This window comes from Oxalicibacterium flavum (assembly GCF_014635065.1).
In the GTDB taxonomy this organism is placed as follows: Bacteria; Pseudomonadota; Gammaproteobacteria; order Burkholderiales; family Burkholderiaceae_D; genus Oxalicibacterium; species Oxalicibacterium flavum.
The window spans coordinates 1-112,112 of sequence record NZ_BMCG01000003.1 but is presented as its reverse complement, the minus strand read 5'-3'; the positions used below and the strand labels follow the sequence as shown (position 1 = coordinate 112,112).

At 63.5% G+C, this 112,112-nt stretch carries 117 protein-coding genes and 1 tRNA gene (1 of these 118 running past the window's edge); 52 read left to right on the top strand and 66 right to left on the bottom strand.

From position 1 onward, the window contains the following. The 4 genes from hslV to IEV38_RS07505 form a co-directional block, all read left to right on the top strand. Positions 1 to 218, top strand: the 3' portion of a protein-coding gene (gene hslV / locus IEV38_RS07520) for an ATP-dependent protease subunit HslV (RefSeq protein ID WP_188395582.1). It extends 319 nt beyond the left edge of the window; only the last 218 of its 537 coding nucleotides appear in the window; the start codon falls outside the window, past its left edge; its stop codon occupies positions 216 to 218. Between the two features lie 14 nt (positions 219 to 232). Then, on the top strand, positions 233 to 1,582 hold the full coding sequence (gene hslU / locus IEV38_RS07515) for an ATP-dependent protease ATPase subunit HslU (protein ID WP_188395581.1): 1,350 nt from the start codon (positions 233 to 235) through the stop codon (positions 1,580 to 1,582). A 37-nt stretch (positions 1,583 to 1,619) separates the two neighbouring features. Further along, on the top strand, positions 1,620 to 1,814 hold the full coding sequence (locus IEV38_RS07510) for a hypothetical protein (RefSeq protein WP_188395580.1): 195 nt from the start codon (positions 1,620 to 1,622) through the stop codon (positions 1,812 to 1,814). Between the two features lie 271 nt (positions 1,815 to 2,085). After that, positions 2,086 to 2,433, top strand: a complete 348-nt coding sequence (locus IEV38_RS07505; protein ID WP_188395579.1) for a cupin domain-containing protein — start codon at positions 2,086 to 2,088, stop codon at positions 2,431 to 2,433. 2 nt (positions 2,434 to 2,435) lie between these two features. Here IEV38_RS07505 and IEV38_RS07500 read toward each other — a convergent pair whose 3' ends face one another. The 5 genes from IEV38_RS07500 to IEV38_RS07480 form a co-directional block, all read right to left on the bottom strand. Further along, complete coding sequence (locus tag IEV38_RS07500; RefSeq protein ID WP_188395578.1) at positions 2,436 to 3,431, bottom strand: NAD(P)H-dependent glycerol-3-phosphate dehydrogenase; 996 nt, start codon at positions 3,429 to 3,431, stop codon at positions 2,436 to 2,438. A 66-nt stretch (positions 3,432 to 3,497) separates the two neighbouring features. After that, on the bottom strand, positions 3,498 to 3,941 hold the full coding sequence (locus IEV38_RS07495) for an SH3 domain-containing protein (protein WP_188395577.1): 444 nt from the start codon (positions 3,939 to 3,941) through the stop codon (positions 3,498 to 3,500). A gap of 45 nt (positions 3,942 to 3,986) precedes the next feature. Next, positions 3,987 to 4,490: a protein-export chaperone SecB gene (secB, locus tag IEV38_RS07490; protein WP_188395576.1), complete on the bottom strand. Its 504-nt coding sequence runs from the start codon at positions 4,488 to 4,490 to the stop codon at positions 3,987 to 3,989. A gap of 90 nt (positions 4,491 to 4,580) precedes the next feature. After that, positions 4,581 to 4,844 (bottom strand): glutaredoxin 3, encoded by a 264-nt coding sequence (gene grxC / locus IEV38_RS07485; protein ID WP_188395575.1) that lies wholly within the window; start codon positions 4,842 to 4,844, stop codon positions 4,581 to 4,583. 2 nt (positions 4,845 to 4,846) lie between these two features. After that, positions 4,847 to 5,332: a rhodanese-like domain-containing protein gene (locus IEV38_RS07480; RefSeq protein ID WP_188395574.1), complete on the bottom strand. Its 486-nt coding sequence runs from the start codon at positions 5,330 to 5,332 to the stop codon at positions 4,847 to 4,849. Between the two features lie 35 nt (positions 5,333 to 5,367). On the opposite strand from IEV38_RS07480, the gene gpmA reads away from it, so the two are divergent. From gpmA to IEV38_RS07460, 4 genes are all read left to right on the top strand, one after another. Next, positions 5,368 to 6,105, top strand: coding sequence for a 2,3-diphosphoglycerate-dependent phosphoglycerate mutase (gene gpmA / locus IEV38_RS07475; protein WP_188395573.1), 738 nt, complete (start codon positions 5,368 to 5,370; stop codon positions 6,103 to 6,105). Between the two features lie 3 nt (positions 6,106 to 6,108). After that, a complete protein-coding gene (locus tag IEV38_RS07470) occupies positions 6,109 to 7,527 on the top strand; it encodes a murein hydrolase activator EnvC family protein (RefSeq protein ID WP_371869850.1) in 1,419 nt (472 codons plus the stop codon). Positions 7,528 to 7,529: 2 nt separating this feature from the next. Beyond that, entirely contained in the window at positions 7,530 to 9,026 is a 1,497-nt protein-coding gene (locus IEV38_RS07465; RefSeq protein ID WP_188395572.1) for a S41 family peptidase, read from the top strand. Positions 9,027 to 9,096: 70 nt separating this feature from the next. Next, positions 9,097 to 9,846, top strand: a complete 750-nt coding sequence (locus IEV38_RS07460) for a HesA/MoeB/ThiF family protein (protein ID WP_188395571.1) — start codon at positions 9,097 to 9,099, stop codon at positions 9,844 to 9,846. Positions 9,847 to 9,886: 40 nt separating this feature from the next. On the opposite strand, the gene IEV38_RS07455 is transcribed toward IEV38_RS07460, so the two are convergent. Next, positions 9,887 to 10,684 (bottom strand): type IV pili methyl-accepting chemotaxis transducer N-terminal domain-containing protein, encoded by a 798-nt coding sequence (locus IEV38_RS07455; protein WP_188395570.1) that lies wholly within the window; start codon positions 10,682 to 10,684, stop codon positions 9,887 to 9,889. Positions 10,685 to 10,971: 287 nt separating this feature from the next. Between IEV38_RS07455 and IEV38_RS07450 the strand changes: the two genes are divergently transcribed. The 3 genes from IEV38_RS07450 (at position 10,972) to IEV38_RS07440 (ending at position 13,699) form a co-directional block, all read left to right on the top strand. Then, complete coding sequence (locus tag IEV38_RS07450) at positions 10,972 to 11,595, top strand: Spy/CpxP family protein refolding chaperone (protein WP_188395569.1); 624 nt, start codon at positions 10,972 to 10,974, stop codon at positions 11,593 to 11,595. A 108-nt stretch (positions 11,596 to 11,703) separates the two neighbouring features. Further along, entirely contained in the window at positions 11,704 to 12,420 is a 717-nt protein-coding gene (locus tag IEV38_RS07445; protein WP_229728929.1) for a response regulator, read from the top strand. Next, positions 12,413 to 13,699, top strand: a complete 1,287-nt coding sequence (locus IEV38_RS07440) for a sensor histidine kinase (protein ID WP_188395568.1) — start codon at positions 12,413 to 12,415, stop codon at positions 13,697 to 13,699. Before IEV38_RS07445 ends, IEV38_RS07440 begins: the two co-directional genes overlap by 8 nt. A 3-nt stretch (positions 13,700 to 13,702) precedes the next feature. Here IEV38_RS07440 and pabB read toward each other — a convergent pair whose 3' ends face one another. The 3 genes from pabB to IEV38_RS07425 all read right to left on the bottom strand — a co-directional run bounded on the left by pabB (position 13,703) and on the right by IEV38_RS07425 (position 16,995). After that, positions 13,703 to 15,592 (bottom strand): aminodeoxychorismate synthase component I, encoded by a 1,890-nt coding sequence (pabB, locus tag IEV38_RS07435; protein ID WP_188395567.1) that lies wholly within the window; start codon positions 15,590 to 15,592, stop codon positions 13,703 to 13,705. Between the two features lie 61 nt (positions 15,593 to 15,653). Beyond that, positions 15,654 to 16,229: a nucleoid occlusion factor SlmA gene (gene slmA, locus IEV38_RS07430; protein WP_188395566.1), complete on the bottom strand. Its 576-nt coding sequence runs from the start codon at positions 16,227 to 16,229 to the stop codon at positions 15,654 to 15,656. Positions 16,230 to 16,257: 28 nt separating this feature from the next. Next, positions 16,258 to 16,995 carry a pyrimidine 5'-nucleotidase gene (locus IEV38_RS07425; protein WP_188395565.1) on the bottom strand — a complete coding sequence of 246 codons (738 nt, stop codon included), beginning with the start codon at positions 16,993 to 16,995 and terminating at the stop codon, positions 16,258 to 16,260. Positions 16,996 to 17,024: 29 nt separating this feature from the next. On the opposite strand from IEV38_RS07425, the gene IEV38_RS07420 reads away from it, so the two are divergent. The 3 genes from IEV38_RS07420 to IEV38_RS07410 all read left to right on the top strand — a co-directional run bounded on the left by IEV38_RS07420 (position 17,025) and on the right by IEV38_RS07410 (position 20,391). Continuing rightward, positions 17,025 to 17,951: a TraB/GumN family protein gene (locus IEV38_RS07420; protein WP_188395564.1), complete on the top strand. Its 927-nt coding sequence runs from the start codon at positions 17,025 to 17,027 to the stop codon at positions 17,949 to 17,951. A gap of 2 nt (positions 17,952 to 17,953) precedes the next feature. After that, the gene (locus IEV38_RS07415) at positions 17,954 to 18,532 is read left to right on the top strand and encodes a GNAT family N-acetyltransferase (protein ID WP_188395563.1); all 579 of its coding nucleotides are present in this window, start codon (positions 17,954 to 17,956) and stop codon (positions 18,530 to 18,532) included. A gap of 182 nt (positions 18,533 to 18,714) precedes the next feature. Continuing rightward, positions 18,715 to 20,391: a putative bifunctional diguanylate cyclase/phosphodiesterase gene (locus tag IEV38_RS07410; protein ID WP_188395562.1), complete on the top strand. Its 1,677-nt coding sequence runs from the start codon at positions 18,715 to 18,717 to the stop codon at positions 20,389 to 20,391. A 114-nt stretch (positions 20,392 to 20,505) separates the two neighbouring features. Here IEV38_RS07410 and argB read toward each other — a convergent pair whose 3' ends face one another. After that, positions 20,506 to 21,408, bottom strand: a complete 903-nt coding sequence (argB, locus tag IEV38_RS07405) for an acetylglutamate kinase (RefSeq protein WP_188395561.1) — start codon at positions 21,406 to 21,408, stop codon at positions 20,506 to 20,508. Between argB and IEV38_RS15455 the strand changes: the two genes are divergently transcribed. Next, positions 21,305 to 21,748 carry a cysteine-rich CWC family protein gene (locus IEV38_RS15455; RefSeq protein ID WP_371869849.1) on the top strand — a complete coding sequence of 148 codons (444 nt, stop codon included), beginning with the start codon at positions 21,305 to 21,307 and terminating at the stop codon, positions 21,746 to 21,748. The genes argB and IEV38_RS15455 overlap by 104 nt on opposite strands. Positions 21,749 to 21,754: 6 nt before the next feature. Here the strand turns inward: IEV38_RS15455 and IEV38_RS07395 are convergent, their stop codons facing one another. From IEV38_RS07395 to IEV38_RS07385, 3 genes are read right to left on the bottom strand one after another with little or no spacing between them, the layout of a single operon-like run. Then, positions 21,755 to 22,435 (bottom strand): SPOR domain-containing protein, encoded by a 681-nt coding sequence (locus IEV38_RS07395; protein WP_188395559.1) that lies wholly within the window; start codon positions 22,433 to 22,435, stop codon positions 21,755 to 21,757. Continuing rightward, positions 22,429 to 23,205: a type III pantothenate kinase gene (locus IEV38_RS07390; protein WP_188395558.1), complete on the bottom strand. Its 777-nt coding sequence runs from the start codon at positions 23,203 to 23,205 to the stop codon at positions 22,429 to 22,431. Before IEV38_RS07390 ends, IEV38_RS07395 begins: the two co-directional genes overlap by 7 nt. 3 nt (positions 23,206 to 23,208) lie before the next feature. Then, a complete protein-coding gene (locus IEV38_RS07385; protein WP_308633574.1) occupies positions 23,209 to 24,039 on the bottom strand; it encodes a biotin--[acetyl-CoA-carboxylase] ligase in 831 nt (276 codons plus the stop codon). 60 nt (positions 24,040 to 24,099) lie between these two features. Here IEV38_RS07385 and IEV38_RS07380 point away from each other — a divergent pair, with 60 nt between their 5' ends. From IEV38_RS07380 to lipA, 12 genes are all read left to right on the top strand, one after another. Next, positions 24,100 to 25,224, top strand: a complete 1,125-nt coding sequence (locus IEV38_RS07380) for an MlaE family ABC transporter permease (protein WP_188395557.1) — start codon at positions 24,100 to 24,102, stop codon at positions 25,222 to 25,224. Further along, entirely contained in the window at positions 25,221 to 26,057 is an 837-nt protein-coding gene (locus IEV38_RS07375) for an ABC transporter ATP-binding protein (RefSeq protein ID WP_229728928.1), read from the top strand. The genes IEV38_RS07380 and IEV38_RS07375 overlap by 4 nt, the downstream gene beginning before the upstream one ends. Positions 26,058 to 26,093: 36 nt before the next feature. Next, the gene (locus tag IEV38_RS07370; protein ID WP_188395556.1) at positions 26,094 to 27,023 is read left to right on the top strand and encodes an MlaD family protein; all 930 of its coding nucleotides are present in this window, start codon (positions 26,094 to 26,096) and stop codon (positions 27,021 to 27,023) included. A gap of 27 nt (positions 27,024 to 27,050) precedes the next feature. Further along, positions 27,051 to 27,683, top strand: coding sequence for an ABC-type transport auxiliary lipoprotein family protein (locus IEV38_RS07365; RefSeq protein WP_188395555.1), 633 nt, complete (start codon positions 27,051 to 27,053; stop codon positions 27,681 to 27,683). Continuing rightward, positions 27,653 to 28,813, top strand: a complete 1,161-nt coding sequence (locus IEV38_RS07360; protein WP_188395554.1) for a VanZ family protein — start codon at positions 27,653 to 27,655, stop codon at positions 28,811 to 28,813. The genes IEV38_RS07365 and IEV38_RS07360 overlap by 31 nt, the downstream gene beginning before the upstream one ends. Positions 28,814 to 28,852: 39 nt before the next feature. Beyond that, positions 28,853 to 29,173, top strand: a complete 321-nt coding sequence (locus IEV38_RS07355; protein ID WP_188395553.1) for a (2Fe-2S) ferredoxin domain-containing protein — start codon at positions 28,853 to 28,855, stop codon at positions 29,171 to 29,173. A gap of 19 nt (positions 29,174 to 29,192) precedes the next feature. Next, the gene (locus IEV38_RS07350; RefSeq protein ID WP_188395552.1) at positions 29,193 to 29,819 is read left to right on the top strand and encodes an alpha/beta hydrolase; all 627 of its coding nucleotides are present in this window, start codon (positions 29,193 to 29,195) and stop codon (positions 29,817 to 29,819) included. Between the two features lie 76 nt (positions 29,820 to 29,895). After that, complete coding sequence (locus tag IEV38_RS07345) at positions 29,896 to 31,044, top strand: D-alanyl-D-alanine carboxypeptidase family protein (protein WP_188395551.1); 1,149 nt, start codon at positions 29,896 to 29,898, stop codon at positions 31,042 to 31,044. Positions 31,045 to 31,173: 129 nt separating this feature from the next. Then, positions 31,174 to 32,022 carry a D-amino acid aminotransferase gene (locus IEV38_RS07340; RefSeq protein ID WP_188395550.1) on the top strand — a complete coding sequence of 283 codons (849 nt, stop codon included), beginning with the start codon at positions 31,174 to 31,176 and terminating at the stop codon, positions 32,020 to 32,022. A 60-nt stretch (positions 32,023 to 32,082) separates the two neighbouring features. Then, positions 32,083 to 32,361, top strand: a complete 279-nt coding sequence (locus IEV38_RS07335; RefSeq protein ID WP_188395549.1) for an HP0495 family protein — start codon at positions 32,083 to 32,085, stop codon at positions 32,359 to 32,361. A 16-nt stretch (positions 32,362 to 32,377) separates the two neighbouring features. After that, complete coding sequence (lipB, locus tag IEV38_RS07330) at positions 32,378 to 33,055, top strand: lipoyl(octanoyl) transferase LipB (protein WP_188395548.1); 678 nt, start codon at positions 32,378 to 32,380, stop codon at positions 33,053 to 33,055. Between the two features lie 115 nt (positions 33,056 to 33,170). Beyond that, on the top strand, positions 33,171 to 34,160 hold the full coding sequence (gene lipA / locus IEV38_RS07325; RefSeq protein WP_188395547.1) for a lipoyl synthase: 990 nt from the start codon (positions 33,171 to 33,173) through the stop codon (positions 34,158 to 34,160). 31 nt (positions 34,161 to 34,191) lie between these two features. Here lipA and IEV38_RS07320 read toward each other — a convergent pair whose 3' ends face one another. The 3 genes from IEV38_RS07320 to IEV38_RS07310 form a co-directional block, all read right to left on the bottom strand. Then, positions 34,192 to 34,776 (bottom strand): DUF3617 domain-containing protein, encoded by a 585-nt coding sequence (locus tag IEV38_RS07320; protein WP_188395546.1) that lies wholly within the window; start codon positions 34,774 to 34,776, stop codon positions 34,192 to 34,194. Between the two features lie 50 nt (positions 34,777 to 34,826). After that, positions 34,827 to 35,480 carry a hypothetical protein gene (locus IEV38_RS07315; RefSeq protein ID WP_188395545.1) on the bottom strand — a complete coding sequence of 218 codons (654 nt, stop codon included), beginning with the start codon at positions 35,478 to 35,480 and terminating at the stop codon, positions 34,827 to 34,829. Between the two features lie 269 nt (positions 35,481 to 35,749). Next, positions 35,750 to 36,028: a hypothetical protein gene (locus tag IEV38_RS07310; RefSeq protein ID WP_188395544.1), complete on the bottom strand. Its 279-nt coding sequence runs from the start codon at positions 36,026 to 36,028 to the stop codon at positions 35,750 to 35,752. A gap of 122 nt (positions 36,029 to 36,150) precedes the next feature. Here IEV38_RS07310 and IEV38_RS07305 point away from each other — a divergent pair, with 122 nt between their 5' ends. Further along, on the top strand, positions 36,151 to 36,615 hold the full coding sequence (locus IEV38_RS07305) for a phosphate-starvation-inducible PsiE family protein (RefSeq protein WP_188395543.1): 465 nt from the start codon (positions 36,151 to 36,153) through the stop codon (positions 36,613 to 36,615). Positions 36,616 to 36,788: 173 nt separating this feature from the next. Further along, entirely contained in the window at positions 36,789 to 38,063 is a 1,275-nt protein-coding gene (locus IEV38_RS07300; protein WP_188395542.1) for an MFS transporter, read from the top strand. A 40-nt stretch (positions 38,064 to 38,103) separates the two neighbouring features. On the opposite strand, the gene IEV38_RS07295 is transcribed toward IEV38_RS07300, so the two are convergent. Then, a complete protein-coding gene (locus IEV38_RS07295; RefSeq protein ID WP_188395541.1) occupies positions 38,104 to 39,957 on the bottom strand; it encodes an ABC transporter ATP-binding protein in 1,854 nt (617 codons plus the stop codon). A 763-nt stretch (positions 39,958 to 40,720) separates the two neighbouring features. On the opposite strand from IEV38_RS07295, the gene IEV38_RS07290 reads away from it, so the two are divergent. From IEV38_RS07290 to IEV38_RS07220, 15 genes are all read left to right on the top strand, one after another. Beyond that, the gene (locus IEV38_RS07290) at positions 40,721 to 43,651 is read left to right on the top strand and encodes a monovalent cation/H+ antiporter subunit A (RefSeq protein WP_229728926.1); all 2,931 of its coding nucleotides are present in this window, start codon (positions 40,721 to 40,723) and stop codon (positions 43,649 to 43,651) included. Next, positions 43,651 to 43,995, top strand: a complete 345-nt coding sequence (locus IEV38_RS07285; RefSeq protein ID WP_188395540.1) for a Na+/H+ antiporter subunit C — start codon at positions 43,651 to 43,653, stop codon at positions 43,993 to 43,995. Before IEV38_RS07290 ends, IEV38_RS07285 begins: the two co-directional genes overlap by 1 nt. Further along, positions 43,992 to 45,620, top strand: coding sequence for a monovalent cation/H+ antiporter subunit D (locus IEV38_RS07280; RefSeq protein ID WP_188395539.1), 1,629 nt, complete (start codon positions 43,992 to 43,994; stop codon positions 45,618 to 45,620). The genes IEV38_RS07285 and IEV38_RS07280 overlap by 4 nt, the downstream gene beginning before the upstream one ends. Continuing rightward, the gene (locus IEV38_RS07275; RefSeq protein WP_229728925.1) at positions 45,617 to 46,129 is read left to right on the top strand and encodes a Na+/H+ antiporter subunit E; all 513 of its coding nucleotides are present in this window, start codon (positions 45,617 to 45,619) and stop codon (positions 46,127 to 46,129) included. Before IEV38_RS07280 ends, IEV38_RS07275 begins: the two co-directional genes overlap by 4 nt. Then, entirely contained in the window at positions 46,126 to 46,404 is a 279-nt protein-coding gene (locus IEV38_RS07270; RefSeq protein ID WP_188395538.1) for a K+/H+ antiporter subunit F, read from the top strand. Before IEV38_RS07275 ends, IEV38_RS07270 begins: the two co-directional genes overlap by 4 nt. Further along, entirely contained in the window at positions 46,401 to 46,778 is a 378-nt protein-coding gene (gene mnhG / locus IEV38_RS07265) for a monovalent cation/H(+) antiporter subunit G (RefSeq protein ID WP_188395537.1), read from the top strand. Before IEV38_RS07270 ends, mnhG begins: the two co-directional genes overlap by 4 nt. Before the next feature lie 40 nt (positions 46,779 to 46,818). After that, the gene (locus IEV38_RS07260) at positions 46,819 to 47,265 is read left to right on the top strand and encodes a CopD family protein (protein ID WP_188395536.1); all 447 of its coding nucleotides are present in this window, start codon (positions 46,819 to 46,821) and stop codon (positions 47,263 to 47,265) included. 215 nt (positions 47,266 to 47,480) lie between these two features. Then, entirely contained in the window at positions 47,481 to 50,801 is a 3,321-nt protein-coding gene (locus tag IEV38_RS07255; protein ID WP_188395535.1) for a DUF748 domain-containing protein, read from the top strand. 217 nt (positions 50,802 to 51,018) lie between these two features. After that, entirely contained in the window at positions 51,019 to 51,411 is a 393-nt protein-coding gene (locus IEV38_RS07250; RefSeq protein ID WP_188395534.1) for a hypothetical protein, read from the top strand. A gap of 110 nt (positions 51,412 to 51,521) precedes the next feature. Then, complete coding sequence (locus IEV38_RS07245; protein WP_188395533.1) at positions 51,522 to 52,082, top strand: hypothetical protein; 561 nt, start codon at positions 51,522 to 51,524, stop codon at positions 52,080 to 52,082. Between the two features lie 87 nt (positions 52,083 to 52,169). Next, positions 52,170 to 52,379 carry a hypothetical protein gene (locus tag IEV38_RS07240; protein WP_188395532.1) on the top strand — a complete coding sequence of 70 codons (210 nt, stop codon included), beginning with the start codon at positions 52,170 to 52,172 and terminating at the stop codon, positions 52,377 to 52,379. Positions 52,380 to 52,487: 108 nt separating this feature from the next. Next, positions 52,488 to 53,705: a chromate efflux transporter gene (gene chrA, locus IEV38_RS07235; RefSeq protein WP_229728924.1), complete on the top strand. Its 1,218-nt coding sequence runs from the start codon at positions 52,488 to 52,490 to the stop codon at positions 53,703 to 53,705. Between the two features lie 329 nt (positions 53,706 to 54,034). Next, positions 54,035 to 56,377, top strand: coding sequence for a Tex family protein (locus IEV38_RS07230; RefSeq protein ID WP_188395531.1), 2,343 nt, complete (start codon positions 54,035 to 54,037; stop codon positions 56,375 to 56,377). Positions 56,378 to 56,495: 118 nt separating this feature from the next. Next, positions 56,496 to 56,810, top strand: coding sequence for a Grx4 family monothiol glutaredoxin (gene grxD, locus IEV38_RS07225; protein ID WP_188395530.1), 315 nt, complete (start codon positions 56,496 to 56,498; stop codon positions 56,808 to 56,810). A 1-nt stretch (position 56,811) separates the two neighbouring features. Then, a complete protein-coding gene (locus IEV38_RS07220) occupies positions 56,812 to 57,408 on the top strand; it encodes a UbiX family flavin prenyltransferase (RefSeq protein WP_188395529.1) in 597 nt (198 codons plus the stop codon). Between the two features lie 66 nt (positions 57,409 to 57,474). Here IEV38_RS07220 and IEV38_RS07215 read toward each other — a convergent pair whose 3' ends face one another. Then, a complete protein-coding gene (locus IEV38_RS07215) occupies positions 57,475 to 58,683 on the bottom strand; it encodes a cation:proton antiporter (RefSeq protein ID WP_188395528.1) in 1,209 nt (402 codons plus the stop codon). A gap of 186 nt (positions 58,684 to 58,869) precedes the next feature. Between IEV38_RS07215 and IEV38_RS07210 the strand changes: the two genes are divergently transcribed. Further along, entirely contained in the window at positions 58,870 to 59,043 is a 174-nt protein-coding gene (locus IEV38_RS07210) for a DUF3606 domain-containing protein (RefSeq protein WP_188395527.1), read from the top strand. A gap of 630 nt (positions 59,044 to 59,673) precedes the next feature. Beyond that, positions 59,674 to 61,362, top strand: coding sequence for a methyl-accepting chemotaxis protein (locus IEV38_RS07205; RefSeq protein ID WP_188395526.1), 1,689 nt, complete (start codon positions 59,674 to 59,676; stop codon positions 61,360 to 61,362). Positions 61,363 to 61,476: 114 nt separating this feature from the next. Here the strand turns inward: IEV38_RS07205 and IEV38_RS07200 are convergent. The 6 genes from IEV38_RS07200 to petA form a co-directional block, all read right to left on the bottom strand. Beyond that, a tRNA-Thr gene (locus tag IEV38_RS07200) sits at positions 61,477 to 61,552 on the bottom strand. Between the two features lie 27 nt (positions 61,553 to 61,579). Then, on the bottom strand, positions 61,580 to 62,086 hold the full coding sequence (locus IEV38_RS07195; protein ID WP_188395525.1) for a ClpXP protease specificity-enhancing factor: 507 nt from the start codon (positions 62,084 to 62,086) through the stop codon (positions 61,580 to 61,582). An 85-nt stretch (positions 62,087 to 62,171) separates the two neighbouring features. Beyond that, the gene (locus IEV38_RS07190; RefSeq protein WP_188395524.1) at positions 62,172 to 62,783 is read right to left on the bottom strand and encodes a glutathione S-transferase N-terminal domain-containing protein; all 612 of its coding nucleotides are present in this window, start codon (positions 62,781 to 62,783) and stop codon (positions 62,172 to 62,174) included. Positions 62,784 to 62,867: 84 nt separating this feature from the next. After that, positions 62,868 to 63,632 (bottom strand): cytochrome c1, encoded by a 765-nt coding sequence (locus IEV38_RS07185; RefSeq protein ID WP_188395523.1) that lies wholly within the window; start codon positions 63,630 to 63,632, stop codon positions 62,868 to 62,870. A 21-nt stretch (positions 63,633 to 63,653) separates the two neighbouring features. Then, positions 63,654 to 65,060, bottom strand: a complete 1,407-nt coding sequence (locus IEV38_RS07180) for a cytochrome b (protein WP_188396083.1) — start codon at positions 65,058 to 65,060, stop codon at positions 63,654 to 63,656. Next, positions 65,060 to 65,668 carry a ubiquinol-cytochrome c reductase iron-sulfur subunit gene (petA, locus tag IEV38_RS07175; protein ID WP_188395522.1) on the bottom strand — a complete coding sequence of 203 codons (609 nt, stop codon included), beginning with the start codon at positions 65,666 to 65,668 and terminating at the stop codon, positions 65,060 to 65,062. Before petA ends, IEV38_RS07180 begins: the two co-directional genes overlap by 1 nt. A 268-nt stretch (positions 65,669 to 65,936) precedes the next feature. Between petA and mscL the strand changes: the two genes are divergently transcribed. Further along, positions 65,937 to 66,359: a large conductance mechanosensitive channel protein MscL gene (mscL, locus tag IEV38_RS07170; protein WP_308633571.1), complete on the top strand. Its 423-nt coding sequence runs from the start codon at positions 65,937 to 65,939 to the stop codon at positions 66,357 to 66,359. A 47-nt stretch (positions 66,360 to 66,406) separates the two neighbouring features. On the opposite strand, the gene IEV38_RS07165 is transcribed toward mscL, so the two are convergent. Then, positions 66,407 to 67,114 (bottom strand): response regulator, encoded by a 708-nt coding sequence (locus IEV38_RS07165; protein WP_229728923.1) that lies wholly within the window; start codon positions 67,112 to 67,114, stop codon positions 66,407 to 66,409. A gap of 121 nt (positions 67,115 to 67,235) precedes the next feature. Beyond that, positions 67,236 to 67,988, bottom strand: coding sequence for a Nif3-like dinuclear metal center hexameric protein (locus IEV38_RS07160; RefSeq protein WP_229728922.1), 753 nt, complete (start codon positions 67,986 to 67,988; stop codon positions 67,236 to 67,238). Between the two features lie 50 nt (positions 67,989 to 68,038). Between IEV38_RS07160 and IEV38_RS07155 the strand changes: the two genes are divergently transcribed. Together IEV38_RS07155 and IEV38_RS07150 are read left to right on the top strand one after the other, a co-directional pair. Further along, the gene (locus IEV38_RS07155; protein WP_188395519.1) at positions 68,039 to 69,217 is read left to right on the top strand and encodes a Do family serine endopeptidase; all 1,179 of its coding nucleotides are present in this window, start codon (positions 68,039 to 68,041) and stop codon (positions 69,215 to 69,217) included. 9 nt (positions 69,218 to 69,226) lie between these two features. Next, positions 69,227 to 69,892 carry a DUF2461 domain-containing protein gene (locus IEV38_RS07150; RefSeq protein WP_188395518.1) on the top strand — a complete coding sequence of 222 codons (666 nt, stop codon included), beginning with the start codon at positions 69,227 to 69,229 and terminating at the stop codon, positions 69,890 to 69,892. Positions 69,893 to 69,924: 32 nt separating this feature from the next. Here IEV38_RS07150 and tatC read toward each other — a convergent pair whose 3' ends face one another. From tatC to IEV38_RS06995, 31 genes are all read right to left on the bottom strand, one after another. Continuing rightward, positions 69,925 to 70,674 (bottom strand): twin-arginine translocase subunit TatC, encoded by a 750-nt coding sequence (tatC, locus tag IEV38_RS07145; RefSeq protein ID WP_188395517.1) that lies wholly within the window; start codon positions 70,672 to 70,674, stop codon positions 69,925 to 69,927. A 38-nt stretch (positions 70,675 to 70,712) separates the two neighbouring features. Next, complete coding sequence (tatB, locus tag IEV38_RS07140; RefSeq protein WP_188395516.1) at positions 70,713 to 71,222, bottom strand: Sec-independent protein translocase protein TatB; 510 nt, start codon at positions 71,220 to 71,222, stop codon at positions 70,713 to 70,715. Positions 71,223 to 71,280: 58 nt separating this feature from the next. Beyond that, a complete protein-coding gene (gene tatA, locus IEV38_RS07135) occupies positions 71,281 to 71,511 on the bottom strand; it encodes a Sec-independent protein translocase subunit TatA (RefSeq protein WP_188395515.1) in 231 nt (76 codons plus the stop codon). A gap of 55 nt (positions 71,512 to 71,566) precedes the next feature. Continuing rightward, positions 71,567 to 71,926 (bottom strand): histidine triad nucleotide-binding protein, encoded by a 360-nt coding sequence (locus IEV38_RS07130; protein WP_188395514.1) that lies wholly within the window; start codon positions 71,924 to 71,926, stop codon positions 71,567 to 71,569. A 53-nt stretch (positions 71,927 to 71,979) separates the two neighbouring features. Next, entirely contained in the window at positions 71,980 to 72,321 is a 342-nt protein-coding gene (locus IEV38_RS07125; RefSeq protein ID WP_188395513.1) for a phosphoribosyl-ATP diphosphatase, read from the bottom strand. A 20-nt stretch (positions 72,322 to 72,341) separates the two neighbouring features. Further along, the gene (gene hisI, locus IEV38_RS07120) at positions 72,342 to 72,749 is read right to left on the bottom strand and encodes a phosphoribosyl-AMP cyclohydrolase (protein WP_188395512.1); all 408 of its coding nucleotides are present in this window, start codon (positions 72,747 to 72,749) and stop codon (positions 72,342 to 72,344) included. Then, complete coding sequence (gene hisF, locus IEV38_RS07115) at positions 72,746 to 73,510, bottom strand: imidazole glycerol phosphate synthase subunit HisF (RefSeq protein ID WP_188395511.1); 765 nt, start codon at positions 73,508 to 73,510, stop codon at positions 72,746 to 72,748. The genes hisI and hisF overlap by 4 nt, the downstream gene beginning before the upstream one ends. Then, positions 73,507 to 74,307, bottom strand: a complete 801-nt coding sequence (gene hisA / locus IEV38_RS07110) for a 1-(5-phosphoribosyl)-5-[(5-phosphoribosylamino)methylideneamino]imidazole-4-carboxamide isomerase (RefSeq protein WP_188395510.1) — start codon at positions 74,305 to 74,307, stop codon at positions 73,507 to 73,509. The genes hisF and hisA overlap by 4 nt, the downstream gene beginning before the upstream one ends. 67 nt (positions 74,308 to 74,374) lie before the next feature. Further along, on the bottom strand, positions 74,375 to 75,013 hold the full coding sequence (gene hisH, locus IEV38_RS07105; RefSeq protein WP_188395509.1) for an imidazole glycerol phosphate synthase subunit HisH: 639 nt from the start codon (positions 75,011 to 75,013) through the stop codon (positions 74,375 to 74,377). A gap of 46 nt (positions 75,014 to 75,059) precedes the next feature. Then, positions 75,060 to 75,656, bottom strand: coding sequence for an imidazoleglycerol-phosphate dehydratase HisB (gene hisB / locus IEV38_RS07100; RefSeq protein WP_188395508.1), 597 nt, complete (start codon positions 75,654 to 75,656; stop codon positions 75,060 to 75,062). A 219-nt stretch (positions 75,657 to 75,875) separates the two neighbouring features. After that, positions 75,876 to 76,685, bottom strand: coding sequence for a DNA-methyltransferase (locus IEV38_RS07095; protein WP_371869848.1), 810 nt, complete (start codon positions 76,683 to 76,685; stop codon positions 75,876 to 75,878). Continuing rightward, a complete protein-coding gene (gene hisD, locus IEV38_RS07090; protein ID WP_188395506.1) occupies positions 76,685 to 78,010 on the bottom strand; it encodes a histidinol dehydrogenase in 1,326 nt (441 codons plus the stop codon). Before hisD ends, IEV38_RS07095 begins: the two co-directional genes overlap by 1 nt. A gap of 29 nt (positions 78,011 to 78,039) precedes the next feature. Further along, complete coding sequence (gene hisG, locus IEV38_RS07085; RefSeq protein WP_188395505.1) at positions 78,040 to 78,702, bottom strand: ATP phosphoribosyltransferase; 663 nt, start codon at positions 78,700 to 78,702, stop codon at positions 78,040 to 78,042. Beyond that, a complete protein-coding gene (gene murA / locus IEV38_RS07080) occupies positions 78,699 to 79,952 on the bottom strand; it encodes a UDP-N-acetylglucosamine 1-carboxyvinyltransferase (RefSeq protein WP_188395504.1) in 1,254 nt (417 codons plus the stop codon). The genes hisG and murA overlap by 4 nt, the downstream gene beginning before the upstream one ends. A gap of 57 nt (positions 79,953 to 80,009) precedes the next feature. Beyond that, positions 80,010 to 80,246, bottom strand: coding sequence for a BolA family protein (locus IEV38_RS07075; RefSeq protein WP_188395503.1), 237 nt, complete (start codon positions 80,244 to 80,246; stop codon positions 80,010 to 80,012). Between the two features lie 60 nt (positions 80,247 to 80,306). Next, positions 80,307 to 81,062 carry an ABC transporter permease gene (locus IEV38_RS07070; RefSeq protein ID WP_188395502.1) on the bottom strand — a complete coding sequence of 252 codons (756 nt, stop codon included), beginning with the start codon at positions 81,060 to 81,062 and terminating at the stop codon, positions 80,307 to 80,309. Beyond that, positions 81,059 to 81,973: an ABC transporter ATP-binding protein gene (locus tag IEV38_RS07065; RefSeq protein WP_188395501.1), complete on the bottom strand. Its 915-nt coding sequence runs from the start codon at positions 81,971 to 81,973 to the stop codon at positions 81,059 to 81,061. The genes IEV38_RS07070 and IEV38_RS07065 overlap by 4 nt, the downstream gene beginning before the upstream one ends. 160 nt (positions 81,974 to 82,133) lie before the next feature. Further along, positions 82,134 to 82,421: an STAS domain-containing protein gene (locus IEV38_RS07060; protein ID WP_188395500.1), complete on the bottom strand. Its 288-nt coding sequence runs from the start codon at positions 82,419 to 82,421 to the stop codon at positions 82,134 to 82,136. Positions 82,422 to 82,423: 2 nt separating this feature from the next. After that, positions 82,424 to 83,095: an MlaC/ttg2D family ABC transporter substrate-binding protein gene (locus IEV38_RS07055; RefSeq protein WP_188395499.1), complete on the bottom strand. Its 672-nt coding sequence runs from the start codon at positions 83,093 to 83,095 to the stop codon at positions 82,424 to 82,426. A gap of 158 nt (positions 83,096 to 83,253) precedes the next feature. Then, complete coding sequence (locus IEV38_RS07050; protein ID WP_188395498.1) at positions 83,254 to 83,988, bottom strand: MlaA family lipoprotein; 735 nt, start codon at positions 83,986 to 83,988, stop codon at positions 83,254 to 83,256. Beyond that, positions 83,985 to 84,458 (bottom strand): outer membrane lipid asymmetry maintenance protein MlaD, encoded by a 474-nt coding sequence (gene mlaD, locus IEV38_RS07045; RefSeq protein WP_188395497.1) that lies wholly within the window; start codon positions 84,456 to 84,458, stop codon positions 83,985 to 83,987. Before mlaD ends, IEV38_RS07050 begins: the two co-directional genes overlap by 4 nt. A 93-nt stretch (positions 84,459 to 84,551) precedes the next feature. Continuing rightward, positions 84,552 to 85,331 carry a lipid asymmetry maintenance ABC transporter permease subunit MlaE gene (mlaE, locus tag IEV38_RS07040; protein ID WP_188395496.1) on the bottom strand — a complete coding sequence of 260 codons (780 nt, stop codon included), beginning with the start codon at positions 85,329 to 85,331 and terminating at the stop codon, positions 84,552 to 84,554. Next, a complete protein-coding gene (locus IEV38_RS07035) occupies positions 85,328 to 86,131 on the bottom strand; it encodes an ABC transporter ATP-binding protein (RefSeq protein WP_188395495.1) in 804 nt (267 codons plus the stop codon). The genes mlaE and IEV38_RS07035 overlap by 4 nt, the downstream gene beginning before the upstream one ends. A 329-nt stretch (positions 86,132 to 86,460) precedes the next feature. Continuing rightward, the gene (locus tag IEV38_RS07030) at positions 86,461 to 87,924 is read right to left on the bottom strand and encodes a glutamate synthase subunit beta (RefSeq protein ID WP_188395494.1); all 1,464 of its coding nucleotides are present in this window, start codon (positions 87,922 to 87,924) and stop codon (positions 86,461 to 86,463) included. 96 nt (positions 87,925 to 88,020) lie between these two features. Next, positions 88,021 to 92,715 (bottom strand): glutamate synthase-related protein, encoded by a 4,695-nt coding sequence (locus IEV38_RS07025; RefSeq protein ID WP_188395493.1) that lies wholly within the window; start codon positions 92,713 to 92,715, stop codon positions 88,021 to 88,023. A 179-nt stretch (positions 92,716 to 92,894) separates the two neighbouring features. After that, positions 92,895 to 93,599, bottom strand: a complete 705-nt coding sequence (locus IEV38_RS07020) for a transposase (protein WP_188395492.1) — start codon at positions 93,597 to 93,599, stop codon at positions 92,895 to 92,897. 142 nt (positions 93,600 to 93,741) lie between these two features. Then, positions 93,742 to 95,253: an HDOD domain-containing protein gene (locus IEV38_RS07015; RefSeq protein ID WP_188395491.1), complete on the bottom strand. Its 1,512-nt coding sequence runs from the start codon at positions 95,251 to 95,253 to the stop codon at positions 93,742 to 93,744. A 16-nt stretch (positions 95,254 to 95,269) separates the two neighbouring features. Beyond that, complete coding sequence (locus IEV38_RS07010) at positions 95,270 to 96,952, bottom strand: putative bifunctional diguanylate cyclase/phosphodiesterase (RefSeq protein WP_229728921.1); 1,683 nt, start codon at positions 96,950 to 96,952, stop codon at positions 95,270 to 95,272. Positions 96,953 to 97,382: 430 nt separating this feature from the next. Continuing rightward, complete coding sequence (locus IEV38_RS07005; RefSeq protein ID WP_188395490.1) at positions 97,383 to 99,422, bottom strand: ligand-gated channel protein; 2,040 nt, start codon at positions 99,420 to 99,422, stop codon at positions 97,383 to 97,385. Between the two features lie 140 nt (positions 99,423 to 99,562). Continuing rightward, positions 99,563 to 99,799 (bottom strand): hypothetical protein, encoded by a 237-nt coding sequence (locus tag IEV38_RS07000; RefSeq protein WP_188395489.1) that lies wholly within the window; start codon positions 99,797 to 99,799, stop codon positions 99,563 to 99,565. A gap of 42 nt (positions 99,800 to 99,841) precedes the next feature. After that, entirely contained in the window at positions 99,842 to 100,018 is a 177-nt protein-coding gene (locus IEV38_RS06995) for a hypothetical protein (protein ID WP_188395488.1), read from the bottom strand. Here IEV38_RS06995 and IEV38_RS06990 point away from each other — a divergent pair. Beyond that, positions 100,011 to 100,739 carry a response regulator gene (locus IEV38_RS06990; RefSeq protein ID WP_188395487.1) on the top strand — a complete coding sequence of 243 codons (729 nt, stop codon included), beginning with the start codon at positions 100,011 to 100,013 and terminating at the stop codon, positions 100,737 to 100,739. The two genes, IEV38_RS06995 and IEV38_RS06990, sit on opposite strands and share 8 nt — an antisense overlap. Beyond that, a complete protein-coding gene (locus IEV38_RS06985; RefSeq protein ID WP_229728920.1) occupies positions 100,736 to 102,052 on the top strand; it encodes an ATP-binding protein in 1,317 nt (438 codons plus the stop codon). Before IEV38_RS06990 ends, IEV38_RS06985 begins: the two co-directional genes overlap by 4 nt. 9 nt (positions 102,053 to 102,061) lie before the next feature. Here IEV38_RS06985 and prpE read toward each other — a convergent pair whose 3' ends face one another. The 8 genes from prpE to IEV38_RS06945 are packed head-to-tail and all read right to left on the bottom strand — an operon-like array spanning position 102,062 to position 109,971. After that, complete coding sequence (gene prpE, locus IEV38_RS06980) at positions 102,062 to 103,921, bottom strand: propionate--CoA ligase (RefSeq protein ID WP_188395486.1); 1,860 nt, start codon at positions 103,919 to 103,921, stop codon at positions 102,062 to 102,064. A gap of 48 nt (positions 103,922 to 103,969) precedes the next feature. Continuing rightward, complete coding sequence (locus IEV38_RS06975) at positions 103,970 to 105,247, bottom strand: MSMEG_0569 family flavin-dependent oxidoreductase (protein ID WP_188395485.1); 1,278 nt, start codon at positions 105,245 to 105,247, stop codon at positions 103,970 to 103,972. A gap of 30 nt (positions 105,248 to 105,277) precedes the next feature. Continuing rightward, the gene (locus IEV38_RS06970; protein WP_188395484.1) at positions 105,278 to 105,565 is read right to left on the bottom strand and encodes an MSMEG_0570 family nitrogen starvation response protein; all 288 of its coding nucleotides are present in this window, start codon (positions 105,563 to 105,565) and stop codon (positions 105,278 to 105,280) included. A gap of 11 nt (positions 105,566 to 105,576) precedes the next feature. Then, complete coding sequence (locus IEV38_RS06965; RefSeq protein WP_188395483.1) at positions 105,577 to 106,689, bottom strand: sll0787 family AIR synthase-like protein; 1,113 nt, start codon at positions 106,687 to 106,689, stop codon at positions 105,577 to 105,579. Next, complete coding sequence (locus tag IEV38_RS06960; protein ID WP_188395482.1) at positions 106,686 to 107,267, bottom strand: MSMEG_0567/Sll0786 family nitrogen starvation N-acetyltransferase; 582 nt, start codon at positions 107,265 to 107,267, stop codon at positions 106,686 to 106,688. Before IEV38_RS06960 ends, IEV38_RS06965 begins: the two co-directional genes overlap by 4 nt. Beyond that, positions 107,264 to 108,343 carry an MSMEG_0568 family radical SAM protein gene (locus IEV38_RS06955; protein WP_229728974.1) on the bottom strand — a complete coding sequence of 360 codons (1,080 nt, stop codon included), beginning with the start codon at positions 108,341 to 108,343 and terminating at the stop codon, positions 107,264 to 107,266. Before IEV38_RS06955 ends, IEV38_RS06960 begins: the two co-directional genes overlap by 4 nt. A gap of 46 nt (positions 108,344 to 108,389) precedes the next feature. Next, positions 108,390 to 109,454 carry a Nit6803 family nitrilase gene (locus IEV38_RS06950; protein ID WP_188396079.1) on the bottom strand — a complete coding sequence of 355 codons (1,065 nt, stop codon included), beginning with the start codon at positions 109,452 to 109,454 and terminating at the stop codon, positions 108,390 to 108,392. A 34-nt stretch (positions 109,455 to 109,488) separates the two neighbouring features. Next, positions 109,489 to 109,971, bottom strand: a complete 483-nt coding sequence (locus tag IEV38_RS06945; protein ID WP_188395480.1) for an MSMEG_0572/Sll0783 family nitrogen starvation response protein — start codon at positions 109,969 to 109,971, stop codon at positions 109,489 to 109,491. 446 nt (positions 109,972 to 110,417) lie between these two features. Between IEV38_RS06945 and IEV38_RS06940 the strand changes: the two genes are divergently transcribed. Further along, positions 110,418 to 111,812 (top strand): aminotransferase-like domain-containing protein, encoded by a 1,395-nt coding sequence (locus IEV38_RS06940; RefSeq protein WP_188395479.1) that lies wholly within the window; start codon positions 110,418 to 110,420, stop codon positions 111,810 to 111,812. 36 nt (positions 111,813 to 111,848) lie between these two features. Here the strand turns inward: IEV38_RS06940 and IEV38_RS06935 are convergent. Next, the coding region (locus IEV38_RS06935) for a 4Fe-4S dicluster domain-containing protein (protein WP_188395478.1) at positions 111,849 to 112,112 on the bottom strand (264 nt) is incomplete at its 5' end.

Genomic DNA, 112,112 nt, shown 5'->3' with positions numbered 1-112,112 from the left:
ACAGCACGCTGGTCATCACCGGCAACGGCGACGTGCTGGAACCCAACGACGGCATCGGCGCCATCGGTTCCGGCGGCAGCTATGCGCAGTCGGCCGCCAAGGCGCTGTTCGAGAACACCGACCTGCCGCCGGCCGAGATCGTGAAGAAATCGCTGACGATCGCCGGCGAACTGTGCATCTACACCAACCTCTCGCACATCATCGAAACGCTGGACTGACAGAACATCACACCATGAACATGACTCCCCAGGAAATCGTCTCCGAACTCGACAAGCACGTGGTCGGCCAGGGCAATGCCAAGCGCGCGGTCGCCATCGCGCTACGCAACCGCTGGCGCCGCCAGCAGGTGGCCGAGCCGCTGCGCCACGAGATCACGCCCAAGAACATCCTGATGATCGGCCCGACCGGCGTCGGCAAGACCGAGATCGCGCGCCGCCTCGCCAAGCTGGCCGATGCGCCCTTCATCAAGATCGAGGCAACGAAGTTCACCGAGGTCGGTTACGTCGGCCGCGACGTCGATACCATCATCCGCGACCTCGCCGAGATCGGCATCAAGCAGACGCGCGAAACCGAGATGCGCAAGGTGCGCGCGCGCGCCGAGGACGCCGCCGAAGACCGCATCATCGATATCCTGGTGCCGCCGGCACGCGATTTCGGCTTCGGCAATGGACAGCCGAGCGCGACCGACAGCGACAAGAACGCCGGCAACAGCACGCGCCAGACCTTCCGCAAGCGCCTGCGCGAAGGCACGCTCGACGACACCGAGATCGAGATCGAGCTGGCCGAAGCCGCGCCGACCATGGAAATCATGGCGCCGCCCGGCATGGAAGAGATGACCGAGCAGATCAAGGGCATGTTTTCCGGCATCGGCGGCAATCGCAAGAAGGCGCGCAAGGTCAAGATCCGCGAGGCGATGAAACTGCTGATCGACGAGGAAGCCGCCAAGCTCGTCAACGAGGACGAACTCAAGCAGAAGGCGATCGCCAACGTCGAGCAGAACGGCATCGTGTTCCTCGACGAGATCGACAAGATCGCCACGCGCTCGGAAGTCGGCGGCGGCGACGTCTCGCGCGCCGGCGTGCAGCGCGACCTGCTGCCGCTGGTCGAGGGCACCACCGTCAACACCAAGTACGGCATGATCAAGACCGATCACATTCTGTTCATCGCGTCCGGCGCCTTCCACCTGTCCAAGCCGTCGGACCTGATTCCCGAACTGCAGGGGCGCTTCCCGATCCGCGTCGAACTGGAATCGCTGTCGATCGCCGACTTCGAGCGCATCCTGACCGGCACCGATGCCTGCCTGACGCGCCAGTACGAAGCCCTGCTCGGCACCGAGGACGTGCGGCTGGTCTTTACCCCGGAAGGCATCAAGCGCATGGCCGAGATCGCCTATTCGGTCAACGAAAAGACCGAGAACATCGGCGCGCGCCGTCTCTACACGGTGATGGAAAAACTGCTTGAGGAAATCTCGTTCGCGGCCGGCGACAGCGGCGCGCGCGAACTGCAGATCGATGCCGCCTATGTCGATGAGCGGCTGGGTGCGCTGTCGGTCGATGAAGACCTGTCGCGCTACGTGCTGTAACCGAATACGTGCCTCCCCGGAGGCACGTTTTATTGCCATGGCCAACAAGGCGCTCGCCAGACGACAGAAGCTCGTCATCCGTCTCGAACCCTCGCAACGCGCGCCGCGCAATCCCTATGCGGTGGCCGCAAAGCAGCGCGCGGCCGGACCGCACAAGGCATCGAACTCTGCACAGCGCCAGGCCCAGCAGCGCCTACTCAAGGCAAAGCTCAAGGAACCCGAAGACGATTAGGCTGTCCAGACAGCAGTACCTCGTCATTTGACGACGGCCCGCATCGCGGGTGTATGCTAGTGCACTGTTCCGCAAGTAGCTGTGCAAAAGAAATCGATGGATTCGCGTTCAGGGCAAGGCGCAAACCGCAGCGACAGCCAACTATCGCGAGGAGTTGCAACGCTGCCCTGGGCGCGAAGGCGCGATTTCATGTGCAGGTATTTGCGGAACAGTGCACTAGAACCTGCCGGCACTGGCGGCAGACACATCCACTTTCGTCGAGGAGAACAAGATGGCGCTACCGCATGCCTCATCCGGCCAGTTGATCGACATCAATCCGCTCGGCCCCCGCCTCGACGAGGCGCACTCCAACGCACTCTTCAAGACTTCGCAGCTCGAACTGATGCGGCTGGTCCTGCCGCGCGGCAAGGGCCTGCCCGAGCACACGGTGCCCGGCGCCGTCACGATCCAGTGCATAGAAGGCGAAATCGAACTGGAGGCGCACGGCAGGACGCAGAACATGCGCCCCGGCCAACTCGTCTATCTGGCCGGCGGCGAACCGCATGCGCTGCACGCGCTGGAAGATTCCTCGGTATTGCTGACGCTGCTGTTCCCGCATACGGAACACGCGGGCAACTGACCTCAGCCGTTCTCGACGCGCGGGTCGCGCGCCAGCAGGTTGGCGACCATCTCGCGCGGCGGCGTGCCGTCGAACAGCACGGCGGCCACCGCATCGGCAATCGGCATTTCCACCTTCAGCTTCGCGGCCAGCGCACGCACCGCCTGCGCGCAGCGCACGCCTTCGGCGACGTGCCCCAGTTCCGCCACGATCTGCTCGAGCGGCTTGCCCTGCGCGAGTCCCAGACCGACGCGCCGGTTGCGCGACAGGTCGCCGGTACAGGTCAGGATCAAGTCGCCCATGCCGGCCAGGCCGGTAAAGGTTTCGGCCCGCCCGCCGAGCGCGACGCCGAGCCGCGTGATCTCGGCCAGGCCGCGCGTGATCAGCGCCGCACGCGCATTGAGTCCGAGTCCCAGGCCGTCGGTGACACCGGTGGCGATCGCCAGGATGTTCTTGACCGCGCCGCCGACCTCGACCCCGGTCAGGTCGTCGGTCGAATAGACGCGCAGGTTGCGGCCGTGCACCGCTTCCACCACACGCTGGCGCAGGGCGGCGTCGGCCGAGGCGATCACCAGCGCGCCCGGCAACCCTTGGGCCACTTCCTGCGCAAACGAGGGGCCGGACAGCGCGCCGGTCGGCACGCCGTCGCCAAGGATGTCGCGCACGACCTGGTGCGGCAGCAGATGGGTTTCTTCCTCGAAGCCCTTGCACAGCCAGACCACGTGCGGAATATTGCGTCCCTTCAGGCGCGTCGCGATCGGCCGCAGGCCAGACAGCGAGGTCGCCACCAGCAGCAGTCCGTCGCTGCCGGCATGCGCGACGGCGGCATCGAAGTCGGCCGTCAGCGCCAGCCCGTCCGGCAAGGTAAAGCCCGGCAGATAGGCGCGGTTCTCGCGGCGTTCCTGCGCCTCGCGCATGCCTTCGGGTTCGCGTCCCCACAGCACGACCGCGTGCGAGGCGGCGAGGGAAATCGCGAGTGCCGTGCCCCAGGCCCCGGCGCCAAGTATGGTGATGTTCATGAAAAGATCGCGCCTACGAAAGAAAACGCGGCCAGCGGGCCGCATGCATCGTGCAGAACGGGGACGTCAGTCGCCCCAGACATCGCCAGCCTTCAGGTAGCCGCCGCTGCCGTCGGCATGCCGCACCTTGACCCAGCCAGCGTTGGCGGGCGCCGCCAGCTCGAACAGCACGCCCTTCTCCGCCGTTCCGGCCACCGGTGCAGTATCGGACGGCGCCATGCGCATCACGGCATGGTCGGCGGTGACGACCACCATGCGTCTGGCGACCAGCAGCCGGCTTTCGACCCACGACAGATCCGTGCTGGCATCGCGGATCTTGCTCCAGCCATCCTGCTCGAGGATGACTTCGACCGGCATGCCCTGCGGCGCGATGAAGACCTTGCGCGCGCGCTCGGTCGGCGCATTGTAGAGAATGGCCGGCTCCGCGCCGACCGAACGGTAGCTAGCGGCATGGGCCAAGCCACCCGTGGCGGCCACGCACAGCGCGAGCGCGGCACAGGCGCGGCGCATGCCGACCATCCGTCCGACATGCCGCGCCATCCGCATCGTCTGCCTTTAGTGCTTGGTCGAGGCGGACGAACCGTCCGGCATGACCAGGCCCGTACCTTCTTCCTTCTGCTGCTGTTCGGCCAGGGCCTGCAGGCGCTGCTGGTAGAACAGTTCGAAGTTGATCTCGCTCAGGTGCACAGGCGGGAAGCCGGCGCGCGTGATCATGTCGGCAATGTTGGCGCGCAGGTACGGATAGATGACGTTGGGGCAGCCGATGCCAAGCAGCGGATCAGCCTGTTCGTCGGGGATGTTGCGGATTTCGAAGATGCCGGCCTGTTTGCCTTCCACCAGGAACGCGGTCTTGTCCTTGACCTTGGCAGTCACGGTGATCGTCACGGTCGATTCATAGATGCCTTCGGCCAGTGCACGCGCGCCGACATCGACGGCTACCTCGATCGCCGGGGCTTCCTGCTCCAGAAAGATCTCGGGCGAGTTGGGTTGTTCGAGCGAGAGGTCTTTCAGATAGACGCGCTGGATCTGGAATACGGGTTGCAGGTTTTCGTCAGCCATGAAGGTCTTTCGTTTCAGTCAGAGGTGGATCGATTATGAAGGAAGGCGGGCAACTGCCCGCCTGATTGTTGCCGCAATACAAACTGTGGATCAGGCGCCCTGCAGCAGGGAATCGAGCTTGCCGGCGCGCTCGAGCGCGTTCAGATCGTCGAAACCGCCGACGTGCGTGTCGCCGATGTAGATCTGCGGTACCGTGCGGCGGCCGGTCTTTTCCATCATCAGCGCGCGCTGCTGCGGATCGAGATCGACGCGGATCTTCTGGATGTCGGCTATGCCCTTGGCCTTCAGCAGGCGTTCGGCCATCACGCAATAGGGGCATACGCCCGTGCTGTACATCGTTACCGCGGCAGTCATGATCACTCCTTTTTCTTGCTGACCGGCAGGCCCTGCGCCTGCCAGGCTTCGAGGCCGCCGAGCAGGCTGGAGGCCTGTTCGAAACCCTGTTTTTTCAGAAGTGAGGCTGCCTTGTTGGATTGCAAGCCCCGCGCGCAGACCGTGATCACGGGCCGGGTCTTGAACTTCTCGAGCTCGCCACTGCGCTCCTTGAGCACCTTGAGCGGAATATTTTTTGCATCCTTGACATGGCCGGCCGCGAACTCTTCCTCGCTGCGCACGTCAAGTATCAGGGCCTTGCCCTGATTGAGCAGTTGCGTTGCCTGCAAGGGTGTTACCTTTGCACCCGCGCGTTGCAGGGTATGAGCCACGAGGGCGCCGCCGGACAGCAGCACGATTGCCAGCAGGACCAGATTGTTGATGTCAGCAAAGAAATTCACGGTGTTCCAGTGGGTAGAAAGAATGTTCGCATTATAAAATAGAAGGCCGGACCGATCCGGATTCGGCATTTTGCATCAAAAATCCATCATCACCTATCAGACTCATGTACAAAATCGTATTGATGCGCCACGGCGAATCGACCTGGAATCTGGAAAACCGCTTCACGGGCTGGGCCGACGTCGATCTGACGGAGAAGGGTTGCGCGGAGGCAAAACATGCCGGCGTCCTGCTGCGCGAGGCCGGCTTCACCTTCGACCTCGCCTATTCGTCGATGCTCAAGCGCGCCATCCGCACCCTGTGGATCACGCTCGACGAAATGGACCTGATGTGGATTCCGGTGGTCTGCCACTGGCGCCTCAACGAGCGGCACTACGGCGCCCTGCAGGGCATGAACAAGGCCGAGACCGCGACCAAGTACGGCGCCGACAAGGTGATGCAATGGCGCCGCAGCTTCGACATCCCGCCGAGCCCGCTGAATGCCGACGACGAACGCACCTCCTACGGCGATCCGCGCTACGCCAACCTCAAGCGCGAGGAAATCCCGCTCGGCGAATGCCTGAAGGACACCGTGGTGCGCGTGGTGCCGTACTGGGAAGAAGTCATCGCGCCGCAGATCCGCGCCGGCAAGAACGTCATCATCTCGGCGCACGGCAACAGCCTGCGCGCCCTGATCAAGGAGCTCGACGGCATCAGCGACGAAGACATCGTCTCGCTCAACATTCCGAACGGCCGGCCCATCGTCTATGAGCTCGACGCCGACCTCAAGCCGATCCGCCACTACTATCTCGGCGAGGCCAGCACCACCGGCGCCGCCACCGCCGCAACCGGAACCGCCAAGTAACTCGTGCCCATCGCTTCACCATTCCGTCTCCGTTCTCCTGCCGACCTGCGGCACGCCCTGCTTTCCTGCGGCCTGCTGGCGGCCCTCGCGTTCGGTCTGCCGGCGCATGCGCAGAAGGAAACCGACCGCAGCAAGCAGAAGAAGGAAGCCGAGACCGAACGCGCCGACCTGCGCCGCCAGCTGACCACGCTCAAGCGCGAGATCGACCGTACCGAAAGCGCACGCAGCACGGCAGCCGATGCGCTGGCCGAATCGGAAGCCGCGATCTCGGACGCGCAGCGCAACCTGCGCGACCTCGGACGCGAGCAGCGTGAGACCGAAGCCAGGCTGGCCGAACTGTCGCGCCAGATGGCCGAATTGCAAAAGACAGTCGATGCGCAGCAGGCGCAGCTCGCCAAGCTGCTGCGCGAGCAGTACGTGGCCGGCAACGAGGACCGCATCAAGCTGCTGCTGTCGGGCGACAATCCGAACCGCATCAACCGCGAGCTGCAGTACATGGGCTACGTCTCGCGCGCCCAGGCATCGCTGATCGAATCGCTGCGCGAGAACCTGCACAAGCTCGAGGAAAGCCAGGAAAAGGTACAGAACGCCAAGACCGAGCTCGATGAGATCGCGGCCGAGGCGCGCGAACAGCACGCCATCCTGCAGAAGGAAAAGGCGCAGCACGCGACACTGGTGGCGCAGCTGTCGAGCAAGCTGTCGGCGCAGCGCAAGCAGGCCGGCACCATCGAGCGCGACGAACGCCGGCTCGGCACGCTGGTCAACCGTCTCAACGTGCTGATCGAACAACAGCGCAAGGCGGAAGCCGCCGCTGCCGAAAAACGCCGTCAGGAACAGTTGGCGCGCGCCAAGGCCGAGCGCGAACGGCGCGCTGCGGCAGCGGCCCAGGCCAACCGCCAGGCCGGCACCGCCACGCGCGACGCCGGCGGCCGCATCGCGCGGCCCGACGCGATCGAGGACGACGAACCGCCCGCCCAGGCCGTGGCACGCAACAGCCTGACGCCGCAGGCCGGCATGGCCGACGGCGCCTTCGCCGCCCTGCGCGGCAAGCTGCGCCTGCCGATCGCCGGCGACATCACGGCACGCTTCGGCAGCCGGCGCGGCGACGGTCCGACCTGGAAGGGACTCTTCATCCGCGCCGCCGAGGGCACCGAGGTGCGCGCCATCGCCGGCGGCCGCGTGGTCTTTGCCGACTGGCTGCGCGGCTTCGGCAACCTGATCATCGTTGACCACGGCAGCCAGTACATGACGATCTACGGCAACAACCAGTCGGTCCTGAAACGGCCGGGAGATGTGGTCAAATCGGGCGATGTCATTGCCAGCACCGGCAGCAGCGGCGGCAACGATCAATCGGGTTTATACTTCGAAATGCGGCATCAGGGCCGCGCGTTTGACCCGCTCGGGTGGGTAACTGTCAGGTGAACATGGGAACGAAACTCAAGAATATCGCTTTGGTCGGTCTCGGCATGATGGCCGGCGCCATCGGAATGGGGACGCAGCTCGACGCGATCGCGCAAAGAAATACCGGTTCACCGCTGCCGCTCGAGGAACTGCGCCAACTGGCCGACGTGTTCGGTCTGATCAAGTCCGATTACGTGGAACCGGTCGATGACAAGAAGCTGCTGACCGAAGCCATTTCCGGCATGGTCTCCTCGCTCGATCCGCACTCGGCCTATCTCGACAAGAAAGCCTTCAAGGAACTGCGCGAAGGCACGCAGGGCAAGTTCGTCGGCCTCGGCATCGAAGTCGGCATGGAAGACGGCTACGTCAAGGTGATCTCGCCGATCGAGGATTCGCCGGCATACAAGGCGGGCATCAAGGCCGGCGACCTGATCACGCGTCTCGATTCGACGCCGGTCAAGGGCATGACGCTGGACGAGGCCGTCAAGCGCATGCGCGGCGAACCCAATACCAAGATCACGCTGACCATCGCCCGCAAGGAAGAAGACAAGCCGGTGGTGGTGACCATCACGCGCCAGGAAATCCGCGTGCAGAGCGTCAAGTCCAAGATGGTCGAACCCGGCTATGCCTGGCTGCGCATCGCCCAGTTCCAGGAGCCGACCGTGGAAGACATGGCGCGCAAGATCGCCGCGCTCTACGCCGAGGATCCGAACTTGAAGGGCCTGGTGCTCGACCTGCGCAACGATCCGGGCGGCGTGCTGCCGGGCGCGATCGGCGTATCGGCCGCCTTCCTGCCGAAGGACGTGGTGGTGACCTCGACCAACGGCCAGCTACCCGATTCCAAGCAGACCTTCTATGCACGCCGCGAATTCTATGCAACGCGCGCAGTCGGCGATCCGCTGTCCAAGCTGCCGGCGGCACTGAAGAAGATTCCGATCGTGGTGCTGGTGAACTCGGGTTCGGCCTCGGCTTCCGAGATCGTGGCCGGCGCGCTGCAGGATCACAAGCGCGCCGTCATCATGGGCACGCAGACCTTCGGCAAGGGTTCGGTGCAGACCATCCGCCAGCTGTCGGCCGATACCGCCGTCAAGCTGACCACGGCGCGCTACTACACGCCGAACGGCCGCTCGATCCAGGCGCGCGGCATCGTGCCCGACCTGATGGTCGATGAAACGGCAGAAGGCGACGGCCTCAACGGCCTGCGCCTGCGCGAAGCCGACCTGCAGAAGCATCTGACCAACGACAAGGACAAGACACCCGAAGTCCACGCCGAGACCATCGACGAACTCGAGGAAGAACAGCGCCTGATCGCGCTCGAGAAGAAGCGCAAGCCGCTCGAGTTCGGCAGCAAGGAAGATTTCCAGCTGGCGCAGGCCTTGAACCATCTGAAGGGCCTGCCGGTGACGCTGTCAAAGGCCGCCAAGGTCGAAAGCAAGAAGGAGCCGACCATCAACGACCCGAACGCCGGCGACAAGAATGGTGGTGACAAGAACGGCGCCAAACCCGAGGATAAGAAATAAACCGGGATTGCCATAAAAAAGCCGCAGCAATGCGGCTTTTTTGATTGCAGACCCTGCCCGGTCCGACTCCATGAACGATCAACAGCTACTCCGTTATTCCCGCCACATCCTGCTCGACGAGATCGACATCGCCGGTCAGGAAAAACTGCTGGCCGGCCACGCCCTGATCATCGGCGCCGGCGGCCTCGGCTCGCCGGCGGCACTCTATCTGGCCTCGGCCGGCATCGGCACGCTGACGCTGGTGGACGACGATACGGTCGATATGACCAATCTGCAGCGCCAGATCATGCACACCACCGAGCGCGTCGGCCGCAACAAGGTCGATTCCGGCAAGCAGGCGCTGGCCGAGATCAATCCGACCATCGAGATCGTCGCGCTCAAGGAACGCGTGATGGGCGAGCGGCTCGAGGAACTGGTGGCGCGCGCCTCGGTGGTGCTCGACTGCACCGACAACTTCGCCACGCGCCATGCGATCAACCGCGCCTGCGTCGCGCAGCGCGTGCCGCTGGTGTCGGGCGCGGCGATCCGCTTCGACGGCCAGGTCAGCGTGTTCGACGCGCGCCGCGACGCACCGTGCTATGCCTGCCTGTTTCCGGAAGACCAGCAGTTCGACGAGATCAACTGCGCCACCATGGGCGTGTTCGCGCCCATCGTCGGCATCGTCGGCAGCATGCAGGCAGCCGAGGCGCTGAAGATCGTCGCCGGCATCGGCCAGTCGCTGGCCGGCCGCCTGCTGCTGCTCGATGCGCGCACCATGGAATGGACCAGCATCAAGGTCGCGCGCAACCCGACGTGTGACGTCTGCGGCAAGGCGCACTGACGCCGCATTTCCCGCTTACCTCGCATCGCCGCGTGCGGCGTCATGCCGCCTGTTCGTACATGCCGGTGATGCGATCCATGGTTTCCAGGATGCGTTCGCTGGTGGTGGCGACATTGGTCGCAAAGCGCCGCCGGCTGTCGGCCGTCGCCGCCGCGGTGCGCAGCGCCTGATCGAAGAAGAACCACTGCTGGCGCGCCAGTTCGAGCTCGGCGAGCAAGGCACGCGTGTTGACGGGCGCCGCTTCCAGCTCCTGCATCGCCGCCAGGAATTCGCGGCGCGCGGTCGCCAATGCATCGAGCGCGCCGGCCGGCGCCACACCCCAGTTGACTGCCTGATAGAACTTCGCCATGCGTTGCGACAGCATGCGCTGGCGGCCCGCAATGTTGACGAGATGCCCGCTCTCGGTGGCCGACAGCGCCTCGAGCTGCAGCGTCGATGCGTGCGCCAGCGCCAGCACTTCGTCGCTGAGCGCCATTACCTGCCGCGCGTCGCCGGCGTTGGGACTGGCGGCCGTCAGCGTCTGGCGATAGCGCTGCCATACCGTGTCCAGTTCGGCCAGCGTGCCGCGGTTCTCGGCATTCGGCGCGAAACCCTGCAGGTTCTTCAGCTGCCGTTCGAACAGCGCGATGGAATCGGCGAAGATCCGGTTCGAGCGCGCGCGGTCGATGTCCTGCCCGACCTGCAGATAGCTCTTCGCCATGCGCTGCGACAGCATGCGCTGGCGGCCCGACTGGTTGATCGCATCGTGGATGCGCACGATCTGCGCGTGTGCCGGCCGCCCCGCCAGCAGGCAGGTACCGGCGGCAGCGGCAGCATGAATGAAACAGCGTCGGTCCATGTGTGTTCCTCGCATAGCGGCAAAATCCGGCGGGCGACATCCGCAACGCCCTGCCTTGCCGTATTGCAAAAAACATACCCATGCCGCCACGGCATGCACGACACGCACATGCATCTGCCGTGCCCGCCAGCGGTGCAGACGGGCGCAAACCCTTGTCCGGCATGCACTGCCAAGGCCCGCTCCGGCCTTTACATTACTTTACGGGGCGCACGCGAGTGCGCAACAGTGGACACCTACAGTGACACCATGCCTGCACGACTTGCAGGCAACCACTGAAAGGAGATTCAATGAACAGCCAATCGACCCTCACCGCCCTGCCGACCACGCAATCCGGGCGCGCACGCCGCCTGCTGATCGCAGGCGCCACGGCAACCGTCGTCGCCACCATGTCCCTGATCGGAACCAGCCACGCACAGACGCCGCAACAGCCGGCGCCGACCGTGCAGCAGAAGCACGAACACGCCGACGGCAAGCACAAGCGCGGCGGTCCGGAACAGGCCGAAAAACGCTTCGAACGCATGCTGTCGCGTCTGGTACCGGATGCCTCAGCCGAACAGAAAGGCAAGCTCAAGGCGATTGCGCAGGCAAACTTCGAGCAGTTGCGTCCGCTGCACGAGAAAAGCCGCGAGGCACGCGAACAGCGCCTGAAGCTGCTGTCGGCCGACAAGATCGACCGTCAGGCACTGGAACAGGCGCGTGCCGCCGAGCAGCAACTGGCCGACCAGCGCTCGCGCATCACCACCAAGGCCTTCGCCGATGCGGCCGAAGTGCTGACGCCGGCACAACGCGTCAAGGCGGCCGAGCAGTTGAAGAAGCATCGCGGTCCGTTCGGTTTCCATGGCAAGCATCATGGTCACAAGCCGCATGGCGAGCGCAAGCCCGCACCGCAGCAACCCGCGGCCCAGCCTTGATCCGACTGCAGGCATAGGCCGGGGCGGCCGCAGCCGGAGCGATCCGGCGCGGCCGCCTCTTGCATGCTCCCGCTTGCAGTCTCGTCCGCAAATCGACACACTACGCGCATGAATCAACGCCTCCTCATGATCGAAGACGACCAGCGGCTCGCCGCCATGGTCGCCACCTACCTGGGCCAGAACGGCTTCGACGTACAGCATTGCGATACGGCCACCGCCGGACTCGAACGCCTGCGCGGCAACGAAGCGCACGAATTCGCCGTGGTGCTGCTCGACCTCATGCTGCCGGATGCCGACGGCCTCGACGTGTGCCGCCAGATCCGCGCCTTCCCCGCACCGCAGAATGCGCTGCCCATCGTGATGCTGACCGCCAAGGGCGATCCCATGGACCGCGTGGTCGGCCTCGAGCTCGGCGCCGACGACTACCTGCCCAAGCCTTTCGAACCCCGCGAACTGCTGGCGCGCCTGCGCGCCGTGCTGCGCCGCCAGCAGGGCATACAGGCCAGCGGCGAGCGCGTGCTGCGCTTCGGCCGGCTCGAGATCGATCTCGATGCGCGCATGATCCGGCTCGACGACAAGGAACGCAGCGTCACCGCCTACCAGTTCAACCTGCTGGCCGCGATGGCCGAACGTGCCGGCCGCGTGCTGTCGCGCGAACAGTTGATGGACATGGTCAAGGGTGAGCCGCTGGAAGCCTTCGACCGCTCGATCGACGTCCACATCGGCCGCCTGCGCGCCGCCATCGAGGACGATCCCAAACAGCCCAAGCGCATCATCACGGTGCGCGGCGCCGGCTACGTGTTCGCGAAGGCACAGGATGTCTGAACGCAAACGCGGCCTGCTGGCGTGGCCCAACCATCTTTACCTGCGCATCTACTTGGCAGTCATCATCAGTCTCGCCATCGCCGGCGTGCTGGTGGCGACCGCCTGGCGCTGGAATGCCGACTATCGCCAGATCGGCCCCAGCCTCGAATCCTTCGCCGCCATCGCAGCCGACGTGCTGCCGCCAGCCGACGCCAGCAACGAGGAACAGCAGCGTGCGCTGTCGCGCTGGCAGTCGCGCATGCGCACCGATCTCACGCTGTATTCGGCCGACCGGCAGGTGATCGCCTCCATCGGCCGGCCGCTGCCACCGCTCGACGAATCGCAGACCAGCAGCGGCTGGATGGATGGCGGCCCGCCGGTGTTTGCCGTCAAGCTGCCGGACGACCGCTGGCTGGTCGGCGAACGGCCGGGCCGCCGGCGCGCGCCGCCGTTCAGCTTCAGCACCACACTGATCCTGATCGGGCTGGTGATCGGCATCGGCTGTTATCCGGTGGTGCGGCGCCTGACCGGTCGCCTCGAACGCTTGAAGACCAGCGTCGAGGCGCTCGGCGCGGGCCAGCTTTCGACGCGCATTCCGGTCGAAGGCCGCGACGAGGTCGCGAGCCTGGCGGCAAGTTTCAACCGCTCGGCGGCGCGCATCGAGGCACTGGTTGACGCGCAGAAGGCGCTGCTCGCCAATGCCTCGCACGAACTGCGCTCGCCGCTGGCGCGCATCAGCATGGCGGCCGAACTGATGGCGGGCGATGCGCAGCCGGCGCTACGCGACGAGCTCAAGCGCAACATCGCCGAGCTCGACCAGCTGATCGACGAAATCCTGCTGGCAAGCCGGCTCGACGCCACTGCCGGCAACGAACAGGTGTTCACGCCGGTCGATCTGACCGCGCTGGTGGCCGAGGAATGCGCGCGCGTGGAAGCGGAACTGGAAACCGAGGCGGTCGAACTGCAGGGCGATGCGCGCCTGCTGCGCCGCATGGTGCGCAACCTGCTTGAGAATGCGCGGCGCTATGGCAACGGCACGCCGATCGAAGTGCGGCTCGCGCACAGCGCCGGCGGCAAGGTCTGTCTGCAGGTTTGCGATGGCGGTCCCGGCGTGCCGGCCGGCGAACGCGAAAACATCTTCGCGCCCTTCTACCGGCTGACCGGCGCCAGCGAACGCGAAGGCGGCGTCGGTCTCGGCCTCAGCCTGGTGCGGCAGATCGCGCAACGCCATGACGGCGAAGTGGTCTGCACCGGCCGCGCCGGCGGCGGCAGCTGCTTCGAGGTGACGCTGCCGGCCTGATCGTCAGGCGTCACCCTCTGCCATCAGCACTGCCGGCAGCGTACCGCGCAGCGCATTGCAGACCATGATCTCTTCGGCGCGGCGCAGATCGTCGCGCGTCAGCACGCGCTCGGCGGCCTGCCATGCAGGATCGTCGAGCACCGCCGCACGCATCACGCCCGGCAGCAAACCCGCCTGCAGCGGCGGTGTGAACCACCGTCCATCCAGCCGTACGAACACGCTGCTGCGCCCGCCTTCGGTCAGTTCGCCGCGTTCGTTGAAGAACAGGCGGTCGAAAGCGCCGGCCGCTTCCGCCGTGCGCCATGCCCGATCGTAAACCGCCCGCGCCGTGGTCTTGTGGCGCAGGAAGATGTCGTCGGCCGCCGTCGTTTCCTCCGCCAGCAGCAACCCGACCGGCAGTGCGAGCGGCAGCAGCGGTGCGCCCGTCAGTTCGACCGCGCCATCCTGCGCCAGCGCCAGCCGCACGCGATGTTCACCGTCGTCCGGCAGCGCGGTGCACCAGGTGGCAAGTTCGGCACGCAGCCGCTCGACGTCGAAGACGAAGCCGAAGAAGACCGCCGAATCGTGCAGCCGCCGCAGGTGGCGTTCGAGCAGCGGCACCTGTCTGGCCGTGGCGCGCATGGTTTCGAACAACCGGAAGTCGCACGACAGTCCGGTCAGGAAACGTGCCTTCAACAGGCATTCCGCATATTCGTCGGCAGCCACGCTGTCGTGCACGATGCCGGCGCCTATGCCCATCTCGCCGTGCCGCACGCCCTTGCGTCCGCCCTCGCCTTCAGCCTCCAGCTGCAACGTGCGGATCGGCACCGACAGGCAGAAGTCGCCGAAGGGAGCGGAAACATCGGCGGGCGGATCGAACCAGCCGATCGCGCCGGTATAGATGCCGCGCGCCTGCGGCTCGAGCTCGCGGATGATCTGCATGGTGCGCCGCTTGGGCGCGCCGCTGATCGAACCGCAGGGATAGAGCGCGGCGAAGATGTCGGCCAGCGTGGTGCCGCCGCGCAGTTGTGCATGAACGGTGGACGTCATTTGCAGCACGCTGCTGAAGCGCTGCACCTCGAACAGGCGATCGACTTGCACCGAGCCGATCTCGGCAATGCGCCCCAGATCGTTGCGCAGCAGATCGACGATCATCAGGTTTTCCGCACGATTCTTGACGTCGGAAGCAAGCACCTGCGCGACGTCCGTGTCGCGCGCGGCGTCGCCGCTCGCCGGCGCCGTGCCCTTCATCGGCTGCACCGTCAGCCGTCCCTGTTCGTGGCGCATGAACAGTTCGGGCGACAGCGACAGGATCGCGCCGCCGTCGGGCAGCGCGATCAGCGCGCCATACGGCACCGGCTGGCGCGCGCGCAGACGCGCATACAGGGCCGGCAGGCTGCCGTAGGCGTCGAACCGCAAACGATAGGTGTAGTTGACCTGATAGGTGTCGCCGGCTTCGATGTAGGCGTGGATGCGCGCCATCGCGTCGTCGAAGGCGGCGCGGTCGATATTGCCTTCGACGCGGACGATGCCGGCCGGGCGCGCCTGCGCAGCTTCCTGCTCCTCCTGTCCGCGCAGCCACGCGTCAACTTCATCGCGTGTCAGGCGTTCGCAGCGCGCGAACAGCAGCACCTGCGCCAGTGCCTGCGTGGAAGATGCGTCGCGCGCGGCAATCCCGTGCATGGCCGCGCCGAGTTCGTAATCGGCGGCCATGACTGCGAACCGTCCGGCCCGCAGTGCTTCCTGCAATGCATGCAGGAAGGCCGGCAAATCTTCGCTGCGCATGCAGCGCAACGTGCCGACGTGCTGCGTATAGAGACGCGACTGCCGGAGATGCGTCTGCCGCGCCGTGCTGTCGGCGGTGCAGTCGTCGAGCAGGACAAAACAGGAAGGGGACGATTCGAAGGAAGACATGGAGGAGCAGACCCGCGGGCGCGACAGCCGTCATTGTACGTCGCCGCGGCGACCGGGAAAATCAGGACAGCAGGATCGCGATCTGCGGTGCGACGTTCTGCGAAGGTTTCTGGCTGAAGCCGGTCTTGGCGTAGCGCTGCCAGTGGCCAAGCACGGCGCTGACGATCAGATTGGCGCGCACCGCCGCATCCTCCTCGGTTGCCTGCGCCTGCGTCGCCGCCAGCCGCAGCGACTGGCGCAGCGCCAGTTCGATGCGTTCGATGAACTGGTTCATGCGTGCCTGCAGGCGATCGTCCTCGTTGACCAGCGCGTCGCCGATCATGACGCGCGTCATGCCCGGATTGCGTTCGGCGAAATTGAGCAGCATGACGACGATCTGCTGCACCTGCGCCAGACCGCGCTCCTCCTGTTCGGCAATCGTGTTGATCAGGCCGAACACGGTCGATTCGATGAATTCGATCAGGCCCTCGAACATCTGCGCCTTGCTGGCGAAATGTCGGTACAGCGCCGCCTCCGATACCTCGAGCCGCGCCGCCAGCGCCGCCGTCGTGATCTTTTCTCCCTTCGGCTGCTCCAGCATGGTGGCCAGCATCTGCAGGATCTGGAGTTTGCGTTCGCCGGTTTTGGTATTGGGCATGGTCGTTATTGAAAGAGGGTCAATCGAACTAACGCAACCTGTGCAACTGTCTGAATAGTTGCCCCACGGATTGTACTTTGACATCGACATAAACAGGGCGTTTTGTGCGTCTGACCGTTGTGCGCATGCCCGCCAGCGCCTGCCGCGTCGAATCCGTGCTCAGGTATTGCGTGACCCAGGCGGTGCCCAGCCCCAGCGCCTTGGCGCCCTTCAGGTTTTCCACCGTGTCCTCGACCAGGATGCAGTCGCGCACGCGCAGCCCCTCGGCCGCCAGCAGCTTGCGCAGCATCGGCTTCGACGGCTTGGGCCGCAACTGCCCGTGCACGCGCATCGCCTCGATCGGCACGTGGCGCGCGAAGTGGCGATGCAGGCCCAGATGGCGCAGCACCGCGCGCGCATAGCCGCGCGGCGCATTGGTCAGCAGGATCTTGCGGCCCGGCAGGCGGTGCAGGATGCGCGCCAGGTTCCGCTCGGCACGGATCATGGCGGTCAGATCGTCGAAGCGGTGCGCCTCGCGCAGGAAATCGTCGGGCTTCACCTGGTGATGCTTTATCATGCCGAGCAGCGTGGCACCGTAGCGCTGCCAGTAGGCGATGCGCGCGGCGTCAACGGTAGCCGTATCGCAGGCCTGGCCGCAGTCTTGCAGCACGCGCGCGATGTAGGCGTTCATGTTCAGATTGATCGCCGGGAAGATCGCGTGCGACGCATCGTGCAGGGTATTGTCGAGATCGAACAGCCAGGTCAGCCTGCGGTTATGTCTAGCCATCGTTTTCAATCATGATCGGATCGGGAAATATGTTGCGCCTGCTTGTCGTCTTGTTCAGCATTCTGTTCGGCCTGGCTGCCATGCCTGCACAGGCCGACGCATCAAAGGAAACAGCGGCGGCAGCGGCCATTCCGTTGCGCGGCACGCTGTACCGCGTCGATCACGAAAATCGCACGGCCTGGCTGTTCGGCACGGTTCATGTGGGGCAACCGGCATTCTACCCACTTGAACCGCAGGTCATGCAGGCGCTGCATCAGGCCGATGCGCTGGTGGTCGAGACCGACATTCGCGATCTCGCGGCATTGCAACAGGCAATCGCGCAGCATGCGCTCTACCCCGGCGGCGATGGCAACATTGCCCGTCATCTGCCGAGCGCCGACCTCGCACAACTGAAACAGGCATTGGCGCAGGCCGGCATTCCGTTCGCCAACGTGCAGCGCATGAAGCCGTGGATGGTCGCCAACCTGCTGATTGTGCATGCCATGGCGCGTGCCGGCTTTCCGCCCGAACAGGGACTCGAGCAGCATTTCCTGCAGATCGCCGCCAGCGAACGCAAGGCAGTCCATGAGCTGGAGGATGCCGCCTATGCGCTGTCGCTGTTCGACGGCATGCCGCCGGCCCAGCAGCAAGCCTACCTGCGCGAGACGCTGCGCGAACTGCAGGACGGCAGCGGCGTCGCCAAGGGCATTGCCATGATCCAGGCCTGGCGCCATGCCGATGGCGCGCAACTCGACCAGCTCTACCGCGCCATGCTCACCGACGATTCGGTCGGTGCGCGCTTCACGCAAGAAGCGCTGCTAGAGCGCCGCAATCCGCAGATGACGGATGGCATCGTCAAACTGCTGCAGGATGAACACCGCCTGTTCGTCGCCGTCGGCGCGCTGCACCTGATCGGCGAAGGCAGCATCCCGGCTCTGCTTGCGCAGCGCGGCTATCGCGTCACGCGCCTGTACTGACGATGGAGCACCTGTCCGCGCTGCCGCTGCGCGTCGCGCGCGAGGATGACATCGACCGCATCATGGAACTCGAGGCCGGTGGCTTCGCGCCGGCCATCCGCGAAAGCCGCGAGGTCATGCTGACGCGCCTGCGGCATTTCCCGCAAGGCTTTCTGATACTCGAGCACGGCCTTGAACAAGACGGCGCGCAGATCATCGGCTATCTGTGTTCGGAACGCTGGACACGCGACGCTGCGGATGGCGGGCTGTTCGATCCCGCGCATTTCACGCTCGGCCACGACATCAGGGATACCCATCACGCTAACGGCGACTGCCTCTACATCTCGTCGATGACGATCGCTCCCGCGCATCGCGGCAACGGCATGGGACGCCGTTTCTTCACGCAGGCATTGGCGCTGCTGCGTCAACGCCTGCCTGGCCTGCGTGCCTCCGTCCTGCTGCTCAGCGCAGAATGGCAAGGCGCGCAGCGCATCTACCAATCCTGCGGCTACACGGAAATCGCGCGGCTCGACGGTTTCTTCGCTGACATTGCCCAAGAAGATGCCGGCGCCATTGTCATGCAATTGGCATTGGACAGGTAACGCACGCACCACTTCGGTGAAATGCCCGCCAGCGCACATTTGCAAATGTAAAAAGTGTGGCTGATTAACCTAATTCATTTGCATTTTGCATTTTCTTCATGGCAACATGCCTGCACAGCCGGACAGGGCACGCACACGCGCTCCGCGCCGAGCGAACCGTCTCTTCCGCAGGAGTTTCCTCCATGAATACGACGCGATTGTTTGAATGGCTGGTGCCGCGCATGCGCGTCATCCGCATGATCATGCTGCCGCTGCTGATCGTGCTGGTAGTGGGCGTCGGCGTGCTGGTCCATGCCAGTGGCGGCGTGCGCTTTGCCTATCTGCATGCGATGTACCTGCCGATCCTGCTGGCCGGTTTCGTGTTCGGCCTGCGCGGCGGACTCGTGATCGGACTGCTGGGTGGCATCGTCATCGGCCCCATGATGCCGATCGACACCGCCACCGGCGAGATGCAGGACACGCTCAACTGGCTCTACCGCACCGGCTTCTTCATGCTGGTCGGCATGTTCAGCGGCACCGTCAGCGACAGCGTGCGTGCCTATCTGCGCCACCTGAAATGGATGACGCGCCACGATATCGCCACCCTTCTACCCAACCGCCTCGCGCTGCTCGATGCGCTGGCCGGTCTGGCAAAGGAAAAACGGCCGCGCAGCACCTTCGTGCTGGCCGTGATCGGACTGCAGAACGCCACGGAGCTCAAATCGGCCTTCGGCTTCGATCTGATCGAGAACGTCATCCGGCAATCCGCCGAACGCCATGCGACCATCCTGCCGCAACGCACGCAGGTCTATCGGATCGATGCCGAACAGATCGGCATTCTGGTCGAGGACCGCAGCGGCAACGGCATCGACACGCTGCTGGGGCGCCTGATCGAAAGTGCGCGCCGCCCGTTCCATTTCAACGACATTCCGGTCCATGCCGATTCGCGCCTCGGCTACATCACCTTCACGAATACCGAACACGCGCCCGCGTTCTATCTGCAGCAGGCCGAGGCCGCGCTGGTGGCGGCGCACGAGAAGAGCCAGGACAGTCTCGCCTACAGCCCGCAGATTGGCACGCTGGCGTGCGAGAACCTGTCGGTGCTCGGCAGCCTGATGGATGCGATGCGGCAGGGCCAGCTGTCGATGCACTACCAGCCCAAGGTCGATATCGCCACCGGCCACATCCACAGCGTCGAGGCGCTGATCCGCTGGCACCATCCCGAGCGCGGCAGCATTCCGCCGGCAGTCTTCATCCCGCGCGCCGAGCAGAGCACGCTGATCAACCTCATCACCGAATTCGCGCTGCAACAAGCGATGGAGCAGATCGTCAAGTGGCGTGCCTGCGGCATCCATATCCCGATCGCCGTCAACATCTCGCCGCGCAACCTGCTGTGGAACGGCTTCACCGACCTCGTATTGCACCTGCTGCGGCACCATGACGTTGACGGCCGGTCGCTCGAACTCGAAGTCACGGAAGGCGCGCTGATGACCGACATGACGCGCACCATCGTCGAACTGACGCGGCTGGCCGATGCGCGCGTCACGATCTCGATCGACGATTTCGGCACCGGCTATTCGTCGCTGCAGTATCTGCATCAGCTGCCGATCTCGCTGATCAAGATCGACCAGTCCTTCGTGCGCCGCCTGCCGGAGGACCTGGGCGCGCTGCACATCGTCGAGGCGGCAGTAACGCTGGCGCACAAGATGGGCATGCAGACCATCGCCGAAGGCGTGGAAAGCGAGGCCGTCTATCGGCTGCTGGGCAAGGTCGGCTGCGACATCGCGCAGGGCTTCGCGATCGCGAAGCCCATGCCGGCCGACGCGTTCGAGCAGTGGCATGCGCAACATGCAGGGCGCTTCCTGCTGCAGTCGGCCTGATGCGGCTTTCCTGACATCACGTTTCCCCTGTTCCGCCAGCGGCACACAAACAAAAAGCGCATCGACTTTCGCCGATGCGCTTTTTCATGGTCTTTTGATACGGTGGATGAACGATCAGTGCGAGCGGATCATGGTGCCGAACGCCTGTTCGGTCAGCACTTCGAGCAGCAGCGAATGCTCGATGCGGCCGTCGATGATGTGGACCGTGTTGACGCCGGACTTGGCGGCATCGAGCGCCGACGAGATCTTGGGCAGCATGCCGCCCGAGATGGTGCCGTCGGCGAACATCTCGTCGATCTCGCGTGCCGACAGGTCAGTCAGCAGCTGGCCGCTCTTGTCCTGCACGCCGGCGATGTTGGTCATCATGATCAGCTTTTCGGCCTTGAGGATTTCCGCGATCTTGCCGGCCACCAGGTCGGCGTTGATGTTGTAGGCCTGGCCGTCGTCGCCGAAGCCGATCGGCGAGATGATCGGGATGAAGGCGTCGTCCTGCAGCGCCTTGACCACCGCCGGGTTGATCGCCTCGATCTCGCCGACGAAGCCGATGTCGAGGAATTCGCCCGGTTTTTCCTTGTCCGGCATCTGCATCTTGCGCGCACGGATCAGGCCACCGTCCTTGCCGGTCAGGCCGACCGCCTGGCCGCCGTAGTGGTTGATCAGCATCACGATGTCCTGCTGGACCTCGCCGCCGAGCACCCATTCGACGACTTCCATCGTCTCTTCGTCGGTGATGCGCATGCCCTGCACGAAGGTGCCCTGCTTACCGATCTTCTTCAGCGCATTGTCGATCTGCGGGCCGCCGCCGTGCACCACGACCGGGTTCATGCCGACCAGCTTCAACAGAATCACGTCGCGCGCGAAACCGTGCTTGAGGTGTTCCTCGGTCATCGCATTGCCGCCGTATTTGACGACGATGGTCTTGCCGTGGAACTTGCGGATGTACGGCAGCGCTTCGGCCAGGATTTCCGCCTTGCTTTGCGGGGAAATTCCGGTAGGATCAACGGTGGATTCGGTCATGTCAGGTCCTGAAAATCGATGCTCGCGATTTTACAGGGAATGCCGATTCTTTTCCGTGCCGCTGCGGAAATTCCCCATGGATCGCGCACCGTTGTTGCGCAAAAGAGATACCCTCCAATCCCGTCCTTTCCCGCTACGCATGAGTACCTGCCCGCAATGCCAGACCCGCTTCGACTGCGGCGTGGCCGACACCGGCGCCCCGGCAGCCTGCTGGTGCATGCGCCGGCCACGTGACGCCGAAGGGAAAAGCAGCAAGGAAGTCAGCAAGGGAACGCGCTGTCTCTGCCCGCAATGCCTGGACATATTGCGCGCGCGGCGCAGGCAGGGTGCCGACGGCTGAGTGGCGTCAGGCGCAATCGCGCCACTGCTGGCGCGGAAACGCCTCCCTGATGCGGTCGATGGACTCGCGCGTCGCGGCATCGATGCCGCGCAGCTGAAAGGCGACGCGATTGCCTCCCAGGCCATGCGTGCCGACCCGCGCGCTGCGCACCCCTTGCGCGGTCAATGCCTGCAGATGATTGCGCGCCGACTCCTCGGTACGGAAGATGCCCAGCGAAATCCCCCATTGCAGGGGCGAGCTGTCCTGGATCACGAAATAATCGCGCACACCCAGCGCCGCCAGTTCGGCCCCCTTGCGGTCGGCCGCCTCCTTGTTGCCGAGCGGAGGAATATAGACGATGTGCCGCACGTTTTCCTGGACCATGCGACGTTGCAGGCGTTCGCCCAGGCCCAGCGAGGCCAGTTGTGCCTCGAAACGCTGCGCTTCGGCCATCTCGAAATTGCCGAGTTCCAGACAGGCCGCCACCGCAGGTGCAGGTGCCGCGCGTGGCGGTGCTTCGGACGTCGTTGGGGTTCCGGTTTCGTCAGCCTGTTCCGGGGCAATCAGTTTCAGGCGCTCCGGATGCAGTTGCGCCGCCAGGCGCGACGGTTCGTGGCTGACCGGCAGCAGCACGTCGAGCCAGCCCTGCTGGTAGGACAGCAGGGCACCGTTGATGACGATCAGGATCCCGAACAGGATTTTCAGCATGATGAAGTCGCTACCGTTTGCAAGCCGATCAGAACGAGGTTGTCGATGCGCTCGTGCGCGACCGACAGTTGCGGGGCGATCAAGTCTGCCGCGCCGCCGGTCAGAATGCAAGCGACGTCGGTGCCCTGCGCCGTCCGGTACGCCGCCAGCGCGCGCTCGATGGCGCCGGCCTGCGCCGCCAGGCAACCGCTGACGATGGCGGCGTCGGTATGGTCGGCGAACGGATGGGCGGCGTCGGCCTGCAGGCTGACCTGCGGCAGCTGCGCGGTATTGCCGGCCAGCGATGCCGTCATCAGTGAAAGGCCCGGCAGAATCATGCCGCCGACGAATTCGCCGTCGGCCGACACCGCATCGACCGTGGTCGCGGTGCCGCAGCCTGCCACGATCAGCGCGCGATCCGGAAACAGCGCGCGCGCGCCGATGGCCGCCGCAAAGCGGTCGCAGCCGAGCTGCGCCGGCTGCCGGTAACGATTGCGCAGGCCGGCACGCTCGGCGCTGGAGACGAACCATTCGACCGGTGGCCGCGTGTTGTCCGAGATGTCACCCACGGCCGCGTCGAGCGCAGCCTGCAGCACTTCGCGCAAACGCGGCCCGGCGACGTTGGCGATCACCACGCGCGCGATCGGCATGCCGCGCCACAATCCGGCCAGTTCCGCCACCTCGGCATGCGGCACGCTGCCGGCGGCATGCCAGACGCCCATCCCAGCCACGGCAGCTTCGGCCAGCGCCCACTTGACGCGCGTGTTGCCGGCATCGATCAGCAGCAGCATCGTTCAGACCTCCGCCATACGCAGCGAGACGTCACCTGCCATGATGGCAATGCGGCCGGCCTCGGTATCGAGCAGCAGCCGCCCCGTTTCATCGACACCGGCAGCGCGACCGTGGTGCAGCACTTCTCCGCGGTCGAGGATGTTCACCTCGCAGCCGGCATAGGCGTCGAAACCGTTCCATTCCTGCGCAAACGGTGCAAAGCCCTCGCGCTCGAAGACCGGCAGCATTTCGCATAGGCCCGTCAGCAGCGCCGCCATCCAGGCTTCGCGATCGGCCTGCGGCTGGCCGATGTCGGCCACCGCACGGCCCAGCTGTGCGCCGAGCGCATCGCCTTGCGCCAGATTGAGACCGACGCCGATCACGACCCACAGCGCACCGCGCTCGTTCTTGTCGGCCGCCGTCTCGATCAGGATACCGGCCAGCTTGGCGCCGTCGCGCAGCAGATCGTTCGGCCATTTGAGCTGGACCATCACGCCCCTGGCGGCGAGCTGCCGTGCCAGCGCCACGCCGACCGCCAGGGACAATCCGCTCAGCGCCTGCGGCGGCAACCGGAGTTTCCACGCAAGCGAAAAGGTCAGCGCACCGTTGTCAGCCGCCAGCCATGGGCGGCCGGCGCGGCCGCGGCCGGCGGTCTGCCGCTGCGCCCAGCACAGCGTGGGCTGCGTCAGGGTGGCGACGCGCGCCAGCAGGTCGGCATTGGTCGAGCCGGTTTCGGCGACGATTTCGAACGCAACCGCGCGGGTCGCCTCACCGGCCAGCGCAGCCACGCGCGCAGAAGAAGGAAGAGCATGCATGCGCGCATTGTAGCCGAGCACGACCGACCCAGACGGCACGCGGCGCGCCGTGCGGTAGCGTACGTGACGCCTTTTTGTTTCTCCCTTACACTTGTGCGCATGCCAACCCCCGCCTCTCCTTCCCTTGCGCTCAGCCAGGACGGTCACAAGACCGCCACCGCGACCGGTGCGTGGCATGTGCGGGCATTGACACAGGAAAAGACGATGGCGGGCATCCGGCTCGCACTCAAGTCGGCCGGCACTTCCGGCACGCAACGCTGGGACCTGTCGCAGGTCGAGAGCATGGACTACATCGGCGCGCAGCTGCTGTGGAATGCCTGGGGCCAGAAGCGCCCGCCCGAACTGACGCTGGCGCCGCAGCACGAGGATTTCTTCCGCCGCTTCGAGGAAACCGGCACGCTCGACATGAGCAAGGCGCCCAGGAAGCATTGGTATTCACTCGATGCGTTGCTGCAGCGGAAGATGGTACTGGCCGATCATCTGCTTGGCTTCATCGCGCTGATCGGCCAGCTCGTGATCGACCTAGGCCGCTTCCTGCGGTTGCCGCAGCGCGGGCCGTGGAAGGAAATCTCGGCCAACATCTTCCATACCGGCTATCAGGCGCTCGGCATCACGGCGCTGGTCGGTTTCCTGATCGGCGTGGTGCTGTCCTATCTGTCGGCGCAGCAGCTGCACCAGTTCGGCGGCGACATCTTCCTCGTCAACATCCTCGGCATGGCGGTGATCCGAGAACTCGGGCCGCTGCTGGCGGCGATCCTGGTGGCCGGCCGTTCGGGTTCGGCGATCACGGCGCAGCTCGGCGTCATGCGCGTGACCGAGGAACTTGACGCCATGCTGGTGATGGGCCTGCCGCACGGCTTCCGCCTGATCCTGCCCAAGGTCATCGCGCTGGCGATCTCGATGCCGCTGCTGGTGGTGTGGACCGATGCGATGGCACTGATCGGCGGCATGGTCGCGGCCAAGATCGAACTCGGATTGACCTATAAGTATTTCCTGCGCGAACTGCCGGACGCGGTACCGCTCGCCAACTACTGGATCGGCCTCGGCAAGGGCGTGGTGTTCGGCGGACTGATCGCACTGGTGGCCTGTCACTTCGGCCTGCGCATCAAGCCCAACACCGAAAGCCTGGGCGCCGGCACCACGATCTCGGTGGTGACCGCCATCACCGTGGTCATCCTGGCCGACGCGGTATTCGCGATCGTTTTCACGGGGGTCGGATTTTGAGCGAATGCGATCCCTCCCAGCCGACATCGGCGCAGCACGATGACGCCGCCATCATCGAAATCTCGCAATTGCGCACGCAATTCGGCGACACCGTGGTGCACGAGAACCTCGATCTGCGCATCGACGCCGGCGAGATCGTCTCGCTGGTCGGCGGCTCGGGTTCCGGCAAGACCGTGCTGCTGCGCCAGATGCTGGGCCTGAACCGGCCCGCCGCCGGTACCGTGCGCGTGTTCGGCGAGGACATCAACCGCATCGGCAGCGAGCGCCTGCAGGCCCTGCGCACGCGCTGGGGCATGCTGTTCCAGCACGGCGCGCTGTTCTCGGCGCTGACCGTATTCGACAACGTCGCGCAGCCGCTGCGCGAACTGCGCGTGCTGCCCAAGGACGTGGTGCGCGACGTCGCCCTGCTCAAGCTGCAGATGGCCGGCATCGGCCCCGAGCATGCGCGCAAGATGCCAGCCGACCTGTCGGGCGGCATGATCAAGCGCGTGGCTTTGGCGCGCGCGCTGGCGCTCGACCCCGACCTGGTGTTCCTCGACGAGCCGACCGCCGGCCTCGATCCGAATGCCTCGGAGAGCTTCGTCGACCTAATCCGCGAACTGCACGACGAGATGAAGCTGACGGTGGTGATGGTCACGCACGACCTCGATACGCTGTTCGCGCTGTCGTCGCGCGTGGCGGTGCTGGCCGACAAGCACATCATCGCCTACTGCGCGCCGGACAAGGTGGTCGAATTCAAGCACCCGTTCATCGAAACGTTTTTCCGCGGCGAACGCGGCCAGCGCGCCTTCGAGGCGCTGCCGGAGCAGCAGGAAAAAAGGGAGGATGCCTGATGAACATCCCGAACCAACGCATCATGGAAGCGCATCATGGAAAATAAAGCTCATGCACTGATGGCAGGCATCTTCACGATCGTGCTGCTGATCGCGGCGGCATTGATCGCGATGTGGTTCAACCGCGACCGCGTCGAACGCGTGCCCTACGAGATCGCCACCACGCTGTCGGTACCGGGACTCAACCCGCAGGCCGGCGTGCGCTATCGCGGCCTCGACGTCGGCCGCGTCGATGAAGTGCTGTTCGATCCCGAGAAGCCGGGGCAGATCCTGATCCGCTTCAGCGTCACCAAGGACACGCCGATCACCAAATCGACCTTCGCCACCCTCAGCTATCAGGGCGTGACCGGCCTCGCCTACGTGCAGCTCGACGATACCGGCAAGGACCCGACGCTACTGCCGTCGTCCAAGAACAACGTGGCGCGCATCGGCCTGCGGCCGGGCCTGCTCGACATGCTGCAGCTGCGCGGACTGGCCATTCTGAAACAGACCGAGGAAGTGGCCGAGAAACTCAATACCTTCCTCTCCGACGAAAACCAGAAGAGCATGCTGGCCGCCTTCACCGATGTCAGCGAAGCGGCCGACAAGATCGCCACCATTCCCGACCAGTTGCAGCCCGCGCTGGCGCAGCTGCCGGAACTGACGCGCAATGCCAATTCGATGGTGGTCTCGCTCAACCGGCTGTCGGACGACGCAACGCTGCTGACCGGCAATCTCAATGAAGTCGCGACGCGCCTCAATGCGCCGGACGGGCCGATCGCCAGCATTGGCGGCGCGGTCGACAGCGTCGGCTCGGCGGCTTCCGTGGTTGAATATCAGGCGGTACCGCTGATCAACGACACGCGGACCACCGTGCGTGCGCTGAACCGTTCGCTGGAAAACTTCAACCAGCGCCCGCAAAGTATTTTGTTCGGCAGCGCCGCGCCGCCACCCGGCCCGGGCGAACCCGGATTCCAGGCACCGTAACGTGCATCGCCCTCGCAAAGGATCAAGATGAGCAAGCCATTTCCCTCCTTTTCCCGTCGCGGCGGTGCCGCCCTCCTGCTGCTGTCGGCAGCGCTGCTGAGCGGCTGCGCCAGCGACGGCCCACGCCTGTCGCTGTTCGATCTCGGCCCGACGCGCAGCCAGCCGGCTGCGCAGGATACGGCAACCGGCACGCTGCCGGCCGTCAGCCTCGCCAACATCGAAGCGCCGGCCTGGCTCGACAGCCAGCTGATGTTCTATCGTCTCGACTACGCCAACCAGTTGCAGCCGCGCGCCTACGCCAACAGCCAGTGGACCATGCCGCCCGCGCAGCTCTTCGCGCAGCGCCTGAAGACCAGCCTGACGCGCGCCGGCGGCGTGGTGATCTCCGCCTCGGACGGTGCCATCAACGTGCCGGTGCTGCGCCTCGAACTCGACGAATTCTCGCAGCACTTCAACAGCGCGCATGACAGCGTCGGCGAAGTCGCGATCCGCGCCTCGCTCTACGACGGCCGCGTGCTGCGCGCGCAGAAGACCTTCGTGCGCCAGGTGCCGGCCGCCAGCGCCGACGCCCAGGGCGGCGCCGCCGCACTGTCCAGCGCCAGCGACGCCGTCATCCAGGACATGCGCACATGGCTCGCCGCGCTCCCGCCGAAACCGTAATCACGCAACTGCCGCCGCCCCCGCCGCGCGAACCCTCGGTTCTCGCGCGCGGCATCCTGCTCGCCTATCTGGCGCTGATCGTCTATGCGAGCCTGTATCCGTTCTCGGGCTGGCAGCAGGTCGGCATCCCGCTCGGCAACTATCTGTCCGAACCGATCCCGCCACGCTACTGGACGGGATTCGACGTCGTCACCAATATCGTCGGCTACATCCCGCTCGGCGTGCTGGCGGTCTATGCCTTCTATCCGGCGGTGCGCGGCATTGCGGCGCTGCTGCTGGCCGCCGTGTTCGGCATCCTGGTCACGGCCTCGATGGAAACCCTGCAAAGTTTTCTGCCCACGCGCGTGACATCCAACATGGACCTGCTGGCCAACAGCGTGGGCGCCGTCATCGGCGCGGTGATCGGCACCCTGAGCTGCCACCAGGTGCTCGAGCGCAGCCGGCTGCGCCGCCTGCGGCACCGGCTGTTCACGCCGGAAGCCAGCCGCGGCGTGGTGGTACTGCTGCTGTGGCCGCTGGCGCAGATCTATCCGCAAAGCTATCTGTTCGGCAACGGCCAGCTGCTGCCGGTGCTGTCGGACTGGCTGTCGCTGGCGCTCGACATGCAGCTCGACCTCAGCGCACTGCTGCGCAACGGCGCGCAGCCTTCGGCCACCCATTACTGGCTGGTCGAGATCATCGTCACCAGTTGCAGTTCGGCCGGCGCGCTGCTCGCCTGGTTCCACATGCTGCGCGAGCGCGCGCCGCGCATCGTGCTGACGATCCTGATGCTGGCCGCCGCGCTCGGCGTCAAGACACTGGCGATGGCGCTGCTGTTCAAGCCGCAGAACGCCTTTGCCTGGCTGTCGGAAGGCGCGCAGCTCGGCCTGCTGGTCGGCGTGCTGCTGACGGCGCTGCTGATCTGGCTGCCGGCGCGTCTGCAGCGCCACGCCGCCATCGTGCTGCTGGCAGTCTCGTTCGTGACCATCAACGTCGCGCCGGCCAATCCCTATTTCATCGCCACGCTCGAAACGTGGGTACAAGGCCGCTTCCTCACCTTCAACGGCGCCGCGCAGTTCCTCTCGCTGGTATGGCCGCTGATCGCCTTCTGGTTCCTGCTGCACCGCAGCCATCGCGTGAAGCGAAGCTGACGGCGGTGTATCATGACGGTCTTTGAAGCGAGCCGCGCAATGACCGAAGACAAACAGCATTTTGGCCAGCACCTGTTCATCTGCATGAACCAGCGCGACGACGGCCGCGAATGCTGTGCCGAAAAGGGCGCGGCAGCGGCGCAGCAACACCTGAAGGCGCGCGTCAAGGAACTCGGCCTCAGTGCCACCGGCGCGGTGCGCGTCAACCAGGCCGGCTGCCTCGGACGCTGCGAGCTGGGCCCCGTCATCGTCATCTATCCGCAGGGCACGTGGTACACCTATGTTGACCAGGAAGACATCGACGAGATCATCGACGAGCACCTGGTCGGCCACCGCGTGGTCGAGCGCCTGAAAATCTGATCGCAGGAACCGCCCGCCCATGAATGCGCAAACGCAATATTTCTCCCTCGATGGCGCTGCCGGCCCGCTCGAATGCGCGCTCGACCTGCCGGGCGACGCGACACCGGTCGGCTTTGCGCTGGTCGCGCATCCGCATCCGCTGTTCGGCGGCACCATGGACAACAAGGTGGTGCACACGCTGACGCGTTCCTTCGTCACGCTCGGCTACGCATCGCTGCGCATGAATTTCCGCGGCGTCGGCAAGTCGGGCGGCGCCTACGACGAAGGCCGCGGCGAGACCGACGACATGGCGCAGCTGCTGGCGTGGGCGCAGGAAAAGTATCCGGGCCTGCCGTTCGCGCTGGCCGGCTTTTCGTTCGGCACCTTCGTCCAGACCCAGTTGCAGAAACGGCTGGAGGAAGCCGGCACGCCCGCTGAGCGGCTGGCGCTGGTCGGCTCGGCGCCCGGCAAGTGGCCGCTGCCGACGGTACCGCAGGACACCATCGTGATCCACGGCGAACTCGACGACACGATTCCGCTGCAGAACGTGTTCGACTGGGCGCGTCCGCAGGACCTGCCGGTGATCGTGATTCCGGGCGCCGATCATTTTTTCAACCGTAAATTGCAACATATCAAGAATCATGTAGTCCAATTGTGGCGCCGCTGAATCTTGCCGCAAAACAATCTTCCGAATCCCCATTGATCAACCGACGCGCCCACGTTGCGCGCCACCAGAAAGACCGATGAAAAACCTCCTCGCATTCGTTGCCGCCGCCCTGCTCTCCATTTCCACCGCGTTTGCCCAGACTGTCCCGTCGCCGACCATCAATGCCAAATCGTGGCTGCTGCTCGACGCCACCAGCAACCAGATCCTGGCATCGAGCGAGCCCGACATGCGTATCGAGCCGGCTTCGCTGACCAAGCTCATGACCGCCTACGTGGTCTTCAATGCGCTGAAGGAAAAGAAACTCCAGCTCGACCAGATGATCACGGTATCGACTCACGCGTGGCGCGTCGATCCGAGCAGCTCCAAGATGTTCATCGAACCGCGCACGCCGGTCTCGGTCGATAACCTGCTGTACGGCCTGATCGTGCAATCGGGCAACGATGCGGCAGTGGCACTGGCCGAGGCGGTGGCCGGCACCGAGGATGTGTTCGTCGCGCTGATGAACCGCGAAGCCGAACGCATGGGCCTGAAATCCACCCGCTTCGCCAACCCGCACGGCCTGCCGAGCGAAACCAACTACTCGACCGCGCGCGACCTGTCGGTGCTGGCATCGCGCCTGGTCGCCGATCATCCCGAGTACTTCGGCAAGTATTACTCGACCAAGGATTTCACCTACAACAACATCAAGCAGCCCAACCGCAACCGCCTGCTGTGGCTGGACCCGACCGTCGACGGCATGAAGACCGGCTACACCGAAGGCGCCGGCTTCTGCCTGATCTCGACCGCCAAGCGCCCGAGCGGCAATGGCGAACGCCGCCTGATCTCGGTGGTGCTCGGCACGTCGTCCGATCAGGCACGCGCGCAGGAAAGCCAGAAGCTGCTGAACTGGGGCTTCCTCAACTTCGACGCCGTCAAGCTGTACGGCAAGAACGACGCGGTCGCCACGCCGAATGTCTGGAAAGGTTCGCAAAACAGCGTGAAGATCGGCTTCACGCGCGACATCTGGGTCACGGTGCCGAAAGGCATGGCCGACAAGATCAAGCCAGTGCTGCAACGCAAGGACCCGCTGGTCGCACCGATCGACAAATACAGCCAGGTCGGCACGCTGAAGGTCGAAGCCGAAGGCCGCACCATCGTCGAGCTGCCGGTGCTGTCGCTGGAACAGGTTGGCGAGGCCGGCATGTTCGGCCGTGCCTTCGATTCGATCCGTCTGCTGCTGCACTGATCACGGCCGCAACGGCCCGTACAACGGCAGGCATCGCGCAAGCGGCCTGCCGTTTTTCATTCGATTCCGCACAAACGCCGCCCCATCGTTTGTGACAGAATGAAAAGCCCGCCCGCCAACATTCACGCCATGGACGACCCTCTCGTTTATCTGAACGGCGCCATGATGCCGCTCTCCGAAGCCAGGATTTCCGTGCTCGATCGCGGCTTCATCTTCGGCGACGGCATCTATGAGGTCACGCCGGTCTATCGGCGCAGGCTGTTTCGTCCCGAGCAGCATCTGGCGCGCTTCATGCGCGGCATGCGCGCCATCGACCTGCAGAATCCCCATGACGAGGCCGGCTGGCTGGGCCTGATGCAGCAGGTGGTGGATGCTGCGCCGACCGAAGACCAGTTGCTCTACATGCAGATCACGCGCGGCGTGGCGCGCCGCACGCATGCGTTTCCGGCGCAAACGCCTGCGCCGACCGTCTTCCTCATGTCCAATCCGCTGCTTCCGCCGCCACCGTCGGTGCATGAGCATGGGGTGGCCTGCGTGACGATGGAAGACAAGCGCTGGCTGCGCTGCGAGATCAAGTCGATCTCCCTGCTCGGCAACGTGCTGGCCGCACAGAATGCGGCCGAACAGGATGCCAACGAAACCATCCAGTTCCGCGACGGCTATCTGACCGAAGGCTCGGCCTCGAACGTCTGGATCGTCAAGGATGGCGCCCTGATCAGTCCGCCGCGCGACAACCTGATCCTCGAAGGCATACGCTACAGCCTGATGGAAGCGCTGTGCGCCGAGCAGAACATCCCCTTCGCCGCACGACGCATCGCCCGCAACGAGGTATTCCATGCAGACGAGGTGCTGCTGACCTCGGCCTCCAGGGAAGTGATGCCGGTCGTCACCATCGACGGCGAACGGGTTGGCAACGGCAAACCCGGCCCCATATATAGAAAACTGTATGCCGCCTACCAGCGCGCCAAGGTGGCCTGAACGCGCTTTGCCGCTATCATGCTGACTTTGGCATGGATCCGCCAACGCCACCCAGACACAATGAACGCCATGACCGAACCCAAAGAAAGCCTGATCGACTACCCGAGCGACTTCCCCATCAAGGTGGTCGGCATCATGCATGACGAATTCGCCCAGACCATCGTCGAGGTGGTGACCGTGCACGACCCGGAATTTCATGCCGGCAAGGTGGAAATGCGGCCGTCGTCGGCCGGCACCTATCTGTCGCTGACACTGACCGTGCGCGCCACCAGCCGCGAGCAGCTGGACAATCTGTACCGCGAACTGTCCGGTCATCCGATGGTGAAATTCGTCCTCTGACGACCATGGCTCGCCCATGAACGCCGTTTCCGCATACCCGGCACCGGTGATCCGGCAACGTGGCCTCGAACCGTACCTGACCACTTTCGATGCCATGCGCGCCTTCACCGATGCGCGCGACGCCGCCACCCCGGACGAAATCTGGATCGTCGAGCATCCTCCCGTCTATACGCTGGGACTGGCCGCCGATCCGTCGCACGTGCTGGACGCGCACGGCATTCCCGTGGTGCAGACCGATCGCGGCGGCGAAGTCACCTACCACGGTCCGGGCCAGGCCGTGATCTATCTGCTGCTCGACCTGCGTCGCCGCGATACGCGCATGCTTGCGCGGGAACTGGTACGCGGCATCGAGCAGGCGGCAATCGACACGCTGGCGGCGTATAATCTGGCCGGTGAACGCAAGGCAGGCGCGCCCGGCATCTATCTGGCCGACGGACCGCAGCGCGGCGCCAAGATCGCGGCGCTGGGGCTGAAGATACGCGGCAACGGCCGCACCTATCACGGCGTGTCGCTGAACGTGGCGATGGACCTCGGACCGTTCGCATGGATCAATCCATGCGGCTACGCGGGACTGGCAACCACCGACATGCGCAGCCTGGGCGTGACGGCCGGCCTGCAGGAAGTGCAGCAGCGCCTGACCGGCAACCTGCTGGCATGCCTGTTTCCGGCGGCACCTCGCGTTCTCGCGGCTTGAAGGCAAGACAAAGAACAACCAACATGCGCGGCAAGGGCGACACACCTGCGCCGCGCGCGTCATCCGGCACCGCGACCCGGCGCCGGCCTGACGACATAACGGAGCGACCAGCCCAATGAGCATCGACACGCAAGCAAGCGCAACGCCCGCCTACGATCCGCGCGAGAAGCAGAAAGGCGCGGCCAAGACCATCCGCATCCCGATCAAGGTGGTGCAGGCCGAACGCCTGCCCAAGCCGGACTGGATACGCGTCAAGGCCGGTTCGCCGTCAACGCGCTTCTACGAGATCAAAGACATCCTGCGCGAGCACAAGCTGCATACCGTGTGCGAGGAAGCGAGTTGCCCCAACATCGGCGAATGCTTCGGCAAGGGCACCGCGACCTTCATGATCATGGGCGACAAGTGCACGCGCCGCTGTCCGTTCTGCGACGTCGGCCACGGCCGCCCCGATCCGCTCGACCAGGACGAGCCGGAAAACCTCGCCAAGACGATTGCCGCGCTGCGCCTCAATTACGTCGTCATCACCTCGGTTGACCGCGACGATCTGCGCGACGGCGGCGCCGGCCACTTCGCCGCCTGCATCGAGCGCGTGCGCGCGCTGTCGCCGCAGACGCAGATCGAAGTGCTGGTGCCCGACTTCCGCGGCCGCATGGACCGCGCGCTCGAAATCCTCAAGGCCGCGCCGCCCGACGTCATGAACCACAACCTCGAAACCGCGCCGCGCCTCTACAAGGAAGCGCGCCCCGGTTCGGACTACCTGTATTCGCTGAGCCTGCTCAAGCGCTTCAAGGCGCTGCATCCGGAAGTGCCGACCAAGTCCGGCATCATGGTCGGCCTCGGCGAGACCGACGACGAAGTGCTGCAAGTCATGCGCGACATGCGCGCGCACGATGTCGACATGCTGACCATCGGCCAGTATCTAATGCCGAGCGGCAATCACCTGCCGGTGCGCCGCTACGTGCACCCGGATACCTTCCGCATGTACGAAGAAGAAGCCTACAAGATGGGATTCAAGCATGCGGCCGTCGGCGCGATGGTGCGTTCGAGCTACCACGCCGACCAGCAGGCGCATGGCGTAGCGAAGGCGATCCTGCCCGCCGCCTGACGCGTGGCGTCATGCGGCGCACCGAAGAAAGTTATCTGGCGCGCCCGGATATTACAAGCGCCCTGTGGTTGTAGTGTTCGATCTCGCTGTAAACAGTGCGCTTCTGGCGCGCTTTCAGCGTTTCCTCGTCGTTGATGCGCCAGTGCATCAGGAGCATGTCGCCAGGCTGCATTCCGCCCTCGCACGCACCAAGATGCTCCATACGCGCGACGAACTTGCCCTGGCTCTGAACCTGGCCGCCGCGATTGACGATAACGGTTTCGGCCTGCACCCGGTCGGCGGCAACAAAGGTGGTGATATGCCGGATATCGCTCACCCTCGCCTCATCGCGGCGCGCAGGGCAGCGCATCGTCCACGAAACATCATTCCCTTCAACCGCGAACTGCGGCGCTTCGCAGATTTGGCCGAGGCCGGCCACGCTTGCCCGCTGTTCGTGCACGTCAAGTGCGTGCAGCGCACGGTCGGCGCGCGCATCGAGGCAGACATTCCAGACCTTTTGCATCTCGATCGTGGTGTTGCCATGAACCAGGGTTTCCGTCCGCTCGATATGCCAGAGTCCTTTGGCACGCGACGGCAAGCCGGATGACAGATCAAAACCGAACGCGATGGGAGACAAAAGCGCACCATGCATCGCCGCGCAGACAGACAGCAGATGAGCGCGCCGCATCACATCGGCCCCAGGCGCTGGTTGATTTCCCTGCCTTCGTTCAAGAGTTTCTTCATCACCTTCAGCGATTCGTAGATGTTGTCGTACTCGCCTTGCTCGCGCGAACCCGGACGATCGATGATGCCGTCGCCGGGCTTCTGGTCCGCCGCGCAGTCGCCGATCCGGCGCTGCTGCTCGACGAACTCGCTGTTGCCGACGAACAGGATGTCGCGCGCCATACCGTATTCCACCAGCTTCACCTGGCTGTCGCTTTCAAAGATGTATTCCCAGTGAAAATCCTTGCCAGCGGCAGCATCGTCGTTCGGCGCATTGGTGCGGCATAGCATCTCGCCGCGAAAAACGTTACCAGCCACCTCGAGCTTCGGCGGCGGACAGCTGACGTCGAAATACACGACCTGCAACTCCTTGCGCAGGATGTAGAGCGCATGCAGTGCGCGGTCGGCATCGGCGTCCAGGCAATACTGCTCTCTTCCCTTGAAGCCTGCTCCACCTTCCATGGTCCCGCTTTTGACCATTTCCCACAGGCCCAGCTTGCGCACCGGCAGGTTGTCCGGCAGATCATGGGCGCGTGCCGGCACGGACATGAGCATGCACAAACCCAGACCGGCCATCACCTTCATCGTCGCGGCATGTGCGGTTGTTGTGTAACGCAAGTAGCGCCTCCTTTGCATTGTTCGAACCCGCTTTTCACGCGCTTTCCACGTCATGCGCGCGAAAATGTTAAACATTTATTATGCAATAAGTAACACAAGCACCAACAGGCGCGCAAACCCCGATCCGTGACAGATGATGCGTGGCAAAACCGCAACCGACGCTCGGCCGGGAGACCCGTTTGGTTTATGATGGAGGCACCTGACAACGACAATCTCGGCGCCAGGCATGTTCGACGATGCCTTATCCGGCACCCGTGCGAAGACAATCCTCACAACAAGAAATGAATATCGAATCCGCTCCTGCCGCCGCAGCATGTGCACCCGCTGAAGAACAGCCGGGCAGCGTCGGGATGCCTTGCCAGTCTTACCCTCCGATCGAAAACGTTCAGGCCGCGCGCCTGCCCGCTGCCGCTGTATCGTCCATGATGCGCGCCAGCCGCCTTGCGCGCGCCGACGAAGTTCCGGCACGCGCCGCCGCCACACTGCGCCTCCATGGCGTCGCTCACGCATCGGCACTGCATGCCGGCCTGCGCCGCGGCGGCGTCCACTACCATTCCTGAAGCAGCGTCCGCCCGGAATCGGCGCGGGCCGCGCGCCGGAATCGCGTGGTTTCCGCCCATTCTCGGCGCCCTTCCGACCCGAATTTGCAACTTAAGTCTGGAGAACCGAAATGATCGACACCTTCGAAACAAAGCTGGTCAAGGCACTCAAATTATTCAACCGCGGGCTGCACGTGCTGCTCGCCATCGCGCTTGGCATCGCCAGCCTGATGGTGATGTGGGAGTTCTCGGCCGCCGTGGTGCAGGCGGTCCACCAGAACAATCTCGCGCACGGCTTCCTGCAGGCGCTCGGCACGCTGTTCATCGTGTGGACGCTGTCGAGCCTGATCTCGGCCGAGATCAACTACGTGCAGGGTGGCGTATTCCACCTCGTCGTCTTCATCGAGGTCGCCATCATCACGCTGCTGCGCCAGTTGATCGTCGAGCCGGTGCAGGTCGCGACGACCGACATGCACCTCAACGATTTCAACATCGCCCACTACGGGCTGGTGCTCGCAGCCCTGCTGATCGTCGGCATCCTGCATAAGCTGATCAGCAGTTCGGATGCGGCCAAGAAGCCGGGCGAACCGGTCTGACGCCTCCGGGGCGCGACCTTTCCCGATCGGTCGCAGCGAACAAGGCGGCTTCCGCTGACGCGGAGAGTCGCCTTTCTTGTGGCGAGAATCCGTCGGCCGGCAAGGCCGGAATCCCCTACAATGGCGGCTTTCCGGTCGGCAGCGCCGGACACATCCACATAGAAACCACCGCCATGAGCACTGACGGCCCACAAAAAAATTCCCCCGGCACCGTGCTGTTTGCCAGCCTGATCGGCACCACCATCGAGTTCTTCGATTTCTACATCTACGCGACGGCCGCCGTACTGGTCTTTCCGCACCTGTTCTTCCCGTCTTCCGATCCGACCGCCGCCACGCTGCAATCGCTGGCGACCTTCGCCATCGCCTTCTTCGCGCGCCCGGTCGGCTCGGCGGTGTTCGGCCACTACGGCGACCGCATCGGCCGCAAGGCGACGCTGGTGGCGGCGCTGCTGACGATGGGCATCTCGACCGTGGTCATCGGCCTGCTGCCGACCTACGAAACCATCGGCATGCTGGCGCCGCTGCTGCTGGCACTGTGCCGCTTCGGCCAGGGACTCGGGCTCGGCGGCGAATGGGGCGGCGCGGTGCTGCTGGCGACCGAGAACGCGCCGCCGGGCAAGATCGCGTGGTACGGCTGCTTTCCGCAACTGGGCGCGCCGCTCGGCTTCTTCCTGTCGGGCGGCATCTTCCTGCTCCTGACCGAAACGCTGAACAACGAGCAGTTCTTCGCCTGGGGCTGGCGCATCCCGTTCATCGCGAGCGCGGTGCTGGTGCTGGTCGGGCTCTACGTGCGCCTCAAGATCACCGAGACGCCGGCCTTCCAGAAGGTGCTCGACAAGGATGAGCGCGTCGAGGTGCCGCTGGCGACCGTGTTCGGCCAGCACGCCGGCATGCTGGTGATCGGCACCCTGATCGCGCTGGCGACCTTCGTGCTGTTCTACCTGATGACGGTGTTCGCGCTGAGCTGGGGCACCACCGCGCTCGGCTACACGCGCGAGAAATTCCTGATCGCGCAACTGTTCGCGGTGCTGTTCTTCGCGCTGATGATTCCGGTCTCGGCATTGTTCGCCGACCGCCACGGCCGCAAGATCACGATGATCGTGGTGTCCGGCATGATCGCCGTGTTCGGCCTGCTGATCGAACCGCTGTTCGTAGCCGACAGCATCCTCGGCGTGACCGTGTTCCTGTCGCTCGGCCTGGCACTGATGGGCATGACCTACGGACCGCTCGGCACGCTGCTGTCGGAACTGTTCCCGGCCGCGATCCGCTACACCGGCGTGTCGCTGACCTTCAACCTCGGCGGCATCTTCGGCGCCTCGCTGGCGCCGTACGCGGCCACCTGGCTGGCGACGCATCACGGCCTGCATTATGTCGGCCTCTACCTGTCGGTCTCCGCGCTGCTGACGCTGGTGGCGCTGCTGCTTACCGGCAAGGCGCGCTACGCATAAAAATCACGCGCTGCCGGCATGCCTGCCGCAGCGCACGCCATCAATTCTGCGCCACCGGCGCGTCTTCCGTTTCTTCACCAAGGAAACCGCCGCTCTGGTGCGCCCACAGGCGCGCATACAAACCACCGCGCTCCAGCAATTCACGGTGCGTACCCTCTTCCACGATGCGGCCCTTGTCGAGCACGATCAGGCGATCCATTGCGGCGATCGTCGATAACCGGTGTGCAATCGCGACCACCGTCTTCCCTTCCATCAGATCGTACAGGCTGGCCTGAATCGCGGCCTCGGCTTCGGAGTCGAGCGCGCTGGTGGCTTCGTCCAGCAGCAGGATGGGCGCATCCTTCAGCATCACGCGCGCGATCGCGATGCGCTGGCGCTGGCCGCCCGAGAGCTTGACGCCGCGTTCGCCGACGTGCGCGTCGTAGCCGCTGCGGCCCTTGGCGTCGCCCAGCGTCTGGATGAAGTCGTGCGCCTCGGCGCGGCGCGCAGCCGACAGCATGTCGTCCTCGTTGGCATCGGGCCGGCCGTAGAGTATGTTCTCGCGCACCGAACGATGCAGCAGCGAGGTGTCCTGCGTGACCATGCCGACCTGCGCACGCAGCGAATTCTGTGTGACGTGCGCGATGTCCTGACCGTCGATCAGGATGCGGCCGTGCTCGACGTCATAAAAACGCAGCAGCAGGTTGACGATGGTTGACTTGCCGGCGCCCGAACGGCCGACCAGCCCGACCTTTTCGCCGGGACGAATGGTCAGATTGAAATGGTCGATGACATTGCGCTCGCCGCCATAGGCAAAATTCACGTCGTCGAAGCGCAGTTCGCCGCGCGTCACCTGCAGCGGTTTTGCATCGGGCGCATCGGTCACGGTATGCACGCGCGACAGCGTGTTGATGCCATCCTGCACGGTGCCGACCTGCTCGAACAGCGTCGCCATCTCCCACATCACCCAGTGCGACATGCCATTGAGGCGCAAAGCCATCGCGGTCGCCGCCGCCACCGCGCCGACACCGATCTGGCCATTCGTCCACAGCCACAGGGCCGTGCCGGCGGTGCCAAGGATGAGCAGCATGCTCAGCGCGTGATTGACAACCTCGAAGCCGCTGACCAGACGCATCTGGCCGTGCACCGTGCCCATGAATTCCTGCATCGCACCGCGCACGTACTGCGCCTCGCGGCCGGCGTGCGAGAACAGCTTGACGGTGCCGATGTTGGTGTAGGCATCAGTGATGCGGCCGGTCATCAGCGAGCGTGCATCGGCCTGGCGCCGCGAGACTCCGCTCAGGCGCGGCACGAACCAGCGCAGGGCGCAGACATAGGCACTGGCCCAGGCCAGGAAAGGCACCAGCAGCCAGGTGTCGAACGTGCCGACCACACCCGCCATGGTGAAGAAATAGATCAGCACGAACACCAGGATGTCGCCGGCGATCATGCAGACGTCGCGCACCGCCAGCGCGGTCTGCATGACCTTGGCCGCAACACGGCCGGCGAACTCGTCCTGATAGAAGCCCATGCTCTGGTTGAGCATCAGGCGATGGAAGTTCCAGCGCAATTGCATCGGGAAGTTGCCGGCCAGCGTCTGATGCTTGAAGAAGGTCTGCAACGCCACCAGCACCGTGCTGCCGAGGACCAGTACCATCAGCAGGATCAGGCTGCCGCGCTCCTGCTGCCACAGTTGTGCCGGCTCGACCTTGGCGAGCCAGTCAACCACATGCCCCATCATCGCGAACAGCAGCGCCTCGAAGGCGCCGGTCAGCGCCGTCAGCACCGTCATCGCCACGATGTAACGGCGCGCTCCCTTGGTACAGGCCCAGACGAAGGCGACGAAGCCCGTAGGCGGCGCGGCCGGCACTTCGTCCTGATAGGGGTGCAGCAGATTTTCAAACCAGCGAAGCATGCATTTCTCCAAATCGATCCGCCGCGGGAATTTTTGCAGTTCCGCGCGTACTAAACCCGCGAGAAGCGTCGCGGTAAGAAGCGGACGGCCCGGTCGCACGGATGGCGAACCTCAGGCAAGGCGAAATTCTTGCATATCCCCGGAATCGGCGCTTTTCCGCGCGCCATTTTGGCGCGAGATACAGCCGGCCATAACCGGGACGATCGCTGCACATCGATGACGATACGTGAAATTCCCGATCAATTGCCTGCCGGCACAAGGTCGAGTCTGGTATGATGCGGAGGTTAGTTGTCCGGCGAAAATGCACAGAGCACTTGCGTTTCGCGCCGGCCTTCCGGCATGAGGCAGTCTGCGTCATGCCTCACCAACACCGGATGTCGGGCGATCGTATTCCATTCGTTCCGGCCGGCGTCCCACAATACCAGTACATTTTCCGGCACAGGATGCGCCCGCAGGCAGCGTCCGGTCGGCTCGGCAGCACAATTATCGCCATGCAGATGCGCATCGGGCAGAAGGCAATTCGCTTGCCTCCTGCGCTCCCGGTGCGGCGGCGCACGGCTTGCAAGTCATCGCATGAGGTCATGAAAGGGAAGGAGAACTGAACAGATAACCGGTTGCACACAGCGGTCAGGACGATATGCCTGCCTCCGGTGACCCTCTGGTTGCCGTCGGCGCACTCCGTCCCACGATCCGAATCCCGTAAAACCATGGTTGCCGCGCTTTACAGTGCGAGCGGTGGCCGTTCCTGGATGCTTTCCTGCGCATGCAAACACTTGTTCCCGAATCCCTGCTGCTTCTTTCCCTGATCGTGGTTCCCTTTCTGGGAAGCGTGGTCGCCGCCTGCATGCCGGCCGATGCACGCAACCGGGAATCGCTGCTGGCCGGGGGCGTTGCGCTGTACGGGCTGCTGGTCACCATCTATCTGTATCAGTATGTCGGCAGCGGCGAGGCGGTGCGCTACTCGGCCGAATGGCTGCCGGCCTTCGGCCTCGAATTCCTGCTGCGCATGGACGGGCTGGCCTGGCTGTTCACGATGCTGGTGCTGGGCGTGGGTCTGCTGGTGGTGCTCTATGCGCGCTACTACATGTCCGACGAGGATCCGGTACCGCGCTTCTTCGCCTTCCTGCTGGCCTTCATGGGCTCCATGCTGGGCGTGGTGCTGTCGGGCAACCTGATCCAGCTCGTGGTGTTCTGGGAACTGACGAGCGTCACCTCCTTCCTGCTGATCGGCTACTGGCATCACCGTATCGACGCCCGTCGCGGGGCGCGCATGGCGTTCACGGTGACCGCCACCGGCGGCCTGTGCCTGCTGTGCGGCGTGCTGATCCTCGGCCACATCGCGGGCAGCTACGATCTGGATACCGTGCTCGCGGCCGGCGATGCGATCCGCGAACACAAACTCTATCTGGCGGCGCTGGTGCTGATCGGCCTTGGCGCGCTGACCAAGAGCGCCCAGTTCCCCTTCCATTTCTGGCTGCCGCACGCGATGGCGGCGCCTACGCCGGTGTCGTCCTATCTGCACTCGGCGACCATGGTCAAGGCCGGCATCTTCCTGCTGATGCGCCTGTGGCCGGCGCTGTCCGGCACGCCCGAATGGACCTGGCTGATCGCCGGCGCCGGCGTCTGCACGCTGCTGATCGGCTCCTTCGTCGCGATCTTCCAGCATGACCTCAAGGGCCTGCTCGCCTATTCGACCATCAGCCACCTGGGCCTGATCACCACCCTGCTCGGCATCGGCTCGCCGCTGGGCATGGTGGCGGCGATCTTCCACACGCTGAACCACGCGATCTTCAAGGCCTCGCTGTTCATGGCGGCCGGCATCATCGACCACGAGACCGGCACGCGCGACATGCGCGTGCTGCGCGGCCTGCGCAAGGCGCTGCCGATCACCGCCACGCTGGCGGTGGTGGCGAGCGCCTCGATGGCCGGCGTGCCGCTGCTCAACGGCTTCCTGTCCAAGGAAATGTTCTTTGCCGAGACGCTGCTGGTCGGCGGCGCCGACAACTGGTGGATGTCGATTGCGGCGGTCGCCATGGGCATCTTCAGCGTCGCCTATTCGCTGCGCTTCATCAGCGTGTTCTTCGGCAAGCTGCCGACCGACCTGCCCAAGGAGCCGCACGAGCCACCGCGCTGGATGCGCTTCCCGGTCGAGTTCCTGGTGCTGCTGTGCCTGGTGGTCGGCATCATCCCCGGCATCAGCGTCGGTCCCTATCTGCATCAGGCGGTGGAAGCCGTACTCGGCGCGCAGACGCCCGAATACAGCCTCGCCATGTGGCATGGCTTCAACCTGCCGCTGGTGATGAGCTTCGTCGCGCTCGGCGGCGGCATCGCGTTCTACGTCATCCTGCGCAAGTTCTTCACGCTGCAACAGCGCGCCGACGTGCCGGTGCTGCATCGCCTGTCGGGCGCGCAGGCCTATGAGACCGCCATGCTGCGCCTGACCTCGGGCGCCAGCCTGCTGCTCAAATGGCTGAGCACGCGCCGCCTGCAGCCGCAGCTGTTCCTGATGATGGTGGCGATGCTGGCCGTGCCCTACCTGCTGGCCGGCCAGCTGCCGCTGCTCAAGCCCGCCAGTTTTAATGACTTCGAACCGCTGTTCGCCGTGATGTGGCTGATCGGCTGCGCCTGCGCCGTGACGGCCGCGTGGCAGGCCAAGTATCACCGCCTCGCCGCGCTGATCCTGGTCGGCGGCGTCGGCGTGGTGGTCAGCATGACCTTCCTGTGGCTGTCGGCGCCCGATCTGGCGCTCACGCAACTGATGGTCGAGACCGTCACCACCGTGCTGATCCTGCTCGGCGTGCGCTGGCTGCCGCGCCGCCTGCCGCCCAAGGAGCTGCAGGGCCTGCAGGTTCCGCGCTCGGTCTGGCTGCGCCGTTCGCGTGACTTGGTACTGGCAGTGGCCGGTGGCCTCGCCATCGCCGGCATCAGCTACCTGGTACTCATGCATCCGCAACCCGACAGCATCGGCAACTACTTCCTCGCGCGCGCGCTGCCCGAAGGCGGCGGCACCAACGTCGTCAACGTGCTGCTGGTTGATTTCCGCGGCTTCGACACCATGGGCGAGATCACCGTGCTGGCGATCGTCGCGCTGACGGTCTATGCGCTGCTGCGCCGCTTCCGCCCGGCGCCGGAAAGCATCACCATTCCCGAGCAGCAGAGCAACAACGTCGATCCGGCCGCGCCGCAGACGCCGGCCGAGCAGTTCACGCACGGCTATCTGCACATCCCGGGCGTCTATCTGCGCTTCCTGCTGCCGTTCATGGGCGTGATCGTCGTGTATTTCTTCATGCGCGGCCATAACCTGCCGGGCGGCGGCTTCGTCGCCGGCCTGATCTTCGCGGTCGCCATCATCGTGCAGTACATGATCGCCGGCACCGCCTGGGTCGAGGAGCACATTCACCTGCGGCCGCTGCGCTGGATTTCATGGGGTCTGGTCACCGCCTGCGTGACCGGTCTCGGCGCGCTGGCCTTCGGCTTCCCGTTCCTGACCAGCCACACCGCGCACCTGCACCTGCCGGTACTCGGCGAAGTGCACGTGCCGAGCGCCTTCGTGTTCGATCTCGGCGTGTTCCTGGTGGTGGTCGGCTCCACCATGCTGATCCTGGTCGCGCTTGCGCACCAGACCGTCCGCAGCCGCAAACCGCAGGGCGGCACGCCCGATACCGTTGTCTTACCCAAGCGAGGGACCGTCTGATGGAAATTGTCATTTCTCTCGCCATCGGCATCCTGTTCGGTTCGGGCATCTGGCTGATCCTGCGCCCGCGCAGCTTCCAGGTGCTGACCGGACTGATGCTGATGTCGTATGCCGTCAACCTGTTCATCTTCATCATGGGCCGGCTGTGGGTCGATAAAGCGCCCTTGACGCTCGGCGGCGGTCCCGCCGATCCGACCATGTACAGCGATCCGCTGCCGCAGGCACTGGTGCTGACGGCGATCGTGATCGGCTTTGCCACCACGGCGCTCTACCTGGTCGTGATGATCGGCTCGCGCGGCCTGACCGGCACCGACCACGTTGACGGCGAGGAGCCCGATCAATGAGTCTGCAATGGAATCAGCATCTGATCATCCTGCCCGTGCTGCTGCCGCTGCTGTGCGGCGCGGTGCTGATCATGATCAACGAAAGCCGCCACCAGCTGAAGTTCGCCATCAACCTGGCGTCGATCCTGGTGCAGTTCGCCGCAGCCATCAGCCTCATGAAGCTGACCGACACCGGCCTGTGGCACAACAACATCGGCATCTACCTGGCCGCCAACTGGTCGGCGCCGTTCGGCATCGCGCTCGCCGCCGACCGCCTGGCGGCGCTCATGCTGCTGCTGACATCGGTACTGGCCGGCGCGGCGCTGCTGTTCTCGGCCATGCGCTGGAGCCGCATCGGCGTGCACTTCCACTCGCTGTTCCAGTTCCTGCTGATGGGCATCAACGGCGCCTTCCTGACGCACGACCTGTTCAACCTGTTCGTGTTCTTCGAGGTCATGCTGGCGGCGTCCTACGGCCTGCTGCTGCACGGCTACAACGCCACGCGCCTGCGCGCCGGCATGCAGTACATCGCGATCAACCTCGCGGCCTCGCTGCTGTTCCTGATCGGCGTGGCGCTGATCTACGCGAGCGCCGGCACGCTCAACATGGCCGACCTGGCCGGCCGCATCGGCAGCATCACGGGCGAGGACATGTTCCTGCTCAAGGTCGGCGTGGCGGTGCTGGCGATCGCCTTCCTGACCAAGAGCGCGATGTGGCCGCTCGGCTTCTGGCTGCCGACCACTTACTCGGCCGCCTCGCCGCCGGTAGCCGCGATGCTGGTGCTGATGACCAAGGTCGGCGCCTACGTGGTGCTGCGCGTGTGGCTGCTGGTGTTTTCCGACGATGCCGGCGAAGCGGCGGGGTACGGTTACAACGCGCTGCTGTGGGGCGGCATGGCGACCATCCTGTTCGGCGCGGCCGGCATGCTGGCCAGCGAAGGCCTGGGCCGCATGGCGGGCTACGCCGCGATCGTCTCGTCCGGTACATTGCTGGCGGTGGTCGGCTACGGCCAGGCGTCGCTGGTGACGGCCGGCCTCTATTACCTGCTCGGTTCGACGCTGGCGGCCGGCGCCTTCATGCTGCTGATCGAACTGATCGAGCGTATCCGCAAACCCGGCGCCTCGGTGCTGGCGCTGACGATGGAAGCCTTTGCCGTCGATGAGACGCCGGAAGAAACCGCCGGCGTCGGCATTCCCGGCGCGCTGGCCTTCCTCGGCCTGGCCTTCGCCGGTTGCGCGCTGGTGATCACCGGCATGCCGCCGCTGTCGGGCTTCATCGCCAAGTTCGGCATGTTCCACGCGCTGCTGCATCCGGACGATCCGAACATCCTGATCAGCGGCACCACCTGGGCGCTGATGGCGTTGATCGTGTTCTCCGGCCTGTGCGGCATCATCGCGCTGATGCGCTTCGGCGTGCGGACCTTCTGGGCCTCGGGCACGATCACCGCACCCAAGCTGCACGTGACCGAGGTCGCCTCGATCACGCTGCTGCTGCTGTTGTGCATCGTGCTGACGCTAAAGGCAGGCCCGATGTTCGACTACCTGCAGCGCACCAGCGCCGACCTCCATCGTCCCAACCATTACGTCGAACAGATCCGCTCGACGCCGACGGTGCCGGGCGTGGTGCAACCGGGAGCGATGCCATGATGAAACGCTGGCTGCCCTTCCCGCTGCTGTCCGTGGTGCTACTGCTGTTCTGGCTGCTGCTCAACGAGAGCGTGGCGCCGTCCGACATCCTGATCGGCGCCGTGCTCGGCTTCTTCGTGCCGCTGCTGGCAAAACCGCTGGTGCCGGACGGCTATCCCAAACTGAACAAGCCGTTCGCCCTGTTCCGTCTGCTCGGCATGGCGCTGGTCGAGATCGTGCGCTCCTGCCTCAACGTGAGCTGGCTGATTCTTTCCAGCCGCCGCCACGGCCTCAATTCGCAGTTCATCACGATCCCGCTCGACATGCGCAATCAGTATGGCCTGGCGCTGCTGTCTTGCCTGATCAACTCCACGCCGGGCACGGTATGGGTCGAGATCCTGCCGGGCAAGCACGAGCTGGCGCTGCACGTGTTCGACCTGCACGATGCGCAATGGTGGGTCGATACCATCAAGACGCGCTACGAGCAGCCGCTGATGGAGATCTTTGAACAGGAGACCCCGAAACCATGATGACCGTACTCGCCGTGTCGATCGGCTTCGCCTTCTTCTGCGTCGTGATGGCCATGCTGCTGTGCACGATCCGCCTGCTGATCGGCCCCACCGTGCACGACCGCGTGCTGGCGCTCGACACGCTGTGGATGTGCGCCATGCTGCTGGCGATCATGTTCGGCATCCGTTTCGGCAACCTGATCTATTTCGAGGCAGCGATGCTGATCGCGCTGCTCGGTTTCGTTTCCACCATTGCGCTCGCCAAGTTCATGATGCGCGGGGAGATCATCGAATGAACGACATAGCCGCCATTCCCGTCTGGGCCATCATTCCCGTCTCGCTGCTGCTGATCGTCGGCGGCAGCATCGTGCTGATCGGCGCGCTCGGTCTGTTGCGCCTGCCGAGCTTTTACCAGCGCATCCACGGCCCGGCGATCACCGTCACGCTCGGCGCCGGCTGCCTGCTGATCGCCTCGATGATCTATTTCACCGTGCTGCAGTCGCGCCCGGTGATCCACGAGATCATCATCTCGCTGTTCCTGCTGCTGACCGCCCCCATCGTCGCCATGATGATCATGCGCGCCGCCGTCTATCGCGACCTGCGCGCCGGCAAGAAGGATGCAGGCGCTGCCGCCGGCGGCATCTACCAGTTCCCGGAAGAGAGCGAATAGCGACCTTCCCCGCCCCACCTCAACCTGTGAGAAAACAGCCATGCTTTATGCCAAATTTCTGCACATCCTCGGTTTCACCATCTGGGTCGGCGGCATGTTCTTCGCCCACAATGCCTTGCGGCCGACGGTCGCCGTCACGCTCGAGCCGCCGCTGCGGCTGACGCTGCTGGTCGGCGTCTTCACGCGCTTCTTCCGCTGGGTCTGGATCGCGATCGCGCTGGTGCTCGGCAGCGGCCTCTACATGATGTCGCTGATGGGCAAGCCGCCTCTGCCGGTAACGCTGATGTCGGTGATCGGCATCGTCATGATGCTGATCTTCGGCCACATCTTCTTCGCGCCTTTCAAGCGCCTCAAGCGCGGCGTGGCGGCACAGGAGTGGCAGGCGGCCGGCGCGGCCATGGCCAGCATCCGCAAGCTGGTCGCAATCAACCTGGTGCTGGGTCTGCTGACCGTCGTGATCGGCGCGCTCGGACCGCTTGCCTCCTGAAGTCTTTTGTCCCTGCAAGAATCCGGCTGCGGCCGGATTTTTTATCGCCGGGCCGTCGAGATAAAAGCGTCCCCCCGGGGGACCGGGCAAGACCGCAGGGCTTGACCGAGGGGTCTTTTTCATGCCTCAACAAATGAAAACGCCATAACCAAACGGCAACATCTCCTACAGCGCGCTGGTAGAATTCCTACACCCCCATCACCAGCGATGCTCCCATGCCCAACCTCACCTCGCGGCTGTCGCAATCCCTTCGCACCTTCTCGCAAAAACGGACCGTCCGGCGCACGTTCATCGGGCTGGTCGCCTTCATCGTCCTGATCGGACTATTCGGCTGGCTCGTACTGCCGGGGATCGTCAAATCGCAGGCCGAGCAGCGCCTGACCGAGATGCTTCATCGCCAGACCAGCATCGGCAAGGTCGAGATCAATCCCTATGCCATGCGCCTGACCGTGCGCGACATGAAGATGATGGAACCTGCCGGCGACGGCGGGCAGCCGAGCGAACAGGTATTCGCCTCCTTCGACGCGCTGACCGTCAATCTCTCCTGGCAGTCGCTGTTCCGCTTCGCGCCCGTGGTCGAGCAGCTGAAGCTGGAGACGCCCTATGTGCACCTGGTGCGCAAGGACGACAACGGCTACAACATCGACGATATCCTCGCGCTCGGCAAGGATGAGCCGCCCTCGCCCGAACCCGCGCGCTTCTCGCTTTTCAACATCGAGATCGACAACGGCCGCATCGAGTTCGACGACAAGCCCGCGCATACCGTGCACCACGTCGCCGACCTGAAGATCGGCGTTCCCTTCATCTCCTCGCTGCCGTCGCAGGTCGAGGTCTTCGTCGAACCGCTGCTGAGCGCGCGCGTCAACGACACGCCGCTACTGATCAAGGGCCAGACCCTGCCGTTTGCCGACCCGCTGGAAGCGACCGTCGATCTCGACTTCAACGACCTCGACCTGACCGCCTACCTTGGCTACATCCCCGGCAAGCAGCAGTTCAAGGTGCCGAGCGCGCGGCTCGACGTGAAGATGGTGGCGCGCTTCCAGCAGAAGAAGGATGCCGCACCGGCGCTCGTGCTCAACGGCGACGTCAAGCTGCGCGATCTGCAGGTGACCGGCCAGGACGACAAATCCATCGCGCGTCTGCCGGAACTGGCGGTCACGCTGCAGGACGCCAAGGTGCTCGACCAGCGCATCGACATTGTCCGCATCGGGCTCAAGGGCCTGCAGGCCGACATCGCGCGCGATGCCAGGGGCCGCTTCAACTTCGACAACCTGCTGATTCCCGCCGAGCAGCCTGCCGCAAAAACCGACACCGAGAAAACCACCGAACCGCAAGCGCCGGCCAAGCCATCCGGCTTCAGCCTCGCCCTGGCAGCACTCGACATCGAGGACGCCGCCCTGCGCTACGACGACGCCGGCGACGAACGCCCGCTCAAGGCCGGCATCGAGCGCTTCAACCTCCACATGCGTAACACCGTGTTCGATGCCGGCAAGAATGCACTCACGGTGGAAGAAATCGCATCCGACAATGCCGAACTGATGCTGCAGCAAGGCAAGCAGCAACGCCGCGCGGTCGTATCGCCAACCGCAGCCGCAAAAAAAGGCGGCAAGCAGGACGAAGGCATGGCCGTCACCATCGGCAAGATCGCCGTCGCCAACTGGTCGGCCAAGCTCGAAGACCGCTCGCTGCCGCGCCCGGCCGTGACCACCATTGCACCGTTGACGCTCAACGTGCAGGAATTCTCGACCGCTGCTTCCTCTCGCAGCGCGCTCGACCTGCAAGCCGCCGTCAACAAGTCCGGCAAGCTCGCCGTCAAGGGCAGCGTCGGCATGGCGCCGGTGCACGCCGACCTCGCGCTCGACTTCAGCCAGGTCGATATCATGCAGTTGCAGCCCTACTTCACCGAGCACGTCAACATCCTGCTCACGCGCGCCAACCTGTCGGGCAAGGGCACGCTCAAACTCGATCAGGGCAAGAACGACGCCTTCGTCGGCGGCTTCAAGGGCAATCTCGCGCTCGGCGATCTGGCGACCATTGACAAGCTCAGCAGCAACGACTTCCTGCGCTGGAAGGCGCTGACCTTCAGCGGCATGGACGTCAAGTTCGCGCCGTTCGCACTCAACGTCGATCAGGTCGGCCTCAACGACTTCTTCGCGCGCATCATCATCGACCCGAACGGCCGCATCAACCTGCAGGACGTTGCGCGCAGTCCGGAAGAAGCCGCGCGCAGCGTCACCGAGGCCGATGCCAACGTCAATCTTGACCGCGACAAAAAGGCCGGCGGCGTCAACACCGCAACCGCCACCGTGCCCGGCGAACCCAAACCCGCCAGCGACATGCCGCCCATCAAGATCGGCAAGCTCGTGCTGCGCGGCGGACAGGTACGCTTCACCGACAACTTCATCAAACCCAACTACACCGCCAACCTCATGAAGTTCGGCGGCACCGTCGCCGGCCTGTCGTCCGATCCGCAGAGCCGCGCCAACGTCGATCTGAACGGCCTCGTCAACAGCGCGCCGCTCTCGGTCGCCGGCAACATCAACCCGCTCAAGGGCGATCTGGCGATGGACATCAAGGCCGAGGTACGCGGCATGGAACTGGCGCCGCTGTCGCCCTACTCCGGCCGCTACATCGGCTACGGCATCGAGAAGGGCAAGCTGTCCTTCGACGTCGCCTACAAGGTCGAGGACCGCACGCTGACCGCGCAGAACCGCCTGATCCTCGAACAGCTCACGCTCGGCGACAAGATCGAAAGCAGCGAAGCCGCCAACCTGCCCGTGCACTTCGCACTGGCACTACTGCGCGACCGCAACGGCGTCATCGACATCAACCTGCCGATCGGCGGCTCGCTCGACGATCCGGAATTCTCGGTCGGCGGGCTGATCGTCAAGGTCATCGTCAACGTCATCACCAAGGCCGTGACCGCACCGTTCGCGCTGATCGGCTCGCTGTTCGGCGGCGGCGAGGAAATGTCGCACGTCGCCTTCGACGCCGGCCGCGCTCGCATTCCGGAAGCCGGCGAAGAGAAATTGCGCGCGGTCGCCAAGATGCTCGAGGACCGCCCCGCCCTCAAGCTCGAAATTACCGGCCGCACCGACGCCGCCACCGACCGCGAAGGCCTGAAACGCGCCGCCATCGACCGCAAGGTACGCGCCCTCAAGCTCAAGGACATGGTGCGCCGCGGCGAATCGGGCGACGTGGAAAGCGTGACCGTCAGCGAGAAGGAATACCCTGCCCTGTTGAAGCGCGTTTATAAGGACGAGGACTTCAAGAAGCCACGCAACATGATCGGCCTGCAGAAGGACATTCCGGTAGCGGAGATGGAAGCGCTGATGATCCAGAACACCACGATCAGCGACGACGACCTGACCGCACTCGGCAACCGCCGCGCGCAGAACGTCAAGGAATGGCTGCTCGAGAAAGGCAAAGTGCCGGAGGAAAGGATTTTTATTCTGGCGACGAAGACGGGTGGAGGAGAGGCGAAGGAGGGGGAAGGCAAGGACGTGCCGAATCGGGTGGATTTCTCGTTGCGGTGAATACCCCATGTTTATGGGGGATTGCCACTGAGAAACCGAGACTATAATTGCGCGTTGAAAATTTGTCATTCCATAGATTTTAGGTGGTCTAAATACTTTACTTAGCTTTCCATTTTTGTGAGAGGCAATGCGGTTCTCGGGAACATCATTTATTTAGGCCACATTGATTGATGAAGACAATGCTGTCTAAATATAGTTAGGCAATAGGAACCTTGGCATGACTGAAAACACAACCACTAAAAATAAACCCATGCATTTTGCCGCTTACCTCGGGCTATACATCGGCGCATGGATTGCCGGTGCGGTAGTAGCGAATGGCATTTCAATAATAATGGGAAGCGTCTATGCCCAAGCCACGGCCCCTGTAATTATTGGCTTCTGGATTGGCAAGAGCCTAATGAAGAATAGACGTAGGGACTGGATTGGAATTCTATGTTTTCCTATTTTTACCTTTGTTTCAGGACTGCTCGGACATGCCATGGGCTATGCCTTTGCGAACCAGAGCGCCAGTGGCTTAAATTACTCTGCGCTAATAAGTCTTGTAATTGCGTTCGTCCTTTCGTGTGGACTATTTGCCATACTTAATACAAAGCGCAAAGTATTGGATTAAGTTGCCGCAGTAGATCGTTAGCATTCAAATTTCGCACTAAAGAAAAACTGAGCCTAACAGTGCGTTCGAGACGGACGGCTACGCCGCCGCTCAACTTAAGCGTTAGAGGCATGCCATTTTCCCACGCAACTCCATACTCAAAGCTCACAGATGAGCAACATATGCTCATTGGCATGTTTGTGTCGGAGTGGGCCACCGCAGAGTTTTATCTTGGCCTCGTCTTGGGCAGGCTGCTGCTTGCACCAGAGTACCTGTCGCGAACATACACAGACTCCTTAGGTGCTGCTCAACTTCAGGACTCTATTCGGCAAGCTGTAGGAATTCAAAAGGAGCGCTATAGCGGTAAGCTCGTTGCTGACGACTTACTCGATGAGGTTCTTGCGCTCAACCGAAAGATCGAACACTTGCGCTCTCTTAGAAACAAGTTTGCCCACTTCTGTTGGATGCGAGCTTCAGATGAAGAGATGTTTGGGACAAACTTTTCTGGTGCGGCTCCGAACGATAAGCGACACAAAAGATCCTTTGCGTCACTGAAGGTTGACGAAATTCGTCAGCAGCACCAAGAACTATTCCGCGCTGTCGAGCGGTTGCGGACAATCGTAGGAGAAATCCCTGAAGTTTCTGAGGAGGCGGCGATAGCTGCGTTCAAGGCATCCAGGGATGGCCTCTAACAATTCATTCAAGCCGACACCACTTCGCGGTGCGGCATCATTCAGGCGTTAGGCTGCAGCAAAGTATTACGCACGGGGGGATATGCAATGGCAACAACAATGTACTTCGAAGAGGTCGTTCGTGACCAAGGTGATAAGACCTCAATGGAGATTGAACTTGGTCGCTCCTCCTTCTATCCAGAGGACAGCATCTATCTGAAAGTAGATGACAAACTCGTGATAATGGATCGCGCGACGGCTAAACGTTTTGTAGAGGCAGTAGCAGCCGTCGGCAGCTATCATGGCTTCATTGACTAGGCCGCTCGCATCGATAAAGGGGCCGGCTTCACTTTAATTTTTTTGATATAGATGATCCTTGGCCATCGCTTTCAAAACAAAGCAATGCTGCCCCTTTGAGTCCACATCGTGACGCATCCTAAAACTGCCGCGGAATGTGGTGCACCCGAAGACACGATCCGTATCTTCCTGATCTTCCTGCGACTGGGCCTGACCTGCTTCGGCGGCCCAGTCGCACACGTCGCCTATTTTCGCGACGAGTTCGTCGCGCGCCGACGCTGGTTGACCGAACGTGCCTATGCCGACCTGGTGGCCCTGTGCCAGTTCCTGCCGGGACCGGCCAGCAGCCAGGTTGGCATCGCATTGGGATTGTTCCGTGGTGGCTATGTCGGCGCGCTGGCAGCATGGCTCGGTTTCACACTGCCGTCGGCCATCCTCATGGTCCTGTTTGCGCTCGGCATCGCACCTCATGAGGTACTTCTGTCATCCGGCATGCTGTACGGACTGAAGGTGGTCGCCGTCGCTGTCGTCGCACAGGCTGTGGTGGGCATGGCACGCACGCTCTGCACCGACATACCGCGCATCGCATTAATGCTGGCGGCTGCCGGCGCCGCATTGCTCTTTCCCGTTCCGCTCGCGCAGATCGCCATCATTGCAGTGGCTGGAGTGATCGGTTTATTGCTGAAACCAACGCTAACCACACCGCATGACCCGCTGCCAACGACGATCAGCCGTCGCGCGGGGCTGGGCTGGCTGTGCGCGTTCGCCACGCTGCTGGCAGGACTGCCCATCCTGTCGCACATGTTTCCAATGCAGACACTGGCTGCAGTCGATGCCTTTTATCGCACCGGAGCGCTGGTATTCGGCGGCGGTCATGTCGTGCTGCCGCTGCTGCAGAGCGAGGTGGCCCATCCCGGCTGGATCGATGCCGATACATTCATGGCCGGCTATGCTGCTGCTCAAGCGGTACCCGGCCCGCTGTTCACGTTCGCTGCCTTTCTCGGTAGCGCGATGCCCGGCTTTGTCTCGCCGTGGCTGGGCGGAATGATTTGTCTGCTCGCGATCTTCGCCCCTGCCTTCCTGCTGGTCGCCGGCGTCCTGCCGTTCTGGGAAACACTGCGCCGCCAACCGAAGGCGCAGGCAGCACTCGCCGGGATCAACGCAGCCGTCGTCGGATTGCTGCTCGCCGCGTGGTATCAGCCGGTATGGACCACCGGCATTGTCGATGCACGCGATGCCGCGTTGGCGCTGCTGGCTTTTATTGCACTGATGTTCGGTCGGTTGCCGCCGTGGCTGGTCGTGGCGGGTAGTGCATTGAGCGGCTGGCTGCTATCAACATTGCCATGAGGCAGCCTATGATAGGCTCACGCCTCGCGCGGCAGCTTCTGACGGACAGGCTTGTGTAAAGAATTGTAAATAATGAGGGGTTTTGCCCTTCTCGTTCGTCATACATAGTGAGGAACAACAAAAAACGAAATCCGGGCGGCTGCCTTGCGCAGCCCCCGGATTTTTTTATCACCGGGCCGTTCCAGGATAAAAGCGTCCCCTCGGGGGACCGGTCAAGACCGTAGGGCTTGACCGAGGGGGGCTTTTTTATCGCCCTGTCAAGACTGACGCATCCCGCCCCAATTGCGTATCATCTAGCGCTTCATCCGTTTTACATTTCAAGATTCCTCATGTTGCCTTCCATCGAACAACGCCTGGCGGTCGAACTGGCCGCCAAACCCGCGCAGGTCGCCGCTGCCGTCGCCCTGCTGGATGAGGGCGCCACCGTGCCCTTCATCGCCCGTTACCGCAAGGAAGTCACCGGCGGCCTCGACGATACGCAACTGCGCCTGCTCGAAGAGCGCCTGCGCTACCTGCGCGAACTGGAAGACCGGCGCGCGGCGATCATCGCCTCCATCACCGAACAGAACAAGATGACGCCCGAACTGCTGGACGCCGTCAGCCACGCCGAGGACAAGACGCGCCTCGAAGACCTGTACCTGCCCTACAAGCCCAAGCGCCGTACCAAGGCGCAGATCGCGGCCGAAGCCGGCCTGACCGAGCTGGCCGACGCGCTGCTGGCCGACCCCACGCTCAATCCCGAGGAAGAAGCGGCAAGATTCATCAAACCCGCCTTCCAGATCGACGGCACCGACAATCCGGGCGTGCCGGACACCAAGGCCGCGCTCGACGGCGCGCGCCAGATCCTGATGGAACGCTTCGCCGAGGATGCGACGCTGCTGCAGGCACTGCGCGAATATCTGAACGAGCACGGCATCGTCGAATCGAAAGTGGCGGACGGCAAGCAGGACGCCGGCGCCAAGTTCGCCGATTACTTCGATTATTCGGAAACGCTCTCGACCATTCCTTCGCACCGCGCGCTGGCGCTGTTCCGCGGCCGCCGCGAGGAAATGCTCAACGTCAACCTGCGGCTGGATACCGAGGAAGAAAAACCCAAGTGGGATGCGCCGCACAACCCGTGCGAAGGCCGCATCGCCGCGCGCTTCGGCGTCAGCAACCAGGGCCGACCGGCCGACAAGTGGCTGGCCGATACCGTGCGCTGGGCGTGGCGCGTGAAGATTTTCATGCACCTGGAAACCGAACTGATGACGGCGCTTCGCGAGAAGGCCGAGGTCGAGGCGATCAACGTCTTCGCGCGCAACCTGAAGGACCTGCTGCTGGCGGCGCCAGCCGGCCCGCGTGCGACGATGGGCCTCGATCCGGGCCTGCGCACCGGCGTCAAGGTCGCGGTGGTTGACGCGACCGGCAAGGTGGTCGATACCGCGACCATTTACCCGCACCAGCCGCGCAACGACTGGGACGGTGCGCTGCATACGCTCGCGCAACTGGCCGAGAAGCACAAGGTGGCGCTGATTTCCATCGGCAACGGCACCGCCTCGCGCGAGACCGACAAGCTGGCGCAGGACCTGATCAAGCTGCGGCCGGAACTCAAGCTGACCAAGATCGTGGTGTCCGAAGCCGGCGCCTCGGTCTATTCGGCATCGGAATTCGCTTCGCGCGAACTGCCGGAGCTGGATGTCTCGCTGCGCGGCGCGGTCTCGATCGCACGTCGCCTGCAGGACCCGCTGGCGGAACTGGTGAAGATCGATCCCAAGTCGATCGGCGTTGGCCAGTACCAGCACGACGTTGGCCAGTCGCAACTGGCGCGTTCGCTGGATGCGGTGGTCGAGGATTGCGTGAACGCAGTCGGCGTCGATGTAAACACCGCGTCCGCACCGCTGCTGGCGCGCGTGTCCGGCCTCAACAACAGCGTGGCGCAGAGCATCGTCAGTTATCGCGACATGAAGGGCATGTTCGGCTCGCGCGCCGACCTGCTGGCGGTGCCGCGCCTGGGCGACAAGACCTTCGAGCAGGCGGCCGGCTTCCTGCGCGTGATGAATGGCGACAATCCGCTCGATGCCTCGGCCGTGCACCCGGAATCGTATCCGGTGGTCGAGAAGATCCTGGCCGACATCAGCCGCGACGTGAAGAACGTGGTCGGCGACAGCAAGCTGCTGAAGTCGCTCAACCCGGCCAAGTACGCGGACGAGAAGTTCGGCGTGCCGACCGTGACCGACATCCTGAAGGAACTGGAAAAGCCGGGCCGCGATCCGCGTCCGGAATTCACCACCGCGACCTTCAAGGAAGGCGTGGAGGAAATCCGCGATCTGCGTCCGGACATGATCCTCGAAGGCGTGGTCACCAACGTCGCGGCGTTTGGCGCGTTTGTCGATATCGGTGTGCATCAGGATGGTCTGGTGCATATCTCGGCGCTGTCCAACACCTTCGTCAAGGACCCGCACACGGTGGTCAAGGCGGGCCAGGTGGTCAAGGTCAAGGTGCTGGAGGTGGACGAGAAGCGCAAGCGCATCGCGCTGACCATGCGCCTGTCCGACAGCGCGCCGACGCCCGGCAGCCGTCCCGAACAACGCAGCGACCGCAACGACAACCGCCGCCTGCAGCAGCATCAGAACGCACGCCAGCCGGAACCGGCGGGCGCGATGGCGGCTGCCTTTGCAAAATTGAAAGGGTGACCCGGCGGCCGATGCCGGCCGGCAGGACGCCACGGTTTTTCCTATAATGGCGGCAATCATTCGACGGAATCACTCGACGCAATGACCCGCCGTAATCCAACCCTACACGAGGTATCAAATGAGCGACGACGTACAAAACTGGATCAAGCAGACCGTGACCGAACATCCGGTCGTGCTGTTCATGAAAGGCACCGCGCAATTCCCGCAATGCGGTTTCTCCGGCAGGGCGATTCACATCCTGAAGGAAAGCGGCGTGAAGGACCTGGTCACCATCAACGTGCTGGACGACGCCGAAGTGCGCCAGGGCATCAAGGACTACTCGAACTGGCCGACCGTGCCGCAGCTCTACGTCAAGGGCGAGTTCATCGGCGGTTCGGACATCATGACCGAGATGTTCGAATCGGGCGAACTGCAGACGCTGCTGAAAGGCTGACGTGACCGCAGCCGCCCGCCCGACACGCCTGATCGTCGCCATCACCGGCGCGACCGGCGTGGTCTTCGGCGTGCGGCTGCTGCAAGTGCTGCGCGAGATGCCGCTGGTGGAAACCCACCTGCTGGTTTCCGAAGCCGGCGTGCTGAACCTGCACCAGGAACTCGATCTCGGCCGCAAGGAAGTCGAAGCGCTGGCCGATGTCGTCTATAACGTGCGCGACGTCGGCGCCGCGATCGCCAGCGGGTCCTTCCAGTCCGACGGCATGATCGTCGCGCCCTGTTCGATGAAGACGCTCGCCGCCGTGGCCCACGGCCTGTCCGACAACCTGATCGCGCGCGCCGCCGACGTGGTGCTCAAGGAGCGCCGCCGGCTGGTGCTGATGGTGCGCGAGACGCCGTTCAACCTTGCCCATCTGCGCAACATGACGGCCGTCACCGAAATGGGCGGCATCGTCTTTCCGCCGCTGCCCGGCTTCTATCACCGCCCCGCCACCATCGACGAGATGGTTGACCACACCTTGGGGCGCGTGCTCGACCTGTTTTCCCTGCCGCATACGCTGACGCCACGTTGGCAGGGGATGAAGTCGCCCGCAGCGTGATTGCCAAATCCGCATGAAAAAGCCTGCGCATCCATCCGGAGCGCAGGCTTTTTTACGAATCGCACCTCAACTCGAGCGCGAAATCAGCGACTTCAGCTTCTGCAGCTTCGGATACACCATCGGCACCGTCAGCATGGTGCTGGCGACCGCCATCAGCAACAGGGCCGTGAAGGTCTCGCTGGTGATGATATGCTTGTCGAGCAGGATGTTGACGAAGATGATCATGATCAGCGCCTTGGTCTGCAGCAGCCAGCCGATGATCGATGCCTCGCCCTTCTCCCACTTCAGGATGCGGCCGGCCAGGTGAATGCCGGCCAGCTTGCCCGACACCGACGCTACCAGCAGCACGGCCGCCGCCCCGAACACCGCGATGCCGCCCATGTCCCAGTTGGTGCGCAGGCCGGTACTCAGGAAGAACACCGGCATGATGACCATCAGCACGTGGTGGCGCAGCATGTCCATCTTCTCCTGGTCGAACCAGTCGGCATCCATCACCGCGCCCGCGAGGAAGGCGCCGACCATGTAATGCAGCCCCGCCCAGTCGGCCGCCAGCCCGCAGGCCGCCAGCCAGATCAGACTCACGTACCAGCGATCGCGCTGCTGCAGGCTGCGCATGAGCTTGCGGAACAGATAGGTCGCCACCGCAAACACGACGAGAAACGCAGCCTGTCGGCCAACCCGCGTCCAGTCGAGCAGGATGATGGCCAGCACGCCCCAGATCGCAATGTCGTCCAGGCTCGCGTAGCGAAGGATGCGCTGGCCGATCGGCTGGCGCAGCACGTCGAGTTTTTCCATCAGCAGGATCAGGATCGGCAAGGCCGTCACGGCGCAGGCCATGCCGACGCCGAGAATGAATTGCCAGGTATGCGCCTCGCGGCCGATCCAGCCGTCGAAGGCCAGCATGCCGACCGCGGCAACGCAGCCGAACAGCAAAGGGCTGCCGAGCGCGAGTCCGGCCGTGATGCTGCTCTCGCGCCGGTGTTCCCACGCTTTCTTCAGATCGAGCTCGACGCCGGCGATCATCACGAACAGCATGACCGCCCACCACGCGACGCCATTGAGCGACTGGATCACGGCCGGCGTGAAGACGAAGGCGTAATAGTCGGGAAAGGCCGCGCCCAGCACGCCCGGCCCCAGCAAGATGCCGGCGATGATCTGCACCACCACCAGCGGCGCATAGTAATCCGTGCGCGCCACTCGCCAGATCAGGTAAGGCACGCTGAAGATCAGCAGCATGGCAATCAGGAACAGTTCGGTCGTGCTGATGGTGTGCATGGTCCGGAATGGGTAACAATGGACGGTTTGTTATTTTCGCAACGCGCCAGTGTGGCACAGGCCCGCCGGAAAAGGTAGAGGCCTACCGCAAGGAATGGCGCGGCAACGTCGCGCGAATGTGGGTTTGCGCACAGTCGGAATGTGACCGGAATGGCAAAGTGGCGGCATACGATCAAGGAGACCGTCATGCTGCACGATGATTTCTACTACGAACCGACAGACACGCAAGTCAGCAACCACCATGACTGGGACAGCCAGTATCTGGCATCGAAGTTCGGTTGTTCGCCCGACCACCTGCTGCGCGCGATGCGCGTAACCGGAGCATCCGCGGAGGAGGTGAAGCAGTACCTGCAACGCTGACCGGCAGGAAGAGAATGAACATGAACACCGCAAAGCCGGCGCCTCGCGGCTGTGCTGCCTGACTTCTCGCACTCTTCAAGGTCTGCCATCCGGCAGCCCCCACTCCCATCGCCGCAGACCAGCCTTCCAAGCCGAGCGGATGAGGCATTGCCGAGTCAGCAACCTTGCCTGACCGACCGCACCAATCGGCCCCGCCAGTTCCACTTACAACACGCCTCAACAGTCATTTCTTATCACAGGATTAAACCGATCAAGCTGCGATTGGCTCACTTGCAACTTGCAAGTCAATAGCGCCATGAATGGCGGCCTGGTCTGTCCGTCCTCTATCGATTCGGCGCGAACCGCCTTCTTCCCTTCTGCTTCAACACACTTTCCCCGATACCAATCAATCGCATTGTTCCGTACAGGCACTAAAGATTCGCATGTCGGAAACCGTTAAAAAAGAAGCGACACAGTCATGAAATCGCTTGTCTTTCTGCAAGCCGATCTCGTTGCGCCTCTCCCTTGATGGTTCGTTTGTGCTGTTGCAGAAGATTCGGCATGCCGGACAGCGGGGTGAGAGAAAGGCCATTGCCTGATTGTTTGCCCCTCGCGCTTTTGCGCATCACCTTTTCCGCCGCTGGAGACGTAATGCAAATCAAGAACTTGAAAATAGGAGCAAGGCTGGGAATCGCCTTTGGCGCACTGCTGATACTGATGGTCTTCATGACGGTAATGGGCGTGTGGCGACTGCAGCAAGTGGCGCAGGCCACGACGCTCATGGAAGAGGCCACGTTCAAGGAACGTCTGGCACAGGAATGGATAGGCGGCATCGCAACCAATACCGTGCGCACCTTTGCGCGCCTGAGAACCACCAGCCCTGAAGAAGAAAAGAATCTGGCAGCAGAAATGGCAGCCGTCAGCGCCCAGGTCAGCAAGGTGCAGAAACAGCTGGAACCCTTGATCCTTAGTGAAGAAGGCAAGAAGTTGCTGGCCGCCGTCGCCGAGCAACGCAAAACCTATAGCGCGATCCGGGACGCCACCTTCAAACTGAAGGAAGAAGGCAGTCCCGATCTGAACAACGCCATTGAAACAAAGGTGACGCCTGCGGCAGCAACGTACCTGCAATCCGTACAAACGGTGGTCGATTTCCAGAAAGTTATTTTCCAGAACTCCAAGAACGAAGCCGACAGAATCTATGAAGCCGGTCGCAATCTGCTGATCGTGCTCGGCTTGAGCGCGTTGGCACTCGGCGTGATACTCGCCTGGATTCTGACCCGCAGCATCACCCGCCCCCTGAGCTATGCCGTCCATGCGGCAGGCGTGGTTGCATCGGGAGACCTGACGGGCCAGATCAAGGTGGACTCGAAGGATGAAACCGGTCAATTGCTGCAGGCACTGAAGGAGATGAACGACAGCCTGACCACGAGCATCACGCGCGTGCGGTCAGGCGTCGATACCATTGCAACCGCATCCAACCAGATCGCCGCCGGCAACCTCGATCTGTCGTCGCGCACGGAAGAACAGGCAAGCTCCCTGGAAGAAACCGCGTCGTCGATGGAAGAACTGACATCTACCGTCAGGCAAAATGCCGACAATGCCAGACAGGCGAATCAGTTGGCCGTCACCGCATCGACCGTGGCGGAGAAAGGCGGCGCGGTCGTGTCCAGGGTAGTGGACACGATGAGCGACATCAACGCGTCCTCCAGGAAAATCGTCGATATCATCGGCGTGATCGATGGCATCGCCTTCCAGACCAATATTCTCGCGCTGAATGCCGCGGTGGAAGCGGCACGGGCCGGCGAACAAGGCCGTGGATTTGCAGTGGTCGCATCGGAAGTGCGCAATCTCGCGCAGCGTTCGGCCGCCGCCGCCAAGGAAATCAAGTCATTGATCGACGACTCGGTCAACAAAGCCGATACCGGCAGCAAACTTGTGACCGAAGCGGGCGAAACCATGGTGGAAGTGGTCGATAGCATCCGGCGCGTGACCGACATCATGTCCGAGATCATGGCGGCGAGCCAGGAACAGAGCGCTGGAATCGAACAGGTCAACCAGGCCATCGTTCAGATGGATCAGGTTACGCAACAAAACGCCGCACTGGTGGAAGAAGCCGCAGCCGCAGCCGATTCCTTGAGCAAGCAGGCGGTCGATCTGGCCCAGGCCGTGAGCATATTCAAGGTGAATGGCGTGGCCAGCAGCGCGAAACCTGTCTCGCACCTTGCAGCTACCGCCGTGAAACCGCCGCTCAAGCAACCAACGACAGCAGCGCCGAAGAAAATTGCTGACGAAACTCGCCCGACTTCCGGTTCCGCGGACGACGGCTGGGAAGAGTTTTAACGAAAGCGGATCGTTTCACCAACACAGGTATGGCTCATCGATTGTCGAGACCATGCCTGCGCTACGCTGCAAATGGAAAAGGCTTATCAGAAACTGATAAGCCTTTGATTTTTCTGGTGCCGGCTGCAGGACTCGAACCCGCCACCCCATGATTACAAATCATGTGCTCTACCTGATGAGCTAAGCCGGCCACGCTTTTGAAGAGCGGTATTCTACGCTATTTCACTCGCTTCAGAGCAGGCCGTCCGCCTTTTCTGGGCGGTGCGGGATCGTCGTCGCCGCCATCATTCTCATCGTTTTTTTCGATCGCCGCCAAGGTCGGCACCGATGCCAGCGTCGGTGCCGAAGAGGCGGATGGCTCGTCGAAATCGGCGTCGCCCGCCTCTTCCTCGCCCTCTTCTTCCAGTACCTTGCCACCGACTTCGAACGCCATGCCCTGACCGTTCTCGCGCGCATAGATCGCCACCACGTTATCGACCGGCACTTCGATATCGCGTGAAATGCCGCCGAAACGCGCGCTGAAGCGGATCAGATCGTTCTCCATCTTCAGGCCGCTGGTGGCGGTGAAGCTGATGTTGAGGACGATCTCGCCATTCTTCACGAATTCCATCGGCACGCGCGTGCCGCCATCGACCACGGCCGCCATGTAGGGCGTGTAACCGTTGTCGGTGCACCATTCGTAAATGGCGCGCAGCAGATAGGGCTTGGTGGAGGTTTCTGACATGGTGCGATGCAGGCATGGACTTGCCTGAAGTGTAACGCGTCGGCGCGCCTCCTGTCATGCGGACGGAGGACGCGCCGGGCAGGTCTTAACGACGCATGACCTTTTCGGACGGCGTCAGTGCCTCGATGTAGGCAGGACGCGAGAAGATGCGCTCCGCGTATTTCATCAGCGGCGCGGCGGTCTTCGACAGTTCGATGCCGTAATGGTCGAGACGCCAGAGCAGCGGCGCGATGGCGACGTCGAGCATCGAGAATTCATCGCCGAGCATGTACTTGTTCTTCAGGAACAACGGCGCCAGCGTGGTCAGACGGTCGCGGATTTCGTTGCGTGCCTTTTCCTGTGCCTTGTCGCCGCTGCGGCCCTTGTCGTTCTCGAGCGTGTGCACGTGGATGAACAGTTCCTTCTCGAAATTGAACAGCATCAGGCGCGCGCGCGCACGCATCAGCGGGTCGGCCGGCATCAGTTGCGGATGCGGAAAACGTTCGTCGATGTACTCGTTGATGATGTTGGATTCGTACAGCACCAGATCGCGTTCGACCAGGATAGGTACCTGGCCGTAGGGATTCATGGTCGAGATGTCTTCGGGCTTGTTGAAGAGATCGACGTCACGCACTTCGAAGTCCATGCCCTTTTCGAACAGGACCAGACGGCAACGCTGAGAAAAAGGGCAGGTCGTACCCGAGTAGAGAACCATCATTTTCTTGCAGTTCCTTAGAAACAAAAAGGCGAGACGCGAACGCCTCACCCGATGACGAATGCCCGCATTATGCGGGCACAAAAGCTACTTGACGTGCTTCCAGTAGGAAGCATTCAAGCGCCAGGTGATCACGATGAAGACACCGAGGAACAGCAGGACCCAGACGCCGAGACGTTTGCGGGTATGCTGCGCGGGCTCGGCCATCCATGTCATGAACGAAACCAGATCGGCGACCGATTTGTCGAATTCGATCGCGGACATCGTACCAGGTGTGATCTGCTCGAAGCCGACGAACTTGTGCACGGTCCGTTCCGGATCATGCGGGTCCTTCTCGTCGACAAACTTGGCAGCCCGGATTCCCTGCAGCTCCCACAAGGCGTGCGGCATGCCTACGTTGGGAAAGGCCATGTTGTTCCAGCCGGTGGCCCGGGTATCGTCCTTGTAATACGTCCGGAGGTAAGTATACAACCAATCGGGCCCGGAACCCGCACTTGAGGCCTTGGCGCGTGCAATTACCGACAAATCGGGGGGTGTTGCGCCAAACCAGGCCTTGGCATCCTTGGGCGACATGGCGATCGTCATCATGTCGCCGATCTTGTCGGCCGTAAACATCAGGTTGTTCTTGACCTGTTCCGGCGTCAGCCCCAGTTCCTGCAGCTTGTTGTAGCGCATGGCCGAGGCCGCGTGGCAGTTGAGGCAGTAGTTGACGAACAGGCGCGCGCCATTCTGCAGCGCGGCCAGGTCGCGCGTATGGTCAGGCGCCCGGTCAAGCGGGAAGTCGGTTTCGGCCGCCAGTGCGAGGCCCGGCAGGAGAACCACTGCTGCAATGATTTTTTTCAGCAATCTCATGATTCTTGGGTCCTTTCCGGCTCAATGCGGATGGAAAACGACACGGTCCGGCACCTGTTTGAAGGTTCCCAGCACGCTCCACCACGGCATCAGCAGAAAGAAGCCGAAGTAGATGAAGGTGCAGATCTGGGAAACCAGCGTGCCGATCGGCGTTGGCGCCTGCACCCCGAGATAGCCGAGGATCAGGAAGGCGATGCCGAACACGAGATAGATGTATTTGTGCCAACCGGGGCGGTAGCGGATCGATTTGACCGGCGAATGGTCGAGCCACGGCAGGCCGAACATGATCATGACCGACACGCCCATGAACACCACGCCCCAGAACTTGGCGTCGAAGATGAACATGGCGGCGATCACCACCAGGCCGATCACGGCCGCGGCAATCTTGAATACCCGTGCCAGCCGCGATTTGACGATGATCAGCGCCACATACGCTGCCACGCCAAGCGCCAGCCAGATCATGAATTCCGAGGTCGTGGCACGCAGGATCGAGTAGAACGGCGTGAAGTACCAGACCGGCGCGATGTGCGGCGGCGTCTTCAGCGGATCGGCCGGGATGAAGTTGTTGTACTCGAGGAAGTAGCCGCCCATTTCCGGCGCGAAGAACACGACTGCCGAAAACACTGCCAGGAAGATCGTGACCACGAACAGATCGTGCACCGAATAATACGGGTGGAAGGGGATGCCGTCGAGCGGCACGCCGTTTTCATCGACCTTCTCCTTGATTTCGACGCCGTCCGGGTTGCTGGAACCGACCTCGTGCAGCGCCACGATATGGGCGACGACCAGACCGATCAGCACCAGGGGAATCGCGATCACGTGGAAGGCGAAGAAGCGGTTCAGCGTCGCATCGGACACCACGTAGTCGCCGCGGATCCACAGCGAGAGGTCGGGACCGATGAAGGGGATCGCGCCGAACAGGTTGACGATCACCTGCGCGCCCCAGTATGACATCTGGCCCCATGGCAGCAGATAGCCGAAGAAGGCCTCGGCCATCAGGCACAGGAAGATGCCGACGCCGAACAGCCAGACCAGTTCGCGCGGCTTGCGGTACGAGCCGTACAGCAGCCCGCGCAGCATGTGGATATAAACCACCACGAAGAAGGCCGAAGCGCCGGTCGAGTGCATGTAGCGCACCAGCCAGCCCCACGGCACGTCGCGCATGATGTATTCGACCGAGGCGAACGCGAGGTTGGCATCCGGCTTGTAATGCATGACGAGGAAGATGCCCGTCACGATCTGGATCACCAGCACCAGCAGCGCCAGCGAGCCGAATACATAGAGGAAATTGAAGTTCTTGGGCGCGTAATATTCGGACAGATGCGCCTTCCAGGTGGAAGACAGCGGAAAGCGCGCGTCGATCCAGCCCAGCGCCCGGTCAGCCAGCCGCGCATCCGGCGGCAGTTGTTTCTCCTCGAACGCCATGATCAGGCCTCCCCTTTCTCATCCTGGCCGATGACCAGACGCGAATCGCTCAGATACATGTGGCGCGGCACTTCGAGGTTGTCCGGCGCCGGCTTGTTCTTGTAGACGCGGCCCGCGAGGTCGAAGGTCGAGCCATGACATGGACAGAGAAAGCCGCCCTGCCAGTCGGCCGGCAGCGACGGTTGCGCGCCGGTGGCGAAGCGGGTGACGGGAGAACAGCCGAGATGGGTGCAGATGCCCACCGCGACGAGAAAGTCGGGCTTGATGGAACGGTATTCGTTGCGTGCGTATTCGGGCGTGAGTTCGTCCGGATTGCGTTCGGAGTTGGGATCCGCGACCTGGGAGTCGGTCTTCTTGAGCGAGGCGACCATGTCCTCGGAGCGCCTGAGAATCCAGACCGGCTTGCCGCGCCATTCGACGGTACGCATTTCGCCGGGAGCCATGCCAGTCAGATCGACTTCGACCGGAGCACCGGCCGCCTTGGCGCGCTCGGAGGGCTGAAAAGTCGAGACAAACATGCCGGTGGTCGCCAATCCGGCTACGCCTCCCGCCGCACAGGTGGCGACGAGCAAACCGCGACGACCGGGGTCAACCTGCTTTTCGTTACTCATATCAACTCCAATTCAGTAGTCAAAATGCATCGTACGAAACTTCCAGCAACCCTTTTCTGGCCAAGCAACTCCGTATTAGAAGTGAATAGATAATCCCTTGTCAATTCATGGGTATTGCGTCCGACCCCTTTTGTCATTCGCGGCGCATGGGCAAAATAGCATTCTCCCGCTGTTTTGGGAATTACGAATTGACGTTCATGCCACGCGAAACTACGATACCGTTACTGCAATTTTTGTACAAACATCAATAACACGGAAAGGGATTGCCATGGGCATGATGCAGGAATTCAAGGAGTTTGCCGTCAAGGGCAACGTGGTCGATCTCGCGGTCGCTGTCATCATTGGCGGAGCCTTCGGCAAGATTGTCGATTCGATGGTCAAGGACATCATCATGCCGCTCGTCGGCAAGATCTTCGGCGGCCTCGATTTCAGCAGTTACTACATACCGCTCAACGGCCAAGCCACCGGCCTGCCACTGGCCGAGGCCCAGGCTGCCGGCGCGGTTCTCGCCTACGGCAACTTCATCACCATCCTGCTCAATTTCCTGATTCTGGCCTTCATCATCTTCCAGATGGTCCGCCTGATCAACAAGGCCAAGCGTGCCGAGGCGCCTGCTGCGGAAGAACCTGCACCGACGCCCGAAGACGTGGTCCTGCTGCGTGAAATCCGCGATGCGCTGAAGAACAAGTAATCGGCTGCGTTATTGCAAAAAGGCGGCTGCGTGCCGCCTTTTTTGTTTTACCGGGACTTGAGCCTGTCCATCTGCAGCAGGCCGCGTCGATTGGCTTCGTACACCGCCTCGCCGCGCGAATGCACGGACAGCTTGTCATAGATGTTCTTGATGTGGGTCTGCACGGTGCCGACCGAGAGCGACAACTGCCGCGCCACCTCGACATAGGTATCGCCACGCGCGATCAATTCGAGAATCGAACTCTCGCGCTTGGTCAGCGCAATCTGCGGCTTGTCGTCTTGCGGCGCATCGACCTCCTGCTGCGCCGGACGCGCATCGCGCATCTTGGCCAGCAGCTTGCGGGCGATGGTGGGACTGATCGGCGAGCCGCCTTCCCGCAGCTCGCGGATGGACGCCACGATATCCATGCGACCGACATCCTTGAGCAGATAGCCGGAAGCACCAGCCTCGATGCTGGCGACCACACTATCCTCGTCGCTGGACGTGGTGATGACCATGATGTGCGTGGCCGGAGAGTGGCATGCGCAGTAGCGGATCACCTCGATGCCTGAACCGTCCGGCAAGCCCAGATCGACGAGAAGAATATCGGGCGATTGCCCCTCCAGCCAGTCCAGTGCCGACTGCATCGAATCCAGCGCAGCCTGCAACTGGAACGACGGCTCCTCTTGCACCGCCAGGGAAAACATGCGCCGCGTGACGGCGTCGTCCTCCACGAGTAGCACCGTCACGGGTGCTTGAGCTACCGCTTGCAGCATGGTCTTGTCTCCATTCATGTGTTCTTGCGCTGCGGAGTACAGGTAGAAATCTTGCTATGGCGTAATTTATACCATAGGGATCGGCGTCAGGACAGTCCGGCGTGCCTGCGCGCTCGGCATCTCAAACCGGATTGTCGATATCGATGAAACGATGGGAAACACCGAAAGTGGCCGCCACATGCTCGCCCAGCGCCTGCACGCCGTAGCGCTCGGTCGCATGATGACCGCAGGCCAGATAGGCGACGCCGGTCTCGCGCGCCAGATGCACGGTCGGCTCGGATATCTCGCCGCTCAGATAGACGTTCGCGCCGGCCGCGATCGCATCGCCCAGAAAGCTCTGCGCGGCACCCGTGCACCAGGCGACCTTGCCGACCGGCTGCTGCGGATCGCCGATCACGAGCGGCGCGCGTCCCAGGCGCGCTTCCACCTGCCGCGCCAGATCGCCGACGGTGCGAATGGCACTGTCTTCCACCGCACCGGTCCAGCCCAGATCGTCCTCGCCGAAGCGCCCTTCCGCCCGGAAACCCAGCACGCGCGCCAGCTGCGCATTGTTGCCCAACTGCGGATGCGCATCGAGCGGCAAATGATAGGCGAACAGGTTGACGTCGTTCGCCAGCAGCATTTTCAGCCTGCGCTGCTTCTGGCCGATCACGCGCGCATCCTCGCCGCGCCAGAAATAGCCGTGATGCACGAGGATCGCATCCGCGCCGTGCTCGATGGCCGCCTCCAGCAGCGCCAGACTGGCGGTCACGCCGCTGACGACGGTGCCAATCGTCTCGCGCCCCTCGACCTGCAGGCCGTTTGGGCAAAAATCCCGAAAGCGGGTAATATCGAGCGTGCTTGCCAAATGTGCAGCAAGCGATGCTCTGCTCATTGTCTTGTGACTCGTCTTCTGACTCATTTCCTGCCCTTATTTCTACCTTTATGCGACGTCTCTGGCTGTTGTTTGCACAAACCGTCACCATCGGTTTGGCGATTCTTTTCATTGTAACGACCCTCAAGCCCGAATGGGCGGGCAGCCTGTTCGGCGGCACCCATCCGGTCCGCTCGGCGTCGGTGCCGATGTTCGAGGCGCCGGCCGAGGCCACGCCGGCGCAGGGCTCGTACCGCGAAGCCGCGCGCCTTGCGATGCCGTCCGTGGTCAACATCTTCACCAGCAAGAATGCCGCGCCCGCGCAGCACCCGTTCATGGACGACCCGTTCTTCCGCAAGTTCTTCGGCGACCGCTTCGACGAGGAACAGGAAAAACAGGTCAGCCTCGGTTCGGGCGTGATCGTCAGCCCCGAAGGCTACATCCTGACCAACAACCACGTGGTGGAAGCCGCCGACGAGATCGAAGTCGCGCTGACCGACGGCCGCAAGGCGCAGGGCAAGGTGGTCGGCTCCGATCCGGAAACCGATCTCGCCGTGATCAAGATCGACCTGAAAGACCTGCCGGCGATCACGCTCGGCCATGTCGAGGAAGCGCGCGTGGGCGACGTGGTGCTGGCGATCGGCAACCCGTTCGGCGTCGGCCAGACCGTCACCATGGGCATCATTTCGGCGCTGGGCCGCAATCATCTCGGCATCCTCGACGCCTTCGAGAACTTCATCCAGACCGATGCCGCGATCAATCCCGGCAACTCCGGCGGTGCGCTGATCGACGTGCACGGCAACCTGCTCGGCATCAATACCGCCATCTATTCGCGCAGCGGCGGCTCGCTCGGCATCGGCTTCGCGATCCCGGTCACTACCGTCAAATCGGTGATGGACGCCATCATCCGCGACGGCCAGGTGGTGCGCGGCTACATCGGCGTCGAGCCGCAGGACATCACGCCGGAACTGGCGGAGAGCTTCGGCCTCAAGAAAACCAATGGCGCCATCATCGCCGGCGTGCTCAAGGGCGGTCCGGCCGACAAGGCTGGCATCCAGCCTGGCGACATTCTGCTGTCGATCGACGGCAAGGCGATCGCCGACATGTCGGACATGCTCAACCACATCGCCCAGCTCAAACCCGGCACCAAGACCAAGGCCGTGATCCTGCGCCGCAACCAGGAGGCCACGCTGGACATCGTGATCGGCCAGCGCCCGCGCGCGCAATCGCGCACCTTCGAAGAGGAATAGAAAGCCGCCATGCACGTCCGCGATCTGACTGCCTATCTGTCCGAACTGTCGGAGAACAACAACCGCGCGTGGTTCGTCATGAACAAGCCGCGCTACGACATCCTGCGCGCGGAGTTCCTGCAGCTCGTGATCCGGCTGATCGCCGACATTGCACGTTTCGACCCGGCCATCGCCGGCTGCAATCCGAAGAAGGCGCTGTTCCGCATCAACCGCGACCTGCGCTTCTCGCGCGAGAAGATTCCGTACAAGACGCACTTTTCGGCCGCGCTCAATCCGAGCGGACTCAAGAAGCCAAGCCAGGGCGGCGGTCCTTCGTATTACTTTCACATCGACGAACAGGGAAAACTGCTGGTCGCGGGCGGCGAATGGATGCCACCGACCGACCGCCTGCGCGCGATCCGCGAACGCGTGATCGCCGATCCCGACGGTCTGGCGGCAGTATTGAAGGACAGGAAGCTCAAGCGCACCTTCGGCACGCTGCAGGAAGAAGGCAAGCTCGTGCGCGTGCCCAAGGGCTTCGATGCCGACCATCCGCAGGCCGACCTCCTGAAGCTCAAGAGTTATATCGTCTGGATAGAAATCCCGGTGCCGAAAGACCCGGATGTACTCGAGAAGATGCTGCGCGACGCCTTCCGCGATGCGTGGCCGCTGATCGCCTGGCTGCGCCAGGTCTGAGCATCGGTTCTGAAAACCGGGCCTGAAGAAACCTAGAGCGTTTCTTCCGATTCGGCCGGCGCGCGCGTGGCACGCGCGAAGATCGGCGCCAGGATCAGGCCGACCTCATAAAGCAGGCACAGCGGAATCGCCAGCATCAGCTGGCTCATGACGTCGGGCGGCGTCACGATCGCTGCCACCACGAAGGCGCCGACGATGACGTAGGGCCGTACCTGCTTGAGCTTCTGCACCGACACCAGTCCCATGCGCACCAGCACGATCACCACCACCGGTACCTCGAAGGTCAAGCCGAAGGCGATGAACATCGTCATCACGAAGCCGAAATAGCTGTCGATATCCGGTGCCACCGAAATCGATTGCGGCGCGAAGTTGTTGATGAAGTGGAAGATCACGCCGAACACGAAGAAGTAGCAGAACGCCACGCCCGCCATGAACAGCGCCGACGACGAGATCACGAGCGGCGCGATCAGCTTCTTCTCGTGCGCATAGAGGCCGGGCGCGACGAAGGCCCAGACCTGGTAGAGCACCCACGGCAGCGCGATGATGAAGGCCACCAGCATGGTCACCTTGACCGGGATCAGGAACGGCGTGATGACGCCGGTGGCGATCATCTTGCTGCCCTGCGGCAGCGCCTGCATCATCGGCCATGCCAACCAGTCGTAGATGGCGCCGGCCCACGGCATCAGGCAGGCGAACACGATCAGCACCGCCAGCGCCGCCTTCATGAGCCGGCTGCGCAGTTCGACCAGATGGGAGATGAACGATTCTTCGTTGCCAGTCATGTCAATTCTTCATGCACGCAACGGTGCGGAACGTGCGCTCATTGGAAAAAGGAACGCGGCGTGCGCGCCTTGCCGTCCGGGCTGTATTTCGCGACCCGCGCCGCGCCCGAGATCACGCGCGAGCGCTGGCCGGTGCGGCGCTTGTACCAAGTCGGCACCGCCGAGGTATGCGCGAGCTTCTTGCGGCGAAAGTTCTTCGACTTGTCCGATACCTGGTCCAGCGTCGGCGGCTCGCGCAGCGGATTGTCGTCGATCCCTGTAGCCGCCTCGTTCCAGACCGAATGCACCTCTTCCTCGACCTGCGAGAAATTGCGCTTGATCGTGCTTTCGACATCGCTGGCGGCCGACTGCACGTCGCGGTGCATCTTGCGCAGTTCGTCCAGCTCCATCTCGCGGCTCACCTCCGACTTGACGTCGTTGATGTAGCGCTGTGCGCGGCCCAGCAGCGTGCCGGCCATGCGCGCGACCTTGGGCAGCTTTTCCGGTCCGATGAAGACCAGCGCGGCCACCCCGATGATCGCGAGTTTGGAGAAGGCGATGTCGATCATGATTTCATGAGGAATGAACCGATGTCCGCGCCCGGCCGCGACCGCGCGCAGTCACGACTCAGTTCTTGGATTTTTCCCGTGCCTCGACATCGACGGTGGTCTTGTCGGCCACCTGCGACGGCGTTTGCTGCTTGGCATCGGCTTCTTCTTCCGCGCCCTTCACGCCATCCTTGAAGCCCTTGACCGCCTTGCCGACGTCGGAACCGATGTTGCCCAGTTTCTTGGTGCCGAAGATCAGGACGATCACCAGCAACACGATCAGCCAGTGCCAGATACTCAACGAACCCATTGCTTTCTCCTAGAAGGGCACAGCCCTGAATATAGATGCGAAAAACCTGATGAGATCAAACCAGCGAGCGTGCCCACGGACGCGGTCCGCCGAGCACATGCATGTGCAGATGGTACACCTCCTGCCCGCCGTCGGGACCGACGTTATAGACGGTCTTGAAGCCGCCCTTGCCATCGGCATAGCCGACGCCAAGTTCGCTCGCCAGCCTGGGCGCCAGCAGCGCCATCTTGCCGAGCAGGGCCTGGTCTTCTGGGCCGCATTCGGCCAGCGTCGGCAGGTGCTTCTTCGGCACGATCAGGATATGTACGGGTGCGGCGGGGTTGATGTCGTGGAAGGCGATGACGTCGTCATCTTCATAGACCGTCTTCGACGGAATCTGCTTGGCGGCAATCTTGCAGAAAATACAGTTATCCAAATTCTCGCTCCTCTTTTTTGCCCGCTATGTTCCGGCGCGATGATGCCGGTGCGTCAATCGCTCTTGCGTGCCGCTTTTTCGACGATACCCGAAATTCCCTCGCGCCGCGCCAGTTCGTCGAGCACGTCCTGCGGCGACAGATTGAACTGCACCAGCAGCACCATCGAATGGAACCAGAGATCGGCGCACTCGTACAGCACCTTGGCGCCATCGCCACTGACGCGCGCATCCTTGGCCGCCATCACGGTCTCGGTCGCTTCCTCGCCGATCTTCTTCAGGATCGCATCGTCGCCCTTTGCGAACAGGCGTGCCACGTAGGAAGTATCGGCGTCGCCACCGTTGCCGGGCTTGCGCGATTCGATCACTTCCGCCACGCGGTTCAGAATATCACTCATGGTCGTCCTTCAGCGTCGATTCACGACTTGTAGATCGAATCGGGTTCCTTCAGCACCGGCTCCACGGTCTGCCAGTCGCCGCTGGTGGCGTCACCCTCGAACTTCTGGAAGAAGCAGGCGTGGCGTCCGGTGTGGCAGGCAATGTTGCCGACCTGCTCGACCTTCAGCAGCACCACGTCCTCGTCACAGTCGAGACGGATCTCGTGCACCTTCTGCGTGTGGCCGGATTCCTCGCCCTTGTGCCACAGCTTGCGGCGCGAACGGCTCCAATAGACGGCCTCGCCGGTTTCGACGGTCTTTGCCAGCGCCTCGCGATTCATCCACGCGAACATCAGCACGTCGTTGCTGCCGACTTCCTGCGTAATGACGGGGACCAGACCCTGCTCGTCCCAGCGCACCTTGTTCAACCACTTTGCATTGCTGCTCATGCCAACCTCATCGGTATGCCCTGCTCCGCCATGAAGCGCTTGGCTTCCTGGACCGTATGCTGTCCGTAATGGAAAATGCTGGCGGCCAGCACCGCGTCGGCGCGGCCGAGTTTAACGCCGTCCGACAGATCCTGCAGACCGCCGACGCCGCCCGAAGCGATCACCGGCACCTGCACGGAGTCCGACACCGCGCGCGTCAGTTCCAGATCGAAACCGGAGCGCGTGCCGTCGCGATCCATGCTGGTCAGCAGGATTTCGCCGGCGCCCAGACCTTCCATTTTCTTTGCCCACTCGACCGCATCGAGGCCGGTCGCCTTGCGGCCGCCGTGCGTGAAGACTTCCCAGCGGCCGTCGCTCGCCTTCTTGGCGTCGATCGCGACCACGATGCACTGCGAACCATATTTCCGTGCCGCATCTGCCACCAGTTGCGGATTGCTGATCGCCGAACTGTTGATGCCGACCTTGTCGGCGCCCGCGTTGAGCAGGCGGCGCACGTCGTCAACCGCGCGCACGCCGCCGCCGACCGTCAGCGGAATGAAGACCTGCGAGGCGACCGACTCGATGATGTCGAGAATCAGGTCGCGTCCGTCGGAGGTCGCCGTGATGTCGAGAAAGGTGATCTCGTCGGCGCCCTGCTCGTCGTAGCGGCGCGCGATCTCGACCGGATCGCCGGCGTCGCGCAGTTCGAGAAAATTCACGCCCTTGACAACGCGACCGGCGGTCACGTCGAGGCAGGGAATGATGCGTTTTGCCAGGGTCATGCGTCGGCTTCCGGTTCTTCGCCGCTGAGTTCTTCGCCGCTGAGTTCGTCGGCGCGGTCCTGCGCCGAGCGCAGGTCCAGCGTGCCTTCGTAGATCGAGCGGCCGCAGATCACGCCTTCGATGCCCTCGTCCTGCACCGCGCACAGCGCTTCGACATCCTTGATGGTGTGCACGCCGCCCGAGGCGATGACCGGAATCGTCATGCTCTGCGCCAGCTTGACGGTAGCGTCGATGTTGACGCCGGCCATCATGCCGTCGCGACCGATGTCGGTATAGACGATGGCCTCGCAGCCGTAGTCCTCGAATTTCTTCGCAAGATCGATCACCTCGTGGCCCGACAGCTTGCTCCAGCCGTCGGTCGCGACCTTGCCGTCCTTGGCGTCGAGGCCAACGATGATCTGCCCCGGGAACGCGCTGCACGCGTCGTGCAGGAAGCCCGGGTTCTTGACCGCGGCGGTGCCGATGATGATGTAGGACAAGCCGTCATCCAGGTAGCGCTCGATGGTATCGAGGTCGCGGATGCCGCCGCCGAGCTGCACCGGGATTTCCTCGATGCCGTTCTCCTCGGCGAACTCGCGCACCGCCTGCAGGATGGATTTGACCGCCGTCTCGTTCTTCGGCTTGCCAGCAAAGGCGCCGTTCAGATCGACCAGATGCAGGCGCCGTGCGCCCTGCGCCAGCCAGTGGCGCGCCATGTCGGCGGGGTCTTCGGAGAAAACGGTCGCCTGTTCCATATCGCCCTGTTTGAGGCGAACGCAATGACCGTCCTTGAGATCGATGGCAGGTATGAGCAGCATGGGATCGATTTGTTGAAAGTGGTGAGTGAAGGCGGAAAAGGGACGTAAAAAGCAGCGAAAATGGCGACTACGGTTTCCAGTGAACGAAATTCCTGTAAAGCTGCAGCCCGGTCGCGGCACTCTTCTCCGGATGGAACTGCGTCGCGAAGATATTATCGCGTGCGATCGCGCTGCAGAAGGACGCGCCGTACAGCGTCTCGCCCGCAACGTGCGCGCGCTCGGCCGGCTGCGCGTAATAACTGTGCACGAAATAGAAGTAGCTGTCGTCGGCGATGCCTTCCCACAGCGGATGGGCCATGGTCTGGCGCACGCGGTTCCAGCCCATCTGCGGCACCTTGAAGCGCGAACCGTCTTCCTGCACCTGATCGTCGAGACGGAAACGCACCACCTTGCCCGGGAACAGGCCGAGGCCCGGCGTATCGCCTTCCTCGCTCCAGTCGAACATCATCTGCTCGCCGACGCACACGCCGAACAGCGGCCTGCTCTGCGACGCCTTCAGCACTTCTTCCTTGACCCCCGATTCCTGCAGCGAACGCATGCAGTCGGGAATCGCGCCCTGGCCCGGCAATACCAGGCGGTCGGCGCTGCGGATGTCGGCTACCTCGCCGGAGATGCGCACGTCGGCCTCGGGTGCGACCTTGCGCAGCGCCTGCGCCACCGAGCGCAGGTTGCCCATGCCGTAATCGACTACCACGATCTTGTTCATACCGGTGCTTCAGACTTCCATGTTTGAAACGGAACGCGCCATCGAATTACAGGCTGCCCTTGGTCGAAGGAATGGTGCCGGCGGCACGCGGATCGAGTTCGATCGCCATGCGCAGCGCGCGGCCGAATGCCTTGAACACGGTTTCGCACTGATGGTGCGCATTGACGCCGCGCAGATTATCCACGTGCAATGTGACGAGCGCATGATTGACGAAGCCGTGAAAAAACTCGCTGGTCAGATCGACGTCGAAGGCGCCGATCATGGAGCGCGTGAACGGCACATGGAATTCCAAGCCCGGACGACCCGAGAAATCGATGACCACGCGCGACAGCGCCTCGTCCAGCGGCACGTAGGCATGGCCGTAGCGGCGGATGCCCTTCTTGTCGCCGATCGCCTTGGCAAATGCCTGGCCGAGCGTGATGCCGACGTCTTCCACCGTGTGGTGGGCGTCGATATGCAGGTCGCCCTTGGCGTGGATTTCGAGGTCGATCAGGCCGTGACGCGCGATCTGGTCCAGCATGTGGTCGAGGAAGGGCACGCCGGTATCCAGGATCTGGCGGCCGGTGCCGTCGAGATTGATGGCAACGCTGATCTGCGTTTCGTTGGTGTTGCGCGTGACTTCGGCGGTGCGTGGCGTGGACATGAGAGGTGAAAAACTATGGAAACGATGATCGATGAATCAGAACAAAAGAACGCGTGTCCTGTTGCAATGCACTAATTTACCTGCACTCTTCGCATTCTACCCAAAATTTGAGCAAGCACTTTGCGTTCCAGCGTCCGAAACGGTAGTTCATTGCAAATTTGCATCGGATTGCGCACACCGGGAGTACGCACGCACCGAAAGAGAAGGGACTACGGGCAATCAGCCATCCTGCAGCACCGCTTCTCCGGCAGCGGATTGCAACGCCTGCAGGCGGCTGGCGATCAATGCGCAGTAATCGGGATTCAGTTCGAACCCGGTGTATTGCCGGCCGCAACGCACCGCTGCCACCGCCGTCGTGCCGCTGCCCATGAACGGGTCGAGCACCACGCCGCCCGGCGGACACGAAGCCTTGATCATGCGTTCGACGATTTCCAGCGGCTTCTGGGTCGGATGATCGGCGCGCTCGCGGTGTTCGCGGTGCAGGCGCGACACGCTCCAGACATCCTTCGGGTTGTATCCCATCTCCAGCCACTTGGCGCCGACGAAGATCGAGCGCGAGCGTGCCTTCTTGGTTTCGGCGTCGTAGGGCACGCGCACGGCGTCGAGGTCGAAGTAGTAATCCCTGGCCTTCACGAACAGGCCGATGGTGTCGTGCACCGAAGAAAAGCGCCGCACGCTGCCGCCCATGGACGGCACGCGGCGATCCCAGACGATCTCGTTGATCATGGTCATGCGCTTCTTCAGCATGACGAAGATCTCGGGCGAGTAGCGCCAGGTCAGGAAGATGTAGAGGCTGCCGCTGGGCTTGAGCGTGGGCAGCGCGAGGTCGATCCACTGCTCCATCCACTGCAGATAGGCATCGGCCGCGAGCTTGTCGGAATCGTTGCCGTAATCCTTGCCGAGGCCGTAGGGCGGATCGGCAATGATCAGATCGACCGAGGCGGCGGGAATCCGCGCGAGGCCGTCCAGCGCATCCTCGCAGAAGATGCGGTTGCGCCACTCGTCCATCGCGGCTCCCGCGCGCGGCATTACTGGAGACCGGGTTTCAGTCGATACTCGGCCGAGCGCGCGTGCGCCTGCAGGCCTTCGCCGTAGGCGAGCTCGGCGGCGACCTTGCCCAGCGTCTGCGCGCCGCCTTCGCTGACCATCAGGATGCTCGAGCGCTTCTGGAAGTCATAGACGCCCAGCGGTGACGAGAAGCGCGCGGTGCGCGAGGTCGGCAGCACGTGGTTGGGGCCGGCACAGTAGTCGCCCAGCGATTCGGACGAGAAGCGACCGAGGAACATGGCGCCGGCGTGGCGGATCTTGTCGGCCCACTGCTGCGGATTCTCGGCCGAGATTTCCAGGTGTTCGGCCGCGATCAGATTGGCGATCTCGCACGCCTCGTCCATGTCGCGCACCTTGACCAGCGCGCCGCGATTGGTCAGCGAGGTGGTGATGGTGTCCTTGCGCGGCATGCTCTCAAGCTGGCGGTTGACGCTTTCCGCGACCTTGTCGAGGTAGGCGGCATCCGGGCACACCAGGATCGACTGCGCGAGTTCGTCGTGCTCTGCCTGCGAGAACAGGTCCATCGCGATCCAGTCGGGATCGGTGGTGCCGTCGCAGACGACGAGGATTTCCGACGGGCCGGCAATCATGTCGATGCCGACCGTGCCGAACACGCGGCGCTTGGCGGCGGCCACGTAGGCGTTGCCGGGACCGACGATCTTGTCGACCTGCGGGATCGTCGCCGTGCCGTAGGCCAGCGCGCCGACCGCCTGCGCGCCGCCGATGGTGAACACGCGATCGACGCCGGACATGGCGGCAGCGGCCAGCACCAGTTCGTTCTTCACGCCGCCGGGCGTCGGCACCACCATGATGACTTCGGGCACGCCGGCGACCTTGGCGGGAATCGCATTCATCAGCACCGACGACGGATAGGCGGCCTTGCCGCCCGGCACGTAAAGGCCGACGCGATCCAGCGGCGTGACCTTCTGGCCCAGCACGGTGCCGTCGGCCTCGGTGTAGGTGAAGCCGCTGGAGCCGATCTCGTTCTTCTGGCGCTCGTGGTAGTCGCGCACGCGGTCGGCGGCGGTCTGCAGGGCCGCGCGGCGTGCCGGCGACAGGCTGTCGAGCGCCGCCTGCAGGTCGGCACGGCCGATCTCGAGCGCTGCCATGCTGCCCGCTTCCACCTGGTCGAACTGCTTCGTGTAGTCGAGCACGGCGGCATCGCCGCGCTTCTTTACGTCGTCCAGGATGCGCAGCGCGGCGCGGTCGATCGCCTCGTCCTCGCTCGCCTCGAACGCCAGCACGGCCGCCAGCTGCGCCTTGAAGTCCGGATCGGTGGAATCGAATCTTCTGATGTTGATGGTCATGATGTTCTCGCTCGGATAGTGGAATGAGGTTACGCGCGCAGCGCCGAGGCGCGCTCGAAGGCTTCGAGGATGGGCTGCAGCCGCTCGCGCTTGAGCTTGAGCGCGGCGCGGTTGACGACCAGGCGCGACGAGATGTCCATGATCTGCTCGACCTCGACCAGATCGTTGGCGCGCAGCGTGCTGCCGGTGCTGACCAGATCGACGATGGCATCGGCCAGGCCGACCAGCGGACCCAGCTCCATCGAGCCGTAGAGCTTGATCAGATCGACGTGCACGCCCTTGGCGGCGAAATGCTCGCGCGCGGTCTGCACATACTTGGTCACCACGCGCAGCCGCGCGCCCTGCTTGACCGCGCTCGCGTAGTCGAAGCCGTTGCGCACCGCGACAGACATGCGGCACTTGGCGATGTTCAGGTCGATCGGCTGGTAGAGTCCCTCGCCGCCGTGCTCGAGCAGCACGTCCTTGCCGGCCACCCCGAAGTCGGCCGCGCCGTACTGCACGTAGGTCGGCACGTCGGAGGCGCGCACGATGATGACGCGCACGTTGGCGTCGTTGGTCGGCAGGATCAGCTTGCGCGAGCTTTCCGGATCTTCGGTGACCTGGATGCCGGCGGCTTCGAGCAGCGGCAGCGTCTCTTCGAAAATGCGGCCCTTCGACAGCGCCAGCGTCAGTTGTTGCGGGTTGTGCGTCATGATTTGGCTCGTTGGATGTGGGCGCCGACGGCGGACAGTTTGACTTCCATGCGATCGTAACCGCGATCGAGGTGATAGATGCGGTCGATGCAGGTCTCGCCTTCGGCCGCCAGCGCGGCGATCACCAGCGAGGCCGAGGCGCGCAGATCGGTCGCCATCACCGGCGCGCCGACCAGCTTGTCGACGCCGTTGATGATGGCGGTGTGGCCCTCGATCGTGATGGACGCGCCGAGGCGGTTCATTTCCTGCACGTGCATGAAACGGTTCTCGAAGATGGTCTCGACCACGCGGCTGCTGCCTTCGGCAATGCAGTTCATCGCCATGAACTGCGCCTGCATGTCGGTCGGGAAGCCCGGATACTCGGTGGTGCGGAAGCTGACCGCCTTGGGCCGCGAGGCCATCTGGATGCGGATCCAGTCGTCGCCACTGGTGATCACGGCGCCCGCCTCGCGCAGCTTGTCGAGCGCAACGTCGAGCGTGTCGGTGCGCGCGCGGCGCAATGTGACGTCGCCGCCGACGGTCGCCACCGCGCACAGGAAGGTCGCGGTTTCGATGCGGTCGGGGATCACCGAATGCGTGGCGCCATGCAATTTTTCCACGCCCTGGATCACCAGGCGGTCGGTGCCTATGCCTTCGATCTTCGCGCCCATCGCCACCAGCAGGTTGGCGAGGTCGGTCACCTCGGGTTCGCGCGCAGCGTTCTCAAGGATGGTTTCGCCTTCGGCCAGCGTGGCGGCCATCAGCAGGTTCTCGGTACCGGTCACGGTGATCATGTCGGTCACGATGCGCGTGCCCTTGAGCTTCTTGGCGCGCGCGTGGATGTAGCCGGCCTCGATCGTGATCTCGGCCCCCATCGCCTGCAGGCCCTTGATGTGCTGGTCAACCGGGCGCGAACCGATCGCGCAGCCGCCGGGCAGCGATACGCGCGCTTCGCCGAAGCGTGCCAGCAGCGGCCCCAGCACCAGGATGGAAGCGCGCATGGTCTTGACGAGCTGGTATGGCGCTTCGAGCTTGTCGATGGCGTCGCCGTTGAGCACCACGCGTTCGCCGTCCTGGCGAATCTTGAGGCCCATCTGCTCGAGCAGGCGCAGCATGGTCGCCACGTCCTGCAGGCGCGGCACGTTGTGCAACTCGACCGCGTCGTCGGTCAGCAGGCCGGCGCACAGAATCGGCAGCGCCGCATTCTTCGCGCCGGCGATCTCGATCTCACCCGAAAGGCGATGACCGCCCTGTATCAAAAGCTTATCCATGATGACCTTGGTCCATGCAGGAGTGGTTGGCGGCGAAATCTCGCCGCCGTTGCAAAATTATTTCTGGAACTCTTCCGGCGTCAGCGTCTTCATCGACAGCGCGTGGATTTCCGCCTTCATGCGGTCGCCGAGCGCCGCATAGACCAGTTGATGGCGCTGGATCAGGCGCTTGCCGGAAAACGTGTCGGACACGATCACGGCCTCGAAGTGCGAGCCGTCGCCGACGACTTCGAGATGCGTGCAGTTCAGGCCGGCGGCGATATAGCTTTTGACTAGTTCTGGTGTGGGCAGCATGGCTATGCCTTTTCTAAAAACATGCGTGAATGATAAAGCGACGACTTCATAAGCGGCGACTCAATGCCGGAGCTTGTAGCCGCTGCGCAGCAGCGAAACGGCGATCCCCGCCAGCAACAGCAGGAAGAACGTCACCGCCGCACAGCTCGCGAGCGGATCGACGTCGGACTGGCCGAAGAAACCGTAACGAAAACCGTCGATCATGTAAAAGAACGGATTCAGGTGCGACACGCTCTGCCAGAACGGCGGCAGCGAATGCACCGAATAGAATACGCCGGACAGGAAGGTCGCCGGCATGATCAGGAAGTTCTGGAAGGCGGCGAGCTGGTCGAACTTCTCGGCCCAGATGCCGGCGATCAGGCCCATGGTACCGAGCAGCGCGGCGCCCAGCGCAGCAAAGATCACGATCCACCACGGCGCGACAAAGGACATGTCGGCAAACCAGGCGGTGACGAGGAATACGCCAGCGCCGACCACCAGCCCGCGCACCGCGGCCGCCAGCACGTAGGCGCCGAACATTTCCCAATGCGACAGCGGCGTCAGCAGCACGAACACGAGATTGCCCGTGATCTTGGACTGGATCAGCGACGACGAGGAATTGGCGAAGGCGTTCTGCAGCACGCTCATCATCACCAGGCCCGGCACCAGGAAGGCCGTATATTTCACGCCCGGATAGACCTGCACGTGGTCTTCCAGCACGTGGCCGAAGATCAGCAGGTAGAGCACCGCCGTCAGCACCGGTGCCGCCACGGTCTGCGTTGCCACCTTCCAGAAGCGCAGCAATTCCTTGTAGAACAGGGTGCCGAAACCGGTCATTTGCCCTCTCCCATGATCTGGATGAACACGTCCTCGAGGTCGGCCTGCTGCAACTGCATGTCTTCCACCACCGCGCCCGACTGGCGCAGCGTCGCCAGTACCGGTTCGACTTCGGCATGGTGGTTGATGCGCAGGGTATAGGTGCGGCCCGCCAGCAATTCATCGGGATGCGAGACCAGCGAACGCAGCGATTCGGGCAGCGTGCTGCCAGCCGCCAGCTGTACCACCAGTTGCGAACCCGAGATGCGGCGGATCAGCGCCGCGGTCGAATCGAGCGCGACGATCTCGCCCGCCTTCAGCATGGCGACGCGATTGCACAGCGCCTGCGCCTCTTCGAGGTAGTGCGTGGTCAGCACCACCGTATGGCCGTCGCGATTGAGTTGGGCGATGAATTTCCACAGCGTCTGGCGCAGTTCGACATCGACGCCTGCGGTCGGCTCGTCGAGCACGATGACCGGCGGCTTGTGCACCAGCGCCTGCGCAGCAAGCACGCGGCGCTTCATGCCGCCGGACAGCGCGCGCATGTTGGCATCGGCCTTGTCGGACAGTCCCAGATGATGCATGACCTCGTCGATCCAGGCATCGTTGTTCTTCAGGCCGTAGTAACCCGACTGCATGCGCAACGTTTCGCGCACGGTGAAGAAGGGATCGAACACCAGCTCCTGCGGCACCACACCGAGCAGGCGACGCGCCTGCCGGTAGTCGGACACGGTGTCGTGGCCGTGCACGCTGACGCTGCCCGCATCGGCGCAATTGAGGCCGGCCATGATCGAAATCAGCGTGGTCTTGCCGGCGCCGTTGGGACCGAGCAGGCCGAAGAATTCGCCTTTTTCGATCGTCAGCGAGACGCCCTTGAGCGCCTGCAGCGCGCGGTAGCGCTTTTGGACATTGGTGACTTGTATTGCAGCCATGTTGGCCAGGGGATCTCTATGCGGGATAAGCTAAGCGGAAAACGCCAACGGCGCCGATGGCGCGAACTGTATGACGAAAACCCTTGATTATATTAGATTCCGGCAATTCGGCCCGGATCGGATAACGCGGCAATGCGCGTCGGGAATGCTTCAGGCGGGATCAATGATGGGGTAGATCGGCACGCGCAGGCGCGGTCTCGAGCAGCGGCGCAACATCATAGAGCGACAGCAGGCTGGCCAGGTTGGCCGGCAGGTTGTGCAGCACCAGCGAACCGCCGCGCTCTTTCGCGGCACGCTGCCAGGCCAGGAGCACTGCCACGGCGGACGAATCCACCGTGGTGGTGGCACCAAAGTCGAACGCCCGCTCGCCCTGCGCAATGGCACGCAGGCCGGCTTCAAGCGCCGGGCGCGCGTTCGCGAAAGTCAGCGAGGTCGATGGCTGGTACATGATTACTTGGCAACCTCGTTGGCCTTGGCCGGCGATTCCACTGCCTTGCCGGTGCGGGCGACGGTGCTTGCCAGCTTCTGGTTGCGATCCTTGAGCGAGGCGATCAGGCCGTCGATGCCGGATTTGTTGATCTCGGTGGCGAAGCTGCCCTTGTAGGTTTCGATCAGCCACGCGCCGAGCACGTTGACGTCATAGATCTTCCAGCCGCTGTCCGACTTGATCAGCCGATAACCGAGCTGCACCGGCTCACCGCGCGGTTGCACCACGCGCGTGTTGACGACCACATCCTTGTCGTCAGGCGCGGCGCGGAACGGCAGGTATTCGAATTTCTGGTCGGTCACCTGCGAGATGGCACCGGTATAGGTATAGGTCAGCAGCTTCTTGAACTCTTCCGTCAACTGGCTTTTCTGCTCAGGCGTGGCCTGGCGCCAGGCACGGCCGACTGCGAGCGCCGTGGTGCGCTGGAAATCGACATGCGGCAGGATCTTCTGGTCCACCACCTGCTGGATACGGCTCTGGTTGCCCGACTGGATCTGCTTGTCGGTCTTGGCGGTTGCCAGGATTTCCTCGCTCAAACGCTTGATCAGCGCATCCGGCGCTTCCTGCGCGGCGGCCGCGCCCATGAACGAAAAAGCGACCAGCGAAAAGGCGAGTTTCTTGAGGAATTGATTCATTGATTCTCCAATCTGTCTGTGTGGCGGTCGGCAGCCGCGGGCGAACCGCCTGGAACGCCATCGAACGCCGCCGGCATGTTGCCTGCAAGCGATTCGACTGCCGCGTCCCGCCGAGGTTCAGGCCGGAACTGTAACCAGATGTTCCGGCCGCGCAGGCATCAGGGCTGGTCGTCGTCGTCGAGATCGTAGTCAGGCAGCGGCGCCGGCGGCGGATTGCCGTCATACACCAGGCTCTGGCGGCGCTGCAGATAGGCGTCACGCAGGAAGGAATAGCGGTCCAGCGCGGCTTCTTCCATCAGGTTGGTCGCACCCAGCAGGGTTGCGCGCTGATCGACCACACGGATCACCGCACCCGTGTTGCGCACATCGACCGGCGTCACGTAGGTCCACGGATTGCCGTAGATGTCTGCCGGCAGGCCGGCCGTGTCGCGCACGGTGGACGGACCGAAGAACGGCAGCACCACGTACGGGCCCGAGGCCACGCCCCACTTGCCCAGCGTCTGGCCGAAATCTTCGTTGTGCTTCTGCAGACCGGCTTCCGAGGCGATGTCGAGAATGCCGCCGAAGCCCATGGTGGTGTTGACCGCCACACGCATCAGGTCGCTCATGCCGTTCTCGGCCTTGCCCTGCAGGAAGTTGTTGACCATGATCCAGACATCGCCGATGTTGCCGAAGAAATTGCTGACGGCAGTCTGCACGAAGGACGGCAGGTGATCGCGATAGGCGGTCGCCACCGGCTTCAGGGCCACGCGGTCGACGGTGTCGTTGAACTCGAACATCGAGCGGTTGAAGCCTTCGAGCGGATCGCCCGGCGTCTGGTTGCCGCCGGTGCTGGCGCAGCCGCCAAGGAGAAGTGCGCCGGTCAACAGGAGTGCTTTGCTGGTATTTTTCATTTATCGTCTTCTTTCCCTTCGGCTGCCTTGCTGAAGAGGAACTGACTGATCAGGTTCTCCAGCACCATCGCCGATTGTGTCATGGTGATTCTGTCGCCCGAAGCAAGATTGTCCGGGTCGCCGCCGGCCTCGAGGCCGATGTACTGCTCACCCAGCAGACCCGAGGTCAGGATCTTGGCCGAGGTGTCCTTCGGAAACTGGTAGCGCGTTTCGAGATTCAGTGTGACCGTGGCCTGGAAGGTCTGGTCGTCGAAACTGATGTCGGCCACGCGTCCCACCACCACGCCCGCACTCTTGACGGGCGCACGCGGCTTGAGGCCGCCGATGTTGTCGAAACGCGTGACCACCGAATAGGTCGGCTGGAACGACAGCGAGCTCGTATTGCCCGCCTTCATCGCCAGGAACAGCAGCGCGGCCGCGCCCAGCAGCACGAACAGGCCGACCCACAAGTCTAATGATTTTCGTTGCATAAGCTCATACCTCAAATTGGGGAAATTGCATCCCGGCCCGTCATTTCGTTGCACCTGAACAACAGGAGTCCGGCCACCCTCTCCGACTTTCTTTTAGCTGAACATCAATGCCGTCAACAGGAAATCCAGTCCCAGCACCGCCAGCGATGCCATCACCACCGTGCGCGTGGTGGCGCGCGCCACGCCTTCCGGCGTCGGCTGCGCCTGATAACCCTGGTACAGCGCCACGAACGTCACCGCGAAACCGAACACCACGCTCTTGATGACGCCGTTGAAAATATCGTTCCACAGATCGACGCCGCCCTGCATCTGCGACCAGAACGCGCCCTCATCGACACCGATCATCTGCACGCCGACCAAGTAACCGCCGATGATGCCGACCGCACTGAAGATCGCAGCCAGGATCGGCATCGCAATCACGCCGGCCCAGAAGCGCGGCGCCAGCACGCGACGCAGCGGATCGACCGCCATCATCTCCATCGCCGACAATTGCTCGCCAGCCTTCATCAGACCGATCTCGGCCGTCAGCGAGGTGCCGGCGCGACCGGCGAACAGCAGCGCCGTCACCACCGGCCCCAGCTCGCGCGTCAGCGACAGCGCCACCAGCAGACCCAGCGCCTGTTCCGAACCGTACTTGTTCAGCGTGTAATAGCCCTGCAGGCCGAGCACGAAACCGACGAACAGGCCCGACACGCCGATCAGCACCAGTGAATAGTTGCCGATGAAATGCACCTGACTCGTGACCAGGCGCGGACGGCGGAAGGCGCTGCCGAATGCCAGAACCAACGCAAAAAACGTGCGCGTGGCGAAGCCGACGTCGGCCACCGTCTCGCGCACGCTGCGCCCCAGCCACGTCAAGGCGCGCACGATCATGGGCGCCCTCCGAGGCCAAGGTCGTCCGCCAGATCGCGGCCCGGGTAATGGAAAGGCACCGGGCCGTCGGGTTCGGCGTGGACGAACTGCTTCACATAGGGATCGTCCGAAGTGCGCATCTCGGCCGGCGTGCCCTGCGCGACGATGGTGCCCTTGGACAGGAAATAGACGTAGTCGGCGATCGCGAACGATTCGTGCACGTCGTGCGAGACCAGGATCGAGGTGGAACCCAGCGCGTCGTTGAGCTTGCGGATCAGGTTGGCGGTCATGCCCATCGAGATCGGGTCGAGCCCGGCGAACGGCTCGTCGTACATGATCAGTTCCGGATCGAGCGCGATCGCGCGCGCCAGTGCGACGCGACGCGCCATGCCACCGGAAATCTCGGACGGCCGCAGCTGTGCGGCATTGCGCAGGCCGACCGCATGCAGCTTCATCAGCACCAGGTCGCGGATCAGCTCTTCCGGCAGGTCGGTGTGTTCGCGCAGTGGAAAGGCGACGTTCTCGAACACCGACATGTCGGTAAACAGCGCGCCATGCTGGAACAGCATGCCCATTCGGCGGCGCAGCGCATACAGCGCGCGCGTATCGCGCGTATCCACCGGCTGCCCGGCGACCGTGACGGAACCCGACTGCGGCACCAGTTGCCCGCCGATCAGACGCAGGATGGTGGTCTTGCCGGACCCGGAGCCGCCCATGACGGCGATCACCTTCCCGCGCGGGAAAGCCATGTCGAGCGCCGACAGAATCTGGCGTTCGCCATAACCGAAGTGCAGATCGCGGATTTCTACGAGGTTGGACACAGGCGTGGGCACGGACGACAAAATGGTCTGGGTGGAATGGGTGAACTCGTTATTGTAGTGCAGATTACAGAATTGCTTCGGGGCGCGCTTGCGAGCCTGTCAAGACGGCTGGCGACGGCAACCCTGTCATGTCGCACACTAGCACGCAGGCATCCGCCTCGATATGGCGATATTTCGCGCTTCGCCATCGAATTTCTGGATATGTCGCGCATTCTCCGCGAAAAGAAAAGCCTCCCAAGGGGAGGCTTCTCGCATTGTCCGGCACTTCCGGCAGCCACCGGAAGCGGCTTTGCCATGCATGCCGCTTTGGCAATGTGCCGTCCTAACGGTTACCGTGGCAGCAGCGACTCACCCATCAGGAAGGCATCGACCTCGCGCGCGCATTGGCGGCCTTCACGAATTGCCCACACGACCAGGGATTGACCGCGACGCATGTCGCCGGCCGCGAACACCTTGTCGACCGAGGTCCGGTAGCAGCCTTCGCCGTCCGTGGTCGCCTTGGCGTTGCCGCGCTGGTCCTTGTCGACGCCGAAGGCATCGAGCACGCTCTGCACAGGCGACACGAAACCCATCGCCAGCAGCACGAGGTCGGCCTTGAGCTCGAATTCGGAATCCGGCACTTCGACCATCTTGCCGTCCTTCCATTCGACGCGCGCGGCGATCAGCTTCTCGACCTTGCCGTTCTTGCCTTCGAGGCGCTTGGTGGCGACCGCCCAGTCGCGCTCGCAACCTTCTTCGTGCGAAGTCGAGGTGCGCAGCTTGGTCGGCCAGTACGGCCAGACCAGCGGCTTGTTCTCTTCTTCCGGCGGCTGCGGCAGCAGTTCGAACTGCGTCACCGACGCGGCGCCGTGGCGGTTCGAGGTTCCGACGCAGTCGGAGCCCGTATCGCCGCCGCCAATCACGATGACGTGCTTGCCGGTCGCCATGATCTGGTCCTTGACCTTGTCGCCGGCGTTGACCTTGTTTTGCGGGCCCAGGAATTCCATCGCGAAATGCACGCCTTTCAGCTCGCGTCCCGGTACCGGCAGGTCGCGCGGCTGTTCAGCACCGCCGGTGATGACGACAGCATCGAAGTCCTTCTTCAACTGGTCCGGCGAAATCGTTTCCTTCGACCAGTTCAGGATGTTGGCCGGGAAGTCCTTGCCGACCAGCACGCCGGTGCGGAAGGTCACGCCTTCGGCTTCCATCTGCTTGACGCGCAGGTCGATATGCGACTTCTCCATCTTGAAGTCGGGGATGCCGTAGCGCAGCAGGCCGCCGATGCGGTCGTTCTTCTCGAACAGCGTCACGTCGTGGCCGACGCGTGCCAGCTGCTGCGCCGCTGCCATGCCGGCAGGACCACCGCCGACCACGGCGATCTTCTTGCCGGTCTTGACGGCCGGCGGCTGCGGCACGACCCAGCCGCTTTCCCAGCCCTTGTCGATGATGAAGTGCTCGATCGACTTGATGCCGACCGGATCTTCATTGATGCCCAGCGTGCAGGCGGCCTCGCATGGCGCCGGGCAGATGCGGCCGGTGAATTCCGGGAAGTTGTTGGTCGAATGCAGGGTATCGAGCGCCTGCTTGTAGTTGCCCGTATAAACCAGGTCGTTCCAGTCCGGAATGATGTTGTTGACCGGGCAGCCGTTGTTGCAGAACGGGATGCCGCAATCCATGCAGCGCGCGCCCTGGATCTTGGCTTCGGCGTCGCTCAGGTGGACGGTGAATTCCTTGTAATGCTTGAGCCGCTTCTGGGGTTCCTCGCTTGCTTCCTTCAAGCGCTGATATTCCATAAAGCCGGTGATCTTTCCCATGTTTCTCTCGCCTTCTAAACCATTTGTTTCACCCGGCCGCATCGGCCAGGTGGTGGACATTTCCCTGTTCTTTCAAGCGTGCGCTTTCAACGCACCTTACGCCTGGATGGCGGCCGCGGTCTCGACCGCCTGCTCGACCAATGCGGCGTGCATCTCGCCCAGCGCGCGCTTGTATTCCGACGGGAACACCTTGACGAACCTGGTGCGTGCATTGGCCCAGTCGTCGAGCAGGACACGGGCACGCGTGCTGCCGGTGTACTTGAAGTGCCGTTCGATCAGGCCCTTCAGGATGGCTTCGTCGGTCTGGCGTTCGCCGCCGCGCACAGCGCTGTGCCACGAGGCGCGATCGCCCTGAGCCTCTTGCTCGGCCGCCGGCAGCACCTTGTCGAGCGCCACCATCGCCATGTTGCACTTGGCCGGGAATTCGCCGTCCGGGTCATAGACGTAGGCGATGCCGCCCGACATGCCGGCTGCGAAGTTGCGGCCGGTTTCGCCGAGCACCACCACGGTGCCGCCCGTCATGTATTCGCAGCCGTGGTCGCCGGTCCCTTCGACGACCGCGATCGCGCCCGAATTGCGCACCGCGAAACGCTCGCCGACCACGCCGCTGAGGAAGGCTTCGCCCGAGATGGCGCCGTACAGCACGGTGTTGCCACTGATGATGTTCTCGACGGCGCGGCCGCGGAACTCGGTGTTCGGGCGCACGATGATGCGCCCGCCCGACAGGCCCTTGCCGACGTAGTCGTTGCCTTCGCCGACCAGGTCCAGCGTGATGCCGTGCGCGAGGAAGGCGCCGGCCGACTGGCCCGCGGTGCCCTGCAACTGAATGTGGATGGTGTCGTCCGGCAGGCCTTCATGGCCGTACTTCTTGGCGACCTCGCCCGACAGCATGGCGCCGACCGTGCGGTTGACGTTCTTGATGGTCGAGATGAAGGACACCTTCTCGCCATGGTCGATGGCTGCCTTGGCCTGCGCGATCAGCTTGTTGTCGAGCGCCTTTTCGAGCGCATGGTCCTGGCCCTCGGTGTGGTAGCGCGCTTCGCCGTTGCGGGTTTCCGGCTGGTAGAAGACACGGCTGAAATCCAGGCCCTTGGCCTTCCAGTGCGAGATCGCCTTCGACTTGTCGAGCAGGTCGGAGCGGCCGATCAGTTCGTCGAAGCTGCGGATGCCCAGCTGCGCCATGATCTGGCGCGCTTCCTCGGCGATGTGGAAGAAGTAGTTGACCACGTGTTCCGGCTTGCCGGCGAACTTGGCGCGCAGAACCGGGTCCTGCGTGGCGACGCCGACCGGGCAGGTGTTCAGGTGGCACTTGCGCATCATGATGCAGCCCTCGACCACCAGCGGCGCGGTCGAGAAGCCCATTTCGTCGGCGCCCAGCAGGCCGGCGATGACGACGTCGCGGCCGGTCTTCATCTGGCCGTCGGCCTGCACGCGGATACGGGTGCGCAGGCCGTTCAGGATCAGCGTCTGCTGCGTTTCGGCCAGGCCCAGTTCCCACGGCGAACCGGCGAACTTGACCGACGACAGCGGCGAGGCGCCGGTGCCGCCGTCATGGCCGGCGATCACGACGTGATCGGCCTTGGCCTTGGCAACGCCGGTGGCAACCGTGCCGACGCCGACTTCCGACACCAGCTTGACCGAGATGTCGGCCTTCGGGTTGACGTTCTTCAGGTCGTGGATCAGTTGCGCCAGATCCTCGATCGAATAAATGTCATGGTGCGGCGGCGGCGAGATCAGGCCCACGCCCGGCACCGAGAAGCGCAGCTTGGCGATGTACTCGGACACCTTGTGGCCCGGCAGCTGACCGCCCTCGCCCGGCTTGGCGCCCTGCGCCATCTTGATCTGGATCTGCTCGGCCGAGGTCAGGTATTCGGCGGTCACGCCGAAACGGCCGGAAGCGACCTGCTTGATCTTGGAGCGCAGCGAATCGCCCGGCAGCAGCGGCGTATCGACCTCGACCACGTCCCTGCCGATGACGGCCGCCAGCGTGGTGGCCTCCTTGATCGGAATGCCGCGCAGTTCGTTGCGGTAGCGGCGCGTATCCTCGCCGCCTTCGCCGGTGTTCGACTTGCCGCCGATGCGGTTCATCGCGATCGCCAGCGTGGCATGCGCCTCGGTCGAGATCGAGCCGAGCGACATGGCGCCGGTGGCGAAGCGCTTGACGATCTCCTTGGCCGGTTCCACTTCGTCGAGCGGAATCGCCTTGCTCGGATCGATCTTGAATTCGAACAGGCCGCGCAGCGTCATGTGGCGCTTGGACTGGTCGTTGATGATCTGCGCGTATTCCTTGTAGGTGCTGAAGTTGTTGGCGCGCGCCGAGTGCTGCAGCTTGGCGATCGCGTCCGGCGTCCACATGTGTTCCTCGCCGCGGATGCGGAAGGCGTACTCGCCGCCGGCGTCGAGCGCATTGGCCAGTACCGGATCGGCACTGAAAGCCAGTTCGTGCAGGCGCAGCGCTTCCTCGGCGACTTCGAACACGCCGATGCCTTCGACGTTGGACGCGGTGCCCTTGAAGTACTTGTCCACCAGCGACTTATTGAGACCGATCGCTTCGAAGATCTGCGCGCCGCAGTAGGACATGTAGGTCGAGATGCCCATCTTGGACATGACCTTCATCAGGCCCTTGCCAACCGCCTTCTGGAAGTTGTAGATCGCCTTCTCCGGCGACAGCTCGCCCGGCAGGTCCTTAGCCATCTCGCTCAGCGTATCCATCGCGAGGTACGGATGGATCGCTTCGGCGCCGTAGCCGGCCAGCAGCGCGAAGTGGTGCGTCTCGCGCGCCGAGCCGGTTTCGACCACCAGACCGGTCGAGGTGCGCAGCCCCTTGCTGACCAGGTGCAGGTGGATCGCCGAGGTCGCCAGCAGCGCCGGGATCGCAACCTGTTCCTCGCCGACCTTGCGGTCGGACACGATCAGGATGTTGTGACCGGAGTTGACCGCATCGACCGCCTGCGCGCACAGCGAGGCCAGGCGCGCCTCGATGCCTTCCTTGCCCCAGGCGACCGGGTAGCAGATGTTCAGTTCATAGGACTTGAACTTGCCGCCGGTATGCGCGCTGATGTTGCGCAGCTTGGCCATGTCGGCGTAGTCGAGCACCGGCTGCGACACTTCGAGGCGCATCGGCGGGTTGATGTTGTTGGTGTCGAGCAGGTTGGGCTTGGGTCCGATGAAAGACACCAGCGACATGACCATCGCCTCGCGGATCGGATCGATCGGCGGGTTGGTCACCTGCGCGAACAACTGGCGGAAGTAGTTGTAGAGCGTCTTGTTCTTGTTGGACATGACCGCCAGCGGCGAGTCGTTGCCCATCGAGCCGGTCGCCTCTTCGGCCGCGATCGCCATCGGCGACATCAGGAATTTCAGGTCTTCCTGCGTATAGCCGAACGCCTGCTGCAGGTCGAGCAGCCTGGTCGGATTCTTCGCTTCGGCCTCTTCCTTCGCCAGTTCGTCGAGCTTGATGCGGACCGATTCGATCCACTGCTTGTACGGCTTGGCGTTGGCGTAGGTGTCCTTCAGTTCCTTGTCGCCGATGATGCGGCCGGCGTCGAGATCGATCAGGAACATCTTGCCCGGCTGCAAGCGCCATTTCTGGATGATCTTGGATTCAGGGATCGGCAGCACGCCCGATTCGGACGCCATCACGACCAGATCGTCGTCGGTCACGATGTAGCGCGCCGGACGCAGGCCATTACGGTCCAGCGTGCCGCCGATGTGACGGCCGTCGGTGAAGGCCATCGCGGCCGGGCCGTCCCACGGCTCCATCATGGCGGCGTGGTATTCATAGAAGGCGCGGCGGTTGTCGTCCATCAGCGTGTGGTTTTCCCATGCCTCGGGCACCATCATCATCATCGCCTGCGGGATCGGGTAACCGGCCATCACCAGCAGTTCGAGCGCGTTGTCGAAGCAGGCGGTATCGGACTGACCTTCATAGATCAGCGGGAACAGCTTTTCGAGGTCGTCCCCGAGCACGGCCGACTTCATCACGCCTTCGCGCGCGCGCATCCAGTTGAAGTTGCCCTTGACGGTGTTGATCTCGCCGTTGTGGGCCAGCATGCGGTACGGGTGGGCCAGCGGCCATTCCGGGAAGGTGTTGGTCGAGAAGCGCTGGTGCACCAGGGCCAATGCCGAGACGCAGCGCGGATCCTGCAGGTCCTTGTAGTATTCGCCGACCTGGTCGGCCAGCAGCAGACCTTTATAGACGACGGTGCGCGCCGACATCGACGGCACGAAGAATTCCTTGCCGTGCAGCAGGTTCAGCGCCTGGATCGCGTGGCCGGATGCCTTGCGGATCACGAACAGCTTGCGTTCCAGCGCATCGGTGACGATCACGTTCTGACCGCGGCCGATGAAGATCTGGCGGATCACCGGCTCCTTTTCGCGCACGGTCGGCGACATCGGCATGTCCTTGTCGACCAGCACGTCGCGCCAGCCGAGCACGACCTGGCCTTCGGCCAGCACCGCGCGCTCGAGCTCCTGTTCACACGCGATGCGCGAAGCGTTTTCCTTGGGCAGGAAGATCATGCCCACACCGTACTCGCCGGCCGGCGGCAGCGTGACGCCCTGCTTGGCCATTTCCTCGCGATAGTACTGGTCCGGGATCTGGATCAGGATGCCCGCGCCGTCGCCCATGAGCTTGTCCGCACCGACCGCGCCGCGGTGGTCGATGTTCTTGAGGATCTGCAGACCCTGCTCGATGATGGAATGGCTTTTCTGCCCCTTGATGTGGGCCACGAAACCGACGCCGCAGGCGTCATGTTCATTGGCCGGATCGTACAAACCTTGCGCGCGCATAACACTTCTCCACTGCTTTCAACGAGCCTGAAGAATAGTGCAGCGCAAGGTCGATTACAACCTGAATAAAAGGGGTCAGAGTCGAATTAAATTCCGACTGTTTTACTAAATCTTTTTAAGGGGACAGAGTAAAACGCACTACGGGCGTGCAAAAATCGTCCATTTGATAACCATTCTTATTAGAGGGATTTCACGAGCGTCTCACGCGCGGGTCGTCCGCGGCGGGATGGCTGAACGCGTCGTTTGACCTGCTTTTGGAGGCCGTCCTTGAACTGATCCGAGCCCAATGCCCATCCTTTCAGCGTGGTTTCGCTGAGCAGGCGGACTTCCTTCTCGTCTAGGCCGTCGTCGATCAGTTTCTTGTAGGCGGCCTCGCGCGCAAACAGCGTGTTGCCGAGCGCCCAGTACATGGTGTGATCGGTGACCAGCGGATCCGGTTTTGCACCAACATGGTGCTGATAACTGGACCACGGATAATCGCCCGCATGGGCCACCAGACCGGCCCGCACCGGGTTCAGATCGATGTACCGGCTGCACAACATCAGGTAACGTTCGGCATCCAGCACCGCTGCCCTGTATCTTCCCTGCCACAAGGTGCCACTGCGATGGTATTTCTGGTTGAAGTACGGCACGTAATGACGTCCGACCCATTGCATCATGCGTGCCAGCCCCTGCTCGTCGCTCGGCGTGACCAGCAGATGCAGATGGTTGGGCATCAGCACGTAGGCGTGGATCGCCACCTTGAACTGGCGCGCACCAACGCGCAGGCAGTCGAGGAAGAACAGGTGATCGGCCGTCTCGTGGAAGATCACCTGCTGGTCGACGCCACGCTGGATCACGTGATGCGGCTGATGCGGAACGACGAGTCGGGGAAGCCGGGCCATGGGAAAGAAAAAGAAAGAAGCCGGAGTCGTCGATGATAACGACTCCGGCTTCCCTTGTGTTGCGTGCCGGCGGGTTGGCGTGCAATGAGGTCACATGCAGCCGGTGCGCCTTGGCGTCACGGCCTGGATGCAACCGGCAATGTCAATGCATGGCGCGCCCCCAGGCCGGGTCCATCTGGCAGCGGTGCTCGATCGCCTTGACCACGATCGCGCGCAGATCGTCGAGCAGCGTCACTTCGCCGGACGCGATGCCGGCCTGGGAAGGCGCAGCCTGCCAGTCGCCATAAATGAAACCGACCGGATGGAAATTCAGCATCAACGGCAGGATCACGAAGCTGCGCGAGGCACCCAGCTCCTCGCGCCACCAACGCGGCAGCTTGCTGGTAAAACCGGCCGCCTGCGCATCTTCGACATAAACCATCTTGTTGTTGGCCAGCGCGGCATGGAACACGTCCGGCTGATAGGCATCGCTGAACGACAGGCGCGGCAGCAGCTCCTCCATGCATTCGCCGAAGCACATCTGCGCCATGTATTTGCCGGCCTCCTGATTGCGCAGGAAGGCGACCGCGCGGCCCAGGCCGAGCCCCTTGTATACGGTTTCCAGCGCCACCGTCATCAACTGGCCGGTGCTCGCGCTGATCAGATCACTGCGCAGATCGCTGACACCGCGCTTGAGGATGTCGATCGAATCCTCGGGCTTGCCCAGGGGCAGCGCCAGTTGCTGATCGGCTTCGCCGTCCGGCTGGCTGCCACGCGCGACCGTTCTTTCTTCCTGCGACAGCTGGTGCGCCGACTCGACCGCCGACAGCAGCACCGCCGCGTCGAGCCCGAGCATGCCGGCATAATTTTCCGCAATGCCCGCCAGATCGGCGACCGAGGCGTTCTTTTCCTCGCACAGCACGGTGGCGCACTGGGTGGCCATGGTGGAAACCGCCGCCAGCCAGTCCGCATGTTCGAGCGGCTCGCTGTCATCCTCCATGGCATGCGGCTGCACTTCCTTGAGACTGGCCACCAGTTCGCCCGGCAAACCCCAGCGCCGCGCCACCAGACGGCCGATCTCGTCGAGCGGCAAGCCCAGCATTTCGGCGGCGGCAGCGTTCTCCGTGACACCGCGCTCGGCGGCAATCAGTTGGATCTGCGACCAGTATTCGGGAAGATAGAACGACACCATCAGGCGTCCCAGCGAATGCAGGATGGAACAGACCACCGCTTCCTCGGTATCGCGGCGCGGCGACGACGACGCCACCTGGCGCGCGATCTGGCCCGCCAGCACCGCCTTTTCCATTTCACTGCGCGTGGTCGCGGTGCCCTGCGAGGCGACCGACAGGCCATCGATCAGCTTGAGGCCGAGCGCGAGGTGGCCGATGGTTTCGGTACCCAGCACGATGACGGCCTTGGACACGGTGTTGATGCTCTGGCCGAATACCGAATACATGGCGCTGTTGGCCAGCCGCAGCACGCGCTGCGTCAAGGTCGGGTCGGACAGCACTGTGCGCGTCATGCTAAATTCGCGATCGTCATCGCCCTGCATGGCGCTGACGATGGCACTGACGACACGGGAAAAACCGGGCAGATCGCCGCGTTGGCGAATGCGGCTCATCAACAAGTCCAGCGTCTTGTCTGGCGTGAGCGGCGGATGGTCTTGCTTCGTCATGAATCTGTGTTGCGGATCAATTGTGTAACGCGGGTGCGTCGGCCTGCAGCACCTCGATGACGGCATTGGGCAGCATCGGACGGCCGGTATGGAACCCCTGGATCAGGGTACAGCCCTGCGCCGCCAGGAACGCCAGCTGGCGCTCGTCCTCCACGCCTTCGGCAACCGTCAGCAGGCTCAGATGGCTGGCCAGGCTCAACACCACATTGCAGATCGCCGCATCCTTGACCGATTCCGGCAGATCCTTGATGAAGGTCCGGTCGATCTTGAGCGCCGCAATCGGAAAACGCTTCAGGTAGACCAGCGACGAATACCCGGTCCCGAAATCGTCGATCGCGATGCGCACGCCGCGGGCGGCAATTTTAGTCAAAATCTGTTCGGCATGCTCGGGGTCGGACATCAGGATGCCTTCGGTGATCTCCAGCATCAACTGGTTGCCGTTTAGCCCGGACAGCTTGAGCGCATCGTCCACCATTTCGATGAACTGGTCGCTGCGGAACTGGCGCGGACTGACGTTGACCGACACATACAGCTGCCGCCCGGCCGCTTCCTGAAAACGCTTGAGCTGGAAGCACGCCACCTTGAGCGCCCAGGCGCCGAGCAGGTTGATCAGGCCGTTGTCCTCGGCCATCGGAATGAACTGGTTCGGCGGCACCAGCCCGATGTCGGGCCGCATCCAGCGCATCAAGGCCTCGAAACCGACGATGCGCCGCGTTCCCGCATCGACGATCGGCTGGTAATGCAGCAGGAAATCGCCATTGCGCACCGCCTCGAACATCGCCGCTTCCATGGAAACGTCGTGCTCGACCTGATTGAAGATGATCTGGTTATAAATGACGCAACGCGCCTTGCCGGTTTCCTTGGCGCGGTGCAGCGCGGTATCGGCATGCGCCAGCAGCTTGACGTCGGTATCGCCATGCTGCGGATAGACGGCAGCGCCGACCGAAGTGCTGACATACAGCGTGTGGCCTTCGATTTCGAAGGGCAGTTGCATGCACGCGATCATGCGGCGCGCGATGGCCTGGATTTCGGATTCTTCGGTCATGCCGGGAAGTACCGCCGCGAATTCGTCGCCACCGACCCGCGCCAGCGTATCGCCGTCGCGCAACAGCACGCGCAACCGTTCGGCGGCAATCCGCAACAGCGCATCGCCGATCGCATGGCCCAGCGCGTCGTTGACTTTCTTGAATCCGTCCAGGTCCAGCTCGACCACGGTAAAACCGAGCTTGTTGCGCCGTGCGTGGGCAATTGCCATGTGCAGACGGTCGGTCAGCAGAGACCGGTTCGGCAGACCGGTCAGCTCGTCATGCACCGCCATGTGGCGCAGACGCTCCTCGGTCTCGTGCCGCAGCGAGATATCCCTGCCGGTCACCAGCACTTCACCATCGGGAGTATCCGCCGCGATCATTTCCAGTTCGAACCAGACCGGACGCGCCACCAGGCGGACGCTGAATTTCGTGATCAGACGCGTCTGCACGGCTTGGCCGAATGCCGCTTCCATCGCATGACGGTCGGAAGCCCGAACCAGCTCGAACAGACTCTGTCCCCGTTCCGGCGCATCGGGACCGAACAGCTCCGTGGCGCGCTTGCTGATCTGGAGAATGATTCCCTGCGGACTGACCTGGAATGCGATCTCTCCCGCCACTTCCATCAGGCTCAGCAGTCGATTGTCGGGAGATTGGTTAGGCTTGGAAAACATGCTTGAATGGTTCAAAAAAGGTGCAAAAATGACTTTCAAGCATTGACAACTACTCATCTACGCTTGCGCAAGACCGTTAACGGCACGCAAAGGGTAAACAGACGATTTCGAAACGTAAAATTTTGAAAACCGCGTCGTGCAAATCTTAATGCACGGCCATCGAAAACGGTAGAAAAGTTTTGTATGAATAAAGAATCCGATGCTTGCCGGTTACATGGGAAATATTGCACATCAACCTCTTGAAACACTTTATATTTCCACCCGGAATCAATAATTGCCAATTTATCTCCCTTCTCGGGATGGAAGAAGTTCAAATCAAAAAAGAGAGGGAGCACGAGATAGGCCTTTCGATTTTGCTCGTCTGAGCTTAAGCAAAAAGTAAAACGCCGCTGAAACAGCGGCGTTTTACATGGCAAGGCAGGAAAAAAGATCAGAATCCGGCGTTCAGGCTCAGCCAGAAACGGCGACCGTCATACACCGATTCGTACGTCAGGTCGTCCACTCTCTTGTCGAACAAGTTATAGATACCGAAGCCCAGCTTGATATCCTTCGACAACGCATAGTTCAATCCCGCGTCCACGAAGGTAAAGGAAGGCGTACCCTCCACCATCGAAGTACGACTCAGGTAATCCGAGGTCTTGCCGCGGAAGTTCATGCGCCCCCATACGCCCAACGCCTGGTTGGCCTGCCAGTCTGCCGTGGCATTGAGCATGTGCTTGGGCATCTTGTTGAGCGGCTGGCCTCTGAACTGCCCGCTCTTCTGTTCGGAACGTGTATAGGTGTAATTGGCTGCCAGGCGCAGATCGTCATTGACCGACCAGGTAATCGTGGTTTCGACGCCACGCATATTGGCTTCGTCCACGTTCACGCGGTCGCTGATGAATTTGTACGCCGTGCCCTGGATGGCGCAGTTGCCATCGACAATACCCGAGCCCGGCGGATTGGCGCCCGTGTCCGAACAACGGCGCAGCTCGGTGATCTTGTCCTTGAAATCGGTGTTGAAGAACGTCAGGCTGGCATTGAGGTTCTGGCGATTGTTCCAGATCAGGCCTATTTCCTGACTGGTGCTCTTCTCCGGCTTGAGAGCGGGATTGCCGACAATGATGGCCGGATCACCGCCACCACCCGTGATCTGCCCCCAGTCGGCCACGGCCGAGCGCAGGGACGGCGCCTTGAAACCGGTGGAAATGCCGCCTTTCACGCTGAGCATGTCGGTAGCCTTCCATACGCCGTACAGACGCGGCGTCCAGTGCGTGCCGTAATTCTCGTCCTCGTTCATGCGCAAGCCGCCCGTCAGGGAAAAGGTATCGGTCACGCTCCATTCATTCTCGGCAAACAGCGCCCACTGATAACGTTCCAACGTATTGACGGGATTGGCCGTTACAAGTTGGTTGCCGCCATCCACCAGTTTTTCATTCTTGTACGACACACCGAGCGTCGTCAGATGCCTGCCGCCCAGCGGCATGGTGATCTGGCTGTTGAATTCGAGATTCTTCAGTTTGATATCCCGGCCCGGATTGTCGATTTCTTCCTGCTGCACATAGGTATTGGACGTGCCGAAACCCCAACGGCCTACATGCGACAGGCTGTACTGATTCTTGTCGTAGCCATTCTCGGAGAGGGTATTGGGCGTGCAGCGGCCATTTCGGCAGCTCTCCAGCGCCATGCTCCTGCCCGGCCTGGAAATGCGATCCTGCATCGTGCGCCCGAGTTCGAGCACCACATCATGATTCTGATTCGGCGTCAGACTCAACTTGACGGTACCGGAGGTAGTGTCCTGCTTGTTGAAGCCGTTGACGAAGCTGTCTTCGTTGCGGCGCGACTTCTGCCCATACAATTGCAGACCCAGCACATCGTTCTGGATCGGCCCGCCCAGGAAGAAATTGGTCTGGTAGATGTCGCCGGAGCGGCTGTCCTCCTGCTGGGTCGTTTCGAGACGCACCGACCCCGTCCATTTCTTGGGCACCTTGCGGGTAATGATGTTGACCACACCGCCCATGGCATCCGACCCGTACAGCGACGACATCGGACCGCGCACCACCTCGATACGCTCGATGGCCTCGAGCGGCGGCAGCCACCCCTGTTCGATACCGGGGCCATCGCTGTTCGGACGCGTTTCGCGCGAGTTCTGGCGCCGGCCGTCGATCAGCAGCATGGTGTAGCTGGCAGCCATGCCGCGAATACTGATGTCGCTGGAGCTGCCGCCACCGGTGACCACCACGCCCGGCACATCGCGCAGGGCATCGGTAACGTCACGGTATGCCTTCTTTTCCAGCTCTTCACGCGGCACCACAGTAATGGATGCCGGCGCATCCTCGACAGCCTGTTCGAAACCGGATGCGGTAACCACGACTTCCGACAATCTGGCTTCCGCCTCCTGCGCCTGCAGCGTCGGCGACAGCAGCAGTGCGCCGCAGGCCGCGGCCGCCATGACGGCCGGTTTGAATGGCAGTGATCCCGTGTGATTCATTTTTTGTTCTCCCATGATGACGATCGATAAAGGTTCTGCTCGACTGTTCAGTCATGCCTGGCGATTGCTGGGGAGTGCTGAGCGAGCGTGTCGGATGGCAGACGCGGCGTGGCCGCTGCGCTGCCGGAATGCGTAACGGATCAGCGTGCGGCAGCTCCGCTGATCCAGTAGGTGCCGTCACGGCTGCGGGCCTTCCACTGCGACAAAGGCGGGAATACGCCAAAGCCGAGCACGATGCGCTCCACCTTGACCGGTACCGCAGCCACGCGACCGGAGACGTCGGTCACCGTGACAGCCGCCGAAGCGTCCGACGGCGAAGCAAGTCCGAGCGACAGCAGCAGGCAAAGGAGAATGGCGGAGCCGTGAAAAACCTTCATGTCAGAACTTAGATGAAAATGTTGTATTTATTTGATAAATAATCACAGATGATTATTTTTATTGACGTTCATCTCTTGCCTGCCGGAAGCCATGAAACGATAATGAGAATTAATTGTATACATTGGCCCGTCGGCAAATTTGTCAGGATTTGTCCGCGCAACAAAATGAAAAAGCGGCGTATCGCTACGCCGCTCCGTTCCGGAAATCACCATGTTCACCAACACCCATCTCCTGGTGGTCGACGACCATCAGGACATCCGCGATCCGCTGGCCGCCTACCTGCGCCGCCATGGCGCGCGGGTCAGCACCGCGGTTGACGCCGACGTCGCGCGCGCCCTGCTGCTGCAGCAGGCGTTCGACCTGATCGTGCTCGACATCATGCTGCCGGGCGAAAGCGGCCTGTCGCTGTGCAAGCACGTCTATGAGGAAATCGGCACGCCGGTGATCCTGCTGACGGCCATGGCCTCGGCCGCCAACCGCGTGGCGGGACTCGAAACCGGCGCCGACGACTACGTGGTCAAGCCTTTCGATCCAAGCGAACTGGTGGCGCGCATCCGCACCGTGCTGCGCCGCCTGCAGCGCGCCGAGGTCGGCATCGCGCGGCCGACGCTGCCGGTCAAGCGCTACGGCTTCGACAACTGGACGCTCGATCTCGAAAAACGCGAGCTGCTGTCGCCCGCCGGCGAATCGATTCCGCTCAAGACCAGCGAATACCGGCTGCTGCGCGTGCTGGTGGAAAATCCGCACACGGTCTTCACGCGCGACCAGCTGCTCGACATGACGACCGAAGGCTTCACCCACTCCTTCGACCGCAGCATCGACACCCAGGTCAGTCGCCTGCGCAAGAAGCTCGAAAGCGACCCGCGCCGCCCGCACCTGCTCAAGACCGCGTGGGGCAACGGCTACTTCTTCACGTCCGACGTCAAGGTGCTGGCTTGAGGCTGTTCCCGCGCAGCATGGCGGGACAGCTGATCTGCCTGCTCCTGCTGGGGCTGCTGCTGGCGCACGCGATCGGCGTCGCCATGCGGCCGGCGGGCGACAACCTGCATCCGCTGGGGCGCCGCTTCATGCTCGACAGTCTGGCCAGCGCCTATCGCATAGCCACCCTCGCGCCAGACGGTTCGGAAGAATCGTTGCTGGCGACACTGCGACGCGACAACTTCGCGCTTGCGCAGGAACCGCAATCGCGCCTGCCCTTGCGCGCCATGAACGAAGAAGAAAGCCGGCTGGTGAAGGATTTGCAGCAACGCATCGGCGCCACGCCAGAAATCCGGGCCCGGATACGCATCAACGAGGCGCAACAGCCGGGCCATCAGGGACGACTGGAACTGCACGTCTCGATGGCCCTGCCAGACGGCAACTGGATCAACACGCGCGAAGTGACCGGCGAGAAAAGTCCGTGGTGGCGTCCGTTCTGGTTTTCGATCCCGGTCAGCACGCTGCCGGTGCTGGTGATCGTCTTCATCTTCGTGCGGCGCATCCTGCGCCCGATCAAGGCGCTGGCCGATGCGGCCGAACGCGTCAGCCGCGGCGAGCATGTCGGACCGCTGCCGGTAACCGGCCCGCGCGAAGCACGCGAAGTCACCACCGCCTTCAACATCATGCAGGAACGACTGCGCCGCTTCATCGAGGACCGCACGCACATGCTGGCCGCCATCAGCCACGACTTCCGCACGCCGCTGACCTCGCTGCGGCTGCGCACCGAGCTGATCGACGATCCGGAACTGCGCGCGGCGATGCGGCGCTCGCTCGACGACATGAGCGTGATGGCCGAGGAAACGCTGCGCTTCTCGCGCGACGACAGCGTCAACGAGGACACCCAGGAAACGGACCTCGCCGCGCTGCTGCGCGAGGTGGTGGACGACCAGGCGGTACTGCAGCATCGCATCGCGCTGCAGGCGCCGGCGTCGCTGCCCTACCGCTGCCGGCCGCTGGCGATCAAGCGCGCCATCACCAACCTGGTGGACAACGCGGTGCGCTACGGCGAGCACGTGCGCATCGACCTGGGCCGCGACGAACAGGGGCAGATCGTCATCGCGCTGCGCGACGACGGTCCCGGCATTCCGCCGGAGCGGATTGCCGATGCGTTCGAGCCCTTCGTGCGGCTCGACCCGGCGCGCAACCGCGACAACGGCGGCACCGGTCTCGGTCTGACGACCGCGCGCTCCTGCGTGGAAGCGCACGGCGGCAGCCTGACGCTGGCCAATCATGCGCAAGGCGGACTGACGGCAACCATCGTGCTGCCGGCCTGATAGCGGGATTCACGCCGCCAGACGATTGATCTCCGCTGCCAGCAGCGGCGCCTGCACCTCGTTGACCGCGCCCTGCATCATGCGGCGCAGCACCTTGCCCGACCGAGTGCGCGGCAGGGCATCGACGAACACGATACTTCTGGGACGGGCCAGCGCGCCGAGCTGCCGCCCCACGGCGCGGATCAGTTCGGCTTCCAGCGCCGCACGCGCGTCAGCATCGTCCGCCGATGCGCCGCACACCACGAAGGCCAGCGGCACCTGTCCGCGCAAGTCGTTGGGTACACCGATCACGGCCGCTTCCGCGACATGCGGATGCGCGAGCAGCACTTCCTCGATCTCGCGCGTGCCGAGACGGCGGCCGGCGATCAGAATGATGTCGTCGCTGCGGCCGAGCACGCGGATGTAGCCATCGGCGTCGGCCACGCCGTAGTCGAAGGTCGCATAGCGCCAGCGGCCCTCGTGGCCGCTCCAGTAGCTGCGCATGAAATCCGCGTTGTTCTCCCACAGCGTGTGCAGGCAGCCCGGCGGCAGCGGGCCGTCGGCCACCAGCAGGCCGCGCTCGCCGGGACGGCATGGCGCGCCGTCCCGATCGACCACCTTGAAATCGAAGCCAAACGCCGGCAGTCCGGGCGAGCCGGTCTTGCGCGGCAGGCCGGCGACGTCCTCGCGCGGCAGCGCCAGCATCGGCGAACCCGATTCGGTCTGCCAGTAATGATCGATGACCGGCTTGCCGAGCACCTGTTCGGCCCAGCGCGCGGTCGGTTCGTCGAGCGGCTCGCCGGCGAGGAACAGCGCCTTCAGCGAGGACAGGTCGGCCTGTTGCGCAAAGCGGCCGCCATGGCGTTTGAGCAGGCGGATCGCGGTCGGTGCGGTCAGCATCAGATCGACGCGATGCCGCTCCACCAGCCGCCACCAGTGACCGCTGTCGGGCCGGGTCGGCGCGCCCTCCACCATCAGCGTGGTCATGCCCATGATGAGCGGACCATAGACGCCGTAGCTGTGGCCGACCACCCAGCCGATGTCGGAAGTCGTGAACATCGTGTCGCCGGCGCGCGCGCCGAAGATCAGCGCCATCGAGGTCGCCAGCGCCACCGCGTGACCGCCGACGTCGCGCTGCACGCCCTTGGGCCGGCCGGTGGTGCCGGACGTGTAGAGAATGTAGGACGGTTCGCTGGATTCGAGCCAGGCACACGCGACCCTGGCGTCGGCATGCTCGGCGGCCAGTACGTGATAGAGGCAATCGCGCTGCGGCATCATCGCGAACGGCTGCAGGCCGCGGTCGATCATCAGCACGTGCGCGGGACGATGACCCGCCAGCGCCAGCGCTTCGTCGAGCAGCGGCTTGTAGGCGATGCGGCGGCCGTTCTGGAAACCGGCGTCGGCGCCGATCACGAGCACCGGCCGCGCGTCGTCGATGCGCGTCGCCAGACTGGCCGCCGCAAAGCCGCCGAACACCACCGAATGAATCGCGCCCAGACGCGCGCAGGCCAGCATCGCGCAGGCCGCCTCGGCGATCATCGGCAGGTAGATCAGCACGCGCTCGCCGCGCCGCACGCCGAGCGACTGCAGCACGGCGGCCATGCGATTGACCTCGCGGTGCAGTTCCAGATAGCTGTAGCGCCGCGTCTCGCCGGTTTCGCTGCAGACGTTGATCAGCGCGGCCTGCGTGCCGCGCTCGGTCAGATGGCGGTCGAGCGCGTTGTAGCAAAGGTTGGTGGTGCCGCCGACGAACCAGCGCGCAAACGGCGCATGCGAATGGTCGAGCACGCGCGCGAACGGCGTGCGCCATTCGATGCGGCGCGCCTGCTCGGCCCAGAACTGTTCGGGCTGATGCAGCGCCTGTGCAAGCAGGGTCCGATGCGCATCCATGATTCACTCCCTCCTGTCGTCACAACGTTCAGCGAATCGCCTGCCGGATCACGCCGCCTGCCGCATGAGGGCGGCATGACGGGCTTCGATGTGTTCGAGCAGGTGCTGCGCATCGCGCGCCACGCCCGAGAAGCGGCCCGAGCCCCAGGTGTACTGCCACGGCAGGCCGAGGAAGTAGAGACCGGGAACCGCGGTGACGCCACGCTCGTGGCCCGGATAGCCGCGGTCGTCGAAGATGTCTTCCCTGATCCACGAGAAATCGGTGCGGAAACCGATGCACCAGATCACCACCGCGATTCTCGACAGGTCGAGACTGGCTGCGATATCGGCCGGCGGTTCCCACAAGGGCACATAGCGCGCCTCGGCCGGCGCATCGATGCCGTTTTCCGCGATGTATCTGTCGATGCTGTCCTTGATCTTTTCCGATGTCGCATCGGCACCGTCGAGGTTGGCCTTGAGATCGTCGCCGAACTGCGCCACGCCATCCTGGATATCGTTGAAACGACCGTAGAGCTGCATGCCCTCGAGCGCGAACTTGCGCAGGTCGATGTCGCGCCCGCCGTCGCGACCGGTCACGTAGTGGTTGGTCTTTTCGCGCACGCCGGTGCCGAGCGGATGCCTGTCAACCGGCAGGTCGTAGTACTTCATGTGATCGAGCCATTCGACCACGTCCTTGCCGCGGTAGCAGCGCGCCACGCGCGGTGCATCGCCGACGCACAGGTGCACCTTGCGCCCGACCAGATGCAGGTCTTCCGCGATCTGGCAGCCGGACTGGCCGGTACCGACGACCAGCACCTCGCCTTCCGGCAGCGACTGCGGATTCAGGTAGTCGGCCGAATGGATCTGCGTGACGTGGGCCGGCATGCGGGACGCGGCGTGCGGCATGATCGGCAGGTGGTAGCCACCGACCGCGCTGACGACCTGGTCCGCCGTCAGCGTGCCGCGCGAGGTCTCGACCACGAAGCGCCCATCGTCGTCGCGGCACACCTTGAGCACCGCCACGCCCTCGGCTGCCGGCGGGTTGAAGCTGGCGATGTAGCCGTCCATGAATTCGACGATCTCGTCCTTGACCATGAAGCCGTAGGGATCGGCGCCGGTGTAGCGGTAGCCGGGCAGGTTGCACTGCCAGTTCGGCGTGACGAGGCAGAAGCTGTCCCAGCGCTCATTGCGCCAGGCGTGGCCGAGCACGTTCTTTTCGAGGATCAGGTGGCTGATGCCCTTTTCCTTGAGCAGATAGCTCATCGACAGGCCGGCCTGGCCGCCGCCGACGATGAGGACGCCGTAGTGACCCTCGAGCGATGGGTTGGTGGAAAGGGATGCATGCATGATGGACTCCGGTGATTCAGACAGGGTTGTTCAGGATGTGATGGATTCGACGACGACGCGCGCATCGGCCACGCCGCGGAAACGTTCGGCGGTTGTCTCGATCTGCGCGAGCTGGTCCATCGCCGAACTGCACATATAGCCGTACTTCATGCGCACGCGGTCGCTGGCCTTGTGCAGCGCAGTGCGACTGACGGCGACGAACTCGTCCAGCGGATAGCTCTTTCCCGCTTCGAGGAATTCGGTGATCGTCGAGGATGGCGAATAGCACTTGCTGGTGCTGTCGTCCGGCCAGCGGACGTGGAAATGCATGGCGGGCATGATGTTCTCCGTCAGGGTTGCGCAGGGGATGGCACGGACGCGGGCAGCCGCGCGTGGTCATCGTGTTCGTCGTATTTTTCGCGGTGCCCGTTGCGGCAGCCGTTGCTGGCGTGCCGTGCCACGGCTCCGGCGGGACCGCAGCCGATCAGCGCCTCGTCGCGAAAATCCCACAACGTCGCGCATTCGTCGCCGCGCGCGAGCCGCACGACGCGCGAATCGTCGCAGCGACCGATCGCGGCGCAGGCAATCTCGCGTGCCGCAAAGCGCGCACGCACCGCGTCGAGATCGTCGTCCGCCACGCTCAGCAGGTAACCGTAGCTCGGAAAGGCCTGCAGCCAGCATTGCAGCGGCACGCCCGGCGGGCGCGGGATGGCGTCCGGAAAGATGGTCGCGCCCAGTCCCGAGCATTCGAGCAGCATCAGCGCCGTGCCGAGCGCGCCGGCCATGCTGATGTCCTTGGCCGCACGCGCCAGGCCGTCTTCGGCGATCGCCGGCAGCAGCTCGAGATCGGCGCGCAGGCGCGCGGCCGGCGTACCGGTGCTGGCATCCCAATACGCATGCGGTTCATGGAAACGGCCGCGCAGGTCGATCGCCGCCACCAGGTGCTCGCCGGGCTTGGCGTCGAAACTCGTCAGGAGCCTATTGGCGCGGCCGAGTATGGCGACCGACAGCTGCTCGCGGTCGTTGCGGCGATTGCTGTGGCCGCCGACGATAGGCACGCCATAGACGCGCGAAGCTTCGGCCATGCCGGCCAGCACCGGCTTTGCGGCGTCGCCGTCGCGGCTCCACAGCGCATCGACCACCGCGATCGGCCGTCCGCCCATCGCATGGATGTCGCTGACGTTGACCATCACGCCGCAGTAGCCGGCAAACCACGGTTCCTTCTCGACGAATTCGTTGACGAAGCCCTCGATCGCGAACAGCAGCCAGCCGTCGCCGTCGGGAATCGCGGCGCAGTCGTCGCCGAGCGGGATCGGCTGGCCGCCGGCCGCCAGCGGATGCGTGCCGAGCGCCTGCATCACGGCATCGATGTCGCGCTTGTGCGCCACGCCGCGCGCGCCGCGCACCTGTTGGCACAGGCTTGCCAGCGTGACCGCGGCATCGATTGCCGGTTGCGCGTTCATGCCGCCTCCGCCTCGCGTCGGTTGAACAGGACGAAGCCGGTCTCGCCGTCGTGGATCGGCGGGTAATGCGCGAGGTCGGCCTGCATCAGGTGATGCGGACGGCCGTGGATATCCATCTGCTGCAGCGAATGCCAGTGCAGGCGTTCGAACAGTGGCACGTTCTGCGCCTGCACCTGCGCGAGGAAGGTATGGCAGCCGCGCGCGTTGGCGGTACAGACGGCCAGCCTGATAAGGCCGCTGCCGACCGAGCCGATGCGCCGCGCATGGCGCGCCACCGCCAGCCGCGAGCCGTACCACAGGCCCGGTTCCGGCTGGTGGATGCGCACGGTGCCGACCACCTCGTCGCCCGCCGGCGATTGCAGCAGCGCGGCGATGGGCGTGGCGATACGGTCCGTGGCGTCGATATCGTCGCCGTCGAAGATGCCCTGCTCGTCGCAGAACACGGCGCGACGGATCGCGCGCGTAGCGTCGATCTCATGCTGCGCGGTCGCCAGCTTGATGCGCACGCTGGCATCGCTGCGGCGTACCCTGACCGGCACGGCCACAGCGAAATCGGTCAGTTCGCTGACGCTGCTCATGCCGCGCTCCTTTCGAAGGTGGACAGCGACGAGCACGCGCCGCAGCGGCCGCAGCCGGCCTTGATGTCGGCCGAGCGCAGACCGCCGGCAGCCAGCATGGCGCCCAGCGGCTGCAGCAGCGCGCGCATGAATTCGGGCGTGGGCGACGGATGATCTTCGAGCGGCGTGCCGGCGATCGGCACGAACGGCACGACGAACGGATAGACGCCGATGTCGATCAGCTTGCGGCTAGTTTCCAGAATCGCTTCCGGCGTATCGCCGAGGCCGGCGAGGATGTAGGTGCTGACCTGGCCGCGGCCGAAGACGTCCACCGCTTTTTCGAACGCGTCGAAGTAGCGCTCGACCGGCACCTCGGCCTTGCCCGGCATGATGCGCGCACGCACCGAAGGGGTGACGGCTTCCAGGTGCATGCCGAGCGCATCGATGCCGGCCTCCTTCATGCGGCGGAACCACGCGTCGTCGTTCGGCGGCTCGCACTGCCCCTGGATCGGCAGATCGACCGCGCTCTTCACGGCGAACGCGCTTTCGCACAGCATGGCTGCGCCGCGGTCGGTCGCGTTCGGCGTGCCGGTGGTCATCACCATGTGCCTGACGCCATCCAGCAGTACGGCGGCGCGCGCCACCTCGGCAAGCTGCTCGGGCGTCTTGCGCAGGATGGTGCGCTTTGCCGCCAGCGACTGGCCGATCGCGCAGAACTGGCAGGACTTGCGGCGGCTCTCGTAACGGATGCAGCTTTGCAGGATGGTGGTCGCCAGCACGTCGGCGCCGTGCAGCGTGGCGATCTGCGAATACGGCACGCCGTCCATGGTCTGCATTCCGTAGAAGCGCGGCTGCTTCGGAAAAGAGATCACGCCGACCGGGAAGCCGTTGCGCGTGACGGTGCTGCGGCCGCTGTCGTCGAGCGGCGCGGCGACGTACGGCGACGACCACGAGCTCGCGGTGTGCACCGGAATCATCACGGTATGGCCGTTGACGGTGACCGCCTTGTGATCGGATGGCCCGGCACCGCCGCGGCGGCTGGCCGCGCCTTCGGTCGGGTCGATCAGGCGCAGGCCGACCGATTGCAGTTCGGTGATCAGTTGTTGATCCGGCTTCGGATCGGTCTTCAGGTCAGGCTTCAGACTAGGCTTCGATAACGTTTGCATGCGTGGTCCTCGTGCTGGCGGGCGATTCGTTGACGGGCGATGGGAAAGCTGCGGGTGCCGACTTGTGTTGCGTCGCGGGCGTTGCGGCGGACGTACCGCTCTGCGGGAACAGCGCGCTCATCGGCGCCGTCGGACGGTCGTCGATGACCAGGCTCAACAGCTCGGGCCGCGCGTAATGGCCGACCGAATCCATCATGCGCTTGCGCTTGGTCACCAGCGCCATGTCGAGATCGGCGATCAGGATGCCCTCGCCGCTGCGCAGCGGTTCGGCCAGCAGATTGCCTTCCGGCGAGACGATGGCCGTGCAGCAGCCGCCGCGCAGCACCTTCTGCAGTTTGGGATCGGTGGTGATACCGTCGATCTGCTCGTCGGTCAGCCAGCCGGTGGCGTTGACGACGAAGCAGCCGGATTCCAGCGCGTGGTGGCGGATCGTCACTTCCATCTGGTCGGCGAAGATCTGGCCGACCATCGAGCCGGGGAACTGCGCGCAGTGGATTTCCTCGTGCTGCGCCATCAGCGCGTAGCGCGCCAGCGGGTTGTAGTGTTCCCAGCAGGCCAGCGCGCCGAGACGGCCGACGGCGGTGTCCACCACTTTCAGGCCGCTGCCGTCGCCCTGGCCCCAGATCATGCGTTCGTGATAGGTCGGCGTGATCTTGCGGCGCTTCAATACCAGCTCGCCGTCGGCGTCGAATACCAGCTGCGTGTTATAGAGTGAGCCGTGATCGCGCTCGTTGACGCCGAGGACGACGACCACGCCGTGCGCGCGTGCCGCGGCCGAGACCGCATCCGTTACCGGTCCCGGCACGACGACGGCGCGTTCATACAGCGTCAGGTGTTCGGGACCGGCGGCAAAGGGTGGACGAATGAACGAGAAGTACGGATAGTAGGGAACGAAGGTTTCGGGAAAGACCACCAGTTCCGCGCCCTGCTTCGCGGCGTTCTCGATCGCCTCGCAGACCTTCGCCACGGTGCCGTCGGCGCTGTCGAGGTCCGGCGCGATCTGCACCGCCGCCGCGCGTATCTTTCTGTTTGCTGTCGTCATCATGTGCCCCTTGCTGTCGGTGTAACGCGTGTGTTCAAACGGTCCAGGTGTCGATGACCACGGCGTTGTCGCGCAGGTGCAGCAGCTTCAGGTCCAGCACGTCGAGCGGGCTGATCGGACGGATGCCCGGAATCAGCGACGGTTCGCCGTGGCCGTACAGCGCCTGCAGCGCGAAGCGGCATGCATAGACCTTGCCGCCTTCGTTCATGAACTTGGTGATCTGGTTGTTGAAGTTCTGATGGCCGGGGAAGGCTTCGTCGCCCAGCGTCGGAAAGCCGCGCTGCACGCCGAGCGTGACGCCGGGGCCGTACAGCAGCACCGAGGTCTCGTAGCCCTTGCGCTGCAGGCGCGTGGCCTGCAGCAGATTGACGAAGCCGATCGATCCTTCGAAGGCGACGGTATGGAAAGTCACCAGCGCCTTCTCGCCCGGCCTGGCCTTCACGTCCTCGAACACCTTCTCTTCGTAATCGACAAAAAAATCGCCCTTGGCGTGCGCTGCTTTGGTCACTGCTGGCATGGTGATGGCCCCTTGAAAGTGGATTGAATGGAGTCGGCCGTGCAATCTGCATGGCACCCGGACCCGCTGTCCGGACGCCGGCAATGAATGCATCAGGCATGCCAGTCAATCGTCGTCATACGCAAGATTGAATGCATGAAAATCCATGCAATCGCGTCAATGGCATGCATCGCGATCATGGCTTCATAGGGGAAAAGGCGAGGCGCGATTTCCGCGGTGAATGGATGGAAAACGCGCATCCATACAATCGCTCCAATCAATTCGCATGACGCCGGGAAACGCGTGCACTTCGACGGCACGCGTCACGCGCCTCAAAAGCGTGCAATCGCGAGCGAAGAATGATTTCCGATGGTGCATTCGCCGGCACGAAACCGCATCGGCGGCATGAAATTGAATGGAACGGAATATGCATACATTCCGCAGGACTCATTTCAGGAATGCCTGCCATGCCCAAACATGCCCACATCTGGACGCCCAAGCTGAAGAAGAGCAGCGGACCGCTCTATCTGGCGATCGCCAATGCGATTGCCGAGGACATCGCGATCGGCCAGCTTGCCGCCGAGCAGCGCCTGCCGCCGCAGCGCAAGCTGGCCGATGCGCTCGGCATCGACTTCACCACCGTCGCGCGCGCCTATGCGGAAGCGCACAAGCGCGGCCTCGTCGATTCGGTGGTCGGGCGCGGCACCTTCGTCTGCGGCAAGCGCCGGCCGCGCATCCCGCGCGTGTTCGAAGGCCGGCCGAATGTCGATATGTCGATGAACATGGCGCCCGAGCCCGACGATCCCGAACTGCTGGCGCTGATGCAGAGCGGCCACAGCGAAGTCGGCCAGCGCATGCGCGACCTGCTGCGCTATCAGAACTTCGGCGGCTCGCACGAGGATCGCGAGGCCGGCGCGCTGTGGCTGCGGCGGCGCGGACTGGTGGTCGAACCGGAACGGCTGCTGGTGGTGCCGGGTGCGCAGTGCGGCCTGCTGGCGATTCTGACCATGCTGGCGCCAGCCGGCTCCGTCATCTGCTGCGAGGAACTGACCTATCCGGGCCTGCGTGCGCTGGCCGGGCTGCTCGGCATCAAGCTGGTCGGGCTGCCGATGGATGCCGAGGGCATCGACGCCGTCGCCTTTGCCGGCGCCTGCGCGCAATACGGGCCCAAGGCGCTCTACTGCAATCCGACGCTGCTGAACCCGACCACCGCCACCATCTCCGCCGAACGGCGGCAGGCGCTGGCCGAAGTGGCGCGGCATTACGGCGTCGCCATCATCGAGGACGACGCCTACGGCTTCCTGCCGCGCAGCGGCCCGCCCGCGCTCGCCAGCATCGCGCCCGACATCACCTTCTACGTGGCGGGACTGGCGAAATGCGTGGGCGCCGGCCTGCGCGTGGCCTACATGGTCGCGCCCGATACGCAACTGGCAGCGCGCCTGGCATCCGCGCTGCGCGCCACCACCGTGATGGCGTCGCCCGTCACCTCCACGCTCGCCACGCGCTGGATACGCGACGGCACCGCCGACCTGATGCTGGGCGCGATCCGCAAGGAATCGTCGGCGCGGCAGAAACTCGCGGCGCGCATCCTGCCGTCGGGCAGCTACGTCACCAAGCCCGAGGCCTTCCATCTGTGGATCAACCTGCCGCCCTCGTGGGAACAGAAGGCGTTCGCCGCGCACCTGGCCGAATCCGGCGTCGGCGTGGTGCCGAGCGACGCCTTCTGCGTGTCCGGCCCGCCGCCGTCAGCGGTGCGCGTGTGCATAGGCGGCATCGCCAATCGCGACGACATCCGGCACGGGCTGGAGATGATTGCGCAGGCATTGCGCAGCGCGCCGCTGGTGGCGCCGGCGGTGGTGTGAGCTGCAGATACGGATCGCGAGCGGCGTTCTGTAGCTTCACATATTCGGATAATTCGGCCCATTGCCGCCCTCGGGCGTGACCCACACGATGTTCTGCAGCGGATCCTTGATATCGCAGGTCTTGCAATGCACGCAGTTCTGCGCATTGATCTGCAGCCGTTCCTCGTTGGTGTCGGTCTTCACGAACTCATACACTGCCGCCGGGCAGTAGCGCGCCTCCGGACCAGCATAGGTTGCCAGGTTCACCGTCACCGGGATCGTCGGATCCTTCAGTGTCAGGTGGATTGGCTCGTTCTCCGC

Coding starts and splice junctions, on each gene's coding strand:
- hslU (WP_188395581.1), top strand. CDS start 233: ATGAACATGACTCCCCAGGAAATCGTCTCCGAACTCGACAAGCACGTG.
- IEV38_RS07510 (WP_188395580.1), top strand. CDS start 1,620: ATGGCCAACAAGGCGCTCGCCAGACGACAGAAGCTCGTCATCCGTCTC.
- IEV38_RS07505 (WP_188395579.1), top strand. CDS start 2,086: ATGGCGCTACCGCATGCCTCATCCGGCCAGTTGATCGACATCAATCCG.
- IEV38_RS07500 (WP_188395578.1), bottom strand. CDS start 3,431: ATGAACATCACCATACTTGGCGCCGGGGCCTGGGGCACGGCACTCGCG.
- IEV38_RS07495 (WP_188395577.1), bottom strand. CDS start 3,941: ATGCGCCGCGCCTGTGCCGCGCTCGCGCTGTGCGTGGCCGCCACGGGT.
- secB (WP_188395576.1), bottom strand. CDS start 4,490: ATGGCTGACGAAAACCTGCAACCCGTATTCCAGATCCAGCGCGTCTAT.
- grxC (WP_188395575.1), bottom strand. CDS start 4,844: ATGACTGCCGCGGTAACGATGTACAGCACGGGCGTATGCCCCTATTGC.
- IEV38_RS07480 (WP_188395574.1), bottom strand. CDS start 5,332: ATGCCGAATCCGGATCGGTCCGGCCTTCTATTTTATAATGCGAACATT.
- gpmA (WP_188395573.1), top strand. CDS start 5,368: ATGTACAAAATCGTATTGATGCGCCACGGCGAATCGACCTGGAATCTG.
- IEV38_RS07465 (WP_188395572.1), top strand. CDS start 7,530: ATGGGAACGAAACTCAAGAATATCGCTTTGGTCGGTCTCGGCATGATG.
- IEV38_RS07460 (WP_188395571.1), top strand. CDS start 9,097: ATGAACGATCAACAGCTACTCCGTTATTCCCGCCACATCCTGCTCGAC.
- IEV38_RS07455 (WP_188395570.1), bottom strand. CDS start 10,684: ATGGACCGACGCTGTTTCATTCATGCTGCCGCTGCCGCCGGTACCTGC.
- IEV38_RS07450 (WP_188395569.1), top strand. CDS start 10,972: ATGAACAGCCAATCGACCCTCACCGCCCTGCCGACCACGCAATCCGGG.
- IEV38_RS07445 (WP_229728929.1), top strand. CDS start 11,704: ATGAATCAACGCCTCCTCATGATCGAAGACGACCAGCGGCTCGCCGCC.
- IEV38_RS07440 (WP_188395568.1), top strand. CDS start 12,413: ATGTCTGAACGCAAACGCGGCCTGCTGGCGTGGCCCAACCATCTTTAC.
- pabB (WP_188395567.1), bottom strand. CDS start 15,592: ATGTCTTCCTTCGAATCGTCCCCTTCCTGTTTTGTCCTGCTCGACGAC.
- slmA (WP_188395566.1), bottom strand. CDS start 16,229: ATGCCCAATACCAAAACCGGCGAACGCAAACTCCAGATCCTGCAGATG.
- IEV38_RS07425 (WP_188395565.1), bottom strand. CDS start 16,995: ATGGCTAGACATAACCGCAGGCTGACCTGGCTGTTCGATCTCGACAAT.
- IEV38_RS07420 (WP_188395564.1), top strand. CDS start 17,025: ATGTTGCGCCTGCTTGTCGTCTTGTTCAGCATTCTGTTCGGCCTGGCT.
- IEV38_RS07415 (WP_188395563.1), top strand. CDS start 17,954: ATGGAGCACCTGTCCGCGCTGCCGCTGCGCGTCGCGCGCGAGGATGAC.
- IEV38_RS07410 (WP_188395562.1), top strand. CDS start 18,715: ATGAATACGACGCGATTGTTTGAATGGCTGGTGCCGCGCATGCGCGTC.
- IEV38_RS15455 (WP_371869849.1), top strand. CDS start 21,305: ATGGTCTTGCCGTGGAACTTGCGGATGTACGGCAGCGCTTCGGCCAGG.
- argB (WP_188395561.1), bottom strand. CDS start 21,408: ATGACCGAATCCACCGTTGATCCTACCGGAATTTCCCCGCAAAGCAAG.
- IEV38_RS07395 (WP_188395559.1), bottom strand. CDS start 22,435: ATGCTGAAAATCCTGTTCGGGATCCTGATCGTCATCAACGGTGCCCTG.
- IEV38_RS07390 (WP_188395558.1), bottom strand. CDS start 23,205: ATGCTGCTGCTGATCGATGCCGGCAACACGCGCGTCAAGTGGGCGCTG.
- IEV38_RS07380 (WP_188395557.1), top strand. CDS start 24,100: ATGCCAACCCCCGCCTCTCCTTCCCTTGCGCTCAGCCAGGACGGTCAC.
- IEV38_RS07370 (WP_188395556.1), top strand. CDS start 26,094: ATGGAAAATAAAGCTCATGCACTGATGGCAGGCATCTTCACGATCGTG.
- IEV38_RS07365 (WP_188395555.1), top strand. CDS start 27,051: ATGAGCAAGCCATTTCCCTCCTTTTCCCGTCGCGGCGGTGCCGCCCTC.
- IEV38_RS07360 (WP_188395554.1), top strand. CDS start 27,653: ATGGCTCGCCGCGCTCCCGCCGAAACCGTAATCACGCAACTGCCGCCG.
- IEV38_RS07355 (WP_188395553.1), top strand. CDS start 28,853: ATGACCGAAGACAAACAGCATTTTGGCCAGCACCTGTTCATCTGCATG.
- IEV38_RS07350 (WP_188395552.1), top strand. CDS start 29,193: ATGAATGCGCAAACGCAATATTTCTCCCTCGATGGCGCTGCCGGCCCG.
- IEV38_RS07345 (WP_188395551.1), top strand. CDS start 29,896: ATGAAAAACCTCCTCGCATTCGTTGCCGCCGCCCTGCTCTCCATTTCC.
- IEV38_RS07340 (WP_188395550.1), top strand. CDS start 31,174: ATGGACGACCCTCTCGTTTATCTGAACGGCGCCATGATGCCGCTCTCC.
- IEV38_RS07335 (WP_188395549.1), top strand. CDS start 32,083: ATGAACGCCATGACCGAACCCAAAGAAAGCCTGATCGACTACCCGAGC.
- lipB (WP_188395548.1), top strand. CDS start 32,378: ATGAACGCCGTTTCCGCATACCCGGCACCGGTGATCCGGCAACGTGGC.
- lipA (WP_188395547.1), top strand. CDS start 33,171: ATGAGCATCGACACGCAAGCAAGCGCAACGCCCGCCTACGATCCGCGC.
- IEV38_RS07305 (WP_188395543.1), top strand. CDS start 36,151: ATGATCGACACCTTCGAAACAAAGCTGGTCAAGGCACTCAAATTATTC.
- IEV38_RS07300 (WP_188395542.1), top strand. CDS start 36,789: ATGAGCACTGACGGCCCACAAAAAAATTCCCCCGGCACCGTGCTGTTT.
- IEV38_RS07295 (WP_188395541.1), bottom strand. CDS start 39,957: ATGCTTCGCTGGTTTGAAAATCTGCTGCACCCCTATCAGGACGAAGTG.
- IEV38_RS07290 (WP_229728926.1), top strand. CDS start 40,721: ATGCAAACACTTGTTCCCGAATCCCTGCTGCTTCTTTCCCTGATCGTG.
- IEV38_RS07285 (WP_188395540.1), top strand. CDS start 43,651: ATGGAAATTGTCATTTCTCTCGCCATCGGCATCCTGTTCGGTTCGGGC.
- IEV38_RS07280 (WP_188395539.1), top strand. CDS start 43,992: ATGAGTCTGCAATGGAATCAGCATCTGATCATCCTGCCCGTGCTGCTG.
- IEV38_RS07275 (WP_229728925.1), top strand. CDS start 45,617: ATGATGAAACGCTGGCTGCCCTTCCCGCTGCTGTCCGTGGTGCTACTG.
- IEV38_RS07270 (WP_188395538.1), top strand. CDS start 46,126: ATGATGACCGTACTCGCCGTGTCGATCGGCTTCGCCTTCTTCTGCGTC.
- mnhG (WP_188395537.1), top strand. CDS start 46,401: ATGAACGACATAGCCGCCATTCCCGTCTGGGCCATCATTCCCGTCTCG.
- IEV38_RS07260 (WP_188395536.1), top strand. CDS start 46,819: ATGCTTTATGCCAAATTTCTGCACATCCTCGGTTTCACCATCTGGGTC.
- IEV38_RS07255 (WP_188395535.1), top strand. CDS start 47,481: ATGCCCAACCTCACCTCGCGGCTGTCGCAATCCCTTCGCACCTTCTCG.
- IEV38_RS07250 (WP_188395534.1), top strand. CDS start 51,019: ATGACTGAAAACACAACCACTAAAAATAAACCCATGCATTTTGCCGCT.
- IEV38_RS07245 (WP_188395533.1), top strand. CDS start 51,522: ATGCCATTTTCCCACGCAACTCCATACTCAAAGCTCACAGATGAGCAA.
- IEV38_RS07240 (WP_188395532.1), top strand. CDS start 52,170: ATGGCAACAACAATGTACTTCGAAGAGGTCGTTCGTGACCAAGGTGAT.
- IEV38_RS07230 (WP_188395531.1), top strand. CDS start 54,035: ATGTTGCCTTCCATCGAACAACGCCTGGCGGTCGAACTGGCCGCCAAA.
- grxD (WP_188395530.1), top strand. CDS start 56,496: ATGAGCGACGACGTACAAAACTGGATCAAGCAGACCGTGACCGAACAT.
- IEV38_RS07215 (WP_188395528.1), bottom strand. CDS start 58,683: ATGCACACCATCAGCACGACCGAACTGTTCCTGATTGCCATGCTGCTG.
- IEV38_RS07210 (WP_188395527.1), top strand. CDS start 58,870: ATGCTGCACGATGATTTCTACTACGAACCGACAGACACGCAAGTCAGC.
- IEV38_RS07205 (WP_188395526.1), top strand. CDS start 59,674: ATGCAAATCAAGAACTTGAAAATAGGAGCAAGGCTGGGAATCGCCTTT.
- IEV38_RS07195 (WP_188395525.1), bottom strand. CDS start 62,086: ATGTCAGAAACCTCCACCAAGCCCTATCTGCTGCGCGCCATTTACGAA.
- IEV38_RS07190 (WP_188395524.1), bottom strand. CDS start 62,783: ATGATGGTTCTCTACTCGGGTACGACCTGCCCTTTTTCTCAGCGTTGC.
- IEV38_RS07185 (WP_188395523.1), bottom strand. CDS start 63,632: ATGAGATTGCTGAAAAAAATCATTGCAGCAGTGGTTCTCCTGCCGGGC.
- petA (WP_188395522.1), bottom strand. CDS start 65,668: ATGAGTAACGAAAAGCAGGTTGACCCCGGTCGTCGCGGTTTGCTCGTC.
- mscL (WP_308633571.1), top strand. CDS start 65,937: ATGGGCATGATGCAGGAATTCAAGGAGTTTGCCGTCAAGGGCAACGTG.
- IEV38_RS07165 (WP_229728923.1), bottom strand. CDS start 67,114: ATGCTGCAAGCGGTAGCTCAAGCACCCGTGACGGTGCTACTCGTGGAG.
- IEV38_RS07160 (WP_229728922.1), bottom strand. CDS start 67,988: ATGAGCAGAGCATCGCTTGCTGCACATTTGGCAAGCACGCTCGATATT.
- IEV38_RS07155 (WP_188395519.1), top strand. CDS start 68,039: ATGCGACGTCTCTGGCTGTTGTTTGCACAAACCGTCACCATCGGTTTG.
- IEV38_RS07150 (WP_188395518.1), top strand. CDS start 69,227: ATGCACGTCCGCGATCTGACTGCCTATCTGTCCGAACTGTCGGAGAAC.
- tatC (WP_188395517.1), bottom strand. CDS start 70,674: ATGACTGGCAACGAAGAATCGTTCATCTCCCATCTGGTCGAACTGCGC.
- tatB (WP_188395516.1), bottom strand. CDS start 71,222: ATGATCGACATCGCCTTCTCCAAACTCGCGATCATCGGGGTGGCCGCG.
- tatA (WP_188395515.1), bottom strand. CDS start 71,511: ATGGGTTCGTTGAGTATCTGGCACTGGCTGATCGTGTTGCTGGTGATC.
- IEV38_RS07125 (WP_188395513.1), bottom strand. CDS start 72,321: ATGAGTGATATTCTGAACCGCGTGGCGGAAGTGATCGAATCGCGCAAG.
- hisI (WP_188395512.1), bottom strand. CDS start 72,749: ATGAGCAGCAATGCAAAGTGGTTGAACAAGGTGCGCTGGGACGAGCAG.
- hisF (WP_188395511.1), bottom strand. CDS start 73,510: ATGACCCTGGCAAAACGCATCATTCCCTGCCTCGACGTGACCGCCGGT.
- hisA (WP_188395510.1), bottom strand. CDS start 74,307: ATGCTGCTCATACCTGCCATCGATCTCAAGGACGGTCATTGCGTTCGC.
- hisH (WP_188395509.1), bottom strand. CDS start 75,013: ATGAACAAGATCGTGGTAGTCGATTACGGCATGGGCAACCTGCGCTCG.
- hisB (WP_188395508.1), bottom strand. CDS start 75,656: ATGTCCACGCCACGCACCGCCGAAGTCACGCGCAACACCAACGAAACG.
- IEV38_RS07095 (WP_371869848.1), bottom strand. CDS start 76,685: ATGCCGCGCGCGGGAGCCGCGATGGACGAGTGGCGCAACCGCATCTTC.
- hisD (WP_188395506.1), bottom strand. CDS start 78,010: ATGACCATCAACATCAGAAGATTCGATTCCACCGATCCGGACTTCAAG.
- hisG (WP_188395505.1), bottom strand. CDS start 78,702: ATGACGCACAACCCGCAACAACTGACGCTGGCGCTGTCGAAGGGCCGC.
- murA (WP_188395504.1), bottom strand. CDS start 79,952: ATGGATAAGCTTTTGATACAGGGCGGTCATCGCCTTTCGGGTGAGATC.
- IEV38_RS07075 (WP_188395503.1), bottom strand. CDS start 80,246: ATGCTGCCCACACCAGAACTAGTCAAAAGCTATATCGCCGCCGGCCTG.
- IEV38_RS07070 (WP_188395502.1), bottom strand. CDS start 81,062: ATGACCGGTTTCGGCACCCTGTTCTACAAGGAATTGCTGCGCTTCTGG.
- IEV38_RS07065 (WP_188395501.1), bottom strand. CDS start 81,973: ATGGCTGCAATACAAGTCACCAATGTCCAAAAGCGCTACCGCGCGCTG.
- IEV38_RS07060 (WP_188395500.1), bottom strand. CDS start 82,421: ATGTACCAGCCATCGACCTCGCTGACTTTCGCGAACGCGCGCCCGGCG.
- IEV38_RS07055 (WP_188395499.1), bottom strand. CDS start 83,095: ATGAATCAATTCCTCAAGAAACTCGCCTTTTCGCTGGTCGCTTTTTCG.
- IEV38_RS07050 (WP_188395498.1), bottom strand. CDS start 83,988: ATGAAAAATACCAGCAAAGCACTCCTGTTGACCGGCGCACTTCTCCTT.
- mlaD (WP_188395497.1), bottom strand. CDS start 84,458: ATGCAACGAAAATCATTAGACTTGTGGGTCGGCCTGTTCGTGCTGCTG.
- mlaE (WP_188395496.1), bottom strand. CDS start 85,331: ATGATCGTGCGCGCCTTGACGTGGCTGGGGCGCAGCGTGCGCGAGACG.
- IEV38_RS07030 (WP_188395494.1), bottom strand. CDS start 87,924: ATGGGAAAGATCACCGGCTTTATGGAATATCAGCGCTTGAAGGAAGCA.
- IEV38_RS07025 (WP_188395493.1), bottom strand. CDS start 92,715: ATGCGCGCGCAAGGTTTGTACGATCCGGCCAATGAACATGACGCCTGC.
- IEV38_RS07020 (WP_188395492.1), bottom strand. CDS start 93,599: ATGGCCCGGCTTCCCCGACTCGTCGTTCCGCATCAGCCGCATCACGTG.
- IEV38_RS07015 (WP_188395491.1), bottom strand. CDS start 95,253: ATGACGAAGCAAGACCATCCGCCGCTCACGCCAGACAAGACGCTGGAC.
- IEV38_RS07010 (WP_229728921.1), bottom strand. CDS start 96,952: ATGTTTTCCAAGCCTAACCAATCTCCCGACAATCGACTGCTGAGCCTG.
- IEV38_RS07005 (WP_188395490.1), bottom strand. CDS start 99,422: ATGAATCACACGGGATCACTGCCATTCAAACCGGCCGTCATGGCGGCC.
- IEV38_RS07000 (WP_188395489.1), bottom strand. CDS start 99,799: ATGAAGGTTTTTCACGGCTCCGCCATTCTCCTTTGCCTGCTGCTGTCG.
- IEV38_RS06990 (WP_188395487.1), top strand. CDS start 100,011: ATGTTCACCAACACCCATCTCCTGGTGGTCGACGACCATCAGGACATC.
- prpE (WP_188395486.1), bottom strand. CDS start 103,921: ATGGATGCGCATCGGACCCTGCTTGCACAGGCGCTGCATCAGCCCGAA.
- IEV38_RS06975 (WP_188395485.1), bottom strand. CDS start 105,247: ATGCATGCATCCCTTTCCACCAACCCATCGCTCGAGGGTCACTACGGC.
- IEV38_RS06970 (WP_188395484.1), bottom strand. CDS start 105,565: ATGCCCGCCATGCATTTCCACGTCCGCTGGCCGGACGACAGCACCAGC.
- IEV38_RS06965 (WP_188395483.1), bottom strand. CDS start 106,689: ATGAACGCGCAACCGGCAATCGATGCCGCGGTCACGCTGGCAAGCCTG.
- IEV38_RS06960 (WP_188395482.1), bottom strand. CDS start 107,267: ATGAGCAGCGTCAGCGAACTGACCGATTTCGCTGTGGCCGTGCCGGTC.
- IEV38_RS06950 (WP_188396079.1), bottom strand. CDS start 109,454: ATGACGACAGCAAACAGAAAGATACGCGCGGCGGCGGTGCAGATCGCG.
- IEV38_RS06945 (WP_188395480.1), bottom strand. CDS start 109,971: ATGCCAGCAGTGACCAAAGCAGCGCACGCCAAGGGCGATTTTTTTGTC.
- IEV38_RS06940 (WP_188395479.1), top strand. CDS start 110,418: ATGCCCAAACATGCCCACATCTGGACGCCCAAGCTGAAGAAGAGCAGC.